Here is an 85,685-nt window from a genome sequence, read left to right as displayed (position 1 = left end):
ATAACAGCCGCATAAAGGGCGATAACACATGGGCTAAAATTAGGAACGAAGTGACGCTGCCCATGTGTTAGCGTCCCAGCGAGCTTGCGAGCGATTTAATGCGTTTGTTATACGCAATTTGCCACATCTGTAGCGCATTGCTACAATGTGATACCGAACCATTAGGAGACATGTTATGGCAACCGCGAGTGTAAGATTAGACCAAGATCTAGTCGAGAAAGCTACAATTATGGGCAAAGCACTAAACCGAACTATGCCAAAACAGATAGAGCATTGGGCTAAGATCGGTGAAATGATGGAAGATAACCCAGATTTGCCTTACGAATTCGTAAAACAGGCAATTATCTCCAAAGCTGAAAAAGAGGCTGGAAAATTGGAGCCTTACGACTTTGGCTAAGATTACCAGCGTTTTACAGACAGCTAATTTTAAGAGAGCAGTAAAGAAGTTACATCAGAATCAGAAAAAAGACTTGGATAAAGCTGTTAAGGAACTAATGGCCGATCCTCTTCTAGGTGAGCAGAAAAAAGGCGACTTAGCCTTTCTTCGTGTGTACAAATTCAAGATGGTCAAGCAGTTAACTTTACTTGGTTACAGCTACGAGGATGGCACTGTAATACTTGAATTGATAGCACTTGGCTCTCATGAAAACTTTTATCGCGATGTTAAAAAGTTATTCTGACCAATTGCGTATAACTTTTAAATAAAGGGCAAAAACACAGTGCTACAATCGCGCAGCGGCGCTGTGTTTTTGTCCCAGCGCGCCGCCGCGCGCGTTTTAATTTTGTTGTTAGGCGACAATTATTCATCTAGCCTCTGGCTTGGAAGTACAGCTATAAATAGTTGATCTATTTCTCTCAATAGGTCATTTATTTCCGCACCAGACTTTGAATTATGCTCTAGTCTATGTAACTTATGTAGAAGCTCGATAAACTTCTCGAATAAGGCTTCGTCTACGAAATATTTCGAAGATACAATAATTTCTTGATTGCCTAAATATTTAGAAATATAGAAAGTTTCATACTCGAACTGAAATTTTCTGTATAAGAAATCGACATTGGTTGCTACATCATTTTTTTTTGCAAGAAAAACATTCTTCTTGGCTTCCCTGATAGCTTGGAATGAGAAGTAAGCAGCAACGGCGGCAGCGCAACCAGATAGTGCTGAAAAAAATGTGTCCATAATTTGCGATGTCCCTGTTGTCGCCTAACGCCGTTGTAACCGGCAAATAATAGTTGGCTAAAAATTTGTGAGGCACGAACAAAGCCAACTGTTATTTGTCCGCGTTTACGACTTTGTTAGCTGCCCCTAAACACCATACTAAAACTATCTTTGTTGGATAACTCAGGTGTTACTTCGTGACTGCGTATTCTATAAAACCTAACTTTAGGTTGATCAAGTCTGTTTGCTGCGACATAAAAGCTGTAAGTGGGAAATTGATATTGCAATTTATTTCCCCACAACTCTACCAGCTCTTTGGCTATTTCCCATGCTTTCAAAAAATCCGAGGCCTCTGAGTCATACCAAGGCTCTTCCTCTAATTCTGCGTTGTTTTCAAACCAGTCAAGCACAGCTGTAACTGACAGAAACAATTCATTATCTTCAGGTTCTCGATTAGCAAGAAAGTTTGCGTTGGCTTTTAGGTTGTCGAGTTCCCACTCAGGAACTATAAGCCCGTCCGTATCTACAAACTTTGTATTATAAAGAAGGTCTAAATCTTCCATGATTCCTCTATGGCTGCTAACTTTCCAATAACGGGCGCAGGCATGTGGGGCATAATGGCGAAGCCGCCCCGCGTGTATGCGTCCCAGCGAACGCAGTGAGTGAGTTTATTGGGTTGTTATGTACGACACAAAACTACCGTCTAAACTCATTCAAATCAAAATGGTTTGGAGGCGGGAATAGAAAAGCTAAAATAGTGTAAATAACTATAGCGAACCCAAAAGAGAAAATACCAAATATTAGCCAACCAGCTCTAGCTCTCGTGGGTGACCATCCAACAAATTCTCCCATTCCGGCTGCAACCCCTGCTAAGAGATTGTTTTGTGATTTTTTTAAGTCACGAAATCTAGACATCAAACATCCTTTTAATTTAATTTTCCTACAAGTACATAACTTTTAAATAAGGGGCGCAGACATGTGGGGCATAATGGCGAAGCCGCCCCGCGTGAATGCGTCCCAGCCCGCGCAGCGGGCGAGCTTAATTTTTTTGTTATGTCTCATTGGTAAAAAACTTCCTTGAACAAGCTTGGAGCGCAATAGTCATTTAAGCTGACTATTACAAAGTGCTTTCTCACAAGCCCTGCATCTATTTCATACCATGCCATAGTTTGGTTACCTTCTTCATACAAATCTAATGGGAAGATGAAGGTTGGTTCCTCAAGACTGTCTGATATGAGCCATACTGAATAAGAACTTTGACCTTCAATGCTCTCTGGTAATTTGATAGTTACAGAGAAGTTCGAATCTCTAAGGGTTGTATCAATAGTAACTTTTTCACCATGCTTGGAATTGAACTGCTCGCGCATTTCATCGGTGACGATGCAAGATGAGGCAAGGCAGCCAAAATTGACTAACAGAAGTAGTAAAAAAGTTAACCGCATTTATCAATTCCTTCTGAGACATAACGCTAAGCTAACGGGCAGTGACGTAGCGGCATAATCGCGGAGCGCCGCTGCGTTACTGTCCCAGTGAACGAAGTGAACGTGTTTAGCGCTTTGTTAGCTACGTTATCCAAAGATGAACCCACCAAAAACAACCACTAAAATTATTGAACTACCCAGCCTAATGCGGTTTACGCAATTTTTGAAAAGCTGCTTCGCGCAAACACTTTTCAAAGTTATTGGAAACTTGTTAGTTGATAAAAATGAGTTTTGTATTAAGTAATACAGACTCATTGTTGTGCCATCGTACTCGATCTCTTTTTTTAACTGCTCAGCTTGTGATACGGCGCTGATACCAATGACAATGACGGCAGCAAAACAAATAAAAAAGATATAGTCCAAATTTACTCCAAGTAGCTAACGCTAAGCTTTGGGGCGCTAACATGGGGCTATAATCGCGAAGCGGCCCCGTGTTAGCGTCCCAGCGACCGGAGGGAGCGCCAACAGCGTTTTGTTAGGCGTACAAAGGAAAGTACGCAGCTTTGCTGCCACCACTAGCCAATTAGGCCGCGTGTTTAAATTATTGAAATTAAGATAAAACAACCCTGTGCGAAAAGCTAGTGTTAACGGCAACGCTGGATAAAAGAGCGAGTTTAGAAGGCTGGTGATGTTGAATGTTGGCGTTGCGGTGTTGATGAAAAGCGCGTTGCTAAAGTTGTTTAAAATACTGAAAAAGCCAGCCGTAAATACAACCTAGCGAAACAGCCTTGCTGCTGGAATGTCACAGCTGAGACTACTTTTTAAAGCTGTAAGTAAATGACGCCTAACGCCCCAAGCAGGGGCAATAACACGTAGGCTATAATACGGAACGAAGTGACGGGAGCCTACGTGTTAGTGTCCCGCTGACTCGGTTTGTTATAAGCCACCACCCGCGACGTTTGGGTATTCAACAACCCACGGATCTGGATTTCCTGATTCTTTATACCAATTGATCATCGTTCTGAACATATCCAAGCTAACATCTATAAGTGTCTGCGTATAACCAGCGTTTGAGTTAATTTCGTATGGATATCTATCTTTTAGAAATACCAAATCGTACTTATTGAACCATTCTTCATGACAAGTAAATTTTAGTTTTTTGGCGAGTTCTGAATCTACAGTTTTATAAAGTTCATGTAATCCGTGAACTCTTTGCTTTAGTTCATATTGCTCGCCTGCCGAGCCTTTTCTGTGATTATCTACAGGGACTGCGATAAAGCTTTTCAACATTATCTCTATTCCAATTGCAGCATTAACAACGGCCACTTTACCCATATTAGGTTGCCGCCATAAAATCTGGGCTGCGCGTACATAATTACCGGCGGCTTCTAGCATGTAAGGTGACTGTTTCTTATTCACTAACTTCTCCGTGGCTTATAACGCCTAGCACACGGGCAATAGCGAAGGGCCACTTTTTTGCGCTCTTTGCAAAAAAGGGGAACTGCGCGTTATTGTCCCGTGCTGCGCCTTGTTAGCCCTAACACTGAACGTTCGCAGCTTTGCTGCCCTGCACCAAGATGTTTGCATTACTTAATTGCCCTGCCCTGATATGCATTTACCTTAAACAACCACCAGAAAAACAACAACTGATTTTTACATTAACCATTTGCCGGAACTGATAAAACTGCGTTGCCAATTAAGCTGAGAATTGCACCTTACGATTGCTAATAAAAGCACTCCTTGCATACAGCGAAGACTGCCCGCGCCGCGCAAACCACGGGAAGAAATTACCACAGTTGGTTGATAGCCCAGGACACAAAAACAACCAATGGCGTTGGAACGCTAAAACAAGAAAAGATACCGGCAGTTAACACTGCCCCGATCTTTTATTTTTGAACGGATTTACGAATGGGGGCTAACTTCCCACTAAGGGGCGATAACACATGGGCTAAAATTAGGAACGAAGTGACGCAGCCCATGTGTTAGCGTCCCAGCGAGCGAAGCGAGAGCCTTGAGTGGTCTGTTAGCAGCCAATGCTATTCAAACCTTGTCGATTTTTAAAATTCCGTTTCCATAATTCGGCAGGTAAACAATAGTTATGCATTGTCCGTTTTGAATAAATGTATCGTGCTCTCGATTAGCGAAAAAATATTGTTTAGCAGCGTAATCATTGTATTGGAATTTTATACCTGAAACGAAGAATGTTTCTTCTCTACTGTTGCCTCTTACTATTTCGTGGTTGGCAATACAACCAGATGTAACCTGAACTTGCTTAGCTAAAATAGCATTTTGAACTTGATATGTATCCCAGCTATTAAGAAGTGTAGTGATAAAAGCAATTACCCATATGCTCAGACTAACGCCTAAGATGTGATGGGGTTTTGCCTTGATTAAATCTGAAAGAGAGTGCAGCAAAGGTGTGAATTTAAAAATCGCAAGGAGGGCTGCACCAGCGATTACTAAGCCAATTGGATAGAAACTAAGGTTTATGGACTCCACACTGCTTACGAAGTATGTGTTACTTGAAGGTTCTAACATCGTACTAAACTTAAATTTCCATACTTGGCTGCTAACGCTAAGCTTTGGGGCGCTAGCACGTGGGCTAAAATCTGAGCGAAGCGAGTCAGCCCACGTGTTAGCGTCCCAGCGACCGAAGGGAGTGGCAACAGCGTTTTGTTAGGCGTACAACCGAAAGTACGCAGCTTTGCTGCCACCACTAGCCAATTAGCCAGCTTGTTGAAATTATTGAATTCAAGATAAAACAACCCTGTGCGAAATGCCAGATGTTAACAACATTGCTGGATAAAAGAGCGAGTTTAGAAAGATGGTGATGCAGAATGTTGGCGTTACGGTGTTAATGAAAAGCGCGTTGCTAAAGCCGCTGAAATTACCGAAAAAGCAAGCCGCAAAAACAACCTAGCTAAACAGCCTTGATGCTGGAATGTCACGACTGAAGCCACTTTTTTGTGCTGTAAGTAAATGACGCCTAACTTCCCACTAAGGGGCGATAGCACATGGGCTAAAATTAGGAACGAAGTGACGCAGCCCATGTGTTAGCGTCCCAGCGAGCACCGCGAGTGCCTTGAGTGGTTTGTTATATTGCATCTAAAAACTTCCTTGCTTTACTGATACTTAACTTACCTTCTAAGACAGGGTTTGCAAGGATATATATTAGGTTTCCGAATACGTCGTAATTTAAATCCTCGCGTCCTTCAATGAAATTTGCCCACTGTTCTACTTGTTCATCAGATATTTCGCCACTGATAAACATTTTCAGGACTTTTTCTACATGGTGCCGATTGATTGTTATTAGTTCTTCATCTGTATCAAAAGGAAACTCATGGAGCCTAATTGCAGCAAGCTCTGAATTCGAGCCAAAATTGATGATTTCATTTAGTGCTTGGAGTCTGTTCATTCTATGCAATATAACGCCCCAAGAAGGGGCAATTACACGCAGGCTATAATACGGAACGAAGTGACGGGAGCCTGCGTGTAATTGTCCCGCTTACTTGGTTTGTTATGTACGTGGCAAAAATACCTAGTTCTTGGGACTTAAATCTGGTCCGATTAAGCTCAAAATGCCTTCCTCTAAGATGGTTTTCTTTACTTCTAAAAGAGCCTTTTCATCTGATTCAAACGGATCGTCCCATACAGTTGAGTTATTAAATTCGTCTACGACTTCGAGCAACCAACCTGATTCGCCTTCCATGCGATAAATTTCCACTTTCACAGTTTGTCCTGCACTGGAAATTTCTTGAGATAATTCTGAAAATTCTAGTTGTTGTTCTTCGTTCATTGAAATTCCTGAAAAATTGAAACGAGCATCAAAGTACCTAACAACTTAATATCACCCAATGTGGGGTAATCAATTACACCGTGTAAAGAGTTATATCACATCATAATATCCCGTATTGCAAGGAAAATTAGGTTCTTTTGATCTACGTTATGAGGCAATTACCCCAAAGTGGTATGAACTATTTTAGACGTTTCTTGCATGATAAATGCTGCTGGTTTTCAGTAACTGACCGCCAATTTTTTCGTTTCAATCGCGGCTAAACGCACTACAGAATGTAGCTTTTTCTTTTACTGTTTGCGCGCACCTCAGCGACTGCGCAAACCGTTCTTACTGTTCCTGCGTAGGCATCACTACAAATAGTCAGGAGAATATGATGACAGATAAAATACTTTGTGTAGCCGGCGCCAGTGGCCTGGTAGGCTCCAATATTGTTAAAGAGGCGCTGGAAAAAGGCTATCAGGTCCATGGAACCATGCGTGATGCTACGGATGAATCTAAAACAAAGTACTTAATGGCCCTGCCGGGGGCTTCAGAGCGCCTGACTCTTTATTCTGCCAATGCAGAAAACAGTGAGTCGTTTGATAAGCCGCTAAACAAGGCTGATGCGGTATTTATCGCATGCTTTCCGCCCATATACAGTGCACAGGATGGCACGCCGGCGAAGGAGCTGGATCGCGAGCGCGGCTATGATGAAATTATCCGCCCGGTGAAACAAGGTTGCCTTAATGTCCTTAATGCTGCCAATCGTCAGGGCGTAAAACAGGTTGTATTATGCTCCTCAACCTCAAGCACTAACCCGCCCGAGCCGGTTGAAGTAAAAACTGAGCAAAATGCAGTGTCGGATCCTGAACAGCAAATGGCTGACAACAAATACACGTCTGCCGAAAAAATAGTGATGGAAAATGCCGCCGGAGAGTTCTGTCAGACTCATGGTATGCGTCTTTGCGTGATGTTGCCAACCATGATGACCGGACCGGTGGTCATGCCCCAGCATCTGGAAGGTGAGAGCCACGCCCGGTTTGTGGAATTGCTCAATGGTAAGAATACCCACCACGACAAAGTACCGGCTGGGTCAATCTCTATGTCGCATATTGGTGATGTCGCTAAACTGTTTATTGCCGCATATGAATCGAAAAATGCGCAGGGGCGCTATTTTGCCGTGTATGACAGCTGGCCCTGGCAGGCCATCTATGCTGAACTGGCCAAGCATGTTCCCACAGAGGCACTGCCAAAACCGCTAGAGGGTGATCCTGAAACACCAACCCGGTTTGATTTCGCCCGGCGCAACAGCTTAGGCATTACAATGCGCGATATTCCCACTACACTGGAAGAAACGCTCAACTGGCTTAAAACCAACCCGTTTGACAAGGTTTTTGAAAAGTAGCTGATATTCACTATTTGGGTTGCGGTAGCGCGCAACCCGCTCCCTCATAATATATTTTTCAACCTGTCTTGGCTTTGCTGTCTTCCCGCCTAGCCTGCTGTTGATTCAGTTTCATCATCACGCCACATCATTTTTGCATCCTCTAGAATCAGGTAGAAGCATGGCACAATAATCGACATGATGGCGGTGGCAAAAACAATTCCAAACCCGAGTGAGATAGCCATGGGTATCAATTGATACGCTTGTCTGGACTGCTCCAGAATAATAGGGGTCAACCCACCGAACGTGGTCATCGTCGTCAGCGCGATAGGCCTGAAGCGACGCACACCGGCTTCTAAAATTGCATCATACACCGGTACCTCAGCTGCCCGGCGATTGGCATAATCGACCATTATCAATGCACCGTTGACTACCACACCTGACAACGCTACCAGCCCCATAAGACTGACAATAGACAGATCATAGCCAAATAATACATGCCCTGCTACGGCGCCAATCGCGCCAAAAGGAATTGCCAGCATAACGATGAACGGCTGCAGATAACTTCTAAATGCAATAGCCAGCAGACTGTAAATGACAAACATGGCCATGGAGAACCCCACCCATAGTGACGACGTGGATTCACGCATTTCAGCCTGCGACCCCCTAAATGTCCAGGTGAGGCCAGGATAGCTCTGCAACAATTCCGGAAGCGCCTGTTGCTTAATCGCATCAAGCACCTGATTGACAGCACCAGGTGGCTCCACATTCATGCCAACGGTAATCACACGGCGTCCATCTCTGCGATCAAGGGAGCTGTAAGATTCCCCCTCTTTTACGTCAACCACATCCATAAGCGGGACTTCCTGACCCGACGGTGTCATAAGAATGAAGTTATCCAGTGTACTTTGCTGCTCGCGTTCCTCCCGGGGCAGTTTAACCCGCACCTCTACTTCATTTGTTCCACGTAACTGGCGCAGCGCCACAGCCCCGTAAAATGCATTTCGAACCTGTCGTCCCACGTAATCAGGCGTAAGCCCAAGTGCCTCGCCGGCGGGTAACAAAGTAAAATCGAATTGCATCTTACCCGGGCGATAGCTGTCATTCACATCGCGGGTCTGTGAAAACGCTTCCATCATTTGTACAAACTCCTGGCTCGCTGCCCCCAGAACGTCCAGATCGTTATGACTTAAATCGATACTGATATCATCACGCCAGCCGCCAGGCCCCCGCTCTGTTTCAAAGGTAATCTGATTCACGCCCTCAATATCACCGATTTCGTCACGCCATAATTCAATAACGCTGATCGCACTCATTTCGCGCTCATCAGGGGGAAGCAGTACAATCTCAACATCAATAAAGCTTTCGCCGCGCACGTTGGTTTTTATGCCCTCGGCAACCTTGAACAGATTTTCACGCTCAAACATTGCATAGGTAGCATCAGTAATATTACGGGCAACTTCGGCAGCTTTTTCGTCGGTGGTCCCCACAGGCAGACGAACTCCGGCTTCAATTTCATTGGCCGCTTCCCGTGGCATCATGACCACACCTAAATGGTCACTGGTGGCAAAGGCACCGGTTATCGCTAACAAACATAATGCGCTAAGCAGGGTAAGATAGCGATGTTTCAGGCAACGGGATAAAAATGGCTTGTATCGGTTTACAACAAAGACGTCCAGCGACTGGGCAAACTTAGCTTTGACTTTACCTGCCCGGCTGGTTGCCGTGCCCGATGATGGCGGCTTACTGTGAGCCAGATGGGCAGGTAAAATAAACAGTGCTTCCACTAAGGATATCAGTAAAACGGTAATGACCACCGCCGGCAGGGGCCACCAGAACAGCCCGGTAGTTCCCGGCATAAACATTACCGGTAAAAACGCGACGATTGTTGTTAAGATAGTAAAGGTAACCGGTGCCGCTATATCCTGCGCGCCCTTTATGGCCGCAGAAAGCCCGTCCATGCCCTGCTGCCTGTATTCGTAGATGTTCTCACCCACTACAATTGCATCGTCCACCACAATTCCCAGCACCACCAGGAAGGCGAACATGGAAATCATATTGATGCTGACCCCGATCATCGGCAAAAATAGTATTCCGCCTATAAAGGAGATGGTCATTCCCATCATGATCCAGAACGCCAGCCGATATTCTAAAAACAGGCTTAGTATGACCATAACAATAATGATCGCCATCCAGCCGTTATCCAAAAGTAAAAACAGGCGGTCGTTAAAGTCTTCTGCGCGATTACTGTCGATACGATACTTGACCCCTTCGGGTAACGTCGTGTCCAGTTCAGCAAAAATCTGATCGACAGTATCAGCAATATCTAGCGGTGATTGCTGCCCTACCCGGAAAATTTCAATTTCCACGCTGGGCTGGCGGTTAAATAAGGAATGAAAGCCTGCTTCTTCGAAGCCGTCATAAATGGTGGCAATATCGCCCAGCTTTACAATTCCGCCGCTCTGGTTGGTGACAACGGGAATTCGTGCATATTCCTCGGCCCATTGTTTGCGCTCATTGATACGAACGAGAATTTCACCTTCATTGGTTTTTATCTCGCCGGCCGGGACATCTCTGGACGCCTGTTCAACACGCTCAGCAACTTGCGACAACGTCAGGCCGTATTGCCTGAGCACCTGCTTGGGAATTTCGATATGGGTGACATAATCGGGAACACCACCAATTTCCACTTGGGTAATAGTAGGCTCACTAACCAGGCGGTCCCGTAACTGTTCGGCAAGTTTACGCAGGGTCCAGATATCCACATCACCATACAGGCCAAGTTCAATAACATCACGTTGCTGAACCTGCATAGTTGTTTCAGGCTCCTCAGCATCCTCTGGGAAGGTTCGAATGCGATTAACCGCCTGGTCAATATCCTGAAATGCTTTCATCCGATCCAGGCCTGAGACCAGTTCAAGAGTGACAGTACCACTGCCCTCTCTGGCTGTAGACGTCATTTCCTTGATTCCCTGCACACCGCGAACAGCTTCTTCAACCGGTTGCAAAATACCCTTCTCAACTTCCGCCGGCGAGGCCCCCGGATAAACCACCGCAACCTCCACAATACCCAGCTCGAATTCAGGATAAACTTCTTTTTGTATTGTGAAGGCGGTGATGATCCCCCCGCCCAGCAGTATAAGCATAAAAAGATTGGCCGCGATGGAGTTGCCGGCCATCCAGGCGATAGGATTTTTAGCATTGTCGGATTTATGGCTATCCATATTAATCCGATCCCTTTGCTTGCATCACTTGATTATCTGCTTTGCTGGCTGAGGCACTGTCCTGTTCAATTCTTACTGCCGCCCCGTCGCGCACAGCAGCCAGATTGGTAGTGATGATCTTATCTCCGGCTGAAATACCTTTATCAACATAGGCATAGCGATCATCCCGGTAGATAACGGATACCTCCTGTACGTTCAGTTGCTGAGACTGAGCAAGCCATACCGTGTCGCCTTTGCGAAGATAAGTTATCGGAATACGAAAAACATTTTCCAGGGTAACGGCGGGCAATTGAACCTGTACATAACTTCCCGCAATAAGAGGAGCAAAGGGTTGATTCGATGATGTGCTGTCGGCTTGTCGGTTGGTAAGTAGCGGATCGGCAACTTCTACCAGTACAGTAGCCATTCTTGTCTGCGTGTCTAAAGTGGCAATAACTTCTTTGACCTGGCCGGTTCGGGTAACGTTCTTTCCCCATGCGGACTCATTGGTAATAATAGCGGATGAGCCATCCTGCTCTGATGACTCTAAAGAGGTAGCAAGCCATTTTAGCTGACTTGAGGGCACTGCGGTTTCAATCCAGTAACGACTTGTACCGATGATGTTAGCGATCACATCTGAGGGGGATAACTGTGAGCCCAAATTAACATCCTGGCTCATTATCTGGCCAGTGAAGGGCATCTCAATTGTTGTTCGCTCCAGCGCAAGCTCTGCCTCGCGTACCGCTACTTCAGCCGCCTGCAAGTCTGCCTTGACCTGGTTCAACTGGGGTTTACGCAGAATTAGCGCGCGGTTTTTGTCTGGTACGTCGCGATCCAGCGTCGCCAAATCATTTTTAGCTATATCCTGTTCACCCATTTCGATATCAACCATCGATTGGGCCTGAATCAAATTTGATTGAGCGCGCTGTAAAGCCAGCTCATAGTCTTCACTATCAAGTTTTACCAGCCACTCGCCTTTTTGCAGGATATTACCAGGCACAAATTTATCGGAGACGGCTTTTACTGTGCCGGTCACCCGGGGCCGAAGAGCAACCTGACGGGCTGCGACAACCTCGCCCATTGCGTTAACAGTTGGTGAATACTGGCTTTTCTGCGCACTCATCACATTCACCAGCATAGCGCTGCGCTTGGTGGCGCCGTCTTTTTCAGCCACCGGCTCGTTGGTGTAAATTAACCACACTGCAAATGATGTAACGGCGACCAGAATAAGGCCGATAATAACTGGTTTTTTCTGAGATTTTTTGAACATGGGTAGCTTTTAGGTTAAAAACTATGCAGTTCGTTACGTCTCAAAGATGTTGTTGGACTACCAACAATATTACACCTGATTCACAAAGCGCCAGCAATATAAGCACCACATAGCTTGTGGCTATTTTTCGTCCTCGGTTTTATCCTGGCTCTTATTATTAACCTTACTGGGAGCGGCCGGCTCACTTACCGGGGGAGCCACAGTTTTAGCGCGCTGTTCGCCTTTATTCGCCTGCCGCGCCACGCGCGCCTCTTCGCTTACATCCCAGCTACGTTGTTTATTGTACTCACGTTGCAGTTTTTGATTATCTTGCTCTTGCTTTACAGTGTCAGTTTCAGCCCTTTTCAGCGCGCTTTCTGACTTTTCTTTTTCTTTACGCCACTGTCTGGTGAGCGCCGCTTCTTCTTCAGCATCTTCGCGTGCAGTTTGTCTGGCTTCTTCACTGAGATTACGGGCTTCCATTTGCCCTTGTTCCTGAGAGCCTGCTTGTCCGTTTCGTGATTTGCGCTCATTTTCCATCAACGCCTGTCTGGTATCTTTTTGCTTTTGCTTTGCGTGCTCAAAGGCTTGACTGCCCTTGTCCTGCTGCAGTGCCAGGGCCGAAAAGGAACCTGAAAGGCCGATGCTTAACAACGCCGGTACAATAACGCGAAATTTGTTTTGCATAAATACATCCTCTGCCTGATATATTGATTTCTCTTTATGTAAGTACGCGTTCGCACTCAATAAAAGACCAAAAAAAAGCCGCTACATAAGTAGCGGCTTACACAAAACACAGGCAGATTTAACGGATCTTCTGTTGTTCCACCGGGCATGCACCCAGTTTCCACACCCGTTCGACATAATCTTGTATGGAGCGGTCTGAGGTGAACTTGCCCATCATCGCCGTATTGATAATGGCCATCTCTGCCCAGCGACTTTTATCGCGATAGGCTTTGTCCACTTCAATCTGAGCATCGGAATAAGCTCTGAAGTCAGCCAGCACATAGAATGGGTCACCTAAATCAAGCAGACTTTGCTTGATTGAAACCAGCGCACCGGGTTTGCCCGGCGTGAAATAGTCGGTTTCCAGCCAGTCGAGAATGGCTTTAATCTCTGCATCTTTATAGTAATAATCTTTAGGATTATAGCCGTTGGCCTTGAGCTCATTGACCTCATCGACAGTCATCCCGAAGATGAAGATGTTGTCATCCCCCACTTCTTCAGCTATCTCAACATTGGCGCCATCCAGTGTACCGATGGTAACTGCACCGTTAAGTGCCAGTTTCATGTTACCAGTACCCGAAGCCTCTTTGCCCGCAGTACTGATTTGTTCTGAAACGTCACACGCTGGAATCATTTTCTCCGCCAGAGAAACCCGGTAGTTTGGCAGAAAAATAACTTTAAGCTTGTTACCTACACGAGGATCGTTGTTAACTTTATCCGCAATTTTATTGATGGCATAAATGATATCTTTAGCCAGCTTATAACCCGGTGCTGCTTTCGCGCCGAAGATGAACACACGTGGATGCATGTCGTAATCAGGATTTTCCAGAATACGACGGTACAATGCCATAATGTGTAACAGATTCAGATGTTGGCGCTTGTATTCGTGCAGACGCTTTATCTGAATATCAAAGATCGCACTGGTGTCCACCTCAATGCCGGTTGACGCAAGAATTTCCTCAGCCAGTAACTGTTTGTTCTTTTCTTTCACCTGCATAAACTGTTTCTGGAACGTCTTGTTGGTGGCGTGTTTGGCCAGCCCTTCCAGTTTTTTCAGATTAAGTGGCCAGTCATCGCCGACTTTTTTATCTACCAGAGACGATAGCAGTGGATTACAGGCTTTGAGCCAGCGCCGCGGCGTGATGCCATTGGTCACGTTGGTCAGCTTATCAGGCCACAGTGCATCGAAATCCGGAAACAGATTTTCTTTAACCAGACGGGAATGCAGCTCAGCGACACCGTTAACCTTAAAAGAACCGATAACCGAGAGGTGACCCATGCGGACCATCTTCTCCGGGCCTTCCTCTATGATCGACAGCTTGGCTTTTTTGCTGTTATCACCTGGCCATTTTTTATCCACTTCATTCATGAAGCGATGATTGATTTCGTAAATGATCTCAAGATGGCGGGGCAGAATTTTTTCCAGCATTCTGGCCGGCCATTTTTCCAGCGCTTCAGGCAATAATGTGTGATTCGTGTAAGCAAATACCTTTGTGCTGATGCCCCAGGCCGTATCCCAGTCCAGCGCGGCACGATCCACCAGGATGCGCATAAGCTCAGGGATAGCAATGGCTGGGTGTGTATCGTTTAACTGAATCACAACCTGTTCAGCAAAACGACTCCAGTCGTCGCCGTGGGCCCGTTTGTAGCGGCGGATGATATCTTTTAATGAGCATGAACAGAAAAAATACTGCTGAATAAGACGCAGTTCTTTACCGGCCTCTGTTTCATCATTGGGATAAAGAACTTTAGAAATAGTTTCTGCCTGAATATTTTCGCGTTGGGCATCAATATAGCCGCCGGCATTGAAAACATCCCAGTTAAAGTAATCAGATGCTTCAGATTGCCACAAGCGCAAAACATTTACGGTTTTGCCGCCATAACCTACAACCGGAATATCCCAGGGCACCCCTTTGACAATTGAGCCGGGATGCCATTCTTTTTGAATGGCACCGTTCTCACCATATTTAGTTTCCACATAACCAAACAGTGAAATTTCCTGAATCGATTCAGGACGGCAGATCTCCCATGGGTTGCCGTAATCACGCCAGCTATCGGGACGTTCGATTTGCGCGCCGCTTCTTATTTCCTGGCGAAACAGCCCGTGCTCATAGTGAATTCCGTAGCCAATCGCAGGTAGCTCCATGGTGGCCAGCGAATCAATATAACAAGCGGCTAATCGTCCAAGGCCACCATTGCCCAACGCCATGTCCGGCTCTTCTTCAAGCACATCGGCCAGTTCTACGCCGAGCTCTTTTAAAGCCGCTTGCGCCACTTCATACAGACCAAAATTTTGCATGTTGTTTGAAAGTAGACGACCCATCAAAAATTCGGCAGAAAAATAATGCACCGCGCGGGTATCGTTCATGTAATGCGTTTTCTGGGTCCGACGCAGACCTTCTAACACATTTTCCTGAATGGCAGCACAGGTGGCTTTCCACCAGGCATGGTTATTGGCTTTATTTTCATCGGTCCCCATGGTGGAGTGTAGATGACGGACAATGGCGGCTTTAAAATCGCCTTTGCTAATTTTTACATCAGGTAATGAAGAAGCCTGAGAAGCGTTTGCTACTTTCGCGTTCATATCGTTTTCTCTCTAAACGGTGATACGCATTTCATCAACTGTTCCATGCGCATGCTCAAATGGTAATAAAATTACAGAATTGAACAACAACTGTATGCAATATAGCAACGTTACAAGCACTTGTTTGTAATTTTTTTGTTAATTTTCACAAAAAAAAAGGATTTTCCAAATAAAAACCCTTTCTATTAACTTTATATTTACATTAAACTAATGTATTTAAAACATCTCTATGAATCAGTGATAATACTGCTCACTAATTGCTCAGCCTCTTTGATCAGTTCCTGTAAGTGAGCTTCACCTTTGAAACTTTCGGCGTAAATTTTATATATCTGTTCGGTTCCCGAAGGTCGCGCTGCAAACCAGCCATTATCGGTAGAAACTTTGACACCACCAATGGCCGCGTTATTTCCCGGTGCATGCGTCTGCACACTGATAATCGGATCGCCAGCCAGCGTTTTACTGGTTACCACTGACGCATCCATTTTGGAAAGACGGGCTTTTTGTTCAAGAGACGCCGCAACATCAATACGTTCATACACCGGCTGGCCGAATTTTTCAGTAAGCGCCTGATAATGTTCGCCAGGATCTTTGCCAGTAACAGCCAGGATTTCGGCAGCCAGCAGACATAGGATAAAACCGTCTTTGTCTGTCGCCCAGGTATTGCCATCGCGCTGTAAAAAAATGCCACCGGCACTTTCTTCCCCGGCAAACCCGATAGTGCTGTCTTTCATACCCTGTACAAACCATTTAAAGCCCACTGGCATTTCAGCAAGCTCTCGGTTCAGCGATGTTGCCACACGATCAATCATTGAACTTGAAACCAGAGTCTTACCTATTTTCAATGATTCGGGCCACTCAGGGCGATGGGTATAAAGATAATTTATCGCAACTGCCAGATAATGGTTAGGGTTCATCAGGCCGACGCTTTTACATACAATGCCATGGCGGTCAAAATCGGGATCGTTGCCCCATGCAAGATCAAATTTATCTTTAAGCTCGATCAAACCAGCCATCGCATAAGCAGACGAGCAATCCATTCGCAGCTTGCCATCCTTGTCGCGACGCATAAAGCCGAACTGCGGATCGACCTTGTCGTTGACAACCTCGATATTCAACCCGTATTTTTCGGCAATTCTGCTCCAGTATCCAAACCCGGCGCCACCCAGTGGATCGGTGCCCAACGTCAGGTTGGCCTGTTTAATGGCATTCATATCAACCACCCGGGCCAGATCTTCGATGTAAGGCTCCATAAAGTCTTCCTCTGTCACCAGATCGGTATCCATGGCCTTACGTAACGGCAGGCGCTTTACATCTTTATTATTTTCGCCAATCAGTGCATTGGCACGTTCCTGAATGACTTTGGTTGCATCACTGTCGGCCGGACCGCCGTGGGGAGGATTGTATTTAAATCCGCCGTCTTCTGGTGGATTATGTGAGGGGGTAATAACGACACCATCGGCAAAATCCTCTTTGCGCGCGTTATTGTAACGAATGATTGTTCTCGAAATTACCGGGGTGGGTGTATAGCCACGACTTTCATTATCACTGCGCTGAATAACCACTGAAATATCATTGCCGGTAAGCACTTCAATGGCTGTGGTCATCGCGGGCTCTGACAAGGCATGCGTATCCTTGCCGATATACAGCGGCCCGGTAATATTCTGATGCCGACGATATTCTGCCAGCGCCTGACAAATAGCCGCGATGTGAACATCATTGAAGGTCGCCAGTTTTGCACTTCCACGGTGACCAGACGTTCCGAAGCTGACGGCTTCGGCTTTACTCATTGGGTCCGGACGGTAACTGTAATACTGGCTGACCAGCTCGGCCACATTGATAAGTTGTTCAGGCGCGGCAGGCTGACCTGCCTGAGAATGAAGAGCCATACGGATTCCTTTGTCATTTGAAATGTTTTGAAGCAGTAAGCGGTATTACGCGAAACGGTTCACTACGGTTTCGCGGGTGGCTTCATCGTACCCCAGCAGTTGCAGAACCTGCTCCAGCATGGCGACCTTCTTGGCAGTATTATTGTTGGTTACTACCCAATAAGGGCTGTCGGGAATTTGTTTGGGGTTGGTACTACTGCCGGTCTTGAGCAACGCCTCTTTTGAGGTAGCAAAGTAGACACGGTTTTTTCCTTTAATCTGCTCAACAGCCTGAAAATCTTCCTGATGGAGCTCGTGCAGCTGCGCCAGGATAAACAGGAACAGATCGACCCGCTTAGTATACGACTCAAGTACATCATCATTAAGCCGCTTTGTTATCCCCCCCTGAACCACTGATTTGGGTGCCGACGCCGCAGGCGGTGCGTCTTGTGCTGAGGATGGCGATGATTTGGCAGCCCGGTCGTCAGGCGCCGGGCTTTTACGGTTGCCTGGCTGCGCGCTGTCACCGCTGCCTGGCTTTGTCGACTGCAGTACGGACTTGCCGTCTGCACTGACTTTTTCCGCCGCATCGCCCATCAGCAAACGCCGCAGAATATCTGAGGCGCTCTCACCGATATGTTTGGTTTGCCCGGCGATGTAAGCGTACAAATCATCATCTATATCAATACTTTTCATATACCACTTCCTTTACAATCTGCCCCATTATAGACAACCCGTTAGTTCGTCGCAGCACTTTATCGCGCTTAATTTCCGGGCTTTTTCGACAGAATATCATTGATTTGCTCTGTTCGGACTATACTCACGTATTAGTTGTACGCTTGGCCGGATATCAGGATGACTGATATTCTCAAAGATGACTTATAGAAGCGGTAGCACGGATGATGAGATCTGAGTTTAAAGCGCTGGTTGAAGCCCTCGGGCAGCATATTTTAGGCAAACCCCAACAAATAAAACTGGCACTGACCTGTATGTTAGCGCAAGGGCATCTTCTGATTGAGGATTTGCCCGGTATGGGTAAGACAACCCTGTCCCATTCACTGGCAAAATTATTTTCACTGGACTACTCACGGATTCAGTTTACTTCTGATTTGCTGCCCTCAGACATGTTGGGCGCCACTATTTACAACGCTCAGAATCAAGAGTTTGTTTTTCGGGCGGGGCCGGTTTTTAATCAGCTCATTCTGGCTGATGAAATCAACCGAGCCAGCCCAAAAACGCAAAGCGCACTTTTAGAAGCGATGGAAGAACGCCAGGTGAGTATTGATGGTACAACCTATCCGCTGCCCGCCCCCTTTTTTGTTATTGGCACCCAGAATCCAACCTTTCAGTCTGGTACATATCCATTACCAGAGTCTCAACTGGACCGCTTTTTAATGAAAATTTCCCTGGGCTATCCTGACTGGGACGCTGAACGCGCCATGCTGCTTGGCACCAACCAAGAACGGGCAATGCCAGCAATGGAGCTCGCTCAGCTTACAGCCTGGCAGATGCAGATAACCAACGTTCATGCTTCGGATGCGGTAATAAATTACATTTTAAAGCTGGTCACCATGAGCCGGACTACCCCGGGATTCTCCCATGCACTCTCACCCCGAGCCAGTAAAGCCTTGCTTCAGGCGGCCCGCGCCTGGGCATTTATGCATGACCGGGACTACCTGTTGCCAGACGATGTTCAGGCGGTGTTTGTGGCTGTGGCCGAACACCGGTTGCGCCCTGCATATCAGGATAGCAATGAGGACACGTTATTAAGTCAACGCTTACTGGACAGTGTTGACCCGTTGGCTGCATAACATGTTAAGTGCAGTTAAAAATCGCTTGTTGTTAAAATGGCTGGCTGCACGCATCCCCGGTGGTCGACGCCATTCGCTGAACATGCAATCGGTCTTTATTATGCCAACGCTGTTTGGTGGCATCTATTTTGTGCTATGCCTTGCGCTGTTCGTCCTGGGTACCAACTATCAAAATAACCTCCTGCTACTGCTTTGCTATTTCTTTATCACCATTGCCCTGTTGCATATGTTTATCAGTTATCAGAATTTTGCCCGATTGCAGATTCAGGCCAAAGGGATCAGCACGGTTTACGCGGGGGATGATGCTCTTTTTCATATCCAGATCGCTTCCCACTCGCACCACAGGCCCAGCGGGTTACTGAATATAAAATGGTGGGGCCACCAAAAGGGAATAGTGATCGATCTTGATGAAGATAAGCATCATATCAGTCTGCCTCGGTCAACCTATCGCAGGGGTGTGTTTTCCCTGCCCAGAGTAACATTCAGCAGTGATTTTCCATTAGGGTTATTTCGTTGCTGGACGCATCTGGACTTTGCTCAACCGATGACTGTGTTCCCTGCCCTTGAAAAGCACAGTCTCAAACATATCCCCCATCAAACCATCTCGGGTGACGGTGCTACCAGAGCCCAGGGGCTGGAAGATTTTGAAAATCTACGCACGTATCAGGATGGCGATCCTATCCAGCGAATCGCGTGGAAGTCATTAGCCTGCGGCAACCAGCCGATGATTAAATCTTTCAGCGAACCTGCCAGTCAGACTTTACAGCTCTCGGTTAATCCGGCCAGCCGCAACCTTGAGCAAGTTATCAGCAGGACAGCTTATCAGGTGGTGGAACTTAGTCGCATCCAGCGCCCTTTTTCTTTGCAGATTGGTAGTCACAGTTACCCCGCCTCAAGCGGGCGAGAACATCGTGATAAGTGCCTGCGTGCATTGAGTACCATCGGAACATCGGTATGACAGCAATACCTTTCAGTCTTCCTACTCAGGGACATCGAGCCACGCTCATTTTAAGTATTGCCCTGGTCATCCTGACCCTGACGCTGCACCAGCCGCTAAAGGCATGGGTAATACTCATGATGCTGTGCAGCGCCACCATTCGAATTTATATATATCGCGTGGGTCAGACACAGCGCCTGAGCTCTCGTTTGATCAATTTACTGGCTATTCTGGCCTGTATTTCACTGGCATGGTTAAGCCGCCAGCAGGGCTTGCTGGAAATCATGGTTAACTTACTGATAACAGGTTGTGCGTTAAAACTGCTAAGCCTGCGTCAGCGACGGGATTTCCTGCAATTAGCCGCCTGCGCGTTATTTCTGGTGGGTTGTGCACTTATTTTTCATCAGTCAATGGCCATCACTCTGATGCTCAGTATGGTTTTGCTGTTGATTATGCTTAGCTTGCAACAACTTTATGCGCCGCAATTAGCATTTAAAAAACAGTTAAGTGCGATATTAAAAATGGGGCTACAAGCATTGCCTGTCGCTTGCTTATTGTTTGTTGTAATCCCCCGGCTGCCACCATTGTGGGGAATGCCGGCGGGTAAAAGCACGCAAACCGGGCTCAGCGATACCATGACGCCGGGCGATATCGCCAAACTGACCCAATCGTCTGAGCGCGTCTTTACGGCTACCTTCGATTTATCTGTTCCGCCCCCGACGGAGCGTTACTGGCGGGCAATGGTACTGGAGCAGTTTGACGGTAAAACCTGGCAGCTAAGCCCTTACCGAAAGCAACAGCAGATGCTGCAAAGTTATGGCATATCCCGTTTACCCGTAGTATCTCAAAGCACTGGCACAGCCTATCAATTAATGGTGGAACCCTCATCACAGCGGTGGTTGTATTCGCTAAATGTTACCGGGCCAGGGAATGACAGCACTCGGGCCAAAACGCAATTCAACGATGATTTTTCTGTTTCAGCACGTCAACCGGTTATGAGCAAACAAGCATTTGCTTTGGTCAGTGATTTAAAGGCGCCCCGCCCTCTGGCGACTAGTGGGATCGACAGCAAGATAAATTTACAGCTGCCTGCTGCAAACAACAATGAGCGTACGCGGCGCTGGGCGGCACAATTACGAGCCCGTTATTCCAGTGATGATGAGCTTGCCGATGCGATAATGACATATTTTGCTAACCAGGGTTTTTCATACACGCTGACCCCTCCAGCGATGCCAGCAAATCCGGTAGATGCTTTTTTATTCGACAATCAGACCGGCTTTTGCGCCCATTATGCCAGTGCAATGGCCTATGTTCTGCGACTGGTAGGAATTCCCGCTCGAGTGGTCTCGGGCTATCAGGGCGGCGAAAAACTTACCGATAATGTAGTCAGTATCTTTCAGTACGACGCGCATGCATGGGTGGAAGCGGCGGTGGACGGAAAAACCTGGCAACGTTTCGACCCTACCGCGATGGTGGCACTCTCACGTTTGCAGTATGGCTTTCAGCAATCTATGGCGGATCAACACGCTGACTTACCGCTTTTTTCAAGAGCCGGCGCCCATGACTCAGTGCTGTTAAGTAGTATGTTTTCAATGGTAGATACCATCAACTATCAGTGGAGCCGTTGGGTATTAGGCTTTGACAGCGACCAGCAAGATACTCTATTCAAAAATATGCTGGGCAAAAAAACGACCACTACCCTGGCCTTGTTTGGATTGGTGATATTACTGTTTATCACAGGTTTGCTGGCGTTATACTTTGTACCCCGACCGGCGCAAAAACATGCTGATGAGCCTCAGCGCCTGTTTGATAGTCTTGCTCTGCAATTGCAAAAACTGACCGGAATTGAAAGAGCGCATTTATCGGCTCGTCAGTATCTTCGGTCCTTGCAACCCGTGCTGGATAAGGATGCCTTTTTACTCTTCGCAAAGTTTGTCGATACCTTCGAGACTATTCGCTATTTACCGGGTAAAGCAGATCGCAAAAAACGAACCCTGCTACGCAATCAGCATTATGCTTTACGTAAGTACTTAAAATACCGGGGCAAGGGCTTGTCTGTTTCGTCTACTACCAGTGCATAGGGAAAGTAATGTTGTAAACGATAAATCAAAATTGCGCGCGCCCACCGGGGCACAATAATAACAGCGACCTGAAATGGCCCACTGCTTAAAATAACACCGCCAGGCCATTGGGTGACATGTGAAATCATCGTCGCTTTAAGATGCATAGGGTGGCCCCGCCTTAATAAAATGCCGGGTGAACAGGCCACAGTAACAATATTTTTGGTACGTGGCCGTCTGCGAATCATCAGCCAGGGGATTGACATAGTCAGCAAGAATGCGACAAAAATAACTAAGCACCATGTCGCCATTTTACGTGGGCCTATGCAACAAAAATAACCATCAGGCTTTGAGTAAAGCATACAAAGGATATAAAAAAACCCGCCTGTAAGGCGGGTTTTTGCTATTACCTGAAAAGCTTTTACTTCGCGTCTTTGCGGGCTTTTGCTTCTTCGATAACTTTATCTGCAACATTCTGCGGGCATGATGCGTAGTGGCTGAACTCCATTGAGAACTGACCACGACCAGAGGTCATTGTACGCAACTGACCAATATAACCAAACATTTCAGAAAGTGGTACATCAGCCTTAATGCGAACGCCTGTTACGCCTGCTTCCTGGTCTTTAATCATACCGCGACGACGGTTCAAATCACCAATAACATCACCTACGTGATCATCTGGTGTAAACACGTCCACTTTCATGATCGGTTCAAGAATCTGCGGACCAGCTTTAGGCATTGACTGACGATATGCACCTTTCGCAGCAATTTCGAAAGCTACTGCTGATGAGTCAACGGCGTGGAACGCACCATCGAACAGCTCAATCTCTACGTCAAGCACCGGATATCCAGCCAGAGGGCCTTGATCCATCATGCCTTTGAAACCTTTCTCAATGGCAGGGAAAAACTCTTTTGGTACGTTTCCGCCCACAACTGTTGAGGTAAAGGTGTAACCAGAGTTTGTTTCGCCTGGCTTGATACGATAATCAATTTTACCGAACTGACCAGAACCACCAGATTGCTTCTTATGCGTATAGCTATCTTCGATTTCCTGAGTGATAGACTCGCGGTAAGCAACCTGTGGTTGACCTACTTCAAGCTCAACACCATAAGTACGCTTCAGAATATCAACTTTGATATCAAGGTGCAGCTCACCCATTCCCTTAAGAATGGTTTCGCCTGAGTCTTCGTCAGTTTCAACCTGGAAGGAAGGATCTTCAGAAACCAGTTTGCCGATAGCGATGCCCATTTTTTCAGTGGCGCCTTTATCTTTTGGCTTAACTGCAATAGAGATTACCGGCTCAGGGAAAATCATCGGCTCAAGCGTACAAGGGTTGCTGGTAGCACACAGCGTATGACCAGTTTGTACGTTTTTCATACCAACAATAGCAAGAATGTCACCCGCATGAGCGGTGGTCAGTTCTGTGCGGTCATTAGCATGCATTTCAACCATACGGCCAATTCGCTCTGTTTTCCCCGTAGCACTGTTAAGGATGGTATCACCCTTGTTAAGCACACCTGAATAAACACGTACGAAGGTAAGCGCACCAAAGCGGTCGTCCATAATTTTAAACGCCAGGGCACGGAATGGCTCGTCTTTAGAGACAATCGCGTGTTCACCCGTCGCTTCACCGGTATCTTTGTCAGTCAACGGCTGAGGATCAACTTCTGTTGGGTTTGGCAGATATTCAAGAACACCGTCAAGAACCAGCTGCACACCTTTATTTTTAAAAGCAGAACCACAATAAGTCGGGAAGAACTCAAGATCACGTGTGCCTTTACGGATACAACGCTTGATATCATCAATAGATGGCATTTCACCATCCATATAAGCCATCATCAGATCGTCGTCCATTTCTACCGCTGTTTCAATCAGCTCTTCACGGTACTGGGCAACTTTATCTTTCATGTCTTCAGGAACATCACATACTTCAAAGTTCTCTGGCAGACCGGTCTCGTCCCAGATGTATGCTTTTTCTTCAAGTACATCGATAATACCGTTGAATTCATCTTCGATACCGATGGGCAATGTCATGACTACAGGCTTAGCACCCAGTACTTTTTTGATTTGACCGATTACACGATAGAAGTCTGCACCCATACGGTCCAACTTGTTGACGAAGATAACCCGTGCAACGCCCGATTCGTTGGCATAACGCCAGTTGGTTTCTGATTGTGGCTCAACACCACCAGAACCACAGAATACACCGATACCACCGTCCAGGACTTTCAGTGAACGATAAACTTCAACAGTAAAGTCAACGTGTCCAGGCGTATCAATGATGTTCAGACGGTGGTCTTTCCAGAAACAGGTGGTCGCAGCTGACTGGATTGTGATACCACGCTCCGCTTCCTGATCCATAAAGTCAGTTGTTGACTCACCATCGTGCACTTCACCGGTTTTATGAATTTTACCGGTAAGTTTCAAAATACGTTCAGTTGTGGTGGTTTTACCCGCGTCTACGTGCGCGAAAATACCAATATTTCTGTATAGAGATAAGTCTGCCATTAGTTCACTTTCGTTGGTTCAGAGTAAAAAAACGGCGGGATTATAAAGGATTTCAATACCAGATTGACAGCCCTTTCCGCAAAAAGTATAAAACTTATCCAGCGGTTCCACGCCACCATTTAAATTATTACTTATTATTCAATAAATTATCGCGATTAGCGCAAATTAAACTTTGCGCACTACAGTCACCGTTATTTCATCGCGATTATGATATAGATGCTTAAAACATGTGACAAACTCATGATCAAGTTTGTCTAACCGTTCCTGCAACAAAGCGATTGCCTCGCTGACTGTTTCAAAACGTTTTTTCATAGGTAACTTCAAATTAAAGATGGCATGTTCAGCCAGGCGATGCACCAGCCAGTCACCCATGAGCTTTGCCACTCGGTTAGGTTGCTCTATCATATCACAAACAAGTAGTTCTACACGGCCCATTTGAGGCTGATAAGTAAATCCATCAGCGGCGAAGTGTTCCACCTGGCCTGAGGCCATCAAAGAGGCGTCAATCTCGCCGTTATCAATCGCTTCTACATACATGCCCCGCCTGACCAGCTGGTAAGTCCAGCCACCGGGACAAGCGCCCAAATCGACAGCTCTGCTGCCGGCACGCAGCACCTCGTCTCGCTCCTGTTCGGTCAGCATGGTAAGAATTGCCTCTTCCAGTTTCAGGGTAGATCGGCTGGGGGCACCGGTGGGAAACTTCAGTCTGTAAATACCGTTAGCGTGATTGCTGCGACAGCCAGGATAAGAATATCCAACCTGACAGGTATCAAAATCAGTGAAAAAAACATGGATAGCGCGACCGTGCGGTTGTTCTTTGTAGGTAAGACAATGATTCTTTCGCAGAGACTGACGTAACACCACGGCAAACTTGCGGCACAGCTTCGCCAGTGCTTTGCCATCATCGGTGTCAGCATGGTCGACGTATAAAATACCATTTTTCATCGCCGGGTTATCATTTGCTTTTATCGCGGCCAGAACGGGCCCCAGCCGGTCCGCTTTATCGAGTTGCTCAAGATGATCCGTCACGACAAACATCTGCCGGGCAAAAATGGTATCGCTTACCGCCAGCTTTTTACCCAACGTATCAGCATCAGCAGCGTTATAACAAATATACTTAACATAGCCCTGGCCGGGCAGAAACCTGGGATAACCCATACAATTTAACGCTATTGCTTTTTCCGTCAGCTCTTTTGCTAAGTCGGTCTCATAGCCAGAACGACAATAGGCCAGCAGGCTAGACATTGCGTGCTCCTTTTATTGTCGCCACAATCACTAAAAGCCAGCCCACTATCATAATCCCGCCACCAACGGGCGTCACCGGCCCCAGCCAGCTTAGCCCTGCCAGCGTCAGTAGATAAATACTGCCACTAAACAGCACTATCCCTGACAAAAAGCAGACTGAGGCAAGCCGTGCCAGCCGTGCATGCAACTGGGGCAACGCGATAACCAGCAAAACAGCCAGGCTGTGGTACATCTGGTACTGAACTGCTGTTTTGAACGATTCTAACGCGCGTTCTCCTAGCACCCCATCAAGACCGTGGGCAGCCAGCGCGCCAAAAATTACCGCCATCAGGGCACTGATCGCGCCAAGTATTATCATTAGTCTCACATTGGTCTCCTACACCTGGTCGTGCATAAATGTGGCAGCGATTTGGGCTGTCTGCTGCATATTGTCATCCAGGGTTTTACCGCTGCGCCGCCGGGGTTGTAAACTATGATCGCCATCGGGAAGAAAAGACACGCTAACGGTGTCAGGCAAATGATAGCTATCTATCTCTGCGCGGGTGCCAAATGTGTCACGCTCCCCCTGGCAAATGCAAACAGGTTTGGATAATTGTGCAAAGTGTTCGGTCCTAAGCTTATCGGGTCTGGCCGGCGGGTGAAAGGGATAACCCAATACCACCGCGCCCAATGCATGTGATTGTGACAGGATATGGGTGGCCACTCGCCCTCCCATAGACTTGCCACCCACAAATAACGGTAACGACACTTCGCTATCAGCAATCTGATTCAGCACGGCGAGAAAATGGGTTTCCAGTGTGGGCATTCTATCCGGCGGACGGCGTTTTCCTGTGGCTTGCATTGTCTGCATATAAGGAAAGTTAAATCGCCAGACTTCGATATTACGAGCCGCCAGATAATCTGCCATTTGTGTCATAAACGCTGTCTGATAACCCGCACCGGCGCCATGAGCCAGCACAAGACGACAAAACGGGGCTTCGGTGCGGCTAACCTGATAATCAAACATTATCCTGCTCCTCTTCAACCTGGGCCAGAATCCATTCACGAAAAGCGGCTATTTTGCCTAAATCTGCCTGTGCTTCGTCACAGACAACGTAAAACGCATCGCGACTCTCAACGCGTTCAGAAAACGGCATAATCAACCGACCGGCGTCTAACTCTGGCCGTGCCAGAATTGTATTGGCCAATGCTATACCCTGCCCCAGCGCAGCGGCCTGCAGAACCAGCATAGAGTGGCTGAAAACCGGCCCCTGATTAACGTTAACCCCGGGCACGCCCACTTGACGAAGCCAGTTTTTCCAGGCTTCCCGGCTTAAATCATGCAACAGAACATGATGTTTTAAATCCGCCAGGCTGGAAAGCGGTTTCGGGCCGCTGAAAAGACTTGGTGCACACAGCGGTGTCAGAAATTCATTGTGCAGCTTATCTGCCTTTACGCCCGACCAGCGTCCCTTACCATAATAGATTGCTACATCTACATCGTCGTCTAAAAAGCCTTCATCAAAATCCACTGCTTTGATGCGTACATCAATATCGGGATGGTCAAGGCTGAATTTACTGATCCTGGGTACCAGCCATTGTGAGGCAAAACTCGGCGGCATAGCTACGGTAATAGCGCCTTTACTGCCCTTGGCAAGCAGCTTGTCGGTGGCTTCCTGCAAACTTTTAAATATATCTTTTAATTCCAGAAAGTAGGCCTGCCCCTCTTCCGTCAGCAGTAAGGTTCGATTGCGCCGGATAAACAGCTTCATGGATAAGTATTCTTCAAGCGCTTTAATCTGATGACTGACAGCTGCCTGAGTGACGAACAGTTCATCAGCCGCTTTGGTAAAACTTAAATGTCGGGCTGCAGCCTCAAAGGCTTTAAGCGCATTTAGCGGAGGTAAACGACGTTGCATGAATCAGGCCTCACCGTATGAAGAATAAATGACAAAAGCATTAGATTTTTTAATGGAACACCCATACTTTTATTCGTTTTAAAAATAAGCAGAAAGTGACTACTATTTACACGAAATAAAAAAGACTCTTTGTTAACAGCAAGTTACAAGATAACTTTGTTAACAGTTTTAACAACTGTGATATAAATCTTATATAAATTCTATTAGGTGTAAAATGAAAAAGCTACTTCTATCATCTGTTTCGGTATTGGCCTTTGTCAGCGCGGCGACTGCACAGGCAGATAACCTTGAAAATACCCAATATGCAGAAAAAAACGGCGTTACCGTCAATCTCGATAATGACGTCGTTAAGGCTAATCTTGATATTAAAGACGTTATTGCCAGACAGGTTAAAGTGACCCTTGACCAGGGTAAAGCCAAATATCTAACTGACATACAGTTGGCCTATCAGCCAGCAAAGGTGGCAACTAAGCCGCAAACCAGCGCCGGCGAATAACGTTTTTCTACACCTGATATGATACAGGCAAGCGCCGCTTGCCTGTATGATCAGACGGTTTAAGTAACACTCAGTTTATTTATCAGATGTATCCAGAGGGGCAAACCCTTTAATCAACGCATCCAGCGCCTTCATTTGCTTCAGATAGGGCTCAAGTTTGGCTAATGGTAGCGCACAAGGGCCATCACATTTGGCGTTATCCGGTTCAGGGTGGGCCTCAATGAATAATCCGGCTAATCCCAGAGCCATCCCACTTCTGGCTAATTGAGCGGCCTGCGCACGGCGACCATCAGCGGAAGATTCACGACCTCCAGGCATTTGCAGTGCGTGAGTGGCATCAAAAATCACCGGCCCATAGTCTTTCATGGCATCCATGCCAAGCATATCTACCACCAGGTTGTTGTAACCAAAACAGCTCCCGCGTTCACATAAGATAACTTTGTCATTACCCGCTTCGCCCAGCTTTGTAATAATGTGGCGCATTTCATGGGGCGCAAGAAATTGGGGCTTTTTAACGTTGATAACAGCACCGGTTTCGGCCATCGCTACCACCAGATCAGTCTGGCGGGCTAAAAAGGCAGGCAGCTGAATAACATCAACCACATCAGCCACTGGCTGTGCCTGATGAGGTTCGTGAACATCGGTAATTAACGGCACATCGAATGTGGATTTGATTTCTTCAAAGATTTTCAGTCCTTCATCCAGTCCAGGTCCGCGAAATGAATGTACCGAGGATCGGTTGGCCTTATCAAACGAAGCTTTAAAAACATAAGGAATGCCCAGCCGGGATGTAACTTCCTTATAGTGCTCAGCGATACGCAGCGCCATATCACGTGATTCAAGCACATTCATGCCGCCAAACAACACAAATGGTAAATCATTGGCAACTTGGGTATTACCCACGTGAATGACCCGGTTAGAAACTGACATATAGAAAACCCTTAATTAAAAAATGATTGCTTGTTTAGTAAATGCGACGCGGGCGATAAGCACTATCCAGGTCAGTGCGCCAATGAAGCCTATCCAGCGCAGCGGTGCTGAGCGCCCCCACTTCAGTGCAAACATACCCATTAAAATGTAGATCACCAGGCCAACTACTTTGAAGGTAAGCCAGTCGTTGACAAATGGCCACTGCGACAAGATGGCACACAGCCACAGCGCACTGGCCAGTAGTACCGTATCAATAACATGAGGAAGAATTTTTGCCCATTTCTGCTCCAGCACCCTGGGGCTGGCCTGAAGTAAAATAAAGCGTAATATAAACAGCAGTATACTGAGCGCCACGGCGGTTAAATGGAGGTGTTTAGCCATCATGTACATAGATTTTCCTTCTTAGTGTGGGAACATGACTCGTCAAAAATAGTTTACTATCGCAACTCAGCGCCGATAGCGCAATGCACGGGTAGCCTTAATTACCGCCGGCCTAAAGTGACTCTTGGATGTCCAGCCAAATCGCAGATGGTAGCTATATCTTCATACTTGTTGTTTCGCATTAACGCCTGAATCGCTTCACCCTGATCAAAACCATGCTCCAGTAACAACCACCCTTCGGCATTTAAAAAACCACGGGCCTGGCAAATAATCTTGCGAATATCATCCAGCCCATCATGTCCGGAAGTAAGTGCACTGGCGGGTTCAAACCTTACATCACCCTGACTTAAATAAGGGCTCCGCGTTTCTACATATGGTGGATTGCTCACAATCACAGAAAACTGCTCGCCCTGGACGGCGTCAAACCAATTGCTTTGCAGAAACGTTGCGTTACTAATTGCATTACGCCGGGCGTTGTCTTTAGCCAGTGCGACAGCATCAGCGACGATGTCCACGCCGGTTACCTGCGCACTCGCGCATTCTGACGCTATCGCCAGTGCAACGGAACCAGTGCCAGTGCCCAAATCCAGCACATTGGCGTCAACGGCGGGTAAACACATTAAAGCCTGCTCGACAAGTATTTCAGTATCAGGGCGAGGAATAAGCGTAGTGGGCGACACTTTAAGGGTCAATGACCAGAAGTCTCGATAGCCAGTTATATGTGCTACCGGACGGCCTTCGGCACGTTGAGCAATCAGTTGTCTGAAGCGTTCAAACTGTGCTTCAGACAACATCTTATCAGGCCATGTCAGCAACCAGGCCTGAGTCGTATCAAGCATAAACGCAAGCAGTACTCTGGCATCGAGTGCTGCGCTGTCACTGCTGGCAAGCTGGCTTTTTGCCCACGCCAACGCTTGCTGGATTTGCATTATTCGTCCGCAAGTGAGGCAAGAAGATCAGCATGATGTTCTTGTCGAATAGGCTCCAGTAGCGCGTTCAAATCTCCCTGAACCACATCTTCAAGACGATACAGGGTCAGATTGATACGGTGATCGGTGACCCTGCCCTGAGGGAAGTTATAGGTGCGAATACGCTCTGAACGATCACCACTACCCACCAGGTTGCGGCGGGTCGTTGCTTCTTCTGCCGCCCGTTTTTCTTCTTCAATCTGATTCAGACGAGCCTGCAACACTGACATCGCCTTAGCCCGGTTTTTATGCTGGGAGCGTTCATCCTGACACTCTACTACCAGGCCACTGGGAATATGGGTAATACGGATGGCCGAGTCAGTTTTATTAACATGCTGACCACCCGCGCCTGAAGCCCGGAAGGTGTCAACTTTCAGGTCTGCAGGATTGATGTCGATTGCCTCAGATTCCGGCACCTCAGGCAGCACAGCAACGGTGCAGGCAGAAGTATGAATACGGCCCTGACTTTCTGTTTCCGGGACGCGCTGCACCCGGTGGCCTCCTGACTCAAACTTCAGCGTACCGTAGGCTCCATCTCCGGACACATTGGCAATGACTTCTTTAAAGCCGCCATGCTCGCCTTCACTGGCACTGACCAGTTCTACCCGCCACCCCTGATGTTCAGCGAAACGGCTGTACATACGGAACAAGTCTCCGGCAAAAATCGCCGCTTCATCACCACCGGCGCCAGCGCGTATTTCCAGGAAGCAACTGTGATCATCATTGGGATCTCTGGGCAGCAGCAGAATTTGCAATTCTTCTTCCAGCGCGGCCAGCTCCGCCTTCGCAGACTTAATCTCTTCCTGCGCCATTTCGCGCATCTCTGCATCATCTTCTTCGAGCATTTCATTGGCAGAGGCCAGGTTCTGTTCAGCCTGACGATAAGCATTAAAGCCTTTTACTACGTCCTCTAACTGACTGTATTCCTTGGATAGCGCGCGAAACTTATCCTGATTACCGATGACGTCGGGATCGCCCAGTAACGCCTGTACCTCGTCAAAGCGCTCAACCAGGTTTTCCAGCTTATTGACAACCGACTCTTTCATTAATGTTTTACCTTATTCTTGACGCTGGTTAGACTGGTCATCCAATTCTAGCGAATCACTCAGCCACTGTTTCAGCGATGTATCACTGGTTGACGCGGCATCCCGCAAAACCCGGGTAGGCCCGTGCATCAGTGAATTGGTTAATTTATAAGCCATCTCTTTGACAACATCTTCGGGCTGTTTGCCGTCCTGTAGCTGTGCCAGTGCTTTGGCCACCAGCTCATCGCGTTGCGCGGTGCCGCGTTCACGGAATTGTCTGACCAAATCAATGGACCGCTGACTTTGCTGCCAGGATAAATAGGTTTCTACCTGTGCAGCGATAATTTGTTCTGCTTCCTGGGCGGCTTCTTCCCGCGAGGCCAGATTCTGCTCTACGATATGCTGTAAATCATCCACTGTATAGAGATATGCATCGCCCAGTTCATTGACTTCCGACTCAATGTCCCTGGGTACCGCAAGATCGACTAAAAACATGGGAATATTACGCCGTTGCCTGAGCGCTCTTTCCACCATACCCTTACCGATAAGGGGCAACTGGCTGGCGGTGGAGCTGATTACAATATCAAAGTTATGGAGCTGCTCTGGCACCTGAGCCAGGGTAAGTACATCGGCATCCAGCTTGGCAGATAAATTCTGCGCCCGGGCCACCGTACGATTTGCCACACTTAAATGCCCGACTCCCTGCTCTTTAAGATGCTGAGCTACCAGTTCGATGGTTTCGCCAGCGCCCACTAACAGCACTGAACGCTTGGGTAACGCCGAAAATATATGCTTTGCCAGTTGTACTGCGGCAAATGCGACTGATACTGCATTGGCGCCAATATCGGTTTCGGTGCGAACTTTTTTAGCCACAGAAAAAGTATGCTGAAAGAGCCGCTCAAATTCTGCACTGACGGTACCACTGTGACGGGCATCGTTGAAAGCCTGCTTCACCTGACCTAGAATCTGCGGCTCGCCCAGAATGAGAGAGTCCAGCCCGGCAGCTACCCGCATAATATGACGAATTGTTTCACCTTTGGAATATTGATAACTATGTTCGTTGATCAGCGTTTCATCTACCCGGTGAAAATCAGCCAGCCACTTTAGCACCGGCCGACATGTCGGCCAGGCACCATTAACGTAAATTTCTGTCCTGTTGCACGTCGAAACAATGACAGCTTCACTAACCCCGTCTTGCTTTTTTAATGAGGAAAGGGCCGAAACCAGGGAGTCTGGTGTAAAGGCAACTTTCTCACGTAAAGCAACAGGTGCCGTTTTGTGATTGATTCCGAGGGCAAGTAAGGTCATTTATATTCATCTGGCGACTTCGGAGCGGCATTGTACGAAAAAGGCAAAATTATTGAAAGTGTTGCTGTAATTGTGTTCCTATATATAGATCAATCAGGCCAATCGATTTTTTCTTATGCTGCTACGTTTTTGTTGTGTTTTGTCCTGCCTTTTTATTATGGCAGCCTGTACCACCCTGCCTGATGGCCCGGAAAAATCGGTCGATCTGCCTGCGCAGCTTGCCGCCCTGGAGGAAATCAACACCTGGAAAGCGTCGGGTAAAATGGCTATCCGGCAAAACCAGGAAGCGATGAGCGCCAACCTGAACTGGCGTTATGACCAGCCTGACTTTCAGTTTCGTTTAACGAATTTACTTGGGATTACGCTGGTTGATTTAAAATATACTGCCGGTCATGCTGTGTTAAAAGCCGATGACAAGGTGTTTGAAAACACTGACCCGAAACAGGTTATAGAGGCCGTAACGGGCTGGCAGTTGCCGGTCGAACGCTTACTTGACTGGATTAAGGGATTGCCCGGCCCAACCGATCAGTATCAGTTAAATGAAAAGCAACTACTCCAGTCACTGTCACCGGGAAAGTGTGAAGGCTGCGGTGCCTGGACAGTCAGTTATGCTAATTATGGACAGGTTGGTGATGTATGGCTCCCCCACGCCCTCACACTGACCAATACGCAACAAGCGAATACATTTATAAAAATCCGCATTGATAAATGGACCCTTTAGTCATGTCATTGTCCTGGTGGCCAAGCCCGGCCAAACTCAATCTTTTTTTACACATTACCGGCCGTTACGAAAACGGCTATCATCGCTTGCAGACGCTCTTTCAGATACTGGATGTTGGGGACCGCCTGGCCTTTGATATTTCTGATAACAAAAAGATCGCGCTGGCCAGTTCTCTTGCGGGGGTGGCCGATGAAGACAACCTGATATTAAAAGCGGCCCGCTTGCTTGCGCAGCATTGCAATATAAAGCAAGGTGTTACCATTCACCTGGATAAACAGTTGCCAATGGGCGGTGGAATTGGTGGCGGCTCCTCTAATGCAGCAACCACGTTGGTCGCCCTAAATCATTTATGGAATTGTCAGTTAAGTGACGCCGAGTTGGCCGCAATCGGTTTAGCGCTCGGTGCGGATGTGCCTGTATTTATTCACGGGCAAACCGCTTTTGCCGAAGGCGTAGGCGAAAAGTTTGCGCCCGTATCGCTACCAGAAAATTGGTATCTCGTTGTAAACCCCGGTGTCCAGGTGAGTACTCCAGAGATTTTTTCGCAGCCGGATTTACCCCGCTCTACTGCCCCTATTGCATGGGATAGCTATCATTTTGAGACCACCGGTAATGATTGCCAGCAAATTGTCTGTAAACGGCATCCCGAAGTTGCAAAATTATTACAGTGGTTGATACACTACGCACCGTCGCGGATGACGGGCACAGGGGCGTGCGTATTCGCCACTTTTAGTAACCAGCAGGAAGCCCGGGATGTACTGGCAAAATTGCCCGCTGACTGGACTGGCTTTGTAGCTAAAGGTGTGGCTGAGTCGCCTTTGCAAGTAAAACGACAAGAAGTGAACGCCGCTCCGGACAAAAATTAAATACCATTGGGGTATAGCCAAGTTGGTAAGGCAGCGGGTTTTGATCTCGCCATCCGTAGGTTCGAGTCCTGCTACCCCAGCCACCTCTATTTTGAATGCACTGAGGAAACACTTGTGCCAGATATGAAGCTCTTTGCAGGTAACGCCGTACCAGCACTTGCCCAGAAAGTTGCCGATCGTCTCTATACCAAGCTTGGAAACGCCAGCGTTGGCCGCTTCAGTGACGGTGAAATTAGCGTAGAAATTCATGAAAACGTCCGTGGTTCGGACGTTTTTATTATCCAGTCTACGTGCGCGCCTACTAACGACAACCTGATGGAACTTATTGTGATGATCGATGCTTTGCGTCGGGCATCAGCCGGTCGCATCACGGCGGTCATGCCTTATTTTGGTTATGCCCGTCAGGATCGTCGTGTGCGTTCCGCCCGGGTGCCTATTACGGCAAAAGTAGTTGCTGATTTCCTGTCCAATGTTGGTGTCGATCGGGTTCTTACCATTGACTTACACGCAGAACAGATTCAGGGTTTCTTTGATGTTCCTGTGGATAATGCTTTTGGGACCCCGATTCTGCTGGCCGATATGATGCGCCGTAACCTTGCTGATCCGGTGGTGGTGTCACCAGATATTGGCGGCGTTGTGCGGGCCCGTGCAACGGCCAAATTGATGAATGACACTGACCTGGCTATCATTGATAAGCGCCGTCCAAAATCCAATGTAGCACAGGTAATGAATATTATCGGCGATGTTAAAAATCGCGACTGTATTATTGTGGATGACATGATCGATACTGGCGGTACGCTGGCTAAAGCGGCAGAAGCATTGAAAAGTCACGGTGCGCGAAAAGTATTCGCTTACGCAACCCACGCAATTTTTTCAGGTAATGCGCCCAAAAATCTGCAGGATTCTGTCATCGATGAAATTATCGTTACCGATAGTATTCCCCTGAACGAACAAATGAAGAAAATTGACAAAGTTAAGCAATTAACATTGTCGGAGATGCTGGCCGAAACTATTCGCCGTATCAGCAACGAAGAATCTATTTCCGCCATGTTCGAATACTGAGTTTTTTACTTTTCTGATTACCAGAAAGACGAAGTGTCTGCAGACCCTTCGTCTTTTTTGTGCGCGCTGATTTGCCTGGCCAGCGCTGAACCGGTTATGCTGTTCACTGTCTATTCAGATAAACCCGCGTATTATTTCTCTGAATATATTTTTCCTTAACAAGGAATGCTTTATGAAAGCAAGTTTATTTGTAATGCCCTTTATGCTGTTATCTGTTGGCGCCTGTAGCCAACAGTATTCGCAGGCTGAAACCAAAACGCAAGAGCAAACCATGCAAACTAATTCTGAAGAGATTACCGGCACCCTTTTATATAAAGACCTGGAAGGCGGTTTTTATGGTTTCGACGGGGATAATGGTAATAAATATACGCTGCGTAATCTGGCGCCTGAGTATAAAAAAAATGGTATTAAGCTGCATGTCAGAGGCAGAATCAGAGAAGACATCATGACGTTTACCCAGTACGGCAGCGTCTTTGAAGTGGAAGATGTCAAAGTTTTAGATGAAAGCGGTGTTAAAGCGAAGAATAACGAATATTAACCCAATGGTATTTGTCAGTGTGAAACATCAGTGGTAGAATTCGCCGCCCTTAATTTTTGGGGCGCTATTTGGTCTAACGGCTATATTGCCTGATGGCCCCATCTAGCACGGGATGGGCTTTTGGTCGCGGAAGCCCATTTACAGTTCACATTTAATTTTTGGAGACAGTCAATGTCTGACAGTATTTTTACTTTGGATGCCAGTATCCGTACTGATAAAGGGAAAGGTGCGAGCCGCCGCCTGCGTCGTGCAGATCTGCTACCTGGAATTCTGTATGGTGGTGGCGAAGAGCCAGTTTCACTAACGCTTTTTCACAATAAAGTTAACAACTCTGCTGATTATGAAGCTTTCTACTCTCATGTTCTGACATTGAACATTGACGGAAAGAAAGTAGAAGCGTTGGTTAAAGACATGCAACGTCACCCTTACAAGCCTAAAATCACACACATCGATTTTCAGCGTGTTGTAGCGGGCGAAGATGTTCACACTAACGTGCCTTTGCATTTCATTAACGCAGAAGCAAACGAAGCAGTGAAAGCTGGTGGTATCGCTGAGCATCACCTGAACGAAATTGAAATCACTTGTCTGCCCAAGCATCTGCCAGAATATATCGAAGTTGATATTGCTGGTCTTGAAATGGACAGCACACTGCACTTGTCTGATATCGTTTTGCCTGAAGGCGTAAGCTCTGTTGAGCTGGCCAAGGAAGATCCTGATCACGACCTGACAGTAGTGACCATCAAACCTGCTCCTAAGACACCAGTCATTGACGCTGAAGAAGCTGAACGTGAAGGTGACAATGAAGAAAGTGAAGGCGAAGAAGGCAAAGAGGAGTAATCTTCTTGGCTGACATTCGCCTGATCGTGGGCCTGGGTAATCCAGGCCCCGAATATGAACAAACCCGCCATAACGCTGGCGCCTGGTTCCTTAATGAACTAGCTGCTCGGCACTCTACTTCTTTGACACCTGAGGCCAAGTTTTTCGGTAAGACAGCACGAATCTCTGTCGCTGGACAGGATGTTCGTTTGCTCTACCCCACCACCTTTATGAATAAAAGTGGTCAGTCTGTTGGCGCGCTGGCAAATTTTTATCGAATAGAACCAGAGCAAATTCTGGTAGCATTCGATGAGCTGGATTTACCGCCGGGTGTGGCAAAGTTTAAACATGGTGGTAGTTCTAGCCAGAATGGCGTTAGAGACATCGTAACGCGCCTGGCCAACAATAAAAATTTTTTGCGCTTACGAATTGGTATCGGTCACCCTGGTCATAAGTCACGGGTTACCGGTCACGTATTAGGTAAGCCTGCAACCGATGAAAAAGCGGCAATGGACGCAGTCATCGATGAAGCTGTTCGCTGCACTGATGTGCTGCTTGAAGAAGATTTAAAAACCGCACAAAATCGGCTGCACGCTTTTAAAGCCGAACTCACCAAATAATTAACCGACACAAGAGGCTAGCATGGGTTTCAAATGTGGTATCGTCGGCCTGCCGAATGTAGGTAAATCGACGCTATTCAACGCACTGACCAAAGCAGGTATTGAAGCTGCCAATTTTCCATTTTGTACCATTGAGCCCAATACCGGCGTAGTTCCCGTACCGGATCTGCGCCTGAATAAGCTGGCTGATATTGTTAATCCGCAACGTGTTATTCCAACTACCATGGAATTTGTGGATATTGCCGGTCTGGTTGAAGGCGCGTCAAAGGGTGAAGGACTTGGCAACAAATTCCTGGCCAATATCCGTGAGACAGATGCTATCGGCCACGTTGTACGCTGTTTTGATGATGACAACATTGTTCATGTGGCTGGCAAGGTGAGCCCTCTGGACGATATTGATATTATCAATACAGAACTGGCTCTGGCCGATCTTGAAACGACCGAAAAAGCCTTGTTACGGGTGGCGAAACGGGCAAAAGGTGGTGATTCAGAGGCCAAGTATGAACTTAAAGTACTGGAAAAAATAAAGCCACACCTGGATGAAGGCAAACTGCTTCGTTCCCTCGACCTGGCAAAAGAAGAGCTGGCGGCGATTGGGTATATGAATATGCTAACCCTGAAGCCGACTATGTACATTGCTAATGTTAATGACGATGGATTTGAGAATAATCCGTACCTGGATAAGGTCCGCGAAGTCGCCGAGGGTGAAAACGCTGTGGTAGTTGCAGTCTGTGCCGCCATCGAGTCAGAGATTGCAGAGCTGGACGACGATGAGCGCGATGAATTTATGCAGGATATGGGGCTTGAAGAGCCGGGCCTGAATCGCGTTATTCGTGCAGGATATAACCTGCTTAATCTGCAAACTTATTTTACCGCTGGCGAAAAAGAAGTCAGAGCCTGGACCTATCCTGAAGGCTCAACAGCCCCCCAGGCTGCTGGCAGAATTCATACTGACTTTGAAAAAGGCTTTATTCGCGCAGAAGTTGTGTCCTATGACCACTTCATCGAATATACCGGCGAACAAGGCGCTAAGGATGCCGGTAAATGGCGTCTGGAAGGCAAAGAGTATGTCGTTAAAGATGGTGATGTGATTCACTTTCGCTTTAATGTTTAAGCCCTGTTTTCTTAAAAAACCGCTGACCAGTCAGCGGTTTTTTTAGCTCAGTCACCTGTCCGATTTTCACTCGACAATATTTTCAATGACCCTTTTTACAGTCAGCGTCTTTGCTTAACATCAAAAACAGCCCCAGCGCAGCGCATATCGCGCCCAAAGGCACCACCACCCCGTAGCCCTGCTTCGTCAAGGCTGGCAGTAACCAAACATATAGCAGACAGGCTATGCTAAATAAGATACGCATTGATGTTGTCCTTTAGCGCTTGAAGCCACGAAGCCGGTTTTGCTTTCAGGTTGCATTTTTTGCCGCCAGAGCCACGCCATAAAGTGCACTGCCTGCTGCAATTCCATATCCTACTCCTTTACCAAAAGCCACCAGTGCCGGAACAAAAAAGATTCCACCAACGGCTATTTCACATTCACTTACTGTTAATTCACGCATTTATATCTCTCCTATTCGAACGCACCAGCACCATAACCCAGCGCCAGCATTGTCAGGTTTAATCCCACGTCTATACCAATAATCAGGGGGATAATTCCGCCGTTTACATCCTGTAATTCCGTAGCGGTTAATGTTTGCATTGAACTCTCCTTAGTTGTTGTAGTGTTGTGCTACAGAACCACTTTAGTAAATAATTATTGATAAGATAACTGTACCCAGGAAGGTTAATTCAAATACACGACTTTCATTGCAATACACTGGCTGATTGCATAAGCCATTGGGTCAAATATAGACAAGGTTAAGCCGGTATTAGATGCTAATATTAATTTCAGTTTTTTATATCAATTAAGCCATGAACAGCAATCTATGAAAAATTTGCTACGCCTGTTTACCAGCCTGTTATGTCTGTGTTCTTTAATGAGTAGCGCAAGCCAGCGTGAAGATGAAGGTTTCTGGTAGACCGTTCCGCAATCAGATTTAGTTTACCTGCGCACGCACCACGGCCAGGTCATCCTTGCATTAACAGACGTAATCGCACCTAACCATGCACAACGATTTCGGGAGCTGGTGAGTCAGGGCTTTTACAACAATCGTTATTTTTATCGTGTCATTGAAGGCTTTGTCGCCCAGGCCGGGTCAAACGGCACACATAAGCAAAACGGTAACACCGCATCACTGGCTGCAGAGTTTACTGGTAAGGCTGTGGAAGGATTTTATGAAGTCGAACGCCCGGCACCTTTTGCTCCTGTGAGCGGCTTTATTAACGGCTTTCCTGCTGCTACGACGCCTGACAGGACACACTACTGGCTGACCCATTGTCCAGGCATGGTGGGAATGGCCAGAGACAATAAAGCGAACACGGCCGCCACAGAGTTTTATATCGTATTGGGGCAGGCACCCCGTCATCTTGACCGAAACATGGCGTTGTTTGGACGCGTCGTCTCGGGCATGTCTGCATTACAACGTCTGCCTCGTGGTGAACAAAGCAATTACGGCGTAATTAAGGACTTTTCTCAAGCCAGTCAATTAATTGATGTGCGCCTGGGCAGTGCGCTTTCTGTTTCAGAACAAAAGAAAGTGCGGATTCAGCTACCCGGACACAGCGATTATCAGAAAAAGGTTTCTCAGGCACGTCAACTTAATAATCCGTTTTTTGTGGACACCACACTTGCGCCTCGTCCGTTGGATATTTGTTACTATCAAACCGCGATTGAGGTCAGATAAAACTGTGGAAATATCATGCAGTAACAGCAATTACTTAAAAAATCTCTGGCTTAAATCCCTTGTTTTACACTATTGCAGTATATATTCTGGCCACTTGGTAAAAGATAATAAAAAAGGGGTTGACTGCCCCCCTTCATATTCGCATAATACGCGCCACTTCCTGAGAGGGAAGAGAAATAGTGAGGCTACGTAGCTCAGTTGGTTAGAGCACATCACTCATAATGATGGGGTCGCAAGTTCGAATCTCGCCGTAGCCACCAATTTCTTTACTATCTCAGTGATGTCCAGCTAAGCGGGAGTGGTGGAATTGGTAGACACGCTGGATTTAGGTTCCAGTGCTTCACGGCGTGAGAGTTCAAGTCTCTCCTTCCGCACCATAGTTGGGGTATAGCCAAGTTGGTAAGGCAACGGGTTTTGATCCCGTCATCCGTAGGTTCGAGTCCTGCTACCCCAGCCATTTTACCAAAATAGTTGCGAATGTGATTCGTGATTATATTGGGGTATAGCCAAGTTGGTAAGGCAACGGGTTTTGATCCCGTCATCCGTAGGTTCGAGTCCTGCTACCCCAGCCATATTAAAAAGACCGGTCATCAGACCGGTTTTTTTATCCTGGTTTTAGGCTACGTAGCTCAGTTGGTTAGAGCACATCACTCATAATGATGGGGTCGCAAGTTCAAATCTCGCCGTAGCCACCATGTTTTATAAGAAAAATGCTATCGCGGGAGTGGTGGAATTGGTAGACACGCTGGATTTAGGTTCCAGTGCTTCACGGCGTGAGAGTTCAAGTCTCTCCTTCCGCACCATAATTGGGGTATAGCCAAGTTGGTAAGGCAACGGGTTTTGATCCCGTCATCCGTAGGTTCGAGTCCTGCTACCCCAGCCATATTAGGAAAACCGGCCTCTGGCCGGTTTTTTTGTTTCCCGGCTCATCATTTTCCAGACATTTTTTTTATTATATATTCGATCAATAGCAGCAGAATAACGCCCCGGTTACTTTCGCATCTGGGTGTGCATGGTAATATGCGGACCAACAATAAAAAGTACTCCTCAAGGAAACGCTGTGATAGACACGATTGTTGCTGCCGTGAACAACGTCTTATGGGGCGAAGGATTTGCCGTAAATGCAGATCTGCCGGGTCTTGGTCCCACCGAGCTTGCAACCGGCCCTCTGCTGATTTATATGCTCGTATTTTGCGGCATCTGGTTCACTGTTAAGCTGGGCGGTGTCCAGTTTAAGCACTTCTTTTACATGTTCTCTGTCATGAAAGGCAGCACCCGCTCGACCAAAGAAGGAATAAGCTCATTTCAGGCGCTTTGTACGAGTCTTTCTGCCCGGGTAGGTACAGGCAACCTTGCGGGTGTTGCAGTGGCAATCTCCTTAGGCGGCGCAGGCGCTATTTTCTGGATGTGGATGATAGCGCTTATAGGCATGGCCACCGGATTTGCAGAAAGTGTGCTGGGCCAGTTATATAAAGTCAGAGATGACAATGGCGAATTTCGTGGCGGGCCTGCCTATTATATCAAGCAGGGGCTTGGCAAAACCTGGCTGGCTGTGGCGTTTTCGCTTTGTTTATTTTTTGGCTACGGCTTCGTGTTCAGCGCTGTCCAGGCTAACACTATCACCGATGCATTAGAAAACGCCTATGCCATACCCACTCTGTATTCGGGGCTGGCCATTATTGTGATGGCAGCGCTTATCGTGGTGGGTGGATTACGGGGAATAGCGCGTTTTGCTGAGTTAGCGGTACCTTTTATGGGCGTAGGTTATATTCTGGTGGCGCTGGTAGTCACAGCACTTAACATCACCGAAGTGCCCGCAATGTTAGCCCATATAGTCAGCGCAGCATTCGGGTTAGAAGAAGCCGGCGCCGGCGCCTTGGGTGCAGCCATTAAAAATGGTATCCAGCGGGGATTATACTCCAACGAAGCAGGCTCAGGTAGTGTGCCTCATGCGGCGGCCGGTGCGGCGCCTAACCCCAATCATCCGGTCTCTCAGGGCTATGTGCAGATGCTGGGGGTATTCTTTGATACCGTAATTTTATGTACCTGCACTGCTTTCATTATTTTGTTAGCCGGCATTGAAAACTCTGCAGAGGGAATGGGCGGGATAGGTCTGACCCAGGATGCGCTGACTGTACACATCGGTGGTTCAGGCACTGACTTTATCTCTGCAGCTATCTGTCTGTTCGCATTTACCTCAGTGGTGGCAAATTATGCATATGGTGAGAGTAATCTGCACATGTTTAAACTGGATAATAAACCTGGCCGTCTGATTTACACAGCAGGTTACCTGGGTATGATCTTGTGGGGATCTATGGCTGCCCTGCCTACCGTGTGGGCGATGGCAGATATGGCGTTGGGCCTGATGTCGGTAATTAATATCATTGCGATTGTGTGGATGACACCTACTATCGTGGCCATCAGCAAGGATTATTTCACAAAACGCCAGCGCGGAGAGCGGCCCGAATATAAAACGGGTGACTGTAACATTCAGGGTAGTACGGAAAAGAATATCTGGTAAGACGCAGATAACGGTAAGGCGGCTTGTGTGCCGCCCTACTCTGCCAACACTATTTTTTTTCCGGATTCCATTTAAACGCTTCGAATGCTTCATCGACCGGCGTGTTTGCCATGTGATTGGTATAATTGCTCATTATCTTTTGGGCATAAATAAGCACAATCTCCAGCAATTGCTGCCGCTCGTATCCAACATTGAAAAATTCACTTAGTGAGTCATCATCAATTCGCCCGCGGTTACGTATGATAGATAAAACCGCGTGCTTCAAAACTCTCAGCTTATCATCTTCGAGAGCTTCATCATTGCGCAACGCGTCAATCAACGCATCACTGACGCCCATATTTTTGGCTATCCCGGTGTGCGCGGGTACACAGTAATGGCACTCATTTTCCACGTTAATGGTTTGCCATACAACAGTGAGCTCGTCCTTATTGAAGGACGTTTTTTGCGCCAAATCGTGAAGTTTCTGATACCCCTCGAGAAGCGTTGGCGCTTCAGCCATTACGCCGTGTAAATTAGGTATCATCCCAAAGTCTTCTTCAGATTTTTTCAGTAGCGGCCTGGCATCATCCGGAGCACTATCTTTATCGTATATCTTGTATTCAGTTCTATTCTCAGCCATGTGTTTCTACCTGCTGTTTTAGTGAATGTGCGTATGTATATGGGTTTACTTGAACATTTGTTCAAGAGACAATGAAAAAATAATCTTTAGCAGCGTTAAATCAGGCTGGTGTGTAGTGGTACAGCAATCCAACGAATTACTGGATAAAGTGACAGAGCTATTCTGGGCCAAGGGGTTTCAGGCAACCAGTATGCGCGATGTGCAGCATGCCCTGAATATGCGACCGGGAAGTTTATACGCCCGCTTCCCGGGCAAGTCGGCGTTATTTGTGCAGGTAATGGAGCATTATGCCGGCCAGCTTAAAGCGCATTTGCTGACTATCGCCCAGGCCTCTGATCTCATTGAGGCAACACGCATGTTTTTCACCCAGGAACTGCTCCGTGCACCTGATAAACGTTACCAACGGCAGTGTTTACTGATAAATGCGATGGCCGAGCGCTCCAAGCTAGACGACAATGCTGCTGTAGCGCTTGATGCAGCACTAAATGATGTGGAAGATGGTTTCAGACATTTGATTAGTGCGTTACAGCATCATCACTTTGTTACTCAGACGGTTCCTGCTAAGATCGTTGCCAAATGGTTGCAAACGCAGTTTATTGCATTGCGGCATACTGCCTATCGGTCCGCCGATGATGCCGGCGTAGCCTATCATATTGATAAACTCTTACTGGACCTACAGGGACAGTGGCCAACTAGCCACGGATCATCATCATCACCAGCTGAATTACCAGACTAATCATAATCAGGGGCCAGATCCAGCGGGCAATTTTAGACGCTGTCTCGCTACTTACCCGCATATTTGAACGCTCAATCAAAGGCACAATGATAAACAGTGCTAAGAACAAAATACCCAGAATAATCAATACTTCCATTACTGGATCCCCATCGCGTATTTTAGAACGTGGCGCTTTGCTGGTAATGCATTTTGCGCCACACTGAGTAGTTGATTACGCAGCCATTTCAAAGGTGGATTATCATTACTGAATAGCCAGTAAAGCCCGTCCATTGCGCTCATCATCGCCAGATTATCTCTTCTGCGCTGTGGCTCATAGGACATCTTCAATCCTTCTGATAACGACTGGGGTGACCTGTGTACATCAGTGAGGGCTAAAAATGCTTTTACATCTTTATACCCGATATTGACACCCTGCCCCGCCAGCGGATTGATGGTATGAGCAGCATCACCCAGCAGCACTGCCTGATGCTTGATGTATTGCTGCGCGTGCATTCGCGTTAAGGGGAAGGCGGCTTTTTTTACTATTTTGAAATCACCCGCATGACCTGGAAACGCCTTTTTTATACGTTGTGTCAGGGCGTTATCATCCAGCTGACTAAGGGACTTTATGGTGGCCGGATCATCGTACCAGATAAATGATCCATAGGTGTCATACATAGGCAAAAATGCTCTTGGCCCACTGGTATGAAAAGCTTGCCAGGTCCACCCCGCAGCAGGTGTTGCAAGTTTAACCACGATACCCAGTGCCTGCTGCCCGTATTGCCAGCCAGACACACCAATTCCGGCCTGCCGACGCACCAGGGAATTGGCACCATCGGCCCCGATTACCCATCGGCATTGCACGGTAATGTCAGCATTTAGCACTACATGCGCACCGTGGGGCTGATTGAAGATTATTTTTTCCGGTTTGTCGCTGAATAAGGTCAGATTAGCACCATTGTTATGGGCTTTGATGGCGGCCAGGCAGGCAGATTGAACAAGACGGTTCTCAACAAAATATCCTAGTCGATCGGTGTCGAGCATTGCTGCATCAAAGTCAGTGCGCGCACCGTTGTTTTCCCATACTGATAAACGATCATAAGCGCGAATGCGTGACTCTGGTATCCGTGTCCAGGCCCCCAGACTGTCGAGCAGTTGTGTCGAGGCAACAGAAAATGCTGACAACCTCAGGTCAGGCGGCTGATTTTCTTCAAACGAATCAGGAACCTGGGGTTCAAGCAACGCCACTGTATAACCCTGACGCACCAATCCTAACGCTGTGGCTGCGCCAATCAACCCACCGCCGTTTACGCAAAAATCAAACATAAGCTCTCCTGCCTGTAATGCCCTCATTATGGCCTAAAGCCACATGTGAGTCATGATTTGTGGCAATAAGTTAATCCGACTCAACAAAGATTTAATTTCGCCAGCGCCTGAATCGCTGGGCAAACCGGCGCAAAACAGGTAAAATACGCGGCTATTTTGAACATCTACTGGCACCCGATTCAAAAGGCTGCGCCGCCACGGTGGTTTTCGTAATGGATGCGATCATTCACGCCGCCGGGCATGGTTCTGTGCCGGTAACTTAACTGTATACTGAAGTTACTATGACTAAAAAGTTGTATATCAAAACCTGGGGCTGTCAAATGAACGAGTATGACTCGGACAAGATGGCCGATTTACTGGATGCCACGCATGGATTTACCCGCGCTGAAGAGCCGGAGGACGCGGATGTTATTCTGTTAAATACTTGCTCAATCCGTGAAAAAGCACAGGAGAAAGTATTTCATCAGTTAGGTCGCTGGAAAAATCTGAAAAAAGATAACCCTGAACTGGTTATTGGCGTGGGTGGTTGTGTTGCGTCGCAGGAAGGTGAAGCCATCCGTCAGCGAGCCCCTTTCGTAGATTTGGTATTTGGCCCTCAGACCCTGCACCGACTACCTGAAATGATCAAGCAACTCAATGGCGGGGCTAAGTCGGTAGTCGATGTCAGCTTTCCTGAGATTGAAAAGTTCGACAGCCTGCCTGAGCCCAAGGCTGTTGGCCCTACAGCATTTGTTTCTATCATGGAAGGTTGTTCGAAATATTGCAGTTTTTGTGTAGTGCCCTATACCCGAGGCGAAGAAGTCAGTCGGCCGCTGGATGATGTGCTTCTGGAAGTCGCACAACTCGCGGAACAAGGCGTTCGTGAAGTTAATCTGTTGGGTCAGAATGTTAACGCCTACCGTGGTGAGCAGGATGACGGTACCGTGTGCCGGTTCTCAGAATTATTGGAGCTGGTAGCGGCTATCGATGGGATTGACCGAATCCGTTACACCACGTCTCATCCGGTGGAATTCACTGACGATATTATTGCTGTTTACGAAACGGTTCCTGAGCTTGTCGATCATCTGCACTTGCCGGTGCAAAGCGGTTCTGATCGCGTATTGAATCTGATGAAGCGCGGTCATACTGCGCTGGAATACAAGTCGCGTATCCGCAAGCTGCGCAAGGTACGTCCAAATATTAGTATGTCCTCTGATTTTATCATCGGTTTTCCGGGCGAAACTGATGCCGACTTTGAAGCTACCATGGACTTAATTCAGGCTGTAGATTTTGATCTGAGTTTCAGCTTTATCTACAGTGCACGTCCGGGGACACCCGCTGCGGATGCTGTTGATGATGTTTCTGAAGAAACTAAAAAACAACGACTTCATCTATTGCAACAACGCATCAGCCAGCAGGCATTGCGCATTGCCCGCAACATGGTCGGTACCGAGCAAAGAATTTTAGTTGAAGGTCCGTCGAAAAAGAATCCTATGGAACTCTCAGGGCGTACTGAAAATAATCGGGTGGTCAATTTTGAAGGCTCCCCGGATATGGTAGGTGAATTTGTGGACGTAGCGATTACCGACGTCTTTTCAAACTCTTTACGCGGCGACGTCGTCCGACGCGAAAGCGATATGGGGTTGCGTGTTGCCGTTTCGCCCCAATCTATAACCGCAAAGCATCAGGGGTCTCAACCAGATGCGCTGGGCGTGGGCCAGTTTGTACCCACCGCATAAATTTTTGATAGCGAGGATTTTAAAAGCTTGAGTAATTTGGTAACTAACGAGATTGTACTTGAGCCGGCAGACAATAAACGTTTGTCGGTACTGTGTGGGCCTTTTGATGACAACATCAAGCAAATTGAACGCAGATTGGGTGTTGAAATCACCTACCGCAATAATACTTTCAAGGTATTTGGCGAAGACATGCAGTCTAATGGTGCTGTGCAGTTACTCAAAAATCTGTATGTTGAGACACAGCCGGTTAAAGGCCAGCCACCCGAGCTGACGCCCGAACAGGTTCATCTCGCCATTCAGGAATCCCGTGTGTTGGAAAAAGACAGCAGCGGGTCATCCCATAGCAAAGATGTAAATATCAAGACCAAGCGTGGGGTCATCAAACCACGCAATCCAAATCAGAGCCAGTATGTAGAGAATATTCTAAATCATGATATCACCTTTGGTATTGGCCCCGCCGGTACAGGTAAAACCTATCTGGCTGTAGCTGCAGCGGTGGATGCGCTGGAGCGTCAGGAAGTTCGGCGAATTCTTTTGACCCGGCCCGCGGTAGAAGCCGGTGAAAAACTTGGCTTCTTACCCGGTGATCTTTCTCAGAAAGTGGACCCGTATTTGCGCCCACTTTACGATGCCCTGTTCGAAATGCTTGGGTTTGAAAAAGTCGAAAAACTGATGGAGCGTAACATCATTGAAGTGGCTCCCCTTGCCTACATGCGCGGTCGGACGCTCAACGATGCATTTATTATTCTCGATGAAAGCCAGAACACTACCACGGAACAAATGAAGATGTTTTTGACCCGGATTGGGTTTAATTCTAAGGCAGTGATCACCGGTGACATTACCCAAATCGATTTGCCACGAGGCGCGCGTTCGGGCTTGCGTCATGCTATTGAAGTATTGCGAGAGGTTAAAGACATATCGTTTAACTTCTTCACCGCTAACGATGTTGTTCGTCACCCTGTCGTAGCCAGAATCGTCCAGGCATACGAAACGTATGATACGAAACAGGAAGCGATAAAAATCGCGAAAAAAGAACAGGCACTGAATGACCGGCAAAATAAAGATGATACCAGCGCCTCATGACGGCTCTGATTGATATTCAGCTTGTATACGACGGCGATGACGTCATCGCCGCTCAAATCCCCTCAGCTGAAGATTTGCAGCGCTGGGGGGACACCGTCCTTGCGTATTTAGCACTCGGCGAGCAGGAATTCACTGCCCGGTTTGTTGGTGAAAAAGAGTCTCGCACCCTTAACTACCAATACAGAGGTATAGATAAATCCACCAACGTTCTTTCCTTTCCTTTCGAGTCCCCCCCTGGCATTGAGCTTCCCCTATTGGGTGATCTGGTTATCTGCGCGCCGGTAATAGGCGCAGAAGCTAAGGCGCAGAACAAGCAGGTTACTAACCATTATGCCCACATGATTGTGCATGGTATTTTGCATCTATTGGGCTATGATCACATTAATGACGCAGACGCGCAGGAAATGGAAGCGCTGGAAATTCGGATACTTGCTGAATTAGGCATTGACGACCCGTATCAAGATGATTACTTTGACAATTGATTCACAACATAAACGGATACTATGAGCGACGATAATCCCCACTCTACCAACGGCTCTGCGCAAAAAAGTTGGCTAGACAAGATCAAACTAACATTTTCCGGAGAGCCGAAAAGTAAGGAAGACCTGGTAGAAGTTATAACTGAAGCCCAGCAACGCGATGTTATCGATCCCCAAACCCGGGAGATGATTGAAGGCGTGATAGGGGTTAACGACATGCGGGTCAGGGATATAATGATCCCGCGTACGCAAATGACGACCATTGATATTGGCCAGACGGTCGACCAGTTCCTGCCTATCATGCTCGAATCCGCCCACTCCCGCTTTCCTGTCATTAGCGAAGATAAAGACCACATTGAAGGCATCCTGCTGGCCAAAGATTTGCTAGCTTACATGTTTAACAGTGAGCAGGAATTTAATCTTAAAGAGGTCATTCGCCAGGCAGTGATTGTGCCGGAAAGTAAACGGGTGGATGTACTGCTTAAAGAATTCCGTCAGCAGCGGTATCACATGGCTATCGTAGTGGATGAATACGGTGGTGTCTCTGGTTTGGTCACCATTGAAGATATACTGGAACTGATTGTTGGCGAGATTGAAGATGAATATGATACCGAAGAAGATGGTACCGATGATATTCGTCCGCTGAATAAATATACGTATTCAGTAAAAGCGCTGATACCTGTTGATGAATTTAATGCGTTTTTTGAAACCAGTTTCAGTGAAGAAGAAGCTGATACCATTGGTGGAATAGTGCTCAAGGCCTTCGGCCACATGCCAGCCACCAACGATGAAATCTCCATAGGCGATATCCACTTCAAAGTTACCCATTCCGATAAACGCCGTCTGGTGCAGCTAAAAGTAACCATCCCCTCTTTGGAGTAATCGTTCTGAACGCTTTTCTTACTGTCGCCCTGCTTGTGCTGAGCGGGGCTAGTCTGACCTTCGCTTTTTCTCCTTTTAATGCCTGGCCGGTGACGTTTCTGGCACTTACCGTTGCCATAAGACAACTTTACCGGCGTCAATCCAATGGGTTTTCCACTGGTTGGTGGTTTGGGTTGGGCTGGTTTGGCGCCGGCATTTCATGGGTGCATGTCAGTATCGCGAATTTTGGCGGAATGCCCCTGCCTGCATCTGTCGGAATAATGCTGGTACTTTGCAGCTATCTGGCACTCTTTCCAGCGCTTGCTTTTTTTCTGACAAAACGCTTCTTTACCCCGGCTATGTGGCCGATGGTATTACCTGGGCTGTGGTTTTTGGCAGAATGGCTGCGCAGCTGGGTACTCAGTGGTTTCCCCTGGTTATCTTTAGGTTACAGTCAGCTTAACAGCCCGTTATCCGGTTGGCTGCCGGTCATTGGGGAAACTGGCGTGACAGCGCTCGTGGTGCTGCTGTGTACTGCCACAGCGATATGGTCATTGAGCAAAAAGTACGTTCCATTATTGTTACTCGTTGCCGTAACCGGGACCAGCGGGTTTGTACTTAATCAACATCGCTGGGTCACCACCACCGATACCCATTCTGTGGCGATGGTACAGGGGAATATTGAGCAGTCTATTCGCTGGGAGCCAGAGCAGGATGGACCGACGATGGCGTTATATCGCAAGATGACGCAGCCATTGTGGGGCAATGATATCGTCATCTGGCCGGAAGCTGCCGTGCCTAAGCTCGAATATCTTGCCAACGCCTATCTGCAAGACCTTGATAAACAGGCAGCGCAAACTCATACAGCCCTGATTACAGGCATTGTAGACTATAATTTCGAAACCAAAAATTCCTGGAATAGCATGATTGTGCTGGGTGCTAAAGAGCCGGGTAATAATGGACACTATCGGTATGGCGGAACGAACCGTTATGCGAAACACCACCTGCTGCCAGTAGGCGAAGTTGTCCCTTTTGAAAGTATTCTGCGCCCGCTGGCGCCATTGTTTGACTTGCCAATGTCGTCATTTTCCCGCGGCGCTTTTGTGCAGGAAAATATTGTTGCCAATGGTGTCAGCATGGCACCCGCATTGTGTTTTGAAATTGCTTTCCCACGACAGGTTTCCGCCAATTTACACCAGGATACGGGAATTATCATTACCGTGAGCAATGATGCCTGGTTTGGTGACTCCCATGGTCCGGCCCAGCATTTACAGATTGCGCAGGTAAGAGCAAAAGAATTTGGCCGTCCTGTGGTTCGTGCCACTAACAATGGTATTACCGCTTTTATAGACGATGCGGGAAATATCACCGGTCGTCTGCCCCAGTTTCAGCGTGGCAGTATCACGTCTGATGTAGACGCAACTACTGGCTTTACCCCCTACCGCTATCTAAGCGACTGGCCCATGAGTGTTATTCTGTTTATCAGTGGAATAACTGGCTGGTTTATCCAGCGCAGATACAGTCAGAACACCTCGCCGCGTAAACAGTAACCGATGTTTAATCTGCCCTAAAGGATCCCTCAATGCGCTTATTTGCATGTTTTTACTTACTTTTAACAGCCTTCCCGGCCTGGTGTGGGTCGCTGGCACTTACCGCTGATCGTATGCTGGATGTTAAAAGCGGTGAAGTTATTACTGATGCGATTGTAATGATTGACGGTAATATCATCAGTCAGGCTGGCCCGGCGACACAGATTGCTATCCCTGAAGGAACACGAACAATAAACCTGGGTGACGCCACCCTGCTACCCGGCCTGATGGACATGCATGTCCACCTGACCAGTGATGCGGCACTGCATGGCTATAAACGTCTGGCTGTATCTTTGCCTCGCGCTACTATCACTGGTGTTAAACATGCCAGAGCGACATTAAATGCCGGCTTTACCACTGTCAGAAATGTAGGTGCCCCCGGATTTGCTGATGTAGCATTGAAAAATGCTATTCGTGCGGGCGACATTTCAGGGCCGAGGATGTTTGTGGCAGGCCCTTCGCTCGGGGTTACCGGCGGGCATTGTGATAACAATTTGCTGCCTTATGATTATCATGATAGCAGCGAAGGCGTCGCAGATGGCCCCTGGGAAATACGAAAAGCAGTAAGACGGAATATTAAATACGGCGCAGATCTTATTAAATTTTGTGCAACCGGTGGTGTGCTGTCTAAAGGTACCAGGGTTGGCGCACAACAATATACCCTGGAAGAGATGCAGGCCCTTGTTGAAGAAGCGCATTTGCGCGGCCTCACGGTGGCTACCCACGCTCATGGAACATCGGGTATTAAGCAAGCTATTCAGGCCGGTGTAGACTCCGTCGAGCACGCCAGTTTACTGGATGATGAAGCTATCGCGATGGCGTTGGAAAAAGGCACTTATCTGTCCATGGATATATATGTTACCGAGTACATTCTTGGCGAAGGTGCTAAAGCGGGCATTCTGGAAGAAAGCCTGGCGAAGGAGCGGACAGTTGGTAAAACGCAGCGGGAGAACTTTAGAAAAGCTGTAGAAGCCGGCGTTAAGATGGTCTTTGGTTCAGATGCAGGCGTCTATCCCCACGGCAACAATGCAAAGCAATTTGCCCGTATGGTGAAGTTTGGTATGACACCGCTGCAAGCGATTCAGGCAGCAACTATCAATGCTGCAACATTGCTTAAGCAAAACGCCACTTTGGGGAGTATCGAAGATGGTAAACTGGCTGACATCATTGCGGTTTCAGGGAATCCTCTTTCTCAAGTAAATACACTGGAAAATGTTCTTCTGGTGGTCAAAGACGGCCAAGTCATCAAGCATCCTGATAAACGATAACGCGCCTTGGTAGGTAGCGTCTGATATCACTGCCATTTATTTAAGATCCGGGTCAACTCACCTGACTCGCGCATTTTTTCAAGCTCGGCATTAAACTTGTCCCGCAATTCAGTATTTCTGGCGATCGCGCCATAAGGTGTCGCCTCAAACACCTGATGTATGCGCAACGCTTTATCGGGATAATATTTGTTCATTATATAGGTTAAAATTCTGCGCTCGCCGATAACCACGTCGGCTCGTTCATTAGCCAGTAACCGCAGCTGCACTTCCCTGTCTGCGATTTCCAGGTAATGATCATCTGTTAATACAGCAGTAAACGCTGTTCCCAGTACATGCCGGGCAGACTGGTAAGCCACCACACTCTTTCCGGCAAGATCATCTAATTGTTCAATGCTAAGATTTTTGCTCTGCAGAGAAACCGCTACATCCTCAAAGGGCAAGTAAGGAACGGTCAGTGCACCCTCTCTGGCCGAAAAAGCGGCCGGGCTGGCGATATCGAACTTTCCGTTCCGAAAGTCTTCAATCAGTCGATTATAGACCAACAAATGGAATTCGCTTTTGTATCCCAGCCTTTCGACTACGCGGCTAATAATATCCACGTCAATACCAATGACTCCCAGCTCTTCGTCATAAAACGCCCAAGGAGGGCCGGCATTAACAGCGATAGATAGCGGTTTTTCGCTGGCTTTAGGAGCGCTAATCTGGAGCAGCACGGCCAGCAATATTATTATAATGCGCTTCATAATAAACATTTTCATCTCAGCGTGGACATTGTCCCTGGCCAATCAATAGAAGTACTTGGATATATTATCGGCGGAAAGTTTCGGATATTAAATACTATTTAAGTATAACTCCCTGGGTGTATTACCCAACTTTAATGATCACTTTTGGTGCCCCATCGCTACCTATATAACTATTGTGCTATCACAGGAACTGTAATGAATCTTTATATTGAATCTCTCGAGGGTGGCTATTATGTCGTGGCGACCGGCGATGAGGAAAATCGTAAACCTGTTATGGTGAAGGACGGAAAACCTAAAACATTTAATTCTATCGACGAAATCCGTGTACATTTCGATGATACTACCTTTGATAAGGTGTGGTTGCGTCAGGCTACACCGTATGAAGAAATGGTGGGTCAGGCAAATAATGATACCGCTCTGGAGATGGAAATTAAGTGGTAATCGATTTTCAGCAATAAATAAACCGGATACAGGAGAAAGCGAATGGCAGGAGGTTGGGCCAAAGATGGCGCAGTACAAGACCAAATCGATGCTAGTGTGGAGGATGGGGTGGCCAAAGCAAAAGGCAATATTCCCCAGGGCGTAAGTGCTGAAGTTTGTGAACTTTGTGATGAGCCAATCTCACAGGCCAGACGCGAGGCAATTCCTGGCGTACAGTTATGCATTGAGTGTCAGACTGAGCAGGAGAAAAAGGCAGCAGAGCAGTCATCCATGAACCGTCGCGCCAGCAAAGATAGCCTGCTTCGGTAATGCAAGGGGTCAGACAACTAAACCAGCTGGTATGACTGTTAGTATTATTTAAGCAAAATAACTGGAACAATGCCCAGTTTATCTGCTTTTTCTGTGGACGCCGCGACAATTGCCCGTGTAATTCGCTAACGCATTATTTTGCTCATCCAGGCCGGTTCCCACCACTGTTAGATTACACCTAATGCGCTCTTCGGCCAATATTCTCGCGAAGTTCACCTTGCCTTTTGTTTCTCTGGTATTGATATTGACGTTAAATAAAAATCGTCATCCAAAATTAAAACCGGGTCTGAGTCCATAATGGTTCCGGAAAAAACCTGGTGTCCGCTATTGACAAGTTTGCCCGTAAATACATCAAGATCCGAGCTAACATGGTAAAGAGAACGACCGGTAATATCGCCAAATAAATCAATAGTTTCTGTGTCCTAATCGCGTTTCCCTGTTACCGTCAGAATTGTTTTGTGACTGATGGATGTTGAAAAATAATGTACCGCAGTCCCTTTCAACCGGGTCCAGCGTTTATTTGTTTACTCGGCCGATAATTTTGTTTCATCACCGGGTGTGACACTAACAGGTATACTCAATACACTTATATTTAACAGATATAAAATTTTAGCCAATGTTTTCATGATTAGTTTTCCTATACTTGTTAATTGTAAGGCTAAGCATAGACGTAATAAATAAGGCATGGAACGGGCAGAGCAGGCCACTATCGGTCACGCATACCGCCATTGATGGTTATGTAACGATTAGGGTGGAGAGGTGGTTTTTATGGCGCAGTTTTCATCTGATAAAAAGCTACAATCGTGGAAAGCTATCGCTAACTTTCTTGAGCACAGCGAAAGAACGGTACGGCGCGGGGAAATGCAGGAAGGCATGCCGGTAGACCGTCATCAGCATATTTCTGGCTCACGAATATTTGCTTATCCGGCCGAACTGAGTAAATGGCTGTCATCCCGTAAGCCTGCTGTCGCCATCAACAGCGCGTCAGCGCTGCATAAAAAACCTTGCAGTGCCGCATTGCCATTTGTGAAGATATCGTGGCTAAGCTGGCAACGTTAGAGACACTAACGATAATCAGCTATTCTTCTATGCGTTATTTGCTAGCCGATAAAATCGGTATTATCAGAGGCACTCGCGGATATGCAACTAGATTTTTACCTTGAGAGGAGCATTTTGTCAGGCATCAGCAACTACGTTTAAACAGTCGTCTGATCGATGCTTCGAACCAAAAAATATTGTTGTCATCAACGTATCACACCTCACTTGAAACTGGGAAACTGCAAGACAGCAAATTGTGGCAGAGATTATCACCAGCTTGCCGCTCTACGCAGCAGACCGAGCAATAGCCACAAATTTCTGTGTCTCTTTGAATAATCAGACCGCCTGGAAGTACCTGCATATGGCACGTTCAGAATCAATAAAGTGGCAGCCGGCGTCGATAGAGCGCGCTATCCAGTTACTTTGCGCGGCCCGAGAGTTAATCGGTGACAATGCTCTCATTCAAGCCACTCTGGGCAGAGTCTATTTACAGTCACGCGAGGCTGGCATTGGCTGCTCAGACAGACCCTTAAACAATGTTCGGGAGATTCTCAACCAGCTTGAATTTAAGCATCCAGGTGAATTTAGCACACTCTCGCTAACTGCTTGGTATGAATATATAACCGGCAATATTGGCAATGCTATTTACGCGTTGAAGAGTGCTTTATCATTGTAGCCAAATGACCCAGATACACTGGCACTATTGGCAAACTGTTACCTGATCACCGGTCAGACTCCGCTGGCATGGCCGCTTATTGAAGCACTGCAGATTGTCGGTCCCTTGACGCCGGTGAGTCGCTGTTTACCAGGCTGGTATCGACTTCACTTAGTTACCTTTTATGGCGCTATCGCTCCTTATGAAAAAGTGCTGGACATGGATCCACATAGTCCAATAGGTCGCTTATTTTTATCATGGGTATATGCGCTTGATGGTGAAACAGAGAAAGTTATCGCCACCAGCAACGGTTTTACCGTTTCTGAATCCGAGACGTTACCTGCGCATATTGCCTTTAACTTCAGAGACACTTTGAAGGGTAAACAGTCTGAGTTTCAACTGACTGAGGCACAGGTTTCGATGGCGTCGGTTAACGAAATGCTGGTGCGATTTGTCGCGTTTACCTATGCTGTGACCGGCAATATTGAGGAGGCTACGTTATGGCTAAGACGCGCTTACCAGCTGGGCTTTTGTGCTTACCCATTGCTTAATAATCATCTCCCTTACTTTCGCGCTTATCGCAGCTATGCTCCGCTTGAAAAGCTGATGTTAGAAATAAAGCAAAGTTGGCAAACAATGACTATATCTCACCTTGCAGGCTAGCATTCCAACACGCTTAATCATCAGGCTAATGAAACCGGCACTCCTCGTCCTTACCCATTGATGCGGGAAGCGTGGTGGCTGTTTTTATTTCGCTGCTGATTTTGCTCTGGTGCTATACGATGTTTTCTTGCTACCGGCTACTTCAATGCTGAGCGAATCGTATCGGTGGATAGTGGCTTAACAAAGTGGTCTTCAAAACCTGCTTCTTTCGACGCTTCTATGTACTTTTCTGTTCCCCACCCGCTTTGTGAGAAAAATCTGACATTTTTTGCTTCCGGCAATTTTTTAAGCATTCTGCATAATTCATAACCGTCAATATCAGGCATGCCGATATCCAGAAATACATAGCCTGGCTTAAACCGTTTAAATGCATCAACAGCTTCGGTGGGCGAGGTAATACCCAATACTTCCAGCCCCATCGCTTCTGAAAGCAGACAATAAGTATCTACCAAGTCAGCGTTATCATCCACAAACATAACCCGCTTATCAACGCTGGTGACACTTGATGCCTGTGTATCGGTATCTTCAAAAGCTTGTTGAGACACCGGTAACCGCACTTCAAATGTACTGCCTTTGTCCAGCCCCTCACTGAACACGGAAATATCACCATGATGCAAGGTTACCAGTTTCTGTACCAGGGTAAGTCCAATCCCCAGGCCACCTTTGGTTTGCGTAGAGTGCGCGTCGATTTGCGTAAACATATTAAAAACATCTTTAAGTCTTTCATCAGGGATCCCCATACCATTATCTTTCACCGCGACGATTACCATTGGCCCTTCTTCACGGACTGTTATCGCTATTTTTCCATTAGCTTCACTATATTTCGCCGCATTGTGAATAATGTTGGAAAAAATCTGACTCAGACGTGCTTTATCTCCATATACAGTCACGTTCTCACTTTGATAACCCAGCGTCAGCTCATGATTTTTAGTTTTAATATGCTGCTCAACGATTTCCAGTGATTCAGAAAGAATATCCCCAATATTTACCCGTTCGAATTCAAGTTTTACTTTCCCTCGTGTAATGCGAGAAACATCCATCAAATCGTTGATTAGTTTCGACATATACTCGGCTTGCCGATTTATTATTGAGGTAACCCGCGTACGCGTTGCATCATCACTGGCTGACTCTAAAATACTGGCGCCGGACATTATCGGCCCAAGGGGATTGCGCAGTTCGTGAGCCAGAGTGGCCAGAAATTCATTGCGGTACTGGTCCTGTTTCTCCAGCTCCTCGATACTGATATGCATGCGCTCCTGAACTTCCAGCGCATAAACTAAAAACATACGATTCAGCCGATTAGCGGTATCGATATCAGCCTTATCATATTCAGGGGCCTGGCCTTCAATAACCCGTTCATTGACTTTAAATGAACTTCTCGGCTTCAACCTTTCAGCTTTAGATGCTGCTTCCGATTTTTCACCTTCAGAACCTATCCATTTTTGAACTTTGGTTTCTTCTTTTCTGAACCAGGCAGTGAAATACTGTTTTTTCTCAAACAGCGGTATGATCATGATGCCCGCGATTTTATAATCACGTGCTTCCGGCCATTTTTCATAAAGCGCGTCATTCACATAAGGAAAGCCGCTCGCTTTTCTGGCGTCATTGAAAATAGACTTCAAAAGATCTACAGGCAGGGTCTCGCCCAATACAATGGTTTCATACTGCGAATAGTAGATGAAACCACAGCTATTCATGGCTTCTAAAAACGCTTTTTCGCCACTTTTAACAACCCGCCCAATAGGGTTGGAAGGACCAATTTTATCCAACATGCCGTCTACAGCTTCATCGATTTCCTGTTTTTTCTTGCGGGCGATTTCTTCCTCTTTGGCCCGCAAATGCCAGCTGAATAGCTGGCTTAGGTTTTCGCACTGCAACCGCACATCCTGTGGAATATAGCGAGTATCCCGGTGATGGCAGGAGATAAGACCATACAGCTCGCCATCAGTGACCAGGGAAATTGAAAAAGAAGCTCGTAATCCCTGATTACGGATATATTGCAGATGGATAGGCGAAAATCGGCGCAATAAAGAGCGGGTCAAATCCAGGGGCTCACGCTTTGAGTCTTTCACTGAAGGCACCAGTGGTGAAGCGGGTAATTCGGTGTCGGGCGTAAGCCTTACCCAATTTAATGTATACAGCTCCCGCGCCTGACTGGGGATGTCGGCTGCCGGAAAATACAGATCCTGATAAGACTCCAGATCATCCGCTTTTGCCTCAGCGATAACCTTGCCAGAATAATCATCGTTGAATTTGTAAAGGACAACTCTGTCCATGTTGGTCAGATAGCGAATGGTGGCTGTCATTTCATGGGCCATTTCGCTTAACGTTGTCATTTCTTTAAAACGTGGTGCTACCGACATCGCATACAGTTTAATGAACTGTTCGGCACCGTAAGAATCACGAAATTCTGAGGCCGGCTCAAGCTCCACCACGTAATTCTCACCCGAATCGTATACGACAGCCAGATAATCATTTTCGGTGTCCGGGTATAAAATTTGTTTATCTAACTCAATCTTGATCGGCAGGCGAATCTTGTTTTTTGCGACACGCTCAAATGTTTCTTCTAAAAAAGCTTTGCTGTCTGTCTGTGGACACAGTAAATCCAGAAAATGTTTGCCCAATACGCTTTCTTTAAAGAGTTCCTTCGTATTTTCACTAACTACCGAAATATTCAGTTCGTCATGGGTAAAGGCGATTAAAAAACCGTAGCTTTGTATTGCTTCAGGAATATGTATCGGCTCATCTTCACAATTTTCGAAATCAAAATCGGAAAGCACATCAGTCATCTATTTGTTCCACTAAAAAGGGCCAGACTTACCTTCCTGGTTTGCTCAGGCTTTAAATAAAATTCAACAAAAAACTTCTACTGCCTGCAAGGATACTTAGATCAGCTTTCGGATTTGCCCATTCACCAACAATCACTGGCTTGTTAAGTGCACCTTAGCCTTGAAAATTGTCGCCAAAAGCTTAACCTTACAAATACTGATGCCCTACCGGGGTCAGTCTTTATTTACCATATTGCTTTACTATGAGGATATGCCGACCATGCGCTCAGTAGATTTAACGCCCCTGTACCGTTCATTTATTGGTAGTGACCATCTGGCCAACATGATTGATGCTGCCACACAATCGGAAAAACAAAGTGGGTATCCACCTTACAATGTTGAGGTACTCAGTGAAACCAAATACCGTATTACTATGGCGGTGGCCGGTTTTACTCAACAGGATATTGATATTGAAATGCTGGAAAATACACTGACTATTGCAGGAAAAAAAGCGCCGAAAGCTGCGGGTGCGCCTGAACGTACATTCTTGCACAAAGGTATATCAGAAAGAGGTTTTGAGCGTAAGTTTCAGCTAGGAGACAACGTGAAGGTCTTGGGCGCAGAGCTGGAGCATGGCTTGCTAAATATTGATATGGAAAGAATTTTACCTGAAGCGAAAAAACCCAAAAAGATAGAGATAAGCAATAAGCTGCAACACGCTCGCTAGTAAATATGCCATTTAATTATTTTTGCCGTTTATAGTCAGGCACATTGCGGATCACCGCCGTGCCTGACAGATGATCGTGAAATCCACGCTTTTGATTATCAAATAGAATCCAGAGGAATCCGAGCCCCAGGGGAACGATTGAAGCAATATAGGCGACATACCGGATAACCGATTTAATGACCGTTGGTTTTTCTCCGGTGAGCGCATCCACTACTTGAATGCCTAACAGCATTTTCCCTGGCGTACCCAGGTATTTTTGCCAGAACCAAATAGTCAGCCCGAATGGCAAGACGTAACCAACGAGTATACTGGGCCAGTTCAACGCCCCGCCACTGGCCATCATCACTGACCCCATGGTCAGACTAACCGGCACGCTGACAAACAAAAAAAACATCAGCGTATCTATAAGTACAGCGGCAAAGCGCAGCACAAAACCGGCTGGTGTAGAATGTGTCATAAAAAACCGTTCAACTTTGCCAGACCCAACGCATTGCAGGTGGAAGCGTCTCTGATTTCACCTGCCCGGATTTTTTTATCCAGCGTAGCCAGTGACAAACGCTGGACGGTCAGTCCTTCCTCTTCCGGGTCAAGTTGCTGTTGCCCCTGCGTGAGTCCGCTAGCCACATAAATATGATAACCCTGACTACTCATTCCATAAGCCAGATACTGAAATGCCACATGTTCAAGCTTATCCGCTGCTAAGCCGGTTTCTTCTTTTAATTCGCCCGCTGCCAGCACTAATGGGTCAACATCAGGGCTTGCGTCCCATGTCCCTTGAGGAAACTCCAGTTGACGCTCCCCGACAGGATAGCGATATTGCTCCACCATATACACATGGTCATCCTGAATAGGGATAATGATCGCAAAATGCGGTTTCTCTATCACACTGTAAAGGCCTTCAGCGCCACTGGCTCGCTCGATTATATCTTCTCTTACTTTCATCCAGCGGTTCTGATAAACCGTTTTAGAGCGCAGTGTCTTTATCTCTGGCTTATTGTTATTATTCATGCGCAGATCCCTGCCTGGCTGTATTCATAATACCCGGAATAATTTTAAACCAATCTACAAACATCTCATGCTCTTTCTGCCCCACCGCCACAGGGGAAATGTGTGACTCTTCATCATTCACGAAGCGCTGTACATGAGGATACCGCCATCCATCTTCATTACTGATATTACTGACCGGATCAGTCTGCGCGCCATATACCAATGTGGGCACACCTAAAAGTGGTATAGTCGGTAGCATATCAGTCTGTGCCATCGTCACCCCACTGCGTGTAAGGGCCAGTTCGGCGCCCGCTTCTATTGAACTGTCAGGTAACAGCATGTTCAGCCAGGGGGTGAACGTTTGCGCCACACCCAACGACGCTTTATCAAAACGCTGCATCGGCGCCAGCAACACCAACCCGTCGACCGACTGGCTATCGCGTGCGGCATTGACCGCCGCCAGCGCGCCCATAGAATGACCGACAATAATAAGCGGACGTGGTGCGTCCTTTAGTTCGGTACTGATAAAATCTGCCATTTCCTGACCATCAGTAATACCATAGCTTCGTTGCAAATTCGCTTCACCATGGCCGGGCAAATCTGGCGCGACCACATCAAAACCCAGATAATGGAAATAACTTATGGTGATTGCCCAGACATGCTTATCCCCACCATGACCATGAAGCAAGAGCACGGTACCTTGGTATTGATTCTCCAGCTGCTCATCTAAAAGCAACACTTTTTCTACCACTTTTGAGCCTGATTCCATGCTCGTTTTCAATTCCAGACCGTATTCGGACGTAGATGCAGTAGTTGTATCGGTTGGTTCAGTCGGCGACGGAGTACTGAGCAAATATTGTGTACAAAACGACGTGGTTTTGCTGCAATAGCTTTTTGTAGAGACATTTATTTTTTTATAAAACTCCTCAAGGCTTCCCTTGCTGAAAGTAGTTTTCAACTGCGCATTTTCAATCTCATCAGCGACTAAGCCGGCGCAACCGGAAACCAGGAAAACCAGTGCGCAGATACCTAGCAAAATTCGGAAGCCTTTCATTGTTTTTATCCTTAAAAACCTAAAACACTACACAAAAAAGGGAGCCTGATGCTCCCTTTTTTCTAAAGATATTCAACGTTGACGATTTCAAACTCAACCGAACCTGACGGTGTGTCAATATTCACCACATCATCCACTTCCTTACCAATAAGGCCGCGAGCGATTGGCGAGTTTACCGAGATAAGGTTGTTTTTTATATCCGCCTCGTCATCACCGACGATACGATAACGGGTTTCTTTATCTGTCTCCAGATTCATAATGGTGACGGTGGTACCAAAAATAATCTTGCCATTATTTTCGATTTTAGTGACATCGATAATTTGCGCATTGGACAATTTGCCTTCGATATCCTGAATACGTCCTTCACAGAAACTCTGCTGTTCACGCGCTGCGTGATACTCAGCATTTTCTTTAAGGTCACCGTGCTCCCGGGCTTCCGCAATAGCTTCAATAATGCGCGGGCGGGTGACTGTTTTCAGTTCATTTAACTCATTGCGCAGAAGCTCTGCACCGTGAGCAGTCATTGGATACTGAGCCATGGAAGTGTCTCACCTGTGGTTTTTTGGTTGTCGTGATCAAAAAAAGTGCGCCATTAAGGCGCACAACTTTCAGTTTTTATGAAAACAGGATACCGCGTATCCCGTTTTTTGTCATCAATGTTTAATACGAGCGTGTAAATCCTGTACGGATGTAGCACGGTTACGATCATCTGCCGACTTGGCCTGCACAGTAGCAAAGGCGGCGTTCATCGTCGTCGTATATGTGATTTTATTGAGCAATGCTTCTCGGCGGATGTACACCGAGTCGGTTATCGCCTGACGTCCCTCTGTAGTATTGATGATGTAATCATACACGCCGTTTTTAATAGCATCGACGATATTCGGGCGCCCTTCAGAGACCTTATTCACCACTGAGCTCATAATACCGGCATCGTAGAGCGTAGTAGCGGTACCCCGGGTACACTCAATGTCAAAACCGTTTTCGCTCAGTAATTTTGCCAGTTCAATGACTCGCGCTTTGTCATTATCGCGCACCGACAACAAGACCTTGCCGCCTTTGGGTAATGGCGCACCGGCACCTAAATTGGCCTTAGCGTAGGCTTCTTCAAACGTCTCACCCACACCCATGACTTCGCCGGTTGAACGCATCTCGGGGCCTAACAGCGGGTCGACACCCTGGAATTTAGCAAAAGGTAATACTACTTCCTTGACCGAGTAGAACGGCGGAATAACTTCTTCAGTTACGCCCTGCTCTGCCAGGCTGACGCCCGCCATTGCACGAGCGGCCACTTTTGCCAGCTGAATGCCAGTGGCCTTGGACACAAACGGCACCGTACGCGCAGCCCGCGGATTGACCTCGATCAGATAAACCTCGCCATCTTTTACGGCAAACTGCGTGTTCATCAGACCGACCACACCCAGCTCCAGCGCCATGTCTTTTACCTGCTTTCGCATCACATCCTGGATGTCTTTGGTTAAAGAATGTGGTGGTAAAGAACATGCGGAGTCACCAGAGTGCACACCAGCCTGTTCAATATGCTCCATAATACCGCCAATAACGACATCGGTACCGTCACACATGGCGTCGATGTCTACTTCAATAGCATCGTCTAAGAAGCGATCCAGCAGTACCGGGGAGTCGTTAGATACTTTCACAGCCTCTGTCAGGTAGCGTTTAAGATCCTTCATATCATAAACGATTTCCATGGCGCGTCCGCCCAATACATAAGATGGACGAACGACCAGCGGAAAGCCAATCGCATCTGCCTGTTCCAGTGCTTCCTGCATATTACTGACTGTGGCATTAGCAGGTTGTTTCAGACTAAGCTTATTGATCATCTGCTGAAAGCGCTCACGATCCTCAGCCCGGTCAATTGCATCCGGGCTCGTCCCGATAATGGGCACGCCGTTTGCTTCCAGAGCGCGGGCCAGTTTCAACGGCGTCTGGCCACCGTACTGAACAATCACGCCTTTAGGTTTTTCTTTGGCGACAATCTCCAGTACATCTTCCAGCGTCACCGGTTCGAAATACAGTCTGTCGGACGTATCGTAGTCGGTGGAAACAGTTTCCGGGTTGCAATTTACCATGATGGTTTCGTAACCATCTTCACGCAATGCCAATGCTGCATGAACACAGCAGTAGTCGAATTCGATTCCCTGACCAATGCGGTTAGGGCCGCCACCCAATACCATTATTTTAGGGTTATCACTGGGATCGGCTTCGCACTCTTCATCATAAGTCGAGTACATATACGCTGTGCTGGTGGAAAACTCCGCAGCGCAGGTGTCCACGCGCTTGTAGACCGGATGGATATCAAAGTCTCTGCGCACATCGCGCACATCACTTTCGGCTACATTGGTCAGCTCTGCCAGACGCGCATCAGAAAAACCTTTACGTTTAAGTTTACGCATCATTGCAGCATCGATTTTACCAATGCCCCGTTCAGCGACCTCATTTTCCAGCAGAATCAGTTCTTCAATCTGAACCAGATACCAGCGGTCAATATTCGTCAGCTCAAAAACGTCTTCAACGGTCATGCCCATTCTGAATGCATCGCCGATGTACCAGATACGCTCTGCTCCCGCCTCGCGCAATTCGTAAATAAGCTTGCTGCGAGCATCAGCATCGTCCAGGTTAACCATGGGATTGAGACCGGTGGCCCCGACTTCCAGACCTCGCAGCGCTTTTTGTAGCGACTCTTGCTGGTTGCGTCCGATAGCCATAACCTCACCCACTGATTTCATTTGTGTGGTAAGGCGATCATTTGCGCCGGCAAACTTTTCGAAGTTAAAACGCGGTATTTTAGTAACCACATAATCAATGGAGGGTTCAAATGACGCGGGAGTAAGGCCGCCAGTGATATCATTATCCAGCTCATCCAGTGAATACCCGACAGCCAGCTTCGCAGCCACTTTCGCGATGGGGAAACCTGTGGCTTTTGACGCCAGCGCGGAGGAGCGTGACACCCGGGGGTTCATTTCGATGATGACCATTCGGCCGGTCTGCGGATCTACGCCAAATTGAACATTTGAGCCACCGGTTTCAACGCCGATTTCCCGCAATACTGCCATCGCCGCATTACGCATAATCTGAAATTCTTTGTCGGTCAGGGTCTGCGCGGGGGCGACGGTGATTGAATCACCGGTGTGGACACCCATAGGGTCGAAGTTTTCAATAGTACAGACAATGATACAGTTATCATTTTTGTCTCGTACCACCTCCATCTCATACTCTTTCCAGCCAATCAGCGATTCATCGATAAGCAACTCATTGATAGGAGAAAGATCAAGACCGCGGTGACAAATTTCATTGAATTCATCAACGTTGTAAGCAATGCCGCCGCCGGAACCGCCCATAGTGAACGAAGGGCGAATAATACAGGGAAAACCAATGCGGCTTAGTACATCGTGCGCTTCTTCCATGCTATGAGCAATTTCAGCATGCGGGCATTCAAGACCAATTTTGCGCATTGCTTTATCAAAACGATCGCGATCTTCGGCTTTATCAATCGCATCCGCTGTGGCACCGATAAGCTCTACACCAAACTCTTCCAGCACGCCCTTACGATCAAGCTCAAGCGCACAGTTTAATGCAGTTTGCCCACCCATTGTCGGCAATACCGCATCAGGGCGTTCTTTTTCGATGATTTTGCGCACGACTTCCCAGTGAATAGGCTCGATGTAGGTGGCATCAGCCATTTCCGGGTCGGTCATTATGGTGGCCGGATTAGAGTTCACCAGAATGACCCGATACCCCTCTTCACGCAACGCCTTACACGCTTGCGCGCCGGAGTAGTCAAACTCGCAGGCCTGGCCGATGACAATAGGGCCGGCTCCCAGTATCAAAATGCTTTTTAAGTCAGTACGTTTTGGCATAGTGGGCGTGTCCTACTGCTTTGCTTGTTCGATGAGTTCGATAAAATGATCAAATAGCGCACTGGCGTCCTGAGGACCAGGACTCGCTTCAGGATGCCCCTGAAAGCTGAATGCTGGTTTATCTTTACGATGGATGCCCTGTAATGATTGATCGAACAGCGAAATGTGGGTAACTTCCAGATTCTCCGGCAAATGGGTTTCATCTACCGCAAACCCGTGATTCTGACTGGTAATCATGACCGTGTTACGCTTGAGATCTTTAACCGGATGATTTGCACCATGATGGCCAAATTTCATCTTTATGGTAGTAGCGCCACTGGCCAGTGCCAGCAACTGGTGACCAAGACAGATACCAAATGTGGGGATACCAGCCTCAACGATAGATTTTATTGCTTCGATAGCGTAATCACAGGGCGCCGGATCACCCGGGCCGTTAGACAAAAACACGCCATCGGGGTTCATCGCCATCACTTCTTCTGCCGTTGTCTGGGCAGGCACCAGCGTGATTTTACAGCCGCGATCGACAAGCATGCGCAAAATGTTGTGCTTAACACCATAGTCATAAGCTACCACATGATACTCAGGCTCATCGGAAGGCGTTAAATAACCCTGGCCAAGGTGCCACGAGCCACTGTTCCATTCCTGAGGCGTTTTAATGCACACCTCTTTGGCCAGATCCATGCCTTTCAACCCTGGATAACCTTGAGCTTGTGCCAGCGCGTCCTGTTCATCCAGCTCATCTGTACACACAATACAGCCATTTTGGGCACCTTTGTCCCGCAACAAGCGGGTCAGTCTGCGCGTATCAATATCCGCAATGCCAACCACACCTTTTTCAGTCAGGTACTGGGACAGCGTTTGTGTTTGTCTGAAATTACTGGCAATGAGGGGAAGATCGCGGATAACTAAGCCTTTGGACCAGATTTTATCTGCTTCGACATCTTCAGGATTGGTACCGGTATTACCGATGTGGGGATAAGTCAGGGTGATGATTTGTTCAGCGTAAGAAGGGTCTGTAAGGATTTCCTGATAGCCCGTCATGGAAGTATTGAAAACAACTTCCCCAACGGCTGTGCCTTTAGCACCTATCGCCGTACCTTTAAAAACAGACCCATCCTCTAACACCAAAAGGGCAGAATTAGCCAAGTCAACCTCCAAATTAAGGATAACCGAGAGTTCCGATATCAATTCTCAGAACACACAAAAAACGGGCTGTTAAGTTAACCATCAACATCCCGTTTGCAGTCTTTGCAGCTAATAAACCTGCACTGAATAATAACAGCGCAAAATCTTGGCAAATTCCGATGAGTATACAGCAGTATTTATAAAAGGTCTACGCGGATTTGAGAAAACGTAGAAAAACACGCTTTTGAGACGATTTACTCATGAAACACTGTGAAACATACAGTTTTTGATAATTAATCAGTCAGACCAATAACATCCTGCATAGTGTATAAACCGGGCTGCTTATCCATTACAAAGCGCGCTGCCCGCACAGCGCCATTAGCAAAGGTCAGCCGACTGGACGCTTTATGGGTAATTTCAAGACGCTCGCCAATATCAGCAAATAAAGCGGTATGTTCACCAACAATGTCCCCGCCACGTACCGTGCTAAAACCAATTGTTTGCTGGTCGCGCTCCGGTTCATGCCCTTCCCGGCCATAAACAGCGCAATGTGACAAATCACGTCCGAGTTCATCGGCAATGGCTTCGCCGATGGCCATGGCAGTACCTGACGGCGCATCTTTTTTAAACCGATGATGCGCCTCGGTGATCTCAATATCAGCAGTATTGCCCAGCGCTTTGGCAGCCTGTCTTACCAGCGAGAGCATTAGATTAACGCCCACACTGTAATTAGCGGCAAATACGATGGGAATATGCCCGGCCGCGTCTTTTAACCGCGCTAATTGCGTATCGGACAGGCCTGTCGTGCCGATGACAACAGGCTTTTTATGCTCACAACACCATGCAAGGTTCTCTTCAAGCGCAGCCGGCAGCGTAAAATCAATCATTACATCTACCGCCGCCGCAGAAACTTGGCTAAGTGGTGTACAGTCTATCGATAATTTTCCCATACCAGCCAGTTCCCCGACATCAGCATCGACCCAGGGTGATTCCGATCGCACGGTAGCTGCAGTCAATACTGCCACATCATCATTTTGGACAGCTTCAATGATAACACGGCCCATGCGACCGTTTGCACCTAACACACCTATATTCATCTGCATTATTCCATATTTCTGTTACATAACATTTTGCCTGATGAAGCGATGGATGCAAGAACACGCCGGGATTTTAAGGTGCTAAATCTTAGCGACGCTTGCGTTAACTGGCTGATTTGCGCAAACTAAACGTGGATGCCATTTAATGGAGAAACTCATGAGACGCCGTCTTATCTGGGATATACCGACCCGCCTGTTTCACTGGTTACTGGTAGGTGCACTACTTGTGCAGTACGTTACGGCGACATGGATGGATAATGCGATGCAGTGGCACTTTTACACCGGTTACTTTGTACTCGGTCTGCTTACATTTCGTATCTTATGGGGGCTGGTCGGCCCTACTCATGCACGTTTTGCATCATTTGTTACCTCACCGGTTCAGGTTTTCCGTTACGGAAAAACGCTTTTTAGACAAAACAGCCATGCCTATGGCGGGCATAACCCACTGGGTGGTTATGTCGTTATCCTGATGCTGGCACTGCTTATCAGTCAGGCAGTCAGCGGGCTATTTATGACCGATGATATTTTTATGGAAGGTCCCTGGTATCCTTCCGCCGATGAGAGCCTGCGCGATCTTATGAATTATCTGCATCGTGCGGGTGTTGACTGGCTGCTGATAATTATCGGCCTACATATCAGCGCAGTCATTTTTTATAAAGTTTATAAAAAGCAGGCGTTGACCAGCGCAATGCTGCATGGCAAAAAGCAAACCGAAGCTAAAGCGATTTCCTCGTCAAAACTTTTACTGGCTGGTTTGCTAATGATTATCAGCGCGGCGCTGACCTGGTATGTAGTGGCTGAAGCACCTCCTGAAACAGAGTCTGAGGACGTCTTTTATTAATAGTAAGTACCAGGTTAGCGGTTACCCAACCTGGTCCTGACAAAAGTTACTGAATAATCCCCTTGTTACGCATACTTTGCTGAACATCGGCAATAGCATCAGGATCGTCAATGGTTGAAGGTACGTTAAGCGGTTCGGCTGAAACCATTTGCCGCAGCACTTTTCGCAAAATCTTGCCTGAGCGCGTTTTTGGCAAGCGTTGAACAACAATCGCCTGTTTAAAACTTGCAACAGGACCGATTTCTTTGCGAACCATTGCCACCAGCTCGTTTTCCAGTGTTGTCTCGTCGATCTTGACGTTATCTTTGAGCAACACCATGCCTAATGGCACCTGCCCTTTCATGCTATCTGCGATTCCGATAACGGTGCACTCCGCCACGGCCGGGTGAGCTGCAAGCACTTCTTCCATTTCACCGGTAGAAAGACGATGACCGGCGACATTAATGACGTCATCGGTCCTGCCCATTATATATACGTAGCCCTCTTTATCCTTATAGCCACCATCACCGGAACAGTAATATCCCTGAAACCGAGATAAGTAACCACTAACAAAACGTGCTTCGTCCTGCCAGATAGTTAACAGACACCCAGGGGGTAACGGCAGTTTAATCGCAATAGCGCCTTGCTGACCGTTGGCCACTTCACCACCATGTTCGTTGAGCACCTGAACATTGTAGCCAGGGACCGGTAATGTCGATGAACCCGGTTTTGTCTCAACCATTTCAATACCGGTAGGGTTGGCGCAAATAGGCCAGCCGGTTTCTGTCTGCCACCAGTGATCAATAACCGGTTTTCGGGTTTGCTCCCGGGTCCATTCATAAGTCGCCGGATCAAGTCGCTCACCCGCCATAAAAATTGCTTTTAACGAGGTTAAAGTGTGCTTTTTGAGCAATCCGCCCTCTGGATCTTCTTTTCGGATAGCCCGAAATGCTGTAGGCGCAGCGAAGATGACGTTAACATTATAATCATCGATAACCCGCCAGAATGCGCCTGCATCCGGTGTTTTTACCGGCTTGCCTTCGTACATGATGGTTGTGGCGCCAAAAATAAGCGGGCCGTAAACAATATAGGAGTGGCCTACTACCCAACCTACATCCGAGGCCGCCCAGAAAACATCCCCGGGACGCAGATTATAAATGGCACTTAACGAATAATTAAGCGCCACTGCATGGCCGCCATTATCGCGTACCACCCCTTTTGGTTTGCCAGTTGTACCCGATGTGTACAGAATATACAGGGGATGGGTGGCAGCGACCGGTGTACACGCCACAGGGTGTGACTGATTCATAAGATCCTCCCAGTCACTGTCTGCGGAACTGTTCATGGCGGCGATGGCTTGCTCTCTTTGATACACAATGCAGTGTTCTACAGCATGGCTGGCCAGTTCTATTGCCTCGTCAACCAAAGGTTTATATTCAATAACTTTATTAATTTCGATACCGCAGGAAGCAGTGACGATAACCTTTGGCTTGGCATCATCAATCCGCACTGCCAGTTCACGGGCAGCAAAGCCACCGAATACTACCGAATGAATAGCCCCGATCCGGGCACATGCAAGCATCGCAACAGCGGCCTGAGGGATCATTGGCATATAAATAACGACCCGGTCTCCCTTCTCCACGCCTTTATCTTGTAAAGCCCCGGCAAAGACACTTACTTCATTGAGCAGCTCACGATACGTGAAAGATTGCCTGGTCTGAGTAACCGGTGAATCGTAAATAAGCGCGGTTTGCTCACCGCGCCCCTGCTCTACATGAAAATCCAATGCCATATAGCAGGTATTCATCTTACCATCTGGAAACCAGCTGTAGTTCTGGTCAGTCTGTTTAAGGATAGTTTCAGGAAATTGATACCAGGGGAGCTTCTGAGCCTGTTCACGCCAAAACGATTCGGGTGACTTGATTGAGCGCTGATATAAGGTTGTGTAATCCATGGTCGGGTCCTGTAAGCAATCCGGGACTTGAGTTGCCCGGTGAAAACTTTCACTGCTCCTTACACTAGTACACTTTTTACAATTAACGCATAAGACTTCAGCCTTATATCCATTTATAAATTTTTGCTTTGGCCAGCGCTGTCCTTTTAACCATGGCATCAAAGATTAATGTAATCAGACCTTTTCTTTTCACGGTGACTGCCTCTACTCAGTACACGGGTAAGTGTCGGGCGCGTAAATTTGGCACTGAAAAAATGTCAGTGAGTTACAGACAAATAGATGAGTTGTGACGACAGCGAAATTTCGATACAAAATTGAAAGCGATAAAGTCGACGCGCGGTGTTTAGGTGGCAGCATTTTTGATAAGGGTGGGCAGGAGAATCTCAATCAAATCATCATTAATAAATGACTCTTTATCTGAGGCCACCACTGCAGTCGGCTGAGAAAGCCAGTTTTGCAGCGTGTTACGGTAATTCAATAATGTTCGATAACGTATATGCCACAAGTAATCCTCCACGTGGCAAAGAATTATGGCCAGATAGCAATTTCGCTTATTAATTTGCGCAGGAGCAAAAATTATTCCGAGCGTGACGGCTGGTGTCAGGTTGAGCGCACAACGCCGCTTGCATCACAAGCGGCTTAATTACGCTAGGGGCGGGTCGGTGTTTCTTCAATAAGCTTGACGATATCCGGATTGTCACTGGTTTTGGCCAGCTCAATCAGATAATCTTTTTGCAAATCATCAAGCATTTCATTAGTAAGCAATTGTTTAACACGGTTCTTCTCACCGTTAGCAATTGCTGACTGCAACCCTTCCATTCCCGCAATACTTTTTTCATTGGGAGAATGATTATCTTCAATATCCATGGTGTTCTCCTTAAACCTTTATCTGAAACAGACTAACTGCTCGTTGGCACACACTATTGTATTCGGCTGAACAGCTAAAAGAGTTTAAAAAAACCATATTTTCTTCTTGCCGGGCTGGGCTGTATTAATCTTTTTTATAATCATCATGACATGACTTACAGGTACTGCCGACATTGCCGATGGCCTGACGAAATTTGCTTTCATCACCGGATTGCGCCACGTTTTGTAAATTGGCAGCGGCTTGTTTTAAGTCGGTGATTTTACTTTGTACATCATCAAAATTTTGCCAGATGCTGGCTTTTGCATCGCTGTCCAGATCATAATTACTGGTATCAACCCGAAGATAATCAGACAACATACCTGCCAGTTGCTCCATTCGCATCGCATTTGTCTGCATCAGGTCAGTGTCATATTCCATCTTTCCCTTCGCCATTGCTCCAAGCGGGCCGATATTACTTTTTAGCAGCGTAAAAACAGACTGACGATATTCCGTGTAAGCGTTGGCATGCTTTTCAGACATTGCCGGCTCAACTTCCACCGACTGAGCCGGTATGGCAAATGACAAGCCGAGAATGGCTGCGCCAAGTAAGTGTGTAGATTTCATTAAGGATGCTCCCTCTTTTTCTTAATTACACTGTTGTTACGCTATCGTGCTCGATACAGGTTAACTTTTATTCAGAATACACGATAGATACGCTTTTTATTTTGCTTTACCCATAAAAAACCCTCCGCGTTGGGAGGGTTGTTTAGCAGGATAATTAATTTGTCAGGTCATCAAAAAACTTTTTGACACCATCAAAAAAGCCTTGCTCCTTTGGGCTGTGCTTACCTTTTGCACCACCCATAGACTCGTCCAGCTCCTTTAACAATTCTTTCTGCTTGGAGGATAAATTAACCGGCGTTTCAATCACCACCTTGCACATCAGGTCGCCGACCATACCATTACGTACCGATTTCACGCCTTTGCCCCGTAACCGGAACATTCTGCCGGTCTGTGTTTCCGGGCTGACCTTAAGCTTAACTTTGCCATCCAATGTGGGGACCTGTAACTCGCCGCCCAATGCAGCAGTCGTAAAGCTTAGGGGCACTTCGCAATAAAGATTATTGCCTTCTCGCGTGAATATTTCATGTTGGCGGATGTGCACCTGGACATACAAATCACCTGCCGGAGCGCCTGCTTCACCAGCTTCACCTTCACCGTTCAAGCGTATCCTGTCTCCGGTATCAACACCTGCAGGTATCTTCACAGACAGCGTTTTGGTCTGTTCTGTGCGGCCCTGGCCACGACAATTATTACACGGGTCGCTGATAATCTTGCCGCGCCCGGAACAGGTCGGACAGGTTTGCTGAACCGCGAAAAACCCCTGACGCATTTGCACCTGGCCATTTCCATGACAGGTTGGGCAGGTCGTAGGTGATGTACCCTTCTTGGCACCCGAACCGTCACAGACTTCACATTCAACCAGGGTAGGTACTCTTATCTCAACATCTTTACCGCGTACAGCTTCCTCTAGAGAAAGCTCAAGGTTGTAGCGTAAATCAGCGCCCTGGCGAGCTCTGGATTGGCGACCACCGCGGCCACCGCCGAAGATATCGCCGAAAACGTCACCAAAGATATCGCCAAAGTCGCCACCGCCACCGAAGCCGGCACCACCGCGATTCGGATCTACACCAGCATGACCATACTGATCATAAGCAGCCCGTTTTTGATCATCGGTGAGAATTTCGTAAGCTTCCTGGATCTCTTTAAATTTATCTTCCAGTGCTTTATCACCCTGAGTACGGTCCGGGTGATACTTCATCGCCAGCTTTTTGTACGCTTTTTTGATATCGCGTGCATCGGCGCTTCTATCAACACCTAGCACCTCGTAGTAGTCACGTTTCGACATATCGCTACTTTTCCTACTTCGTTACTTCAAGTGCCTGAGGTCATCACACACTTTATCAATCGGTTACCACAGCCTCATTCTGTTGCCATTACACAACAAAAGGCGCAACAAGAATACCCTGCTGCGCCTGTACTGTGACGTTACTCCGCCCGGTCAGGCGGAATGGGACGACAGCTTACTTTTTGTCGTCGTCTTTCACTTCTTCAAACTCAGCATCTACGACATCGTCGTCAGTTTTACCTTCCTGCTGTGTTTGTTCAGCGCCTGCCTCAGCACCAGGCTGTCCGCCTTGTGCCTGCGCGGCTTCCATTAGCTTGCCAGAAGCTTCAACCAGAGCCTGGGTTTTCGCTTCGATTTCTTCCTTATCTTCACCTTTCAGTGCAGTTTCAAGATCAGAAATTGCCTGCTCAATAGGCGCCTTGTCTTCTTCTGATAGCGCATCACCAACTTCTTCAAGCTGCTTACGGGTTGCGTGGACCATGCCATCTGCCTGATTACGCGCCTGAACCAACTCTTCAAACTTCTTGTCGGCTTCTTTATTAGCTTCGGCATCCGCTACCATTTTATCGACTTCTTCCTCGTTAAGACCGGAAGACGCTTTGATAGTGATTTTCTGCTCTTTGCCGGTATCTTTATCTTTTGCAGATACGTGTAGGATACCGTCAGCATCGATGTCGAATGTTACTTCGATTTGTGGTACACCGCGTGCTGCAGGTCGAATACCCTCTAGGTTGAACTGACCAAGTGACTTATTGCCACTGGATTGCTTACGCTCACCCTGTAATACGTGCACTGTTACAGCTGACTGATTATCTTCTGCTGTTGAGAATGTCTGCGACTTCTTAGTAGGAATAGTCGTGTTTTTCTCAATCAAAACAGTCATCACTCCGCCCATCGTCTCAATACCAAGAGACAACGGCGTAACATCCAGAAGCAATACATCTTTAACATCGCCAGAGAGTACACCGCCCTGGATGGCAGCACCTACAGCAACAGCTTCGTCTGGGTTCACATCTCTGCGCGGATCCTTACCGAAGAACTCAGAAACGTACTTCTGAACCAGTGGCATACGTGTCTGACCACCAACCAGAATGATGTCCTGTATATCGCTGACCGACAAGTCAGCATCAGCTAATGCTTGTTTCACCGGGCCCAGCGAGTTTTTAACCATGTCTTCTACCAATGATTCCAGCTTGGCGCGGGTGATCTTGATAGCCAGATGTTTCGGGCCTGATGCGTCGGCAGTAATATAAGGAAGATTAACCTCAGTCTGCTGTGCAGAAGATAGTTCGATCTTCGCTTTCTCGCCCGCTTCTTTTAAGCGCTGCATGGCCAGCGGATCTTTACGCAGATCGATACCCTGCTCACGCTTAAACTCATCAACCAGATAGGTAATGATGCGGTTATCGAAATCCTCACCACCTAAATGCGTATCACCGTTAGTAGCCAGAACTTCAAAGGTGTGCTCACCGTCGACATTGTCAATTTCGATAATTGAGATATCAAAAGTACCACCACCAAGGTCGTACACAGCTACTACATTGTCGCCTTTCTGCTTATCCATGCCATAAGCAAGGGCAGCGGCAGTAGGTTCGTTAATGATACGTTTTACTTCTAACCCTGCAATACGACCGGCATCTTTTGTTGCCTGACGCTGCGAGTCATTAAAATAAGCAGGTACTGTGATAACGGCAGCAGTTACTTCTTCACCCAGATAGTCTTCTGCGGTTTTCTTCATTTTTTTCAGTACTTCTGCAGATACCTGCGGAGGCGCCATTTTTTCGCCTTTAGCACCAACCCATGCATCGCCATTGTCAGCCTTGGTAATTTGATAAGGCATAATGTCGATGTCACGCTGTACTTCTTTATCTTCAAAGCGACGACCTATGAGTCGCTTGATAGCAAACAGCGTGTTTTCTGGATTAGTAACCGCCTGACGTTTAGCCGACTGACCGACTAACGTTTCACCATCACTGGTGTAAGCAATTATTGATGGCGTGGTGCGATCGCCTTCCGCGTTTTCAATAACGCGTGGTTTGTCGCCGTCTAAAACTGCGACACATGAATTCGTTGTACCTAAGTCGATACCAATGATTCTACCCATTACGTGTCTCCGAAAATATGTTCTTTAATTTCTGCACAATTAGTGGGGTTATTCCCGCCACTTTTCAATACTTAACCGCAAAACTTTTTGCGTATTTTTAGGCTTTGGTATCCACGCCACTGTCCGGCGCACGAGCTACCATCACCATGGCCGGTCTTAGCAGACGACCATTTAATTCATACCCTTTTTGCATAACCATCATTACCGTATTCGGCTCATGATCAGCACTTTCCTGCATGGACATAGCCTGATGCAATTCAGGATTAAATACTTCGCCCTGCGGATCGATAGGCTGTACTCCAAACTTTTCGATAGTGCTGATAAATGATTTCTGCGTCATTTCCACACCTTCAAGCAGCGGTTTTACTGCCTCATTGGCGCTGTCCCCGGCCTCAATGGCCCGTTCCAGGTTATCCACTACAGGTAGGAGCTCACCGGCAAACCGCTCCAGGGCAAATTTTCTGGCCTTTTCTACTTCGGCTTCAGCACGGCGGCGGGCATTTTCCATATCAGCACGGGCGCGCAATACCCCTTCCTGCTGTTCTTTGATCTTTGCTTCCGCTTCGCTTAGCGCATTTTCAAGCTCATAGATGCGCTGCTGGGCATCGCTATCATCAGAGGGGCCTTTGTCTTCGCTGACAACTTCACCTTCCTGAACCGGCACGTCCTGTACTTCTTCCTGTACATTGTCCACGGTTACCTCAGCGTCTGTTTCTTGCTGCGCCTGCTCGTCGCGCTTATCGCTCATGCCTACCTCCAGCTAAATATTCAGGGCAATTTTTGATTACCCCTTCAATAGGGTCGTTCAGTAATTTTTCCAGCCCTGAGTAAAAAAAAATTCAATATTTAATTTTTTCAAATTCAATGCTGACTGCGTGTGGCCATATGTAATGGGGCTGGTTTATTCAGCTTCAAGGGTAACCGTATAAGAATTGTGGGATAGAATACTGTCCTGCCGCTAAGAGTTGCGGTATGTTATTGGACAGCAACTCTTTTTACTCTTTATTTACATGCTAAGTATCTGGACAGTCGGTGCCATTGTGATTGGCTATCTGACGATTTTGTTCGTTGTCGCCTTTGTCGGTGATAAGTACCTGAAAGCCAACCAACAGCACCCGGTGCTCTATAGCCTTGGACTCGGCGTCCATTGCACGTCCTGGGCTTTTTTTGGCACAACCACTCAGGCGGTTCAATTTGGCTGGGCCGTGGTGCCTACCTACGCCGGTATTGTGTTGGTCATGATGTTCATGTTCCCAGTGCTGGTCCACATTAACCGGTTGTGCCAGCAACACAATATAAGTTCGCTGGCAGATTTTATTGCCCTGCGCTATGAACGTTCCCACCTTATTGCCGGGTTAATAACGGCGCTGTGTTTCATTGGGGTTATTCCCTATATCGCATTGCAATTGGATGCAATAACCAAGAGTATCAATCTGTTGGCCCCTGATGCCAGTCAGGGGCTTAATACCGTAGGCATTTATGTGGCCGCCCTGATGGCATTGTTCGCCATCCTTTTCGGCACCCGCAGCCTGAGTCTGAAAGAAAAGCATCCGGGCCTGTTACTCACCATCGCTCTAGAGTCGGTATTAAAACTAGTGGGCCTGTCAGTGGTAGGTATTTTTGCCTGCTATGTGTTGTTTGACGGCCCGTTCGATTTGTTTGCGCAAGCCGCCACCCATGCTGAAGCGCGGGAAATCATTTACTCAGACACTGCGCCCTGGGTTTACCTTGGTCATATGTTGCTGGGCGTTTGTTCGATGTTTGTTCTGCCTCGTCAATTTCACATGAACTTTGTGGAAAGTAATGGCGATGGAGAATTACGCACTGCCCGCTGGTTGTTTCCTCTGTACCTGCTCAGCATGACTGTATTTGTTCTGCCTCTGGCGCTGGCTGGAACAATGATTCTGGACACCCGGCTTATCAGCTCCGATGAATTTGTGCTGGCATTACCGCTCTCCCAATCTAATCTTTCGGTATCGCTGGCTGCATTTATCGGTGGTCTATCCGCCACCACCAGTATGATAATTGTTGCAACCCTGGCCCTTGGAGTGATGATCGCAAATAATCTGATTACCCCATTATGGCTTACTATTCGCCTTAAAAAGCGTTCGGTGAATACAATGCAGGCCAGTGGCATACTGACCATTCGCCGTATTACGGTATTAGTCGTTTTAACCGTTGCTTACTGGTATCACCTGAATGTAAGTCAGTCAGCGCCGCTGGTCAAAAGCGGTATTATCGCCATAGCATTGCTCGGACAAATGCTGCCGACGATGTTACTTGGACTGTTTTGGTCCCGGGCTACTGTAAAGGGCGCCTGTCTGGGGCTGCTTACTGGATTTTGCGGCTGGCTTAGCTGGGTACTCTACCCAAGCCTGCTTTCGAGCTATTATTTTGATCCAGCGCCAAGTGACAGCGAGCTTGCCGGTGGCTTTATCTTAAGCCTGCTGGTGAATCTTATCGCTTTTATTCTGGTCAGTTTGATGACCCGCGCACGGGCTTCATCAAAGGTAGCCGAACCCACCAAGACGCCCGCACTAATGATAAGAGTGGCGAATCTGATGGAACTTACCCAACGCGTTCTGGAGCCTGATGAACAGGCTCAGCTTAGCGGGCAGTTGAATACTACCAGCAAATCGGGCAACGGCTATGCTAGCGCCGGACTACTGCAGAAAGTAGAGCGGCTGCTGGCTTCTCAGGTGGGTACGCCGGGGGCGCGGGTATTGCTTAGTGCACTGGCAGAATCCCGCCATCATGAATTACCGGAGCTGGTTGACTGGGTAGAAGAAGCATCAATGTCTTTTCAGTTTAATCATGAAGTGCTGCAATCTTCGGTGCAGCATATTCAGCAAGGCATCAGCGTGCTTGATCATCACCTTTGTCTTCTCGCCTGGAACACCAGGTACGAAGCCTTGTTCAATTATCCCACGGGCGTGCTGGAAACCGGCATGCATATCGAAAACTTACTACAATACAATGCGCGACGGGGGTTGTTAGGCGACACCGACAACGTCGATAACGAAATCGCCAAGCGCATTGCATTTATGCGCGAGGGCACGTGTTATAAATATATTCGCAAGCAGCCCGATGGCAAAGTAATAGAGCTCAATGGCAGTCCACTTCCCGGGGGAGGATATGTCACAACTTACAGCGATATTACTGAATATATTCAGATACAGGAAGCGTTGGAAGAGTCCAAAGAGGTACTTGAGGAACGCGTCAGGCAGCGCACCGAAGAGTTGCAACTTGCCCGCCTCGAAGCAGAACGCGCCAATGAAAGTAAAACACGCTTTCTGGCCGCTGCCGGACATGATTTGATGCAGCCTTTTAATGCAGCCACGCTGTTTGCCTCGCTGCTGTTACAAAAGACAGCGGCAAGTGAACTGGAAGAGTTGTCCCAGGGGGTTGTCAGCTCCTTAAACAGTGCCGAAAGTTTACTCTCGATGCTACTGGATATGACAAAACTGGAATCTGGCAAGCTCGTCCCGCAATTTAGTGAGTTTTGCGTCGACGATGTACTTGCACCTTTGGTTAAAGAGTTTTCCGTTATCAGCAGCCAGCAGAATCTGCGTTTGCGCTATGTAAAAACGTCGCTTGTGGTGCGCTCCGATAAACAATTATTGCGTCGGATTGCACAAAACCTGCTGTCCAATGCAGTACGTTATACCGATCATGGTGGCGTGATAATAGGGATGAGGCGACTGGGCCCGGGGCAAGTTGCTTTATGTGTTTACGATACAGGGCCGGGTATTCCTGTCGACCAACAGCAAAATATATTCGCTGAATTTTTGCAGCTTTCCCCTCATCATAAAAATCAGGGGCTGGGCCTGGGATTAACAATAGTAGAGCGAATGAGTGAGCTGTTGCACCATCCTCTGGATTTGCAATCGTCGATAAATAAAGGCACTGTTTTTCGCGTTCTTCTACCCCGCTGCAAAGATAAAACCCCATACTCAGAGGTAGTGGAAAACTCCCCTCTTCAACCCTCTGCAATGTTGGCTAAAACATCAGTCTTGCTGGTGGAAAATGACCCGCAGATTGTAAAGGCTATGACATTATTACTGTCGCAATGGGGCGCAACAATAACATCGGCTGCAACCGTTGATCAGGCATTGTTAATATGCCCTCGTGCACCGGATATTCTTATCGTAGATTATCATCTGGATTTTGGTCAGACAGGTATTGCAGCCGCGACCACATTGCGGGAGTACTGGCAGTTAAATGTGCCAGGTATTCTCATCACTGCAAACCGTAGCGAAGGGATCCGTGAGCAGGCTCAACAAAATGATCTGTTTTATCTGTCTAAACCGGTCAAGCCCGCCGCCTTAAAGCATCTTATAATGCGGGAACTGGGTTATTTTAGAGGTCCGGTTTAATGCCATCGCAAAGATGAAAGATTTCAACGGTTAGTTTGCCCATATCGTACACATGCGATAAAACCGGGTAGCCACGCCGCTCTATAATGATAGGGCTTGTGCATAGCGAACCACCCGGAATGAAATCATCAAAATTTGTATAGAAACGCTGTATAGGCGTAAATTGAATTATCCGGATAAGCGCCTCGTTCGAAGCCTTCACCTTTAAGTAAGTATGCGCCGCCCCACTCCAGCCTTAGCGAAGGCGTAGTTTGGATACGCAAGCGTGCTTCAACCTGATGGCCGATAAAATCGTCTACCCCTTGCGGTGCTCGCTGGTACCAAAACGATTTATACCCCAGCATCAGATTTTGCTTACCATTAAATTTACTTACACTTCTGGCACCCAGCGCGGTGAGATTTCTTCGGGGTAATGCCTGGTAGACATCGGTGGGCCCAAAATCAAAACGTCTGACTCCATATAAGCCGTCAAAGTCGTGAATGGTATTGTCCGATCTGTCATTGTCGCCACTGATCAGATCAAGCTCCCCTTTCAACACGGTATTGGCGGTAATTGCACGTCCCAAACTTGCGTGTACAAGCCAGCCTCGATGATCTAAATCGGTAGTATCAGCGGGACTGGATGACTGCCGCGATGTGCCGGTCTGGCCTATCACTTCGATATTAGCCAGCCATACCTCTGCCAGTGTCTCGGTGAACTCGACTCCTAACGTGTAGAGGTCCCGGTTTTTTGTGGCTAACTCTGGACTGTCTTGCTCTTTTAGCCAGTAGCTGTGTAAATTCCATTGTTTATCGTCACTATGAGCAAATAAGCCAAAGAAGCGCCGGTCGTTGAAACTCTTATCAAATGCTCGGGCATTATCCGCCACTAGTTGTTTATCTGAGGGTAATCGACTAACCGGTAACAAATAAAATGCCCGCACCTGCCAGTTCTGCCAATGTCCGTCAGTGTATACACCGTCAAAGTTATTAATTGCGTTTCTAAAGACTCCTTTTGACATCAGCCTGCGGCTACCGTGATCCAGTGCAACCCTCCCTACTGTAAGGTTATCAATGTATTCAATCTGGTCAGGTGAATAGCGCAAGAAGAATTGAAGCGGTTCTAATGTATTGACTTGCGAGGCGGTTAAAGTGGGATCGTTATTGTCCAGCCAGGCGCGAGAATCCTGAACTTCAACTACCGCATCAACAGCATCCCAGTGCATCTCACCTTTAACCAGAACACGGGAGGAAAGCCGCTGGTTATGTTGAGTCCGCATTCCTTCTTCAACAGGAAATATAGGATTATTAAGCGCTTCAAGGCGCAATCGCCATGAACCACTAACATCGAAGGTTGGCTCTGCGGCCTGACCGTAAACGGACACGCTGCATAACGCCACCACTCCCCAGCTTGCTAATTTACTTCCTACCCACTTTTTACGCATGTTTACTTCTCACTTCATACCTTAAATATCAATGTGAACTGCTATATTTTTGGCAACATCGGAAAGTAGTGTAGAGCAAACAAATTATTGTGCAGTTGAACTTTCGTTTATAAGGAGAACTGAATTGCATATTAAAATTAGTAGAAAGTTGAATTGTTGAGCGAATAAAGTGCGGCTAATGTTTCTCGTGTAAAGCAGATTGTTAAATTGGTCATACAGAAAGCGACTATCCTTAGCAAAAACTGTCAATCCCGATAGCTTGCTCACTCTAAATCAAGGCGTAAATATCATGAAGTTCGATAATTTATCCATTCGGCAGAAGTTTGCCGTGCCACTGGCATTTATTTCACTTTTGGTATTAGTGGTGAGTGCCATAAGCATATCCAACAGTCGATTTCTAAGTGTAAATACCGCAACAATTTCCAATGTTTTTAGCGAAGCGCAGAACCTGTCGCTTAATGCTGACCGTGACTTGTATCAGGCTCAGGGCGCGCTGCAGAATCTGATGATTGCAACAAGCCTCAATACAGGCCAGGCTGACAAGTATATTAATGTGTATAGCGAGAATGCTCAGCAAGCCAGGGACCGGATGAATACCGTTCGGTCAATGATGAGTGACTATCCAAGTTTACAAGAAAGTATCAGCCAGTTCGCTGACGATTTCACCGCCTGGAAAGCTGTGACGGATAATATCATCACTCTCATTACCCAGGGCAACCTTGGTGAAGCATCTGTTCTTTTTAATAACGAAGGTCAACGCACTTTTGATACGCTGCGTAACAATTACGATCGTGCTGGCGAATCCATCCAAACACTCTCGGTCAATCTTACCCAAGAAAGCCTGGCATCCAGCGACCAACAAATGTGGTACCTCATCATTGCTGTTGTATTAACAATTTTAGCCTGTATCGGGAGCATTATATTTGGCCCCAGATTAGTGACCTATCGTCTTAATAAACTTACCTCAATGATCGAAGAAATCAGCGAGGGGGAAGGAGATTTACGCCAACGGCTGGATACCTCAGGTAAAGATGAGCTAACCGTTTTGGCTACCGCATTTAATGCGTTAATGGACAATCTTCATACACTTATTTCAGCGATTAAAAATGATGCTAATGCCCTGACTCTCTCTGTTAGTGAACTGGCTGAGTCGGCAGTATCTTCTGAACAGACAACAGCCCAACAGAATACTAACTTGGAACAAATTTCTACCGCAGTCAGCGAGCTGAGTCATGCGGTAAAAGAGGTTGCAGAAAACTCGCAAAATGCATTACAGGATACACAAAATGCTACCCGGGAAACTGCCTCTTCGCGCACCGCTGTGGATAACTCAGCCCAAAGTATTTCTCAGATGTCCTCAACCATTTCTCATGCCAGCGAGGTCATTCAAAAACTTGCTGTTGAATCAAAAAATATCACTTCGTTACTGAATGTTATTCGTGAGATCGCTGAACAGACCAATCTGCTGGCGTTAAATGCAGCTATCGAAGCTGCACGAGCGGGCGATCAGGGACGTGGTTTTGCAGTGGTTGCGGATGAGGTTCGTTCGCTGGCTAGCCGTACTCAGCAATCTACGGAAGATATCAATCAAATGGTAGTTAAACTTGAAAGGGGTGTCAGTGAAGCGGTAGAAGCAATAGAAAGTGGCGCCAGTCAAATGGATGAGGTGGTGCAAGTCTCTGCCAGTGTGTCAGAATCCCTCCAACTGGTGACTGTGTCTGTAGAAAATGCTAACGATCGCATCTATCAGATTGCTTCAGCTACCGAGCAGCAAAGTGAAGTCGTCAGCGAAGTGAACACTAATATTACCTCGCTCAATACATTAAGCCATCAAGCCTTAGACGCAGTTAAGCTTGCAGCCGGTGTCAGCCAAAAGATAAATCGAGTCTCGCACGGTATTGGGGAAAATGTGGGACGATTTACGATTTGAACAAGAGTGTAAGCGTATCCTTTTTTCAACTGCAAAAGTGAAGTTGGTCAACATGGACAATCGTCGGGAGATAATTAGCAGTAGTGATTTATGTCGATTCTGGCAGTTTTACAGAGCGCCTGGAATCAACGCCAGAACTCATATGAGGCCAGAGCTAGCATAGCTCTGGCCTCACTCTGCGTATGTATACCTATACATAATTTGCTAATTCTTTTAGATGAAAATCGTTAAAGTCTGTTAATCGACTGATTTTTAGGTGAGATAAATTATATTTTTTATTTGTAAACTCTGACCAGTGTGGAACTGCGACAGTCTTAATATTCGCCTTTTGGGCAGAGATAATTCCGGATAACGAATCTTCGAATGCAATGCACTTTGAAGGATTAACCTTTAATTTTTTTGCTGTTGTTAAATAAACGGCTGGATGCGGCTTTCCTTGAACTTCGTGCTCCGAAGACGATGTACAATAAAAATACTTAGATATACCAAGTTTATTTAGAACGACCGGAATTAATCTGGCAGGAGCATTTGTCGCCAAGCCTATTCTCAGACCCTTTCTATGAAAAAAATCTAGAACTTGCTTTACGCCATCCAGTGACTCACCCTTCTCAGTGATAAGTGTTGCTACACGGTCAATAACTTCATTTTCTACGTTTTCTAGACTTTTACCGGCCCACGGAAAATGGTTATACCAAAATTCTGTTACTTCTCGCGTCGTCATAGAGGCTGTTTTAGCAGAAAGTTTCTCACATACTTTGACACCGACAGATGAAAAAACCTCTTCTTCGGATTCTTTCCACAGAGGCTCTGAATCAATGAGAGTTCCGTCCATATCAAAAATTACTGCTTGTATCATATAGACTCCATTAAAAATATAATATTCACCCGATGAGTCGTTGTCATCCTTTCTATTTGAATAACAAATTTCATTAAAAAAACAATTGGCAAGATGCTATACGCCAAAGGCATGTTGCAACTGAAATCATTACAGAAAGGGCCTGATAAGGATTCTTTCAAAAGCGGACAAGGGTTCTTATAAATTCTTTGACTAGCTTCATGCATTATTCCCTCGAAACGCTAATAGTGTATTATACCCGCCGTGCAAAATCAGCTTCCTTGTAAGGCGAAAAATTCAATGTTCGCTCCACATGAAAAGTTTCCGTCATCCCGGCAAAGGCCGGAATCTCTCAATCATGCTGACTAATCAAAAACCGTCCTTTTCTTATCCAGTTCAAGAAACTAAATTGTTACTGAACACATGAAAGGGACTTTAAGATGAAAACACCGAGCGTTTATATTCTAACCAATCATCACAATACAACTTTACTAAACTCATTTATTTCGAACGATTTGAAGATATGGAAAATGCGATAGTCAGCGAAAAACGCCTGAAACGTTGGAATCGGCAATGGAAGAATAAAATAATATCAGAGGTCAATCCTGACTGGCGCGACCTATATGCAAAGCTCTTTTAATCGCAGTAATATCGAGCTCCACGAGAAATGGTTGTAGATCCCGGCCTTTCACCGGGATGACGGTAGCAATTAACGCAGCTGCGTCTGCGGCGCCGAGCCGGTTACCGTAGAGTGCCTATTCGACATCCATCATGTGTCGAAAGGCGACACCGGCCTTGGTCCGGTTCATCATGTTTAATTTTCGCAAAATCGCTGAAACATGTTGCTTTACGGTAGACTCTGAAATAGTGAGTTCATAGGCGATTTGTTTATTTAACATCCCCCGGGAAAGCAATTTCAATACCTTGAACTGATGGGGCGTAAGTAACGCAATACGGTCAGCCAGTTGCTGATTATTTATATCTTCCGTACTGACTACCGGCATACTCATATCTGCTGGCAGCCATTGCTCTCCATCTAAAATTTGGGTTACCGCTGCGGAAATTGTCTCAAGCGAAGAGGATTTGGGGATATATCCGCATGCGCCTAAATCGATAGCTTTATGAATAAGTACCGGGTCATCGTGGGCAGATACAATTACGATAAGAACATTAGGGAAACGCGAACGAATTTCACTTAGTCCGGTAAGCCCCTCATTGCCCGGCATTTTTACATCTAAAAAGACAAGATCCACATTTTCATCCTCTGCCAGTAAAGAGAGGGTTTCTTCCACAGAAGCTGCCTGCAATGGAGAGGGCCCGACTATTCCGGCCAGTGCCTGACACATAGCGGCGCGGAACAACGGATGATCATCGGCAATTAATACATGAGATGACATGCGAGACTTGTGTTACTACCTTGTTAGAAAACAATAACACCGATGTTAATGCAAACTAAGGCTGAGGGGAAGAAGCTTTGCCAATTAAACG

The 85,685-nt window shown here is 47.1% G+C and carries 81 protein-coding genes and 8 tRNA genes; 40 read left to right on the top strand and 49 right to left on the bottom strand.

Features of this window, described 5'->3' with window-relative positions; genetic code table 11:
- Positions 1–175: 175 nt before the first annotated feature.
- The gene (locus tag F458_RS0113615) at positions 176–397 is read left to right on the top strand and encodes a TA system antitoxin ParD family protein (RefSeq protein WP_012518669.1); all 222 of its coding nucleotides are present in this window, start codon (positions 176–178) and stop codon (positions 395–397) included.
- On the top strand, positions 390–680 hold the full coding sequence (locus F458_RS0113610) for a type II toxin-antitoxin system RelE/ParE family toxin (protein ID WP_018983976.1): 291 nt from the start codon (positions 390–392) through the stop codon (positions 678–680). The genes F458_RS0113615 and F458_RS0113610 overlap by 8 nt, the downstream gene beginning before the upstream one ends.
- Before the next feature lie 119 nt (positions 681–799).
- Here the strand turns inward: F458_RS0113610 and F458_RS0113605 are convergent, their stop codons facing one another.
- The 8 genes from F458_RS0113605 to F458_RS0113550 form a co-directional block, all read right to left on the bottom strand.
- Entirely contained in the window at positions 800–1,180 is a 381-nt protein-coding gene (locus F458_RS0113605) for a hypothetical protein (RefSeq protein ID WP_018983975.1), read from the bottom strand.
- A 116-nt stretch (positions 1,181–1,296) separates the two neighbouring features.
- The gene (locus F458_RS0113600) at positions 1,297–1,722 is read right to left on the bottom strand and encodes a hypothetical protein (protein ID WP_018983974.1); all 426 of its coding nucleotides are present in this window, start codon (positions 1,720–1,722) and stop codon (positions 1,297–1,299) included.
- A gap of 133 nt (positions 1,723–1,855) precedes the next feature.
- Positions 1,856–2,074 carry a PspC domain-containing protein gene (locus tag F458_RS19610; protein WP_018983973.1) on the bottom strand — a complete coding sequence of 73 codons (219 nt, stop codon included), beginning with the start codon at positions 2,072–2,074 and terminating at the stop codon, positions 1,856–1,858.
- A 143-nt stretch (positions 2,075–2,217) separates the two neighbouring features.
- The gene (locus F458_RS0113585) at positions 2,218–2,601 is read right to left on the bottom strand and encodes a hypothetical protein (protein WP_018983971.1); all 384 of its coding nucleotides are present in this window, start codon (positions 2,599–2,601) and stop codon (positions 2,218–2,220) included.
- Between the two features lie 915 nt (positions 2,602–3,516).
- Positions 3,517–3,999 (bottom strand): hypothetical protein, encoded by a 483-nt coding sequence (locus tag F458_RS0113570; protein ID WP_018983968.1) that lies wholly within the window; start codon positions 3,997–3,999, stop codon positions 3,517–3,519.
- A gap of 621 nt (positions 4,000–4,620) precedes the next feature.
- Positions 4,621–5,118, bottom strand: a complete 498-nt coding sequence (locus F458_RS0113565) for a hypothetical protein (protein WP_018983967.1) — start codon at positions 5,116–5,118, stop codon at positions 4,621–4,623.
- A 556-nt stretch (positions 5,119–5,674) separates the two neighbouring features.
- Complete coding sequence (locus F458_RS0113555; RefSeq protein WP_018983966.1) at positions 5,675–5,995, bottom strand: hypothetical protein; 321 nt, start codon at positions 5,993–5,995, stop codon at positions 5,675–5,677.
- A gap of 123 nt (positions 5,996–6,118) precedes the next feature.
- Positions 6,119–6,376 carry a hypothetical protein gene (locus F458_RS0113550; RefSeq protein ID WP_018983965.1) on the bottom strand — a complete coding sequence of 86 codons (258 nt, stop codon included), beginning with the start codon at positions 6,374–6,376 and terminating at the stop codon, positions 6,119–6,121.
- Between the two features lie 370 nt (positions 6,377–6,746).
- Between F458_RS0113550 and F458_RS0113545 the strand changes: the two genes are divergently transcribed.
- Entirely contained in the window at positions 6,747–7,760 is a 1,014-nt protein-coding gene (locus tag F458_RS0113545) for an NAD-dependent epimerase/dehydratase family protein (RefSeq protein ID WP_211213202.1), read from the top strand.
- 89 nt (positions 7,761–7,849) lie between these two features.
- Here F458_RS0113545 and F458_RS19605 read toward each other — a convergent pair whose 3' ends face one another.
- From F458_RS19605 to seqA, 6 genes are all read right to left on the bottom strand, one after another.
- Positions 7,850–10,963, bottom strand: coding sequence for an efflux RND transporter permease subunit (locus F458_RS19605; RefSeq protein WP_018983963.1), 3,114 nt, complete (start codon positions 10,961–10,963; stop codon positions 7,850–7,852).
- A 1-nt stretch (position 10,964) separates the two neighbouring features.
- Positions 10,965–12,212, bottom strand: a complete 1,248-nt coding sequence (locus F458_RS0113535) for an efflux RND transporter periplasmic adaptor subunit (protein WP_018983962.1) — start codon at positions 12,210–12,212, stop codon at positions 10,965–10,967.
- A 120-nt stretch (positions 12,213–12,332) separates the two neighbouring features.
- Entirely contained in the window at positions 12,333–12,878 is a 546-nt protein-coding gene (locus tag F458_RS0113530; RefSeq protein ID WP_018983961.1) for a hypothetical protein, read from the bottom strand.
- A 118-nt stretch (positions 12,879–12,996) separates the two neighbouring features.
- Entirely contained in the window at positions 12,997–15,501 is a 2,505-nt protein-coding gene (locus tag F458_RS0113525) for a glycogen/starch/alpha-glucan phosphorylase (protein WP_018983960.1), read from the bottom strand.
- A 227-nt stretch (positions 15,502–15,728) separates the two neighbouring features.
- Entirely contained in the window at positions 15,729–17,387 is a 1,659-nt protein-coding gene (pgm, locus tag F458_RS0113520) for a phosphoglucomutase (alpha-D-glucose-1,6-bisphosphate-dependent) (protein WP_018983959.1), read from the bottom strand.
- Positions 17,388–17,432: 45 nt separating this feature from the next.
- On the bottom strand, positions 17,433–18,062 hold the full coding sequence (seqA, locus tag F458_RS0113515; RefSeq protein ID WP_018983958.1) for a replication initiation negative regulator SeqA: 630 nt from the start codon (positions 18,060–18,062) through the stop codon (positions 17,433–17,435).
- 206 nt (positions 18,063–18,268) lie between these two features.
- Here seqA and F458_RS0113510 point away from each other — a divergent pair, with 206 nt between their 5' ends.
- The 3 genes from F458_RS0113510 to F458_RS19600 are packed head-to-tail and all read left to right on the top strand — an operon-like array spanning position 18,269 to position 22,195.
- Positions 18,269–19,177 carry an AAA family ATPase gene (locus F458_RS0113510; protein WP_026294688.1) on the top strand — a complete coding sequence of 303 codons (909 nt, stop codon included), beginning with the start codon at positions 18,269–18,271 and terminating at the stop codon, positions 19,175–19,177.
- A 1-nt stretch (position 19,178) separates the two neighbouring features.
- Positions 19,179–20,135 (top strand): DUF58 domain-containing protein, encoded by a 957-nt coding sequence (locus F458_RS0113505; protein WP_018983956.1) that lies wholly within the window; start codon positions 19,179–19,181, stop codon positions 20,133–20,135.
- Positions 20,132–22,195 (top strand): transglutaminase family protein, encoded by a 2,064-nt coding sequence (locus F458_RS19600; RefSeq protein ID WP_018983955.1) that lies wholly within the window; start codon positions 20,132–20,134, stop codon positions 22,193–22,195. Before F458_RS0113505 ends, F458_RS19600 begins: the two co-directional genes overlap by 4 nt.
- Positions 22,196–22,595: 400 nt before the next feature.
- Here the strand turns inward: F458_RS19600 and fusA are convergent, their stop codons facing one another.
- From fusA to F458_RS0113475, 5 genes are all read right to left on the bottom strand, one after another.
- Positions 22,596–24,683: an elongation factor G gene (gene fusA, locus F458_RS0113495; protein ID WP_018983954.1), complete on the bottom strand. Its 2,088-nt coding sequence runs from the start codon at positions 24,681–24,683 to the stop codon at positions 22,596–22,598.
- Positions 24,684–24,848: 165 nt separating this feature from the next.
- On the bottom strand, positions 24,849–25,928 hold the full coding sequence (gene rlmM, locus F458_RS0113490; protein ID WP_018983953.1) for a 23S rRNA (cytidine(2498)-2'-O)-methyltransferase RlmM: 1,080 nt from the start codon (positions 25,926–25,928) through the stop codon (positions 24,849–24,851).
- Entirely contained in the window at positions 25,921–26,286 is a 366-nt protein-coding gene (locus F458_RS0113485) for a DUF423 domain-containing protein (protein WP_018983952.1), read from the bottom strand. The genes rlmM and F458_RS0113485 overlap by 8 nt, the downstream gene beginning before the upstream one ends.
- Before the next feature lie 18 nt (positions 26,287–26,304).
- A complete protein-coding gene (locus F458_RS0113480; protein WP_018983951.1) occupies positions 26,305–26,934 on the bottom strand; it encodes an alpha/beta fold hydrolase in 630 nt (209 codons plus the stop codon).
- The gene (locus tag F458_RS0113475) at positions 26,927–27,826 is read right to left on the bottom strand and encodes a transcriptional regulator GcvA (protein WP_018983950.1); all 900 of its coding nucleotides are present in this window, start codon (positions 27,824–27,826) and stop codon (positions 26,927–26,929) included. Before F458_RS0113475 ends, F458_RS0113480 begins: the two co-directional genes overlap by 8 nt.
- 214 nt (positions 27,827–28,040) lie before the next feature.
- Here F458_RS0113475 and F458_RS0113470 point away from each other — a divergent pair, with 214 nt between their 5' ends.
- Positions 28,041–28,322, top strand: a complete 282-nt coding sequence (locus tag F458_RS0113470) for a hypothetical protein (RefSeq protein ID WP_018983949.1) — start codon at positions 28,041–28,043, stop codon at positions 28,320–28,322.
- 75 nt (positions 28,323–28,397) lie between these two features.
- Here F458_RS0113470 and kdsA read toward each other — a convergent pair whose 3' ends face one another.
- The 5 genes from kdsA to hemA form a co-directional block, all read right to left on the bottom strand.
- The gene (gene kdsA, locus F458_RS0113465; protein ID WP_018983948.1) at positions 28,398–29,252 is read right to left on the bottom strand and encodes a 3-deoxy-8-phosphooctulonate synthase; all 855 of its coding nucleotides are present in this window, start codon (positions 29,250–29,252) and stop codon (positions 28,398–28,400) included.
- Between the two features lie 15 nt (positions 29,253–29,267).
- A complete protein-coding gene (locus tag F458_RS0113460; protein ID WP_018983947.1) occupies positions 29,268–29,642 on the bottom strand; it encodes a SirB2 family protein in 375 nt (124 codons plus the stop codon).
- Positions 29,643–29,734: 92 nt separating this feature from the next.
- Positions 29,735–30,562 (bottom strand): peptide chain release factor N(5)-glutamine methyltransferase, encoded by an 828-nt coding sequence (prmC, locus tag F458_RS0113455; protein ID WP_018983946.1) that lies wholly within the window; start codon positions 30,560–30,562, stop codon positions 29,735–29,737.
- Positions 30,562–31,647, bottom strand: a complete 1,086-nt coding sequence (prfA, locus tag F458_RS0113450; RefSeq protein WP_018983945.1) for a peptide chain release factor 1 — start codon at positions 31,645–31,647, stop codon at positions 30,562–30,564. The genes prmC and prfA overlap by 1 nt, the downstream gene beginning before the upstream one ends.
- Positions 31,648–31,659: 12 nt before the next feature.
- Positions 31,660–32,934, bottom strand: coding sequence for a glutamyl-tRNA reductase (hemA, locus tag F458_RS0113445; RefSeq protein ID WP_018983944.1), 1,275 nt, complete (start codon positions 32,932–32,934; stop codon positions 31,660–31,662).
- 157 nt (positions 32,935–33,091) lie between these two features.
- Here hemA and lolB point away from each other — a divergent pair, with 157 nt between their 5' ends.
- From lolB to ychF, 8 genes are all read left to right on the top strand, one after another.
- Positions 33,092–33,655: a lipoprotein insertase outer membrane protein LolB gene (lolB, locus tag F458_RS0113440; RefSeq protein WP_018983943.1), complete on the top strand. Its 564-nt coding sequence runs from the start codon at positions 33,092–33,094 to the stop codon at positions 33,653–33,655.
- Positions 33,643–34,521: a 4-(cytidine 5'-diphospho)-2-C-methyl-D-erythritol kinase gene (ispE, locus tag F458_RS0113435; RefSeq protein WP_018983942.1), complete on the top strand. Its 879-nt coding sequence runs from the start codon at positions 33,643–33,645 to the stop codon at positions 34,519–34,521. The genes lolB and ispE overlap by 13 nt, the downstream gene beginning before the upstream one ends.
- A 7-nt stretch (positions 34,522–34,528) precedes the next feature.
- Positions 34,529–34,604: transfer RNA gene (locus F458_RS0113430), tRNA-Gln, on the top strand.
- A gap of 31 nt (positions 34,605–34,635) precedes the next feature.
- On the top strand, positions 34,636–35,583 hold the full coding sequence (locus tag F458_RS0113425) for a ribose-phosphate pyrophosphokinase (RefSeq protein WP_018983941.1): 948 nt from the start codon (positions 34,636–34,638) through the stop codon (positions 35,581–35,583).
- 172 nt (positions 35,584–35,755) lie between these two features.
- Positions 35,756–36,121 carry a hypothetical protein gene (locus F458_RS19595; RefSeq protein WP_018983940.1) on the top strand — a complete coding sequence of 122 codons (366 nt, stop codon included), beginning with the start codon at positions 35,756–35,758 and terminating at the stop codon, positions 36,119–36,121.
- Positions 36,122–36,292: 171 nt separating this feature from the next.
- Positions 36,293–36,958, top strand: a complete 666-nt coding sequence (locus tag F458_RS0113415) for a 50S ribosomal protein L25/general stress protein Ctc (RefSeq protein WP_018983939.1) — start codon at positions 36,293–36,295, stop codon at positions 36,956–36,958.
- Between the two features lie 5 nt (positions 36,959–36,963).
- Entirely contained in the window at positions 36,964–37,557 is a 594-nt protein-coding gene (gene pth / locus F458_RS0113410; protein WP_018983938.1) for an aminoacyl-tRNA hydrolase, read from the top strand.
- A gap of 22 nt (positions 37,558–37,579) precedes the next feature.
- Positions 37,580–38,671 carry a redox-regulated ATPase YchF gene (gene ychF / locus F458_RS0113405; protein ID WP_018983937.1) on the top strand — a complete coding sequence of 364 codons (1,092 nt, stop codon included), beginning with the start codon at positions 37,580–37,582 and terminating at the stop codon, positions 38,669–38,671.
- An 82-nt stretch (positions 38,672–38,753) separates the two neighbouring features.
- Here ychF and F458_RS20710 read toward each other — a convergent pair whose 3' ends face one another.
- Genes F458_RS20710 through F458_RS20505 form a run of 3 tightly spaced genes read right to left on the bottom strand, consistent with a single transcriptional unit; the run spans position 38,754 to position 39,253 of the window.
- Positions 38,754–38,915, bottom strand: coding sequence for a hypothetical protein (locus F458_RS20710; RefSeq protein WP_018983936.1), 162 nt, complete (start codon positions 38,913–38,915; stop codon positions 38,754–38,756).
- A gap of 45 nt (positions 38,916–38,960) precedes the next feature.
- The gene (locus F458_RS20705) at positions 38,961–39,113 is read right to left on the bottom strand and encodes a hypothetical protein (protein WP_018983935.1); all 153 of its coding nucleotides are present in this window, start codon (positions 39,111–39,113) and stop codon (positions 38,961–38,963) included.
- An 11-nt stretch (positions 39,114–39,124) separates the two neighbouring features.
- Positions 39,125–39,253: a class IIb bacteriocin, lactobin A/cerein 7B family gene (locus F458_RS20505; RefSeq protein ID WP_018983934.1), complete on the bottom strand. Its 129-nt coding sequence runs from the start codon at positions 39,251–39,253 to the stop codon at positions 39,125–39,127.
- Positions 39,254–39,599: 346 nt separating this feature from the next.
- On the opposite strand from F458_RS20505, the gene F458_RS19590 reads away from it, so the two are divergent.
- From F458_RS19590 to F458_RS0113345, 9 genes are all read left to right on the top strand, one after another.
- Positions 39,600–40,337 carry a peptidylprolyl isomerase gene (locus tag F458_RS19590; protein WP_083928635.1) on the top strand — a complete coding sequence of 246 codons (738 nt, stop codon included), beginning with the start codon at positions 39,600–39,602 and terminating at the stop codon, positions 40,335–40,337.
- 183 nt (positions 40,338–40,520) lie between these two features.
- Positions 40,521–40,597 (top strand) — tRNA-Met (locus F458_RS0113380).
- A 32-nt stretch (positions 40,598–40,629) separates the two neighbouring features.
- Positions 40,630–40,714 (top strand) — tRNA-Leu (locus tag F458_RS0113375).
- 4 nt (positions 40,715–40,718) lie between these two features.
- Positions 40,719–40,794, top strand: a tRNA-Gln gene (locus F458_RS0113370).
- Between the two features lie 39 nt (positions 40,795–40,833).
- A tRNA-Gln gene (locus tag F458_RS0113365) sits at positions 40,834–40,909 on the top strand.
- A 46-nt stretch (positions 40,910–40,955) separates the two neighbouring features.
- A tRNA-Met gene (locus F458_RS0113360) sits at positions 40,956–41,032 on the top strand.
- Positions 41,033–41,055: 23 nt separating this feature from the next.
- A tRNA-Leu gene (locus F458_RS0113355) sits at positions 41,056–41,140 on the top strand.
- 4 nt (positions 41,141–41,144) lie between these two features.
- Positions 41,145–41,220 (top strand) — tRNA-Gln (locus tag F458_RS0113350).
- A 177-nt stretch (positions 41,221–41,397) separates the two neighbouring features.
- Positions 41,398–42,858: an alanine/glycine:cation symporter family protein gene (locus tag F458_RS0113345; protein WP_018983932.1), complete on the top strand. Its 1,461-nt coding sequence runs from the start codon at positions 41,398–41,400 to the stop codon at positions 42,856–42,858.
- A gap of 49 nt (positions 42,859–42,907) precedes the next feature.
- On the opposite strand, the gene F458_RS0113340 is transcribed toward F458_RS0113345, so the two are convergent.
- Positions 42,908–43,477 carry a carboxymuconolactone decarboxylase family protein gene (locus tag F458_RS0113340; protein ID WP_018983931.1) on the bottom strand — a complete coding sequence of 190 codons (570 nt, stop codon included), beginning with the start codon at positions 43,475–43,477 and terminating at the stop codon, positions 42,908–42,910.
- A gap of 115 nt (positions 43,478–43,592) precedes the next feature.
- On the opposite strand from F458_RS0113340, the gene F458_RS20190 reads away from it, so the two are divergent.
- The gene (locus F458_RS20190) at positions 43,593–44,213 is read left to right on the top strand and encodes a TetR/AcrR family transcriptional regulator (RefSeq protein ID WP_018983930.1); all 621 of its coding nucleotides are present in this window, start codon (positions 43,593–43,595) and stop codon (positions 44,211–44,213) included.
- Here the strand turns inward: F458_RS20190 and F458_RS0113330 are convergent.
- Positions 44,170–44,349 (bottom strand): hypothetical protein, encoded by a 180-nt coding sequence (locus tag F458_RS0113330; protein ID WP_018983929.1) that lies wholly within the window; start codon positions 44,347–44,349, stop codon positions 44,170–44,172. The genes F458_RS20190 and F458_RS0113330 overlap by 44 nt on opposite strands.
- A complete protein-coding gene (locus tag F458_RS0113325; protein ID WP_018983928.1) occupies positions 44,349–45,518 on the bottom strand; it encodes an FAD-dependent monooxygenase in 1,170 nt (389 codons plus the stop codon). The genes F458_RS0113330 and F458_RS0113325 overlap by 1 nt, the downstream gene beginning before the upstream one ends.
- Before the next feature lie 281 nt (positions 45,519–45,799).
- Between F458_RS0113325 and miaB the strand changes: the two genes are divergently transcribed.
- From miaB to F458_RS0113295, 6 genes are read left to right on the top strand one after another with little or no spacing between them, the layout of a single operon-like run.
- Entirely contained in the window at positions 45,800–47,236 is a 1,437-nt protein-coding gene (gene miaB, locus F458_RS0113320) for a tRNA (N6-isopentenyl adenosine(37)-C2)-methylthiotransferase MiaB (protein ID WP_018983927.1), read from the top strand.
- A gap of 27 nt (positions 47,237–47,263) precedes the next feature.
- Entirely contained in the window at positions 47,264–48,319 is a 1,056-nt protein-coding gene (locus F458_RS0113315) for a PhoH family protein (protein WP_018983926.1), read from the top strand.
- On the top strand, positions 48,316–48,801 hold the full coding sequence (ybeY, locus tag F458_RS0113310; RefSeq protein ID WP_018983925.1) for an rRNA maturation RNase YbeY: 486 nt from the start codon (positions 48,316–48,318) through the stop codon (positions 48,799–48,801). The genes F458_RS0113315 and ybeY overlap by 4 nt, the downstream gene beginning before the upstream one ends.
- 21 nt (positions 48,802–48,822) lie before the next feature.
- Positions 48,823–49,680, top strand: coding sequence for a CNNM family magnesium/cobalt transport protein CorC (gene corC, locus F458_RS0113305; protein WP_018983924.1), 858 nt, complete (start codon positions 48,823–48,825; stop codon positions 49,678–49,680).
- A 35-nt stretch (positions 49,681–49,715) separates the two neighbouring features.
- The gene (gene lnt / locus F458_RS0113300; RefSeq protein WP_018983923.1) at positions 49,716–51,209 is read left to right on the top strand and encodes an apolipoprotein N-acyltransferase; all 1,494 of its coding nucleotides are present in this window, start codon (positions 49,716–49,718) and stop codon (positions 51,207–51,209) included.
- A 32-nt stretch (positions 51,210–51,241) separates the two neighbouring features.
- Positions 51,242–52,516: a Xaa-Pro dipeptidase gene (locus F458_RS0113295; protein WP_018983922.1), complete on the top strand. Its 1,275-nt coding sequence runs from the start codon at positions 51,242–51,244 to the stop codon at positions 52,514–52,516.
- A gap of 26 nt (positions 52,517–52,542) precedes the next feature.
- Here the strand turns inward: F458_RS0113295 and F458_RS0113290 are convergent, their stop codons facing one another.
- Positions 52,543–53,259: a substrate-binding periplasmic protein gene (locus tag F458_RS0113290; RefSeq protein ID WP_232362668.1), complete on the bottom strand. Its 717-nt coding sequence runs from the start codon at positions 53,257–53,259 to the stop codon at positions 52,543–52,545.
- A gap of 195 nt (positions 53,260–53,454) precedes the next feature.
- Between F458_RS0113290 and F458_RS0113285 the strand changes: the two genes are divergently transcribed.
- The 5 genes from F458_RS0113285 to F458_RS0113260 all read left to right on the top strand — a co-directional run bounded on the left by F458_RS0113285 (position 53,455) and on the right by F458_RS0113260 (position 56,365).
- Positions 53,455–53,700 carry a DUF6482 family protein gene (locus tag F458_RS0113285; RefSeq protein ID WP_018983920.1) on the top strand — a complete coding sequence of 82 codons (246 nt, stop codon included), beginning with the start codon at positions 53,455–53,457 and terminating at the stop codon, positions 53,698–53,700.
- A gap of 42 nt (positions 53,701–53,742) precedes the next feature.
- The gene (locus tag F458_RS0113280) at positions 53,743–54,009 is read left to right on the top strand and encodes a DksA/TraR family C4-type zinc finger protein (protein WP_018983919.1); all 267 of its coding nucleotides are present in this window, start codon (positions 53,743–53,745) and stop codon (positions 54,007–54,009) included.
- Between the two features lie 768 nt (positions 54,010–54,777).
- Positions 54,778–55,068, top strand: a complete 291-nt coding sequence (locus F458_RS0113270) for a hypothetical protein (RefSeq protein ID WP_018983917.1) — start codon at positions 54,778–54,780, stop codon at positions 55,066–55,068.
- A 235-nt stretch (positions 55,069–55,303) separates the two neighbouring features.
- A complete protein-coding gene (locus F458_RS0113265; RefSeq protein ID WP_018983916.1) occupies positions 55,304–55,723 on the top strand; it encodes a hypothetical protein in 420 nt (139 codons plus the stop codon).
- 27 nt (positions 55,724–55,750) lie between these two features.
- Complete coding sequence (locus F458_RS0113260; protein ID WP_018983915.1) at positions 55,751–56,365, top strand: hypothetical protein; 615 nt, start codon at positions 55,751–55,753, stop codon at positions 56,363–56,365.
- 137 nt (positions 56,366–56,502) lie between these two features.
- Here F458_RS0113260 and F458_RS0113255 read toward each other — a convergent pair whose 3' ends face one another.
- Positions 56,503–59,154 (bottom strand): ATP-binding protein, encoded by a 2,652-nt coding sequence (locus F458_RS0113255; protein ID WP_018983914.1) that lies wholly within the window; start codon positions 59,152–59,154, stop codon positions 56,503–56,505.
- A gap of 259 nt (positions 59,155–59,413) precedes the next feature.
- On the opposite strand from F458_RS0113255, the gene F458_RS0113250 reads away from it, so the two are divergent.
- Complete coding sequence (locus F458_RS0113250; RefSeq protein ID WP_026294684.1) at positions 59,414–59,860, top strand: Hsp20 family protein; 447 nt, start codon at positions 59,414–59,416, stop codon at positions 59,858–59,860.
- 16 nt (positions 59,861–59,876) lie between these two features.
- On the opposite strand, the gene F458_RS0113245 is transcribed toward F458_RS0113250, so the two are convergent.
- From F458_RS0113245 to dapB, 7 genes are all read right to left on the bottom strand, one after another.
- Entirely contained in the window at positions 59,877–60,317 is a 441-nt protein-coding gene (locus F458_RS0113245; protein WP_018983912.1) for an RDD family protein, read from the bottom strand.
- Positions 60,314–60,868: an NUDIX domain-containing protein gene (locus tag F458_RS0113240; protein WP_018983911.1), complete on the bottom strand. Its 555-nt coding sequence runs from the start codon at positions 60,866–60,868 to the stop codon at positions 60,314–60,316. The genes F458_RS0113245 and F458_RS0113240 overlap by 4 nt, the downstream gene beginning before the upstream one ends.
- Positions 60,861–61,901 carry an alpha/beta hydrolase gene (locus F458_RS20185; protein WP_018983910.1) on the bottom strand — a complete coding sequence of 347 codons (1,041 nt, stop codon included), beginning with the start codon at positions 61,899–61,901 and terminating at the stop codon, positions 60,861–60,863. Before F458_RS20185 ends, F458_RS0113240 begins: the two co-directional genes overlap by 8 nt.
- A gap of 62 nt (positions 61,902–61,963) precedes the next feature.
- Positions 61,964–62,440 carry a transcription elongation factor GreA gene (gene greA, locus F458_RS0113230; RefSeq protein WP_018983909.1) on the bottom strand — a complete coding sequence of 159 codons (477 nt, stop codon included), beginning with the start codon at positions 62,438–62,440 and terminating at the stop codon, positions 61,964–61,966.
- Positions 62,441–62,554: 114 nt separating this feature from the next.
- Positions 62,555–65,776, bottom strand: a complete 3,222-nt coding sequence (carB, locus tag F458_RS0113225; RefSeq protein ID WP_018983908.1) for a carbamoyl-phosphate synthase large subunit — start codon at positions 65,774–65,776, stop codon at positions 62,555–62,557.
- 12 nt (positions 65,777–65,788) lie between these two features.
- Complete coding sequence (gene carA / locus F458_RS0113220) at positions 65,789–66,922, bottom strand: glutamine-hydrolyzing carbamoyl-phosphate synthase small subunit (RefSeq protein ID WP_018983907.1); 1,134 nt, start codon at positions 66,920–66,922, stop codon at positions 65,789–65,791.
- Between the two features lie 272 nt (positions 66,923–67,194).
- The gene (gene dapB / locus F458_RS0113215) at positions 67,195–67,998 is read right to left on the bottom strand and encodes a 4-hydroxy-tetrahydrodipicolinate reductase (protein WP_026294683.1); all 804 of its coding nucleotides are present in this window, start codon (positions 67,996–67,998) and stop codon (positions 67,195–67,197) included.
- Positions 67,999–68,155: 157 nt separating this feature from the next.
- Here dapB and F458_RS0113210 point away from each other — a divergent pair, with 157 nt between their 5' ends.
- A complete protein-coding gene (locus tag F458_RS0113210) occupies positions 68,156–68,839 on the top strand; it encodes a cytochrome b/b6 domain-containing protein (RefSeq protein WP_018983905.1) in 684 nt (227 codons plus the stop codon).
- A gap of 46 nt (positions 68,840–68,885) precedes the next feature.
- Here F458_RS0113210 and F458_RS0113205 read toward each other — a convergent pair whose 3' ends face one another.
- The 7 genes from F458_RS0113205 to grpE form a co-directional block, all read right to left on the bottom strand.
- Positions 68,886–70,931: a propionyl-CoA synthetase gene (locus F458_RS0113205; RefSeq protein ID WP_083928632.1), complete on the bottom strand. Its 2,046-nt coding sequence runs from the start codon at positions 70,929–70,931 to the stop codon at positions 68,886–68,888.
- A 184-nt stretch (positions 70,932–71,115) separates the two neighbouring features.
- A complete protein-coding gene (locus F458_RS20700) occupies positions 71,116–71,277 on the bottom strand; it encodes a hypothetical protein (RefSeq protein ID WP_156824248.1) in 162 nt (53 codons plus the stop codon).
- 143 nt (positions 71,278–71,420) lie between these two features.
- Complete coding sequence (locus tag F458_RS0113190) at positions 71,421–71,639, bottom strand: hypothetical protein (RefSeq protein ID WP_018983901.1); 219 nt, start codon at positions 71,637–71,639, stop codon at positions 71,421–71,423.
- A 124-nt stretch (positions 71,640–71,763) separates the two neighbouring features.
- A complete protein-coding gene (locus F458_RS0113185; RefSeq protein ID WP_018983900.1) occupies positions 71,764–72,243 on the bottom strand; it encodes a c-type cytochrome in 480 nt (159 codons plus the stop codon).
- A 154-nt stretch (positions 72,244–72,397) separates the two neighbouring features.
- On the bottom strand, positions 72,398–73,528 hold the full coding sequence (gene dnaJ / locus F458_RS19575) for a molecular chaperone DnaJ (RefSeq protein ID WP_018983899.1): 1,131 nt from the start codon (positions 73,526–73,528) through the stop codon (positions 72,398–72,400).
- A gap of 175 nt (positions 73,529–73,703) precedes the next feature.
- Positions 73,704–75,632, bottom strand: a complete 1,929-nt coding sequence (gene dnaK / locus F458_RS0113170) for a molecular chaperone DnaK (RefSeq protein ID WP_018983898.1) — start codon at positions 75,630–75,632, stop codon at positions 73,704–73,706.
- 97 nt (positions 75,633–75,729) lie between these two features.
- Positions 75,730–76,380 (bottom strand): nucleotide exchange factor GrpE, encoded by a 651-nt coding sequence (gene grpE, locus F458_RS0113165; RefSeq protein WP_018983897.1) that lies wholly within the window; start codon positions 76,378–76,380, stop codon positions 75,730–75,732.
- Between the two features lie 262 nt (positions 76,381–76,642).
- Here grpE and F458_RS0113160 point away from each other — a divergent pair, with 262 nt between their 5' ends.
- On the top strand, positions 76,643–80,008 hold the full coding sequence (locus F458_RS0113160; RefSeq protein WP_018983896.1) for a PAS domain-containing hybrid sensor histidine kinase/response regulator: 3,366 nt from the start codon (positions 76,643–76,645) through the stop codon (positions 80,006–80,008).
- A gap of 128 nt (positions 80,009–80,136) precedes the next feature.
- Here F458_RS0113160 and F458_RS0113155 read toward each other — a convergent pair whose 3' ends face one another.
- On the bottom strand, positions 80,137–81,432 hold the full coding sequence (locus tag F458_RS0113155) for an alginate export family protein (protein ID WP_018983895.1): 1,296 nt from the start codon (positions 81,430–81,432) through the stop codon (positions 80,137–80,139).
- A 289-nt stretch (positions 81,433–81,721) separates the two neighbouring features.
- Between F458_RS0113155 and F458_RS0113150 the strand changes: the two genes are divergently transcribed.
- Positions 81,722–83,362 carry a methyl-accepting chemotaxis protein gene (locus tag F458_RS0113150; RefSeq protein ID WP_018983894.1) on the top strand — a complete coding sequence of 547 codons (1,641 nt, stop codon included), beginning with the start codon at positions 81,722–81,724 and terminating at the stop codon, positions 83,360–83,362.
- A gap of 190 nt (positions 83,363–83,552) precedes the next feature.
- On the opposite strand, the gene hxpB is transcribed toward F458_RS0113150, so the two are convergent.
- Together hxpB and F458_RS0113140 are read right to left on the bottom strand one after the other, a co-directional pair.
- Positions 83,553–84,218, bottom strand: coding sequence for a hexitol phosphatase HxpB (hxpB, locus tag F458_RS0113145; protein WP_018983893.1), 666 nt, complete (start codon positions 84,216–84,218; stop codon positions 83,553–83,555).
- 734 nt (positions 84,219–84,952) lie between these two features.
- Complete coding sequence (locus F458_RS0113140; RefSeq protein ID WP_018983892.1) at positions 84,953–85,594, bottom strand: response regulator; 642 nt, start codon at positions 85,592–85,594, stop codon at positions 84,953–84,955.
- Positions 85,595–85,685: the final 91 nt, after the last annotated feature.

This window comes from Salinimonas chungwhensis DSM 16280, from assembly GCF_000378185.1.
Taxonomy (GTDB): Bacteria; Pseudomonadota; Gammaproteobacteria; order Enterobacterales; family Alteromonadaceae; genus Alteromonas; species Alteromonas chungwhensis.
This window is presented reverse-complemented; position numbering and strand designations above follow the sequence as displayed.

What these genes read in the sequence shown, in the direction of transcription:
- corC (WP_018983924.1), top strand. Translation starts at nt 48,823, where the DNA reads ATGAGCGACGATAATCCCCACTCTACCAACGGCTCTGCGCAAAAAAGT.
- F458_RS0113290 (WP_232362668.1), bottom strand. Translation starts at nt 53,259, where the DNA reads ATGAAGCGCATTATAATAATATTGCTGGCCGTGCTGCTCCAGATTAGC.
- F458_RS0113535 (WP_018983962.1), bottom strand. Translation starts at nt 12,212, where the DNA reads ATGTTCAAAAAATCTCAGAAAAAACCAGTTATTATCGGCCTTATTCTG.
- F458_RS0113155 (WP_018983895.1), bottom strand. Translation starts at nt 81,432, where the DNA reads ATGCGTAAAAAGTGGGTAGGAAGTAAATTAGCAAGCTGGGGAGTGGTG.
- F458_RS0113600 (WP_018983974.1), bottom strand. Translation starts at nt 1,722, where the DNA reads ATGGAAGATTTAGACCTTCTTTATAATACAAAGTTTGTAGATACGGAC.
- ybeY (WP_018983925.1), top strand. Translation starts at nt 48,316, where the DNA reads ATGACGGCTCTGATTGATATTCAGCTTGTATACGACGGCGATGACGTC.
- F458_RS20705 (WP_018983935.1), bottom strand. Translation starts at nt 39,113, where the DNA reads ATGCGTGAATTAACAGTAAGTGAATGTGAAATAGCCGTTGGTGGAATC.
- F458_RS0113615 (WP_012518669.1), top strand. Translation starts at nt 176, where the DNA reads ATGGCAACCGCGAGTGTAAGATTAGACCAAGATCTAGTCGAGAAAGCT.
- F458_RS0113245 (WP_018983912.1), bottom strand. Translation starts at nt 60,317, where the DNA reads ATGACACATTCTACACCAGCCGGTTTTGTGCTGCGCTTTGCCGCTGTA.
- F458_RS0113525 (WP_018983960.1), bottom strand. Translation starts at nt 15,501, where the DNA reads ATGAACGCGAAAGTAGCAAACGCTTCTCAGGCTTCTTCATTACCTGAT.
- carB (WP_018983908.1), bottom strand. Translation starts at nt 65,776, where the DNA reads ATGCCAAAACGTACTGACTTAAAAAGCATTTTGATACTGGGAGCCGGC.
- F458_RS0113295 (WP_018983922.1), top strand. Translation starts at nt 51,242, where the DNA reads ATGCGCTTATTTGCATGTTTTTACTTACTTTTAACAGCCTTCCCGGCC.
- dnaJ (WP_018983899.1), bottom strand. Translation starts at nt 73,528, where the DNA reads ATGTCGAAACGTGACTACTACGAGGTGCTAGGTGTTGATAGAAGCGCC.
- F458_RS0113255 (WP_018983914.1), bottom strand. Translation starts at nt 59,154, where the DNA reads ATGACTGATGTGCTTTCCGATTTTGATTTCGAAAATTGTGAAGATGAG.
- F458_RS0113480 (WP_018983951.1), bottom strand. Translation starts at nt 26,934, where the DNA reads ATGTTTGATTATCAGGTTAGCCGCACCGAAGCCCCGTTTTGTCGTCTT.
- F458_RS20710 (WP_018983936.1), bottom strand. Translation starts at nt 38,915, where the DNA reads ATGCGTATCTTATTTAGCATAGCCTGTCTGCTATATGTTTGGTTACTG.
- F458_RS0113550 (WP_018983965.1), bottom strand. Translation starts at nt 6,376, where the DNA reads ATGAACGAAGAACAACAACTAGAATTTTCAGAATTATCTCAAGAAATT.
- F458_RS0113545 (WP_211213202.1), top strand. Translation starts at nt 6,747, where the DNA reads ATGATGACAGATAAAATACTTTGTGTAGCCGGCGCCAGTGGCCTGGTA.
- F458_RS0113185 (WP_018983900.1), bottom strand. Translation starts at nt 72,243, where the DNA reads ATGAAATCTACACACTTACTTGGCGCAGCCATTCTCGGCTTGTCATTT.
- F458_RS0113555 (WP_018983966.1), bottom strand. Translation starts at nt 5,995, where the DNA reads ATGAACAGACTCCAAGCACTAAATGAAATCATCAATTTTGGCTCGAAT.
- miaB (WP_018983927.1), top strand. Translation starts at nt 45,800, where the DNA reads ATGACTAAAAAGTTGTATATCAAAACCTGGGGCTGTCAAATGAACGAG.
- F458_RS0113485 (WP_018983952.1), bottom strand. Translation starts at nt 26,286, where the DNA reads ATGATAATACTTGGCGCGATCAGTGCCCTGATGGCGGTAATTTTTGGC.
- F458_RS0113565 (WP_018983967.1), bottom strand. Translation starts at nt 5,118, where the DNA reads ATGTTAGAACCTTCAAGTAACACATACTTCGTAAGCAGTGTGGAGTCC.
- F458_RS0113240 (WP_018983911.1), bottom strand. Translation starts at nt 60,868, where the DNA reads ATGAATAATAACAATAAGCCAGAGATAAAGACACTGCGCTCTAAAACG.
- F458_RS0113270 (WP_018983917.1), top strand. Translation starts at nt 54,778, where the DNA reads ATGGCGCAGTTTTCATCTGATAAAAAGCTACAATCGTGGAAAGCTATC.
- F458_RS0113530 (WP_018983961.1), bottom strand. Translation starts at nt 12,878, where the DNA reads ATGCAAAACAAATTTCGCGTTATTGTACCGGCGTTGTTAAGCATCGGC.
- F458_RS0113470 (WP_018983949.1), top strand. Translation starts at nt 28,041, where the DNA reads ATGAAAAAGCTACTTCTATCATCTGTTTCGGTATTGGCCTTTGTCAGC.
- F458_RS0113415 (WP_018983939.1), top strand. Translation starts at nt 36,293, where the DNA reads ATGTCTGACAGTATTTTTACTTTGGATGCCAGTATCCGTACTGATAAA.
- hxpB (WP_018983893.1), bottom strand. Translation starts at nt 84,218, where the DNA reads ATGATACAAGCAGTAATTTTTGATATGGACGGAACTCTCATTGATTCA.
- F458_RS0113460 (WP_018983947.1), bottom strand. Translation starts at nt 29,642, where the DNA reads ATGTACATGATGGCTAAACACCTCCATTTAACCGCCGTGGCGCTCAGT.
- prfA (WP_018983945.1), bottom strand. Translation starts at nt 31,647, where the DNA reads ATGAAAGAGTCGGTTGTCAATAAGCTGGAAAACCTGGTTGAGCGCTTT.
- F458_RS0113250 (WP_026294684.1), top strand. Translation starts at nt 59,414, where the DNA reads ATGCGCTCAGTAGATTTAACGCCCCTGTACCGTTCATTTATTGGTAGT.
- hemA (WP_018983944.1), bottom strand. Translation starts at nt 32,934, where the DNA reads ATGACCTTACTTGCCCTCGGAATCAATCACAAAACGGCACCTGTTGCT.
- lolB (WP_018983943.1), top strand. Translation starts at nt 33,092, where the DNA reads ATGGCAGCCTGTACCACCCTGCCTGATGGCCCGGAAAAATCGGTCGAT.
- F458_RS0113210 (WP_018983905.1), top strand. Translation starts at nt 68,156, where the DNA reads ATGAGACGCCGTCTTATCTGGGATATACCGACCCGCCTGTTTCACTGG.
- fusA (WP_018983954.1), bottom strand. Translation starts at nt 24,683, where the DNA reads ATGGCAGACTTATCTCTATACAGAAATATTGGTATTTTCGCGCACGTA.
- F458_RS0113325 (WP_018983928.1), bottom strand. Translation starts at nt 45,518, where the DNA reads ATGTTTGATTTTTGCGTAAACGGCGGTGGGTTGATTGGCGCAGCCACA.
- F458_RS19595 (WP_018983940.1), top strand. Translation starts at nt 35,756, where the DNA reads ATGAAAGCAAGTTTATTTGTAATGCCCTTTATGCTGTTATCTGTTGGC.
- seqA (WP_018983958.1), bottom strand. Translation starts at nt 18,062, where the DNA reads ATGAAAAGTATTGATATAGATGATGATTTGTACGCTTACATCGCCGGG.
- F458_RS0113205 (WP_083928632.1), bottom strand. Translation starts at nt 70,931, where the DNA reads ATGCCATGGTTAAAAGGACAGCGCTGGCCAAAGCAAAAATTTATAAAT.
- greA (WP_018983909.1), bottom strand. Translation starts at nt 62,440, where the DNA reads ATGGCTCAGTATCCAATGACTGCTCACGGTGCAGAGCTTCTGCGCAAT.
- prmC (WP_018983946.1), bottom strand. Translation starts at nt 30,562, where the DNA reads ATGCAAATCCAGCAAGCGTTGGCGTGGGCAAAAAGCCAGCTTGCCAGC.
- F458_RS19605 (WP_018983963.1), bottom strand. Translation starts at nt 10,963, where the DNA reads ATGGATAGCCATAAATCCGACAATGCTAAAAATCCTATCGCCTGGATG.
- F458_RS0113585 (WP_018983971.1), bottom strand. Translation starts at nt 2,601, where the DNA reads ATGCGGTTAACTTTTTTACTACTTCTGTTAGTCAATTTTGGCTGCCTT.
- F458_RS0113160 (WP_018983896.1), top strand. Translation starts at nt 76,643, where the DNA reads ATGCTAAGTATCTGGACAGTCGGTGCCATTGTGATTGGCTATCTGACG.
- kdsA (WP_018983948.1), bottom strand. Translation starts at nt 29,252, where the DNA reads ATGTCAGTTTCTAACCGGGTCATTCACGTGGGTAATACCCAAGTTGCC.
- rlmM (WP_018983953.1), bottom strand. Translation starts at nt 25,928, where the DNA reads ATGTCTAGCCTGCTGGCCTATTGTCGTTCTGGCTATGAGACCGACTTA.
- F458_RS19610 (WP_018983973.1), bottom strand. Translation starts at nt 2,074, where the DNA reads ATGTCTAGATTTCGTGACTTAAAAAAATCACAAAACAATCTCTTAGCA.
- F458_RS0113505 (WP_018983956.1), top strand. Translation starts at nt 19,179, where the DNA reads ATGTTAAGTGCAGTTAAAAATCGCTTGTTGTTAAAATGGCTGGCTGCA.
- F458_RS0113510 (WP_026294688.1), top strand. Translation starts at nt 18,269, where the DNA reads ATGAGATCTGAGTTTAAAGCGCTGGTTGAAGCCCTCGGGCAGCATATT.
- F458_RS0113340 (WP_018983931.1), bottom strand. Translation starts at nt 43,477, where the DNA reads ATGGCTGAGAATAGAACTGAATACAAGATATACGATAAAGATAGTGCT.
- F458_RS0113190 (WP_018983901.1), bottom strand. Translation starts at nt 71,639, where the DNA reads ATGGATATTGAAGATAATCATTCTCCCAATGAAAAAAGTATTGCGGGA.
- grpE (WP_018983897.1), bottom strand. Translation starts at nt 76,380, where the DNA reads ATGAGCGATAAGCGCGACGAGCAGGCGCAGCAAGAAACAGACGCTGAG.
- F458_RS20505 (WP_018983934.1), bottom strand. Translation starts at nt 39,253, where the DNA reads ATGCAAACATTAACCGCTACGGAATTACAGGATGTAAACGGCGGAATT.
- F458_RS20185 (WP_018983910.1), bottom strand. Translation starts at nt 61,901, where the DNA reads ATGAAAGGCTTCCGAATTTTGCTAGGTATCTGCGCACTGGTTTTCCTG.
- F458_RS0113140 (WP_018983892.1), bottom strand. Translation starts at nt 85,594, where the DNA reads ATGTCATCTCATGTATTAATTGCCGATGATCATCCGTTGTTCCGCGCC.
- dapB (WP_026294683.1), bottom strand. Translation starts at nt 67,998, where the DNA reads ATGAATATAGGTGTGTTAGGTGCAAACGGTCGCATGGGCCGTGTTATC.
- F458_RS0113605 (WP_018983975.1), bottom strand. Translation starts at nt 1,180, where the DNA reads ATGGACACATTTTTTTCAGCACTATCTGGTTGCGCTGCCGCCGTTGCT.
- F458_RS0113280 (WP_018983919.1), top strand. Translation starts at nt 53,743, where the DNA reads ATGGCAGGAGGTTGGGCCAAAGATGGCGCAGTACAAGACCAAATCGAT.
- F458_RS0113475 (WP_018983950.1), bottom strand. Translation starts at nt 27,826, where the DNA reads ATGCAACGTCGTTTACCTCCGCTAAATGCGCTTAAAGCCTTTGAGGCT.
- F458_RS0113330 (WP_018983929.1), bottom strand. Translation starts at nt 44,349, where the DNA reads ATGGAAGTATTGATTATTCTGGGTATTTTGTTCTTAGCACTGTTTATC.
- pgm (WP_018983959.1), bottom strand. Translation starts at nt 17,387, where the DNA reads ATGGCTCTTCATTCTCAGGCAGGTCAGCCTGCCGCGCCTGAACAACTT.
- dnaK (WP_018983898.1), bottom strand. Translation starts at nt 75,632, where the DNA reads ATGGGTAGAATCATTGGTATCGACTTAGGTACAACGAATTCATGTGTC.
- F458_RS0113285 (WP_018983920.1), top strand. Translation starts at nt 53,455, where the DNA reads ATGAATCTTTATATTGAATCTCTCGAGGGTGGCTATTATGTCGTGGCG.
- F458_RS0113150 (WP_018983894.1), top strand. Translation starts at nt 81,722, where the DNA reads ATGAAGTTCGATAATTTATCCATTCGGCAGAAGTTTGCCGTGCCACTG.
- F458_RS19600 (WP_018983955.1), top strand. Translation starts at nt 20,132, where the DNA reads ATGACAGCAATACCTTTCAGTCTTCCTACTCAGGGACATCGAGCCACG.
- ychF (WP_018983937.1), top strand. Translation starts at nt 37,580, where the DNA reads ATGGGTTTCAAATGTGGTATCGTCGGCCTGCCGAATGTAGGTAAATCG.
- ispE (WP_018983942.1), top strand. Translation starts at nt 33,643, where the DNA reads ATGGACCCTTTAGTCATGTCATTGTCCTGGTGGCCAAGCCCGGCCAAA.